At 45.2% G+C, this 94,912-nt stretch carries 84 protein-coding genes, 3 tRNA genes, 1 pseudogene, 1 riboswitch and 3 other annotated features (1 of these 92 cut by a window edge); of the genes and pseudogenes, 81 read left to right on the top strand and 7 right to left on the bottom strand.

All coding sequences use genetic code 11. The features are described 5' to 3' along the window. Both pheS and pheT read left to right on the top strand, forming a co-directional pair. Positions 1-214 carry the 3' portion of a phenylalanine--tRNA ligase subunit alpha gene (gene pheS / locus H539_RS0111960; RefSeq protein ID WP_026693707.1) on the top strand. It extends 827 nt beyond the left edge of the window, so the window shows 214 of its 1,041 coding nt (coding positions 828-1,041); its start codon lies beyond the left edge, outside the window; the stop codon is at positions 212-214. 17 nt (positions 215-231) lie between these two features. Continuing rightward, positions 232-2,646, top strand: a complete 2,415-nt coding sequence (gene pheT, locus H539_RS0111965) for a phenylalanine--tRNA ligase subunit beta (RefSeq protein ID WP_026693708.1) — start codon at positions 232-234, stop codon at positions 2,644-2,646. A gap of 525 nt (positions 2,647-3,171) precedes the next feature. On the opposite strand, the gene rnhC is transcribed toward pheT, so the two are convergent. Next, positions 3,172-4,119, bottom strand: coding sequence for a ribonuclease HIII (rnhC, locus tag H539_RS0111975; RefSeq protein WP_026693709.1), 948 nt, complete (start codon positions 4,117-4,119; stop codon positions 3,172-3,174). Between the two features lie 148 nt (positions 4,120-4,267). On the opposite strand from rnhC, the gene zapA reads away from it, so the two are divergent. From zapA to H539_RS0112030, 10 genes are all read left to right on the top strand, one after another. Beyond that, positions 4,268-4,528, top strand: a complete 261-nt coding sequence (gene zapA / locus H539_RS0111980) for a cell division protein ZapA (protein ID WP_026693710.1) — start codon at positions 4,268-4,270, stop codon at positions 4,526-4,528. A gap of 7 nt (positions 4,529-4,535) precedes the next feature. Then, positions 4,536-5,078, top strand: coding sequence for a CvpA family protein (locus H539_RS0111985; RefSeq protein WP_026693711.1), 543 nt, complete (start codon positions 4,536-4,538; stop codon positions 5,076-5,078). Positions 5,079-5,364: 286 nt separating this feature from the next. After that, positions 5,365-7,083, top strand: coding sequence for a DNA polymerase/3'-5' exonuclease PolX (gene polX, locus H539_RS0111990; RefSeq protein ID WP_026693712.1), 1,719 nt, complete (start codon positions 5,365-5,367; stop codon positions 7,081-7,083). Positions 7,084-7,111: 28 nt separating this feature from the next. Then, the gene (locus H539_RS0111995) at positions 7,112-9,466 is read left to right on the top strand and encodes an endonuclease MutS2 (protein WP_026693713.1); all 2,355 of its coding nucleotides are present in this window, start codon (positions 7,112-7,114) and stop codon (positions 9,464-9,466) included. Between the two features lie 15 nt (positions 9,467-9,481). Continuing rightward, on the top strand, positions 9,482-9,889 hold the full coding sequence (locus H539_RS0112000) for a DUF350 domain-containing protein (RefSeq protein ID WP_026693714.1): 408 nt from the start codon (positions 9,482-9,484) through the stop codon (positions 9,887-9,889). 302 nt (positions 9,890-10,191) lie between these two features. After that, entirely contained in the window at positions 10,192-11,883 is a 1,692-nt protein-coding gene (locus H539_RS0112010; RefSeq protein ID WP_026693715.1) for a long-chain-fatty-acid--CoA ligase, read from the top strand. A 155-nt stretch (positions 11,884-12,038) separates the two neighbouring features. Continuing rightward, positions 12,039-12,641, top strand: a complete 603-nt coding sequence (locus tag H539_RS0112015) for a fatty acid metabolism transcriptional regulator FadR (protein ID WP_026693716.1) — start codon at positions 12,039-12,041, stop codon at positions 12,639-12,641. Positions 12,642-12,717: 76 nt separating this feature from the next. Next, positions 12,718-13,491, top strand: a complete 774-nt coding sequence (locus H539_RS0112020) for an enoyl-CoA hydratase (RefSeq protein ID WP_026693717.1) — start codon at positions 12,718-12,720, stop codon at positions 13,489-13,491. 137 nt (positions 13,492-13,628) lie between these two features. After that, positions 13,629-14,402, top strand: a complete 774-nt coding sequence (locus tag H539_RS0112025; RefSeq protein ID WP_026693718.1) for an electron transfer flavoprotein subunit beta/FixA family protein — start codon at positions 13,629-13,631, stop codon at positions 14,400-14,402. Between the two features lie 68 nt (positions 14,403-14,470). Further along, a complete protein-coding gene (locus tag H539_RS0112030) occupies positions 14,471-15,451 on the top strand; it encodes an electron transfer flavoprotein subunit alpha/FixB family protein (protein WP_026693719.1) in 981 nt (326 codons plus the stop codon). A gap of 56 nt (positions 15,452-15,507) precedes the next feature. Here H539_RS0112030 and H539_RS0112035 read toward each other — a convergent pair whose 3' ends face one another. Next, on the bottom strand, positions 15,508-15,924 hold the full coding sequence (locus H539_RS0112035; protein WP_051348555.1) for a phosphate-starvation-inducible protein PsiE: 417 nt from the start codon (positions 15,922-15,924) through the stop codon (positions 15,508-15,510). A gap of 77 nt (positions 15,925-16,001) precedes the next feature. Further along, positions 16,002-16,553 (bottom strand): hypothetical protein, encoded by a 552-nt coding sequence (locus H539_RS0112040; protein WP_026693721.1) that lies wholly within the window; start codon positions 16,551-16,553, stop codon positions 16,002-16,004. A 237-nt stretch (positions 16,554-16,790) separates the two neighbouring features. Between H539_RS0112040 and trxA the strand changes: the two genes are divergently transcribed. From trxA to H539_RS0112055, 3 genes are all read left to right on the top strand, one after another. After that, entirely contained in the window at positions 16,791-17,105 is a 315-nt protein-coding gene (gene trxA, locus H539_RS0112045) for a thioredoxin (protein WP_026693722.1), read from the top strand. Positions 17,106-17,319: 214 nt separating this feature from the next. Beyond that, positions 17,320-19,092, top strand: coding sequence for an excinuclease ABC subunit UvrC (gene uvrC / locus H539_RS0112050; protein ID WP_026693723.1), 1,773 nt, complete (start codon positions 17,320-17,322; stop codon positions 19,090-19,092). A gap of 62 nt (positions 19,093-19,154) precedes the next feature. Continuing rightward, positions 19,155-19,330: riboswitch (Lysine riboswitch) on the top strand. Positions 19,331-19,468: 138 nt separating this feature from the next. Next, complete coding sequence (locus tag H539_RS0112055) at positions 19,469-20,701, top strand: aspartate kinase (RefSeq protein WP_026693724.1); 1,233 nt, start codon at positions 19,469-19,471, stop codon at positions 20,699-20,701. Between the two features lie 104 nt (positions 20,702-20,805). Here the strand turns inward: H539_RS0112055 and H539_RS0112060 are convergent, their stop codons facing one another. Further along, entirely contained in the window at positions 20,806-21,318 is a 513-nt protein-coding gene (locus H539_RS0112060; RefSeq protein ID WP_245602170.1) for a YslB family protein, read from the bottom strand. Between the two features lie 360 nt (positions 21,319-21,678). Here H539_RS0112060 and H539_RS0112065 point away from each other — a divergent pair, with 360 nt between their 5' ends. The 31 genes from H539_RS0112065 (at position 21,679) to yihA (ending at position 55,061) form a co-directional block, all read left to right on the top strand. Beyond that, the gene (locus tag H539_RS0112065; protein WP_026693726.1) at positions 21,679-22,287 is read left to right on the top strand and encodes a succinate dehydrogenase cytochrome b558 subunit; all 609 of its coding nucleotides are present in this window, start codon (positions 21,679-21,681) and stop codon (positions 22,285-22,287) included. A gap of 79 nt (positions 22,288-22,366) precedes the next feature. Continuing rightward, a complete protein-coding gene (sdhA, locus tag H539_RS0112070; protein WP_026693727.1) occupies positions 22,367-24,124 on the top strand; it encodes a succinate dehydrogenase flavoprotein subunit in 1,758 nt (585 codons plus the stop codon). A 3-nt stretch (positions 24,125-24,127) separates the two neighbouring features. Next, a complete protein-coding gene (gene sdhB / locus H539_RS0112075; RefSeq protein WP_026693728.1) occupies positions 24,128-24,886 on the top strand; it encodes a succinate dehydrogenase iron-sulfur subunit in 759 nt (252 codons plus the stop codon). A 171-nt stretch (positions 24,887-25,057) separates the two neighbouring features. After that, complete coding sequence (locus H539_RS0112080) at positions 25,058-25,534, top strand: acyl-CoA thioesterase (protein WP_026693729.1); 477 nt, start codon at positions 25,058-25,060, stop codon at positions 25,532-25,534. 178 nt (positions 25,535-25,712) lie between these two features. Further along, the gene (locus tag H539_RS0112085) at positions 25,713-25,937 is read left to right on the top strand and encodes a helix-turn-helix domain-containing protein (RefSeq protein ID WP_026693730.1); all 225 of its coding nucleotides are present in this window, start codon (positions 25,713-25,715) and stop codon (positions 25,935-25,937) included. A 251-nt stretch (positions 25,938-26,188) separates the two neighbouring features. Further along, a complete protein-coding gene (locus tag H539_RS0112090) occupies positions 26,189-26,635 on the top strand; it encodes a MarR family winged helix-turn-helix transcriptional regulator (RefSeq protein ID WP_026693731.1) in 447 nt (148 codons plus the stop codon). 10 nt (positions 26,636-26,645) lie between these two features. Beyond that, entirely contained in the window at positions 26,646-27,443 is a 798-nt protein-coding gene (gene racE / locus H539_RS0112095; protein WP_026693732.1) for a glutamate racemase, read from the top strand. 206 nt (positions 27,444-27,649) lie between these two features. Beyond that, on the top strand, positions 27,650-28,711 hold the full coding sequence (locus H539_RS0112100; RefSeq protein ID WP_026693733.1) for a GerMN domain-containing protein: 1,062 nt from the start codon (positions 27,650-27,652) through the stop codon (positions 28,709-28,711). A gap of 110 nt (positions 28,712-28,821) precedes the next feature. Next, positions 28,822-29,565: a ribonuclease PH gene (rph, locus tag H539_RS0112105; RefSeq protein WP_026693734.1), complete on the top strand. Its 744-nt coding sequence runs from the start codon at positions 28,822-28,824 to the stop codon at positions 29,563-29,565. A 5-nt stretch (positions 29,566-29,570) separates the two neighbouring features. Continuing rightward, the gene (locus H539_RS0112110) at positions 29,571-30,179 is read left to right on the top strand and encodes an XTP/dITP diphosphatase (RefSeq protein WP_026693735.1); all 609 of its coding nucleotides are present in this window, start codon (positions 29,571-29,573) and stop codon (positions 30,177-30,179) included. Next, positions 30,176-30,685: a metallophosphoesterase gene (locus H539_RS0112115; protein ID WP_026693736.1), complete on the top strand. Its 510-nt coding sequence runs from the start codon at positions 30,176-30,178 to the stop codon at positions 30,683-30,685. The genes H539_RS0112110 and H539_RS0112115 overlap by 4 nt, the downstream gene beginning before the upstream one ends. A 142-nt stretch (positions 30,686-30,827) precedes the next feature. Next, a tRNA-Arg gene (locus H539_RS0112125) sits at positions 30,828-30,901 on the top strand. Positions 30,902-31,581: 680 nt separating this feature from the next. Next, a tRNA-Arg gene (locus H539_RS0112135) sits at positions 31,582-31,655 on the top strand. Between the two features lie 291 nt (positions 31,656-31,946). Further along, entirely contained in the window at positions 31,947-32,912 is a 966-nt protein-coding gene (locus tag H539_RS0112140; RefSeq protein WP_026693739.1) for a 2-hydroxyacid dehydrogenase, read from the top strand. A 93-nt stretch (positions 32,913-33,005) separates the two neighbouring features. Beyond that, on the top strand, positions 33,006-33,929 hold the full coding sequence (locus H539_RS0112145) for an AEC family transporter (protein ID WP_026693740.1): 924 nt from the start codon (positions 33,006-33,008) through the stop codon (positions 33,927-33,929). 150 nt (positions 33,930-34,079) lie between these two features. After that, positions 34,080-34,153 (top strand) — tRNA-Arg (locus H539_RS0112150). 1,148 nt (positions 34,154-35,301) lie between these two features. After that, positions 35,302-35,551, top strand: a binding site (T-box leader). Between the two features lie 74 nt (positions 35,552-35,625). Next, positions 35,626-37,335 (top strand): acetolactate synthase large subunit, encoded by a 1,710-nt coding sequence (gene ilvB, locus H539_RS0112160; protein ID WP_026693741.1) that lies wholly within the window; start codon positions 35,626-35,628, stop codon positions 37,333-37,335. A gap of 3 nt (positions 37,336-37,338) precedes the next feature. Further along, positions 37,339-37,854, top strand: coding sequence for an acetolactate synthase small subunit (gene ilvN, locus H539_RS0112165; RefSeq protein ID WP_026693742.1), 516 nt, complete (start codon positions 37,339-37,341; stop codon positions 37,852-37,854). A gap of 37 nt (positions 37,855-37,891) precedes the next feature. After that, a complete protein-coding gene (ilvC, locus tag H539_RS0112170) occupies positions 37,892-38,926 on the top strand; it encodes a ketol-acid reductoisomerase (protein ID WP_026693743.1) in 1,035 nt (344 codons plus the stop codon). Further along, complete coding sequence (locus H539_RS0112175; protein ID WP_026693744.1) at positions 38,913-40,448, top strand: 2-isopropylmalate synthase; 1,536 nt, start codon at positions 38,913-38,915, stop codon at positions 40,446-40,448. Before ilvC ends, H539_RS0112175 begins: the two co-directional genes overlap by 14 nt. A 23-nt stretch (positions 40,449-40,471) precedes the next feature. After that, positions 40,472-41,581, top strand: coding sequence for a 3-isopropylmalate dehydrogenase (gene leuB / locus H539_RS0112180; RefSeq protein ID WP_026693745.1), 1,110 nt, complete (start codon positions 40,472-40,474; stop codon positions 41,579-41,581). Positions 41,582-41,676: 95 nt separating this feature from the next. After that, complete coding sequence (leuC, locus tag H539_RS0112185) at positions 41,677-43,104, top strand: 3-isopropylmalate dehydratase large subunit (protein ID WP_026693746.1); 1,428 nt, start codon at positions 41,677-41,679, stop codon at positions 43,102-43,104. Between the two features lie 27 nt (positions 43,105-43,131). Continuing rightward, positions 43,132-43,716: a 3-isopropylmalate dehydratase small subunit gene (gene leuD, locus H539_RS0112190; RefSeq protein ID WP_026693747.1), complete on the top strand. Its 585-nt coding sequence runs from the start codon at positions 43,132-43,134 to the stop codon at positions 43,714-43,716. A gap of 124 nt (positions 43,717-43,840) precedes the next feature. Further along, the gene (locus H539_RS0112195) at positions 43,841-44,872 is read left to right on the top strand and encodes a tetratricopeptide repeat protein (RefSeq protein WP_035322507.1); all 1,032 of its coding nucleotides are present in this window, start codon (positions 43,841-43,843) and stop codon (positions 44,870-44,872) included. 157 nt (positions 44,873-45,029) lie between these two features. After that, positions 45,030-46,313, top strand: a complete 1,284-nt coding sequence (tig, locus tag H539_RS0112200; protein WP_026693749.1) for a trigger factor — start codon at positions 45,030-45,032, stop codon at positions 46,311-46,313. Positions 46,314-46,723: 410 nt separating this feature from the next. Continuing rightward, on the top strand, positions 46,724-47,989 hold the full coding sequence (gene clpX / locus H539_RS0112205; protein WP_026693750.1) for an ATP-dependent protease ATP-binding subunit ClpX: 1,266 nt from the start codon (positions 46,724-46,726) through the stop codon (positions 47,987-47,989). Positions 47,990-48,125: 136 nt separating this feature from the next. Continuing rightward, positions 48,126-49,253 (top strand): GAF domain-containing sensor histidine kinase, encoded by a 1,128-nt coding sequence (locus tag H539_RS0112210; RefSeq protein WP_026693751.1) that lies wholly within the window; start codon positions 48,126-48,128, stop codon positions 49,251-49,253. Next, on the top strand, positions 49,250-49,894 hold the full coding sequence (locus tag H539_RS0112215) for a response regulator (RefSeq protein WP_026693752.1): 645 nt from the start codon (positions 49,250-49,252) through the stop codon (positions 49,892-49,894). The genes H539_RS0112210 and H539_RS0112215 overlap by 4 nt, the downstream gene beginning before the upstream one ends. Before the next feature lie 294 nt (positions 49,895-50,188). Continuing rightward, positions 50,189-51,853 carry an ATP-dependent protease LonB gene (lonB, locus tag H539_RS0112220; protein ID WP_026693753.1) on the top strand — a complete coding sequence of 555 codons (1,665 nt, stop codon included), beginning with the start codon at positions 50,189-50,191 and terminating at the stop codon, positions 51,851-51,853. Positions 51,854-52,155: 302 nt separating this feature from the next. Then, a complete protein-coding gene (gene lon / locus H539_RS0112230; RefSeq protein WP_026693754.1) occupies positions 52,156-54,483 on the top strand; it encodes an endopeptidase La in 2,328 nt (775 codons plus the stop codon). Then, positions 54,480-55,061: a ribosome biogenesis GTP-binding protein YihA/YsxC gene (gene yihA, locus H539_RS0112235; protein ID WP_026693755.1), complete on the top strand. Its 582-nt coding sequence runs from the start codon at positions 54,480-54,482 to the stop codon at positions 55,059-55,061. The genes lon and yihA overlap by 4 nt, the downstream gene beginning before the upstream one ends. 469 nt (positions 55,062-55,530) lie before the next feature. On the opposite strand, the gene H539_RS0112240 is transcribed toward yihA, so the two are convergent. After that, positions 55,531-56,019 (bottom strand): LiaI-LiaF-like domain-containing protein, encoded by a 489-nt coding sequence (locus H539_RS0112240; protein WP_026693756.1) that lies wholly within the window; start codon positions 56,017-56,019, stop codon positions 55,531-55,533. A gap of 194 nt (positions 56,020-56,213) precedes the next feature. On the opposite strand from H539_RS0112240, the gene hemA reads away from it, so the two are divergent. The 8 genes from hemA (at position 56,214) to ysxE (ending at position 65,117) form a co-directional block, all read left to right on the top strand. Continuing rightward, a complete protein-coding gene (hemA, locus tag H539_RS0112245) occupies positions 56,214-57,554 on the top strand; it encodes a glutamyl-tRNA reductase (RefSeq protein WP_026693757.1) in 1,341 nt (446 codons plus the stop codon). A gap of 12 nt (positions 57,555-57,566) precedes the next feature. Continuing rightward, positions 57,567-58,400, top strand: coding sequence for a cytochrome C assembly family protein (locus tag H539_RS0112250; protein ID WP_026693758.1), 834 nt, complete (start codon positions 57,567-57,569; stop codon positions 58,398-58,400). A gap of 12 nt (positions 58,401-58,412) precedes the next feature. Further along, positions 58,413-59,345 (top strand): hydroxymethylbilane synthase, encoded by a 933-nt coding sequence (hemC, locus tag H539_RS0112255; RefSeq protein ID WP_026693759.1) that lies wholly within the window; start codon positions 58,413-58,415, stop codon positions 59,343-59,345. Next, positions 59,345-60,106 (top strand): uroporphyrinogen-III synthase, encoded by a 762-nt coding sequence (locus H539_RS0112260; RefSeq protein ID WP_026693760.1) that lies wholly within the window; start codon positions 59,345-59,347, stop codon positions 60,104-60,106. The genes hemC and H539_RS0112260 overlap by 1 nt, the downstream gene beginning before the upstream one ends. 12 nt (positions 60,107-60,118) lie before the next feature. Continuing rightward, positions 60,119-61,108, top strand: a complete 990-nt coding sequence (hemB, locus tag H539_RS0112265) for a porphobilinogen synthase (protein WP_026693761.1) — start codon at positions 60,119-60,121, stop codon at positions 61,106-61,108. 23 nt (positions 61,109-61,131) lie between these two features. Next, positions 61,132-62,421 (top strand): glutamate-1-semialdehyde 2,1-aminomutase, encoded by a 1,290-nt coding sequence (hemL, locus tag H539_RS0112270; RefSeq protein WP_026693762.1) that lies wholly within the window; start codon positions 61,132-61,134, stop codon positions 62,419-62,421. A 249-nt stretch (positions 62,422-62,670) separates the two neighbouring features. Further along, positions 62,671-63,939 carry a stage VI sporulation protein D gene (gene spoVID / locus H539_RS0112275; RefSeq protein WP_051348556.1) on the top strand — a complete coding sequence of 423 codons (1,269 nt, stop codon included), beginning with the start codon at positions 62,671-62,673 and terminating at the stop codon, positions 63,937-63,939. A gap of 95 nt (positions 63,940-64,034) precedes the next feature. After that, positions 64,035-65,117 (top strand): spore coat protein YsxE, encoded by a 1,083-nt coding sequence (gene ysxE / locus H539_RS0112280; RefSeq protein ID WP_245602171.1) that lies wholly within the window; start codon positions 64,035-64,037, stop codon positions 65,115-65,117. Positions 65,118-65,176: 59 nt separating this feature from the next. Here ysxE and H539_RS0112285 read toward each other — a convergent pair whose 3' ends face one another. Continuing rightward, complete coding sequence (locus tag H539_RS0112285) at positions 65,177-65,368, bottom strand: hypothetical protein (protein WP_026693765.1); 192 nt, start codon at positions 65,366-65,368, stop codon at positions 65,177-65,179. 331 nt (positions 65,369-65,699) lie between these two features. On the opposite strand from H539_RS0112285, the gene H539_RS0112290 reads away from it, so the two are divergent. The 25 genes from H539_RS0112290 (at position 65,700) to pheA (ending at position 92,089) form a co-directional block, all read left to right on the top strand. Beyond that, positions 65,700-67,052 (top strand): glycosyltransferase family 2 protein, encoded by a 1,353-nt coding sequence (locus H539_RS0112290; protein ID WP_026693766.1) that lies wholly within the window; start codon positions 65,700-65,702, stop codon positions 67,050-67,052. A gap of 244 nt (positions 67,053-67,296) precedes the next feature. Next, positions 67,297-67,530 (top strand) — a binding site (T-box leader). A 50-nt stretch (positions 67,531-67,580) separates the two neighbouring features. Continuing rightward, complete coding sequence (locus H539_RS0112295; protein WP_026693767.1) at positions 67,581-70,229, top strand: valine--tRNA ligase; 2,649 nt, start codon at positions 67,581-67,583, stop codon at positions 70,227-70,229. 263 nt (positions 70,230-70,492) lie between these two features. Beyond that, positions 70,493-71,398 (top strand): ATP-grasp domain-containing protein, encoded by a 906-nt coding sequence (locus H539_RS0112305; RefSeq protein WP_026693768.1) that lies wholly within the window; start codon positions 70,493-70,495, stop codon positions 71,396-71,398. Beyond that, positions 71,395-72,270 (top strand): ATP-grasp domain-containing protein, encoded by an 876-nt coding sequence (locus tag H539_RS28420; protein ID WP_035322512.1) that lies wholly within the window; start codon positions 71,395-71,397, stop codon positions 72,268-72,270. Before H539_RS0112305 ends, H539_RS28420 begins: the two co-directional genes overlap by 4 nt. Positions 72,271-72,462: 192 nt before the next feature. After that, on the top strand, positions 72,463-73,764 hold the full coding sequence (locus H539_RS0112315) for a bifunctional folylpolyglutamate synthase/dihydrofolate synthase (protein ID WP_051348557.1): 1,302 nt from the start codon (positions 72,463-72,465) through the stop codon (positions 73,762-73,764). Positions 73,765-73,884: 120 nt separating this feature from the next. Continuing rightward, positions 73,885-75,597, top strand: a complete 1,713-nt coding sequence (locus H539_RS0112320) for a sensor domain-containing diguanylate cyclase (RefSeq protein WP_026693770.1) — start codon at positions 73,885-73,887, stop codon at positions 75,595-75,597. 193 nt (positions 75,598-75,790) lie between these two features. Continuing rightward, positions 75,791-76,540 carry a prepilin peptidase gene (locus H539_RS0112325; protein WP_180321051.1) on the top strand — a complete coding sequence of 250 codons (750 nt, stop codon included), beginning with the start codon at positions 75,791-75,793 and terminating at the stop codon, positions 76,538-76,540. 304 nt (positions 76,541-76,844) lie between these two features. Next, positions 76,845-77,813, top strand: a complete 969-nt coding sequence (locus H539_RS0112330) for an SPOR domain-containing protein (protein ID WP_026693772.1) — start codon at positions 76,845-76,847, stop codon at positions 77,811-77,813. 255 nt (positions 77,814-78,068) lie between these two features. Then, positions 78,069-78,623 (top strand): Maf family protein, encoded by a 555-nt coding sequence (locus H539_RS0112335; RefSeq protein ID WP_026693773.1) that lies wholly within the window; start codon positions 78,069-78,071, stop codon positions 78,621-78,623. Between the two features lie 72 nt (positions 78,624-78,695). Continuing rightward, entirely contained in the window at positions 78,696-79,370 is a 675-nt protein-coding gene (gene radC / locus H539_RS0112340) for a RadC family protein (RefSeq protein ID WP_035322595.1), read from the top strand. A gap of 178 nt (positions 79,371-79,548) precedes the next feature. Then, a complete protein-coding gene (locus H539_RS0112345; protein ID WP_026693775.1) occupies positions 79,549-80,571 on the top strand; it encodes a rod shape-determining protein in 1,023 nt (340 codons plus the stop codon). Between the two features lie 116 nt (positions 80,572-80,687). Next, positions 80,688-81,563 (top strand): rod shape-determining protein MreC, encoded by an 876-nt coding sequence (mreC, locus tag H539_RS0112350; protein ID WP_026693776.1) that lies wholly within the window; start codon positions 80,688-80,690, stop codon positions 81,561-81,563. Further along, complete coding sequence (gene mreD, locus H539_RS0112355; RefSeq protein WP_026693777.1) at positions 81,560-82,069, top strand: rod shape-determining protein MreD; 510 nt, start codon at positions 81,560-81,562, stop codon at positions 82,067-82,069. Before mreC ends, mreD begins: the two co-directional genes overlap by 4 nt. 70 nt (positions 82,070-82,139) lie before the next feature. Further along, positions 82,140-82,826, top strand: a complete 687-nt coding sequence (gene minC / locus H539_RS0112360; protein WP_026693778.1) for a septum site-determining protein MinC — start codon at positions 82,140-82,142, stop codon at positions 82,824-82,826. 2 nt (positions 82,827-82,828) lie between these two features. Beyond that, positions 82,829-83,632, top strand: coding sequence for a septum site-determining protein MinD (minD, locus tag H539_RS0112365; RefSeq protein ID WP_026693779.1), 804 nt, complete (start codon positions 82,829-82,831; stop codon positions 83,630-83,632). A 138-nt stretch (positions 83,633-83,770) separates the two neighbouring features. Further along, positions 83,771-84,529 (top strand): M23 family metallopeptidase, encoded by a 759-nt coding sequence (locus tag H539_RS0112370; RefSeq protein ID WP_026693780.1) that lies wholly within the window; start codon positions 83,771-83,773, stop codon positions 84,527-84,529. After that, entirely contained in the window at positions 84,522-85,388 is an 867-nt protein-coding gene (locus H539_RS0112375) for a site-2 protease family protein (RefSeq protein WP_026693781.1), read from the top strand. Before H539_RS0112370 ends, H539_RS0112375 begins: the two co-directional genes overlap by 8 nt. Positions 85,389-85,436: 48 nt before the next feature. Further along, positions 85,437-86,924, top strand: a complete 1,488-nt coding sequence (locus H539_RS0112380; RefSeq protein ID WP_026693782.1) for an Rne/Rng family ribonuclease — start codon at positions 85,437-85,439, stop codon at positions 86,922-86,924. Positions 86,925-86,993: 69 nt separating this feature from the next. After that, positions 86,994-87,072 (top strand) — a sequence feature (ribosomal protein L21 leader region). Positions 87,073-87,086: 14 nt separating this feature from the next. Beyond that, positions 87,087-87,395, top strand: a complete 309-nt coding sequence (rplU, locus tag H539_RS0112385) for a 50S ribosomal protein L21 (RefSeq protein WP_026693783.1) — start codon at positions 87,087-87,089, stop codon at positions 87,393-87,395. A gap of 9 nt (positions 87,396-87,404) precedes the next feature. Next, positions 87,405-87,740, top strand: a complete 336-nt coding sequence (locus H539_RS0112390; RefSeq protein ID WP_026693784.1) for a ribosomal-processing cysteine protease Prp — start codon at positions 87,405-87,407, stop codon at positions 87,738-87,740. Positions 87,741-87,752: 12 nt separating this feature from the next. Next, positions 87,753-88,043 (top strand): 50S ribosomal protein L27, encoded by a 291-nt coding sequence (gene rpmA / locus H539_RS0112395; RefSeq protein ID WP_026693785.1) that lies wholly within the window; start codon positions 87,753-87,755, stop codon positions 88,041-88,043. A 168-nt stretch (positions 88,044-88,211) separates the two neighbouring features. Beyond that, a complete protein-coding gene (locus tag H539_RS0112400; RefSeq protein ID WP_026693786.1) occupies positions 88,212-88,760 on the top strand; it encodes a Spo0B domain-containing protein in 549 nt (182 codons plus the stop codon). Between the two features lie 76 nt (positions 88,761-88,836). Beyond that, positions 88,837-90,132, top strand: coding sequence for a GTPase ObgE (obgE, locus tag H539_RS0112405; RefSeq protein ID WP_026693787.1), 1,296 nt, complete (start codon positions 88,837-88,839; stop codon positions 90,130-90,132). Positions 90,133-90,186: 54 nt separating this feature from the next. After that, entirely contained in the window at positions 90,187-90,636 is a 450-nt protein-coding gene (locus H539_RS0112410) for an ACT domain-containing protein (protein WP_026693788.1), read from the top strand. A 571-nt stretch (positions 90,637-91,207) separates the two neighbouring features. Next, on the top strand, positions 91,208-92,089 hold the full coding sequence (gene pheA, locus H539_RS0112415) for a prephenate dehydratase (protein ID WP_026693789.1): 882 nt from the start codon (positions 91,208-91,210) through the stop codon (positions 92,087-92,089). A gap of 194 nt (positions 92,090-92,283) precedes the next feature. Here pheA and H539_RS0112420 read toward each other — a convergent pair whose 3' ends face one another. Then, positions 92,284-92,820, bottom strand: a complete 537-nt coding sequence (locus H539_RS0112420) for a transcription repressor NadR (protein ID WP_026693790.1) — start codon at positions 92,818-92,820, stop codon at positions 92,284-92,286. A gap of 207 nt (positions 92,821-93,027) precedes the next feature. Here H539_RS0112420 and nadA point away from each other — a divergent pair. Then, positions 93,028-93,388 (top strand): annotated as a pseudogene (nadA, locus tag H539_RS30780) (quinolinate synthase NadA); the annotation flags it as partial. 223 nt (positions 93,389-93,611) lie between these two features. Next, on the top strand, positions 93,612-94,912 hold a 1,301-nt coding region (gene safA / locus H539_RS32600), incomplete at its 3' end, for a SafA/ExsA family spore coat assembly protein (RefSeq protein ID WP_051348558.1).

Here is a 94,912-nt window from a genome sequence, read left to right on the forward strand (position 1 = left end):
TAAAGGGACAGGCTGGATTGAAATTCTTGGAGCAGGGATGGTCCATCCGAATGTACTGGAAATGGCAGGCTATGATTCAAAAAAATACAGCGGGTTCGCTTTCGGAATGGGACCAGAGCGTATCGCCATGCTGAAGTACGGTGTGGATGACATCCGTCATTTCTATACCAATGATGTTCGGTTCTTAAAACAATTTTCCAAGCATGAAGCGTAAGGTAAGGAGGGAAAAACATGTTAGTTTCTTATAAATGGCTGCAGGAATATGTGGATCTATCCGGGATTTCACCGGAGGAACTCGCAGAAAAAATCACAAAAAGCGGGATTGAAGTTGAAGGCGTAGAAAAGAAAAGCGAAGGATTAAAAGGAGTGGTGATCGGCCATGTCCTTGAAAAGGAAAAGCATCCTGAGGCAGACAAGCTGAATAAATGTCTGGTTGATCTGGGCCAGGAAAACCCGGTACAGATCATTTGCGGAGCGCCTAATGTAGACAAGGGGCAGAAAGTAGCAGTAGCCACGGTTGGTGCTGTCCTCCCCGGCAATTTTAAAATCAAGAAAGCCAAGCTGCGCGGAGAAGAGTCCAATGGAATGATCTGCTCCCTGCAGGAGCTTGGCATTGAGCCAAAAGTAGTGGCAAAAGACTATTCATCAGGCATTTTTGTGTTCCCAAGTGATGTGGAAGTCGGCCAGGATGCCCTTGCAGTCCTTGGTCTTGATGATGCAATTCTTGAATTAGGTCTGACTCCGAACAGAGCAGACGCCATGAGCATGCTGGGTGTTGCCTATGAAGTCGCTGCCATTCTTGGCAGAGAAGTAAAATGGCCGGAAATCAAAGGGGATGAGGGAAAGGAAGCTGCTTCTGATTACATCTCTGTCAGTGTTGAAGCGAAGGAAGAGAACCCGCTTTATGTAGCGAAAGTAGTGAAGGATATTAAGATAGGCCCATCTCCTCTCTGGATGCAGACTCTGCTGATGAATAGCGGGATACGTCCTCACAATAATGTAGTCGATATCACCAATTATGTCCTTCTTGAATATGGCCAGCCTCTTCATGCGTTTGATTATGATCAATTAGGCTCTAAGCAGATCGTGGTACGGATGGCCTCCGAAGGCGAAAAAATCACAACGCTTGATGATGAGGAGCGTACATTAAACAGCGGCAATCTTGTGATCACCAACGGCACGGAGCCTGTTGCCCTTGCTGGAGTGATGGGAGGAGCCAACTCTGAGGTAGGTGCAGAAACCACGACGGTCCTTCTTGAGTCAGCCTACTTCACTGGAGGAAGCATCCGCAGGACTTCAAAGGAGCAGGGACTGCGCAGTGAAGCAAGCTCACGCTATGAAAAAGGTGTAGATCCGAACAGAGTCCGCCAGGCTGCAGAACGGGCTGCAGACTTATTGGCCCGTTATGCAGGGGGAACTGTGCTGAAGGGCTCCGTCGAGGCGGATACTCTAAAGGCGGAACCTGCAGTGGTCTCCATCACTCTTCAAAAGATTAATTCTGTTCTTGGAACAGAGCTTGTGATGGATACAGTTAAGGATATCTTTAACCGTCTGCAGTTCGAGACAGCTGTAGAGGGTGATGAAATCATTGTGACCGTTCCAACCAGAAGAGGGGACATCACCATTGAGGCAGATCTTATTGAAGAAGTGGCCCGCCTGTATGGCTATGATCATCTTCCGAAGACTCTTCCTGTTGCGGAAGCTCTCCCGGGCGGATTAAATGATTATCAATTGAAAAGGAGAAAAACCAGGGCGTTTTTGGAAGGTGCCGGTCTATATCAGGCCATCACTTATTCTTTGACTTCTGAAGAAAAGGCGTCCCAGTTTGCTCTTGAACAGGGTGAGGCTGTCAGGCTTGCCATGCCGATGAGTGAGGAGAGAAGCACACTAAGGCTCAGCATCCTTCCGCAGCTCCTTGAGGCGTTAAAATATAACCTGGCCCGCCAGAATGATTCTCTGGCTCTTTATGAAACAGGATCAGTCTTCTTAAAAACGGATGAAAATGAACTTCCGCGTGAAAAAGAACATCTTGCGGGTGCTGTAACAGGTCTGTGGCATTCCCAGCTTTGGCAGGGAGAGAAAAAGTACGTAGATTTCTATACAGCAAAGGGAATACTGGAAGGTCTGTTTGAAGTTCTGGGGATTTCAGAGTCCGTTGTCTATAAGGCAGCCGAAGAAGATGGACTGCATCCTGGACGCACGGCGGCGGTTTATTTAAATGATGAGAAAATTGGCTTTGTCGGACAGGTACATCCTAAGGTCCAAAAAGAAATGGACCTAAAGGAAACCTATGTGTTTGAACTTTCATTGGAAGCCCTGTTAGCAGCGGAAACGACTCCGATCGCTTATCAGACGATTCCAAGATATCCTTCCGTTACCCGTGATATTGCCCTTGTGGTGGATAAGCGGGTTACAGCAGGCGAGCTTTACTCTGTCATTGAGGCAGCAGGCGGGAAACTGCTGAAGGAAGTCTCCGTTTTTGATTTATATGAAGGAGACCGTATGGAGGATGGAAAGAAATCCATTGCCTTCTCCCTGAAATACTTCAATCCAGAACGGACATTAACAGATGAAGAAGTATCGAAGGCACATGGCAAGGTATTAAAGGCAGTAGAAGAGAATACAGGTGCAGCGTTAAGGTCTTAAGACGGCCCGGCCGCAGCCAACTCAGCTTATCCTGAGTTTGGCTGCGGTCTTTTAGTGCCGTTTTTTCTGGGGCGCTGATTTCCGTTCCAGGGGCTTCGCTTTCCGCGGGGCAGCTATCCTCTATATTATTGGCTCTTTTCTAAAAGTTTGTTGTTTTTTTAAGAGTTTGAAAGGAAATCCCATTATTAAACGGGTTGATTGGAGAGAGCATCCTGGAGTGGAAATCAACCACCCTGTTCCAAAGCAACAAAGTTTCCGAAAACAGCCATATTATTCACTATCGGCCAAAGCGCAAAAGTTATTATGACCTCATGGTGAAGATAAGAAAAATAAAAAAGATGTATAGAATTTCCCCTTTTTCCGCATAAACAGGTATCATTAAGATATAGTAATTCTGAATATTTACATAATGGAGGAAACTCGGAAAACAAATGGCATCCGGTATTCTGCATAATCGGCTTAAGGCGGATAGAGGAACTGCGGGACGGGTAAAAAAGCGCAGAAAAAAAGCCTGAATGAACAGGCTTAGTAGAATTTTTTTCTATAAATCGCTTTCGCTTTATCTGTATTGGCAAAGTGAACCTTTGTATATTCCCAGAGGGCCCCTTCTCCTTTTGCCGCTATCAGCTTTGCAGCCGCTTCGTCTACTGCAGGCCCTGCTCCCTTCGGAAGGGTGAATCCAGCCCGCTGGCTCAAGAGATCAAAATGTTTTACAAAAGCATATCTTGCAAGGATTGAGGCAGCCGCTACGCCCAGATGGAGCCCTTCAGCCTTTGTGCTCAGATAGGTATTGGAGGCTTGGAACTTTTTAGCTCCTTTTAGATAGTTAAAGAAAACCTCCGGCTGCGCAAACTGATCAATCAGAACACCCTCAGGCTCTGCCGGCTGGACTTTTTCTAATACTTTCCTGATGGCCTGATTATGGAGAAGAGCCTTCATTTTCCCTTGTGACATTCCCCCGGCCTGCTTTTCATTATATTTTGGATTATCCAATACAAGCAGGCTGTAGGGAACTGCATGCTTCAATTGTTCACCGATCTCCAGGATCTGCGGGTCTTTAAGGTTTTTAGAATCCCGGACTCCGAGCTCCTTTAAAAGGGGATGATGCTCTTTTGCGGCATAGACGGCTACGACGGTCATCGGTCCGAAATAGTCTCCTGTCCCTACTTCATCTGAGCCGATCAGCGACAGGCTTCCGACATTTGGGGGAGGGGAGTATGAATGGCTTTTTACAGAAGAGGCAGACTTTGCCGGCTTCCCTCCCTCTGGGATCCTGCCCCATTGGGCCGCTTCGGTTTCCGCATTCGGTCCCTGAAATAGGACTTTTCCAGATTTATAGGCTGTAATGGTACAGCCGGGCGGCTTTGCTGAGAATATGCCGCCTGGGGGCACCTTGGACGTTAGGGCAGATTGATAGTGCGCCTTCATTTTTTCTATGGCTGCCGAATTTAATGCAAGTACTGCGTTTGACATTATGACAACTCCTCTTATAATGATTTTTTATCATTTTTTTACAAAACTTCCGGGTATTAGACAGAAAATGGCTCGGTCTTGCTTTTCAAGGATTGAAGCTTCATGATATGATATAGATTAGGATTTTTTAGAGATTGGAGGCATCAGTTTGTCAGACCATACCAAGAGAAAGATAACGGTTGATATATATGGACAGCAATATACCATTGTTGGATCAGAAAGTTCAAGCCATATTCGCATAGTGGCCTCGATGGTCGATGATAAGATGCGTGAAATAAATGCAATGAATCCAAGGCTTGATATCAGCAAAGTGGCCGTCCTTACGGCTGTGAATGTCATGCATGAGTATTTAAAGGTCAAGGATGAGCTTGAACAGCTGAAAATGGTAATTCAACGCGAAAAGGATTGAAAAATGAATGCTTGATTTAATAATTATTGTCATACTTCTTATGGGTTTAATCGTAGGACTCAAGCGGGGATTCATCCTTCAGCTTGTGCACCTGACCGGGTTCGCCGCTGCATTTATTGCGGCGTGGGTATATTATAATGATTTGGCTCCAAAATTAAAACTGTGGATCCCGTTTCCAACCCTGGGAGATACGGATTCCATGAAGATGATCTTTCACACAGCCAGGCTGGATGACGCTTATTATAACGCAATTGCGTTTGCTATTATATTCTTTGGTGTCAAGATCATATGGCAGCTGATAGGCTCGATGCTCGATTTTATCGCACACATTCCGATCATCAAGCAGTTAAACAGGCTTGGGGGCGGTATACTGGGCTTTGTAGAAGTCTATCTTCTGATATTCATCCTTTTGTATATAGCGGCCCTTGTGCCGGTAGAATCCATCCAGAATCCCCTGAATCATTCCTTCATGGCAACGGCAATGGTCAAGGATACTCCTGTATTATCCTCCATGGTAAAAGAACTCTGGTTTAAATATAACCCGATGTAACTTCTCTTTTAAAGGGAAGTTTTTCTTTACCCTGTTCTTCCCGGCACCGGCATCCCGGGGCCGGATTTTCCATGCTCTTTAGGCGGCGTGGGGCATTTAGACGGGTTTTGTTGCCTCTTCACTGAATAAACGTTATCTTTAAATAGGACGTATTCTTCCAGATTTCTAATTTGAAATAGAAGATGCAGGAATAAAAACGTGATGCCAGGCGGCAGTTCACTCCGCGGGCTTTTAACAGGACGGTTTTTTAGAATGAAATGCAACGCCAATATAAGAGGTGATGGTTATGGGAGTTAATAAGAAGGATGTCATACATCTGCTCGAAACGATAGCTGTATTTATGGAGTTAAAGGGAGAAAATCAGTTTAAAGTGGCGGCGTTCAGGAAGGCTGCCGGCGCATTGGAAAGCGATGAGCGGAGTTTAGCTGAAATAGGGGATTATAAAGCATTGCCCGGGATCGGGAAGGGGACAGCTGCTGTCATTGAAGAATTTCTGAATGAAGGCCACTCCACTGTGCTGGAGGAGCTGCAGGATGAGGTTCCAAAAGGGCTGATTCCCCTCCTTCAGCTTCCGGGGATGGGCGGAAAGAAAATAGCCAAGCTCTATAAAGAGCTTCATATTGAAAATATGAAGGATCTTAAAGAAGCATGTGAAAAGAAGCAGGTACAGGAGCTCTCAGGCTTTGGGAAAAAAACGGAGGAAAAGATCCTTGCGGCAATCGAAGAATTTGGGACGAGGCCGGAAAGGCTCCCTCTTGCAATGATGCTTCCCATTGTGTTGGACATTGAAGCTTTTATTGAAAATATGCAGGGCATTACGAAGTTCTCAAAGGCAGGCAGCATCAGGCGGGTAAAAGAAACGATCAAGGATCTGGATTTTATTATTGCCACAACTGAACCAGGATCCGTTAAAAATCAGATTCTGGAACTGCCAAATGTAAAAAGTGTCATTGCGGCAGGAGATACAAAGGTATCGGTAACCTTCCAATATGATTATGAAATCTCTGTGGATTTCAGGCTGGTGAAGCCGGAGGAATTCATCACCACCCTCCATCATTTTACAGGATCAAAGGAACATAATGTCCGCATGCGGCAGCTTGCCAAAGAACGCGGAGAGAAAATAAGTGAATATGGAGTGGAAAATGCAGAAACCGGAGAAATTCTGACCTTTGAATCCGAAGAGAAGTTTTATGAGCACTTCGGACTTCCATACATTCCGCCGGAATTACGGGAAGATGGCTCGGAAGTAGAGGAGTTCTCGAAGGATTATGGGCTCTTGCAGCCTGAGGACATCCAGGGGGACCTGCATATGCATTCCACCTGGAGCGATGGGGGCTATACCATTGAAGAAATGATTGATGCCTGCAGAGCAAAGGGATATAAATATATGGCCATCACGGACCACTCCCAATATCTTAAGGTAGCAAACGGGCTCACTCCCGAAAGGCTCCGAGAGCAAAAGGAACTGATCCGCCAGCTGAATGATAAATATGATGATATTCTGATTCTGTCAGGAATTGAGATGGATATCCTGCCGGATGGCACCCTCGATTATGACGATGATCTCCTAAAGGAAATGGATATTGTCATAGCATCGATCCATTCGATTTTTTCACAGCCGCGGGAGAAAATCATGGAACGTCTTAGGACAGCCCTTGAAAACCCGCATGTAGACCTGATCGCCCACCCGACCGGCCGGATCATCGGCCGCAGAAAAGGATACGAAGTGGATATGGATATGCTTATTGAGCTTGCCAAAGAAACAAATACGGCGCTTGAGCTTAATGCAAACCCGAACCGTCTTGATCTTGCGGCGGAATATCTGAGAAAGGCACAGGCGGCCGGCGTAACGATTGCTGTCAATACAGATGCCCACAATATCATTATGCTGGAGGACATGGAAATCGGTGTCTCAGCTGCGAAGAAGGGCTGGCTGAAAAAAGAAACCATACTGAATGCCAAGAGCCCAGAGGGGCTTATTGCGTTCTTAAATAGAAATGATTAAAAACAACCTAAGGAGGGGCTAACACTCCATGCATCATAAAGCTTTAAAAACACTGGAGTTTAATAAAATCATCGAGCAGCTTTCCACGTTTGCATCAAGCTCGCTTGGCAAAGACAAAGCGGCCAGGCTGGCACCGAGCTCTGATTTTGAGGAAGTAATCAGACTGCACGAAGAGACGGATGAAGCTGCACGAATTATCCGTCTGCGGGGAAATGTTCCTCTTGGCGGTATTTTTGATATCAAACCGCATGCGAAGCGGGCCCAGATCGGCGGGATGTTAAGTCCGTCAGAGCTGAACGAAATCGCCAGCACCATCAGGGCCGGACGCATTTTAGTAAAGTTCATTGAGGAAATGGTTGAAAATGGGACGGAAATTCCAAGGACAGCTTCTTATATGGACTCCATCATCGCTCTGCCGGAATTAGAACGGCCGATCATCCAGGCTATCAGTGATACAGGTGAGGTCATGGATTCGGCAAGCGACAAGCTGAAGTCCCTGAGAACTCAGCTCAGGACAAATGAATCCAGGGTACGGGAAAGGCTCGAAAGTATGATCCGATCCTCCAGTGCCCAGAAGATGCTGTCAGATGCCATCATTACCATCCGGAACGACCGCTTTGTCATTCCTGTCAAACAGGAATACAGGGGAGCCTATGGAGGAATCATTCATGACCAGTCTTCATCCGGTCAGACGCTCTTTATCGAGCCGCAGTCCATCGTGGATTTAAATAATCAGCTTCATGAAATCCGTATCAAAGAGCAGCTGGAGGTTGAAAGGATCCTGCTCGAGCTGTCAGCTCTGGCCGGAGAACATGCATCCGAGCTGATTTCTAACGTGGGAATCCTGGCCGTCTTAGATTTTATGTTTGCCAAGGCAAGATATGGCCATGCAATCAAGGGTTCCATGCCAAAGCTGAATAATGATGGAAGAATTAAATTCTTTAAAGCCCGCCATCCTTTGATCGATCCTAACGAAGTGGTTCCCAATGACATATTGCTCGGAGAGGATTTTACCTCCATTGTCATCACTGGTCCGAACACGGGAGGTAAAACCGTCACACTTAAGACTGTTGGGCTTTGTACACTTATGGCTCAGGCCGGCCTGCAGATTCCTGTTCTCGATGGATCGGAGGCTGCGGTCTTTGATGATGTCTTTGCAGATATTGGGGATGAGCAGAGTATCGAACAGAGCTTGAGTACGTTTTCCTCCCATATGGTCAATATCGTGGAAATTCTGAAAAACGTAAATTACCGGAGCCTGGTACTGTTTGATGAGCTGGGAGCAGGGACGGATCCTCAGGAAGGAGCCGCTCTTGCGATGTCCATCCTGGATAAAGTATATGAGCGGGGTGCACGGGTCATTGCGACTACTCATTATCCGGAGCTGAAGGCCTATGGATATAACCGGGAAGGAGTCATTAATGCCAGCGTGGAATTCAATGTGGAGACATTGAGTCCAACCTATAAGCTTCTGATCGGGATACCAGGACGCAGTAATGCGTTTGAAATCTCAAGAAAGCTCGGCCTTGATGAAAAGGTTATACATGAAGCGAAAACTTATATCGGCACAGAAACAAATAAAGTAGAAAACATGATTGCATCCCTGGAAGACAGCCGTAGAAACGCGGAAGCTGAACAAGAAGAGGCTGCTGAGCTTCTCAAGGATGCTGAAAGAATTCATAAAGATCTTCAAAAACAGATGGCGGAGTATTATACCCGCAAGGATGAATTAGCTGAAAAAGCAAGGCTGGAAGCTGCAGAGCTGGTCAATAAGGCAAAGCAGGAAGCCGAGGCTATTATTTCTGACCTAAGACAGTTGAGACTTGAAAAAAATGCAGAAGTAAAAGAGCATGAACTCATCGACGCGAGAAAACGTCTGGAGGATGCTGCTCCTCTTTCCAAGAAAACAAAGAAGGCAGCGGCACCTGCCAAGAAGAGAGAGTTTGCGGAAGGAGACGAGGTCAAGGTCTTGACCTTCGACCAAAAGGGGCATTTAATAGAGAAAGTCTCCTCCAATGAATGGCTCGTTCAAATCGGTATCATGAAAATGAAGGTAAAGGAAGCCAGCCTGGAATACCTCTCCACACCAAAGCCGGTTGAAACGAAGCCTCTTGCTGTGGTGCGGGGGAAGGATTACCACGTAAGCCTTGAGCTTGACCTTCGGGGAGAGCGCTATGAGAATGCATTGGCCAGAGTAGAAAAATACATCGATGATGCCCTTCTTGCCGGCTATCCACGCGTCTCCATCATCCATGGAAAAGGCACAGGGGCTTTGAGGCAGGGAGTTCAAGAATATCTAAAAAATCACCGTTCTGTTAAAAAAATCAGGTTTGGTGAAGCTGGGGAAGGCGGCAGCGGGGTTACGATTGTCGAGTTCAAATAACCGGGAGTAAATGAAATGGACAAAATTTGGGGAAATGAGTATGTGTACCTGACTGCCTATTACAGTGTTGTAGTACTATGCTGCATCGTGTTTTTGGCAATCTTCGAGCTGGTGACAAAATATAAAAACTGGCAGGAAATCAAAAAGGGCAATCTTTCTGTGGCAATGGCCACAGGAGGGAAAATTTTCGGGATAGCAAATATTTTTCGGCATTCCATTATGCATAATGATTCACTGCTGACGATGATTGGATGGGGAATCTTCGGATTCGCCCTCCTTCTTGCCGGCTACTTTATCTACGAATTTCTGACACCAAGCTTTAAAATTGATGAAGAGATAGCAAAGGACAACAGGGCGGTAGGCTTAATTTCGATGGTGATCTCCATAGGATTATCCTATGTAATCGGCGCTGGTATATCATAAAGGAGAGAGAAACTTGGAAAAGCTGGCCAAAGTATTAATGGTACTGTGCGGAGTGTTTTTGCTGATTGGCATTATTTATATGCTGGTTAAATGAGCTGTTTCCTTTTTTCATCTATGTTACGTTTGTTAAAGAGCTGCTTTGCCCGGATAAAAAAGCCGGAAGCAAAGCAGCTTTTTTGGTCCCTTCGTCCCAAAAAGCCTGAATGGTTTTTGGGTTTGTCTTCAGAATTCTTTCTATATTATAATCATAACTATAAATGTTAGAATGTTTTTGATATTCACTATGAAATGGAGGGGAAGGTTTGGAGAAAATCTGGATAAAAAATTACCCGGAAAAAATTCCGTCCTCATTGGAGTACATTGATCAGCCGCTGCAATTCTATTTAAGCAGCTCTGCCAGGAAGCACCCGGATAAATGTGCGATCCATTTTATGGGCCGCAAATTGAGCTTCAAACAGGTTTATGACTCAGCATTGAAGTTCGCTCATTATCTAAGGGGTCTAGGGGTAAACAAAGGAGACCGGGTTGCCATAATGCTGCCCAATACTCCGCAGTCCGTCATCGCTTATTTTGGCTCGCTGATAGCAGGTGCAGTCGTGGTCCAGACAAATCCGCTGTATATGGAAAGGGAGCTGGAGTACCAAATGAAGGATTCCGGCGCAAAAGTCATTTTGACGCTTGACATCCTTTTTCCCAGAGCTGAAAAAGTCCTGCCTCAAACCAATCTTGAACACATCATCGTAACTGCCATCAAAGATTTCCTGCCATTTCCTAAAAATCTCATTTATCCTTTCATCCAGAAAAAACAATATAATATGGTCGTAAACGTAGAGCATGAAGGCAATTATCATTTGTTTACTGAAATTATGAAGCAGGAAGCAAAAGGAGAATGGGAGCTTGGGCTTGATGTGAATGAAGATCTCGCTTTGCTTCAATACACAGGAGGAACCACAGGATTTCCAAAGGGAGTGATGCTGACCCATAAAAACCTGGTTTCCAATGCGCAGATGTGCTCAGCCTGGCTTTATAAGGACAGTGATGAAAATAGAAATATATTGGGAATTCTTCCGTTCTTTCATGTGTTTGGGATGACAACTGTAATGATTTTATCGATTATGGAAGGCTGCAGAATGACACTGCTGCCCAAATTCGATGTGCTTACGGCCTTAAAGACCATTCAAAAGGAAAAGCCTACATTGTTCCCCGGAGCGCCGACCATGTATATCGGTCTTTTGAATCACCCGAAGCTGAAAGATTATGATCTTTCTTCAATCAAGGCCTGTATAAGCGGATCGGCCCCTCTCCCCATTGAAGTCCAGGATAAATTTGAAGCTTTGACCGGGGGAAAGCTAGTGGAGGGATATGGACTGACAGAAACGTCGCCTGTCACACATGCCAACTTTTTATGGGACCGCCCCCGGGTGAAAGGGAGCATCGGTGTCCCCTGGCCCGATACAGAAGCAGCCATTTTGTCTGCTGAAAACGGAGAAGAATTGGGGCCGAAAGAAATCGGGGAGCTGGCCATAAAAGGCCCGCAGGTTATGAAGGGATACTGGAACAGACCGGAGGACACAGCGGAGACTTTTAAGAATGGCTGGCTTTTAACGGGAGATATAGGCTATTATGATGAAGACGGATATTTTTATATTGTCGACAGGAAAAAGGATATGATTATAGCCGGCGGCTTTAATATCTATCCAAGAGAAATCGAAGAGATTCTATATGAACATGAAGCTGTCCTTGAAGCTGCTGTTGCGGGTGTGCCTGACCCATACCGCGGGGAGACCGTAAAGGCCTTCATTGTTCTAAAAGAAGGAAAAACTGTAACTGAACAGGATATGGACGCTTTTGTCAGAAAGCATCTGGCAGCGTACAAGGTTCCCAGAATCTATGAATTCCGGAGCTCGCTCCCGAAAACAGCAGTAGGCAAAATTCTCCGCAGAATCCTGATTGAAGAGGAAAAGAAGAAGTTAGACGATCAAAAGAATGCGTAATGTATGTATTCGTGAGCCGATGAGGCTCATGCTCTTTTATACAATGAGACAAGCTGTCTTCATGGAGTTTATATTCTTGACATACTGGCTCTTGCATTTTATTATAGAAATATGAATGATGATTCATTCAGTTTTTCTCTGAAAGGGGAACAATAGTGAAACGCAATAGGCCCAAATTTAAACAAATAATTGACGCAGCTGTCATTGTGATAGCTGAAAACGGCTACCATCAAGCACAGGTATCCAAAATAGCCAAACAGGCCGGGGTTGCTGATGGAACCATCTATCTTTATTTTAAAAATAAAGAAGACATTTTAATTTCCTTATTTCAGGAAAAAATGGGGCTGTTTGTGGAAACGATTGAACATGAGCTGAAGGGTGCCCATAGCGCCTCCGATAAGCTGCTGATTCTTATTGAGCAGCACTTCAGGCAGCTTTCGGATGACCATCATCTGGCCATCGTTACACAGCTCGAGCTCCGCCAGTCCAATAAAGAATTAAGGCTGAAAATAAATGATGTTCTAAAGGGCTACCTCGAACTCATGGATAAAATTCTCCTGGAAGGCATTGCAAATGGAGAATTTTCTGAAAACCTGGATACAAAGCTTGCCAGGCAGATGATCTTCGGTACCATTGACGAAACTGTCACCACCTGGGTCATGAATGAGCAGAAATACAGCCTGATACAGCTGGCGCGTCAGCTGCATGCCATGCTCGGCCGGGCTTGTGGAAGCCAAATTGAGGAAAAACAGGTATAATTAACATCAGGATACAAAAAAGTCATGAAGACTTTTGTATCCTGCCTGCTATTAATACATATCTGGGGGATTGTGTATGGATTATGTAACGTATTCAATTGAAGCACATATCGCAGAAATCACGATGCTTAAGCCTCCTGCGAACGCTTTATCATCAAAAGTTCTTGCAGAGCTTTCAGGCATCCTGGACGTGCTGGAAAATGACACGGATGTCCGGGTCATTCTCTTAAAAGGAGAAGGAAGGTTCTTTTCAGCAGGAGCAGACATAAAAGAATTTACTGGCATTGAATCCGGAGAAGAGTTTTCCGAACTGGCAGCGAAGGGCCAGCGGCTCTTTGAACGAATCGAACAATTCTCCAAGCCTGTGATCGCAGCCATTCATGGAGCGGCGCTGGGCGGGGGACTGGAGCTGGCCATGGCCTGTCATATCAGATTGGTTTCCAAGACCGCAAAGCTTGGGCTTCCTGAACTTCAGCTGGGCCTGGTGCCGGGTTTTGCCGGGACGCAGAGGCTTCCGCGATATGTCGGTACAGCAAAGGCTGCAGAAATGCTATTGACAAGCGAGCCGATCACTGGGGCAGAGGCAGCATCCGCTGGTCTCGCAAACTCTGCTTATGAAGAAGAGGAGCTGTTCGGCAAGGCCAGGGAGCTTGCGGCCAAGATTGCCAAAAAGAGTCCGGTTGCTGTTAAAGCGGCTATCAATCTTTTAAACTATTCGAAGCATGATAACTTTTATAAAGGTGTTGAAAAGGAAGCGGAATCCTTTGGGACCGTGTTTGTGACCGAGGATGCAAAAGAAGGGATTTCAGCTTTTATTGATAAAAGAGAGCCTGTATTCAAAGGCAGATAATGGCTGGCTATCCGTAAAAACCATTCGTGGAGGAAGGAAGAATAAGGTTTATATCTCTATTTAGAATGATAGGAACCGGATTCTTCCGCTATAAAAATTCTTAATCTTTCAAATACATGCAAAACGGAGGTAAAGACATGAATATTTATGTATTGCTTAAGAGAACATTTGATACAGAAGAAAAGATTACCCTGTCCGGCGGGAAAATCAATGAAGATGGAGCCGAATTTATCATTAATCCATACGATGAGTATGCTGTGGAGGAAGCGATACAGGTACGCGATGCATCAGGCGGTGAGGTAACCGTAGTGACTGTAGGCGGTGAAGAGGCAGAAAAACAGCTTCGTACTGCTCTTGCTATGGGAGCTGATAAAGCCATCCTCATTAACATAGAAGACGATGTGGAAAATGGAGACCAATTCACCACCGCAAAAATTTTAGCGGAGTATTTAAAAGATAAGAATCCCGATTTAATCCTCGCAGGAAATGTTGCTATCGATGGAGGATCCGGACAGGTCGGCCCGCGGGTGGCTGAGCAGCTGAACATTCCTTATATCACAACCATAACCAAGCTTACAATCGATGGACAAAATGTAAGCGTTGTCCGAGATGTGGAAGGTGATTCTGAAACCATTGAAACGTCCCTTCCTCTGCTTGTGACTGCCCAGCAGGGACTGAACGATCCAAGATATCCATCCCTTCCAGGAATCATGAAAGCAAAGAAAAAGCCGCTTGAAGAGCTTGAGCTGGATGACCTTGATCTAGAGGAAGAGGATGTGGAAGCCAAAACAAAAACCATTGAAATTTTCCTGCCTCCAAAAAAAGAAGCAGGCAAGATCCTTCAGGGAGATCTTTCGGATCAGGTAAAAGAACTGGCAGGATTATTACGCTCAGAGGCAAAAGTGATTTAATCAAGTGAAGATTAGTCTGTCCTTTTAAACCATCTGAAAAAGAAACGATCAAGTGGAGGGAATTATACATGTCTAGAAAAGTACTTGTACTAGGAGAAGTGCGTGACGGTTCATTACGGAATGTATCATTTGAAGCAATTGCAGCTGCAAAAACCATTTCGGAAGGAGGCGAAGTTGTCGGGGTTGCACTTGGCAGCGATGTGAGCGGGTTCGGCGAGTCCTTAATTCAATATGGAGCTGACCGTGTCGTGACAGTCGCACACCCAAGCCTTGCCCAGTATACTTCCGATGGCTTTTCACAAGCCCTTCTTGGAGTCATCGATTCTGAGAAGCCCGAAGGAATTGTGCTCGGCCATACAGCTCTGGGAAAAGACCTGGCTCCCAGAATTGCCGGGAAGCTGGACTCAGGTTTAGTTTCTGATGTCACTTCCCTGGAAGAGACTGGAGGCAACCTGGTCTTCACCCGCCCGATTTACTCAGGTAAAGCATTCGAGAAAAAGATCATTACAGATGGACTTGTTTTCGTGACCATACGACCAAACAATATTGACGCCCTTGAAAAAGATGGGGGACGCACAGGGGATATCTCTTCATTAGATGTAGATATCAAGGACCTGCGTACGATTATCAAGGATGTGGTCCGCAAGGCAAGTGAGGGTGTGGATTTATCTGAAGCGAAGGTCATCATCGCAGGAGGCCGCGGAGTTAAAAGTGAAGAAGGCTTTGAACCGCTAAAAGAGCTTGCAGATGTTTTAGGAGGAGCTGTAGGAGCTTCCCGTGGAGCCTGTGACGCGGATTACTGCGATTATTCCCTGCAGATTGGCCAGACAGGAAAAGTCGTCACTCCTGATCTTTATATTGCATGCGGCATATCAGGAGCCATCCAGCATCTTGCCGGTATGTCCAATTCTAAAGTCATCGTGGCCATCAATAAAGACCCTGAGGCGAATATCTTTAAGGTAGCAGACTATGGAATTGTCGGAGATCTGTTTGAGGTGGTTCCGCTGTTGACAGAGGAATTCAGAAAGCTTAAGGTTGGATCGAATTAAAGCAAAAAAGCAGCTGGCAGCAAGCCGGGCTGCTTTTTTTTTCTGGCTGGTACCTCCTAGTGCTTTTCCTTCGCCAGATTTAACATATAAAAACTGATCACCAGGACCAAAACCGATGAACTGAAAATAAAAGTATTCATCGGACTGTCATGATACACAACAATTAAACGAATCAGTGCCGTTATGCCAATATAAAGAAAATAACGCATCGGGAAATGATATAGTTCCTTAAAATACTTTACAATTAGGGCGGTTAATTCAAAATACAAAAAGAAAACAAGAATCCGCTCGAGAAATTGGTAGTGGTTATGTATGGCAGTTGTCAAAAAGGCATAACGGATAAAATAGATAATCTCTTTACCGAGCAAAAAGCACAGAACAATGCCCAGTAAAACCAAGGCAGTATTCAATGCATATTGAAAGATTAATGAAAGCTTTACATGTATTCTCTGTTCTTTTTGGTCCTTTATCATCCTTTTGCCCTCCAGTTTTATAATTTTCTCCAAAAATCAGGATGACATTCGGAGATCAGGCTGTTTTCGTAATGTTATTAGGACGAACAAAAATAGGATGGATTTGAAGCGAAAGCCGCGGGATGCTGGGCGAGAGCAAAAACCGGTATAGTGTGAGCAAAAATCCAGGGAGCCCGAGCAAAAACCCTGGATTCTTGAGCAAAAAACTGATAAGCCTGAGCAAAATCTGGGCTATGCTGAGCAAACCCAAGGTCGTGAGCAAAAACCGGTAAAGTGTGAGCAAAAATCCAGGGAGTCCGAGCAAAAAACCCGGGGTCTTGAGCAAAAATCCTCTCAGCCTGAGCAAAATCTCGGCCATGCTGAGCAAACCCAAGGTCGTGAGCAAAAACCGGTATAGTGTGAGCAAAAATCCAGGGAGTCCGAGCAAAAACCCTGGGGTCTTGAGCAAAAATCCTATCAGCCTGAGCTAAATCTCGGCCATGCTGAGCAAACCAAAGGGCGAGAGCAAAAACCGGTATAGTGTGAGCAAAAATCCAGGGAGCCCGAGCAAAAACCCTGGGGTCCTGAGCAAAAACCTCATAAGCCCGAGAAATCTGGATAATCCAAAATGCTATAAAACCACTATTCACACCAGAGAACCAGCCCTTAAATTTATCTCTCTATTAAAGGTTTAAATGTAAGAGGGGAAGGGAATTATTATTATATGACACGCGGCACTGGATGCGGGTGGCTTTTTCCTTTGTTTGGGAATATTATAGATCCTGTCAGGGTACATTACTCCTGAAACAAATTATTAACGCATCTGCGGTTATTAATGATATACTGTTGGTCAGTAATTCATTAGGAATATTTAGGAGGATTTAAAGATGGCAATTTCACATGCAACTGATCAAAACTTTACTGATGAAACTAGCCAAGGGCTTGTCCTAGCTGATTTCTGGGCACCATGGTGCGGACCTTGTAAGATGATTGCGCCAGTTTTGGAAGAGTTGGATTCTGAAATGGGTGAAAAAGTTAAGATCGTTAAATTAGATGTTGACGATAATCAAGAGACTGCCGGCAAGTTCGGCGTTATGAGCATCCCTACTTTGATTCTTTTCAAAGATGGAGAAGCAGTAGATAAAGTGGTAGGATTCCAGCCTAAAGAAGCACTTGCTGAATTAATCAGCAAACATTCCTAATCAGCATAGGACTTATTATTAAAAAAATCCCTTTTTCCAAACAGCAGCGTGCTGGCAATGCCAGCCAGTTGCCGGAAGAGGGGATTTTTTTTATACTATTAGTATAGTGTTTTTTTATGATTGTATGATTTGTGAATGATCCCCGCCTGTTGATGGCGGGTTTTTATATGCGGCGTTACCAGAGAAACTTACCATAAGAAACGAGGTGACCATATTGAACCAGATTATCCAGAATAAATTGGCGCTGCTCCCTGATCAGCCAGGCTGTTATTTGATGAAAGACAGGCAGGGCACCATTATTTACGTAGGAAAAGCGAAAATCCTGAAGAATAGGGTCCGGTCTTATTTTACCGGTTCCCATGATGGAAAGACGCTGAGGCTTGTACAGGAAATTGAGGACTTTGAATATATTGTCACTTCTTCAGACATAGAGGCCCTGATATTGGAGCTTAATCTTATTAAGAAGCATGACCCGAAATACAATGTCATGCTGAAGGATGATAAAAGCTATCCGTTCATCAAGCTTACATCAGAGCGGCATCCCCGCCTGATCACCACACGTATGGTAAAAAAGGATAAAGGTAAATACTTCGGACCGTACCCAAACGTTTTTGCGGCAAATGAAACGAAGAAGCTGCTGGACCGGCTGTATCCTCTGAGAAAATGTTCTACGCTCCCTGACAGGGTCTGTTTATATTATCATCTGGGACAGTGCCTTGCTCCCTGTGTGAATGACATCCAGGAACAGGAGTATAAAAAGATTACCGAAGAGATTACCCGTTTTCTTAACGGCGGCTATAAGGAAATCAAAAAAGAGCTTACTGAGAAAATGACAGATGCTGCCGAGGAACTGGATTTTGAACGGGCAAAAGAATACCGAGATAAAATTGCCCATATTGAAACCACCATGGAAAAGCAAAAGATGGCTCTGAATGATTTCACGGACAGAGATATCTTCGGTTATGCCTATGATAAGGGCTGGATGTGTGTTCAGGTCTTTTTTGTCAGACAGGGTAAGCTCATTGAACGCGAAGTTTCCATGTTTCCTCTTTATAATGATCCGGACGATGAATTCCTGACGTATTTGGGACAGTTTTATTCCAAGGTCAACCACTTTAAGCCAAAAGAAATTTTGCTGCCTGATTCTGTGAATACAGAAATGGCTGAGGCGCTATTGGAAGTGAAAATTCTCCAGCCTCAAAGGGGATCGAAAAAAGATCTGTTAAAACTGGCAAATAAAAACGCGAAAATTGCCCTTACAGAAAAATTCGCATTGGTGGAAAAGGATGAAGAACGGACGATCAAAGCGATAGAAAGCCTGGGAGAACAGCTCGGCATTTATACTCCGCACCGGATCGAGGCGTTCGACAATTCCAATATCCAAGGTACCAATCCTGTTTCGGCCTTGGTGGTCTTTATTGATGGAAAGGCAGAAAAAAAGGAATACCGAAAATATAAAATCAAATCAGTCCAGGGACCGGATGACTATGAATCGATGAGAGAGGTAGTCAGGAGAAGATATTCGAGAGTCTTAAAAGAGCAGCTGCCGCTCCCGGATTTAATCATCATCGATGGAGGCAAAGGGCATGTTGAAGGAGTAAGGGATGTCCTGGAGAATGAACTGGGGCTGGAGATTCCTCTAGCGGGACTGGTGAAGGATGACAAGCACAGGACCTCTCAATTGATGATCGGCAGCCCGCTTGAAATAGTTCCGCTGGAGAAGAACAGCCAGGAATTTTATCTGCTGCAGAGGATCCAGGATGAAGTCCACCGCTTTGCCATTACCTTCCACAGGCAGCTGAGGGGGAAAAATGCTTTCCAATCGCTGCTCGATGAAATACAGGGCATCGGGGAGAAACGGAAGAAGCTGCTTTTAAAGCAATTCGGGTCTGTTAAGAAAATGAAAGAAGCCTCAGTGGAAGAGTTCATAAATATTGGGATCCCCAAAAATGTAGCTGAAGAAATTTATAAAAAATTAAAAGACTAGCATTGTTGATTATAGAGAATTGTGGTATAATCACTAATATTCAAATTACTTTATTAAATTAAAGTGATGATAGAGGTGCGATTTTCAATAGTAGAGGTCTGGAGAAGTGTGAGCTTCAGAGAAGGATCTTGAAAGGGAGTGTCGCCGAAGCGGAAGCAGGCTCATACCTGTTTTAGCTGGTCCTGCATTGAAGAAGTGCAGGATTGTCAAGATTTTATCTTGGAGAGCTATCTCACTGTGTTTACGTATTATTTTTTTAGTACGTCCTTCACAGGCAATGAGATAATTCTCATTGCCTTTTTTGTATTCTCTTCATAGCATACAGAATGAAGGTTAAACGGTGGAAGCTTTCACGAAATCAACAGGAGGGTTCAAATTGGGGAGAATCGTGCAAAAGTTCGGAGGCACTTCCGTAGGGACTGTCGAAAAAATTAAAAATGCTGCGGATCGTGTTCTGGAAGAAGTGAATCAAGGCAATGAAGTGGTAGTTGTTGTTTCAGCTATGGGGAAGACGACCGATCATTTAGTGGATATGGCCAGAGAAATTTCTCCCTATCCGAATAAAAGAGAAATGGATATGCTTCTCACCACAGGGGAGCAGATTACGATTTCCCTGCTTTCCATGGAATTAAATGAAAGAGGACATAATACGGTATCGCTGACCGGCTGGCAGGCTGGAATCCAGACAGAAGGAGTCTTTGGCAATGCCAGGATCACCGATATTGAAACCGATAAAATAGACAAGCTCTTATCTTCAGGGAATATTGTCGTTGTGGCAGGATTCCAGGGAGTATCCGGTGGTGAGATTACGACTCTCGGCAGGGGCGGTTCTGACACGACTGCCGTGGCTCTTGCCGCTGCCCTTCATGCGGATAAATGCGATATCTATACAGATGTGACCGGAGTATACACAACAGATCCAAGATATGTGAATTCAGCAAGGAAATTAAAGTCTGTTTCGTATGATGAAATGCTGGAGCTTGCCAATTTGGGAGCTGGAGTCCTGCATCCGCGCGCTGTTGAATTTGCAAAAAATTATAAGATGCCGCTTGAGGTGCGTTCCAGCACCGAAAAAGAGAACGGAACCATCATCGAGGAGGAAATTTCAATGGAACAAAATCTGGTCGTAAGAGGAATCGCATTCGAGGACAATATTACAAGGATCTCTGTATTTGGCCTGCCACTTACAGGAGGAGGGATTTCTTCCATTTTCACTGCTCTCGCTGACAGCCATATTAATGTGGACATCATCATCCAAAGTGTGACAGGTGAAAATGAAACGAATCTTTCATTTTCAGTAAAAACAGAGGATGTAAAAGAAACATTGGAGGTTCTGGAAGCCAACCGCGATAAAATCCGCTTTGCCAGGATCGAGACTGAAAGCGACCTTGCCAAGGTCTCCATTGTCGGCTCAGGCATGGTATCAAATCCTGGTGTTGCCGCCCAGATGTTCGAAGTCCTTTCTTCAAACTCTATCAGCATCAAAATGGTCAGCACATCCGAGATCAAGGTATCCACTGTCGTGTCCCACAGCCATATGCTGAAGGCGGTAAATGCCCTTCATGATGCCTTTGACTTATCTGATGCCCTGGCGATTAAAAATAATTGATTTACATGAGAGAATGAAGTCTGTTGATTTCATTCTCTTTTTTTGTTAAATCCAAATAAAGAAGAGGCTTGCGCTGGGCAGCCTCTTTTTCAGTATGATATATTTCAGCCGATTACATCCTTCAGATCCCACTTCACGATGAGAGAGACTTTTTTGGATCGCTTTTTTCTTTCTTCCACCGCTTCGGAAGACACCCTTTTTTGATATTGGAACTGCTGAGCCAAAAATCCGGCTTCCAGCTGGAAGTGGCAGTCGGTATTGATGGACAGGCGCCTTAAGACCGGCTCACCCGACAATTCGAATAAAGATTCATCTCTTGACAGTTTGATTTGTTCCAGGCTGCCCCAGCCTGCATTCCGAAAAAATTCACATATTTCCTCTACAGAGTTTAAAGGGAATTTTCTTGCCAGCTGTTTTCCGCCCCAATAGAGGAGCTGGGGGGCGTCCTGGCCCAATATTTCATTTAAAAGATATTCACGTATCAAATCGTATCCGAAAACCGGGAGCTGCTCTATCCCGGACTGACTCTCATTCCTGGTGTCATGTCCATCCAATTCATCAAGGTTCTGTTCGGTGGTGTGATCAATGGTTGTTTCGCTTAATGTTTCTTTGCCCAAAATTCTCCCCTCTTTCTCTTAATCTATTATATACGATATTTTTCCGTTATAAAGTCTTGACCAAACTTCAAGTTGAATTTTTGTTTGCTATTTTGAAATAGTAACACAATTAAAGGGAATTCCTGAGAATGGGAGTATGAGAATTTAAATGTTTGAAATTTTATAAAAAATTTTTATATTTGGCAAGTTTTTGTGTATCCGTTTTCTTGACGCTAAATGGTGGGAGGAGTAAAATGAACATGTTAATAAGATGTTACAAAACAATGATAATTGTAGTTTTGTAGCGAATATCCTATTAAAATGGGATATATTCACATTTTGTGCATGCACAGCCAAATCTCAAGGGGGTATTACAAGCTTATGGCAGGAAATCGGGAGTTTGCCAATCGAAGGCTGCATTCGTTACTGGGGGTTATTCCACTAGGTATCTTCGTTATTCAGCATTTAGTGGTGAACCACTATGCAACCAACGGAGTCGAGTCGTTTAATAAAGCGGCGAATTTTATGGGAGGACTTCCATTCAGGATTTTTCTCGAGACATTCATCATTTTTCTTCCTTTAGCTTACCATGCAATTTATGGAATTTACATAGCGTTTACAGCTAAGAATAATGTTGGCCGTTACAGCTATTTCCGTAACTGGATGTTCATGCTTCAGCGTCTGACTGGCATCATCACGCTGATCTTCGTGGCCTGGCATCTATGGGAAACCAGAATTGCTGCTGCAAGAGGCAGTGACGTGAACTTCGATATGATGTCCAATATTCTTGATAATCCGTTTATGGTCGCTTTCTATATCATTGGGATTGTATCGACAACTTTCCATTTTGCGAACGGTTTATGGTCTTTTGCAGTAACATGGGGATTAACTATATCACCGCGTGCTCAAAGAATCACAACCTATGTAACAATGGTCATTTTCGTAGCCCTTTCTTATGTAGGCATCAGCGCGATCCTGGCATTTGTTTAAGAGATTCGCAGTTCGAGAGAATATCGCGCAGGTCATTTTACTAGCATGCCTGCTTGAACCTTGAAAAGGAGTGACAGACTTGAGTAATGGAAAAATCATTGTAGTCGGCGGCGGTCTGGCCGGCTTGATGGCAACTATAAAAATTGCTGAGCAGGGACATCAGGTGGAACTGTTCTCGGTAGTTCCAGTAAAAAGATCCCACTCTGTTTGTGCCCAGGGCGGCATAAATGGAGCTGTTAATACAAAAGGGGAAGGGGACTCCCCATACATCCATTTTGATGACACGATCTATGGCGGGGATTTCCTTGCAAATCAGCCGCCGGTTAAGGCGATGTGTGAAGCTGCTCCTTCCATCATCCATATGTTTGACCGTATGGGCGTAATGTTCAACCGTACAGCGGAAGGTCTGCTGGATTTCCGCCGCTTCGGAGGAACACAGCATCACCGTACAGCGTTTGCCGGTGCTACAACTGGACAGCAGCTTCTGTATGCTTTGGATGAACAGGTCCGCCGTCATGAAGTAGCCGGCCTTGTAACGAAGTATGAGGGCTGGGAATTTCTTGGAGCCGTTATTGATGATGAAGGAGTCTGCCGCGGTATTACTGCCCAGAACCTTAAAACGATGGAAATTAAATCCTTCGCTTCAGATGCGGTGATCATGGCATCCGGTGGACCGGGAATCATCTTTGGGAAATCCACCAACTCCATTATTAACACAGGTTCTGCTGCATCCATCGTCTATCAGCAGGGAGCCATCTATGCGAATGGTGAGTTCATCCAGATCCACCCGACAGCACTTCCAGGTGATGACAAGCTCCGACTGATGAGTGAATCTGCACGCGGTGAAGGCGGCCGTGTATGGACCTATAAAGATGGAAAGCCTTGGTACTTCCTTGAAGAGAAATATCCTGCTTACGGAAACCTTGTTCCGCGTGATATTGCAACACGTGAGATCTTTGACGTGTGTGTGAATCAAAAGCTTGGAATCAACGGCGAAAACATGGTCTACCTTGATCTTTCCCACAAGGATCCAAAGGAACTGGATATCAAGCTTGGCGGAATTATCGAAATCTATGAAAAATTCATGGGTGAGGATCCTAGAAAAGTACCAATGAAAATCTTCCCTGCTGTTCACTATTCAATGGGCGGCCTTTGGGTAGACTATGACCAAATGACCAATATTCCTGGACTATTTGCTGCCGGTGAGTGTGATTATTCCCAGCACGGTGCAAACAGGCTTGGGGCAAACTCCCTTCTTTCTGCAATCTATGGCGGAATGGTAGCAGGGCCGAATGCATTGAAATATGTGAATAGCCTGAATAAAAGCTCTGAAGATGTTTCTTCTTCAGTGTATGACCGCCATGTTAAAGAGGAAGAAGCGAAATGGAACAAAATCATGAGCATGAACGGTACAGAAAATGCTTATGTGATCCACAAAGAGCTTGGTGAATGGATGACGGATAACGTAACAGTGGTCCGCTATAATGACAAGCTTCTTGAAACAGATGCGAAAATCCAGGAGCTTCTGGAACGCTATAAAAATATCAATATCAACGATACGGCTAAATGGAGCAATCAGGGAGCTTCCTTCACACGCCAGCTTCAGAACATGCTGCAGCTTGCACGAGTGATTACCCTTGGTGCCTATAACCGTAATGAAAGCCGCGGAGCTCACTATAAACCTGATTTCCCGGATCGAAATGATGATGAATTCATGAAAACAACAATGGCCAAATTTACAGGTGCCGCTTCAGCTCCTGAATTATACTATGAGGATATTGATGTATCCTTGATCAAGCCTCGTAAGCGAGACTATTCTAAGAAAAAGGAGAGTTAAGGAATGGCTGAGAACAAAAACGTCCGTTTTATCATTACCCGTCAAGATAATCCTGATTCAGCCCCTTATCAGGTAGAATTCGTTCTTCCTTATCGTCCGAACATGAATGTGATTTCTGCTTTGATGGAAATCCGCAGAAATCCAGTACAGGCCAATGGAGATAAAACAGCCCCAATCACTTGGGATATGAACTGTCTGGAAGAGGTATGCGGTGCCTGCTCCATGGTAATCAACGGCAAACCGCGCCAGGCATGCACAGCCTTGGTTGATCAGCTTGAACAGCCGATCAGATTGGAACCAATGAGAACATTCCCGGTTATCCGTGACCTGCAGGTAGACCGCAGCAGAATGTTTGATTCCTTGAAAAAGGTAAAAGCATGGATCCCAATCGATGGGACCTATGATCTTGGCCCTGGACCCCGCATGCCAGAGAGAAAGCGCCAATGGGCATATGAATTGTCTAAATGCATGACCTGCGGTGTGTGCCTTGAAGCATGTCCGAACGTAAACAGCAGCTCTGATTACATCGGCCCTCAGCCGCTTTCTCAGGTAAGATTGTTCAATGCGCATCCAACAGGGGCCATGAATGCTCCTGAGCGCTTAAATGCCATCATGGGAGATGGCGGAATCGCGAGCTGCGGTATGTCACAAAACTGTGTACAATCCTGCCCTAAAGGCATTCCATTGACCACTTCCATTGCAGCACTTAACAGAGATACCACCATCCAATCCTTCCGTAATTTCTTCGGAAGCGATCGATAATAGAAAGAAAGGGTTTCGGAATAAACATTCCGGAGCCCTTTCTTGTTTACTATATTTTTACAAACTGCCCGACCTGCCCCCAATGAAAAAATATGAGGTTTTTATTTATTACTGAATATAAATTGATTATAATATATGAATGAGTATTCATTCAACTTTGGAGGAGAAGAGATGAGGAAAAGCTCTTATATTGAAAATATGGATGAATGGAAAAATTCATTCCGGTTTTATCATAAAGTCTCTGTCCGATTTTCAGAAACGGATATGTTTGGCCATTTAAATAATACGGTACCCTTCACCTATTTTGAAGAAGCAAGGATCGAGTTCCTTAAAGAGAATGGACTGATGGATGCGTGGCTTCAGCGGGAAAACGACAGCATTCCCGTCGTGGCAGACCTTCAATGCGATTTTCTCGCCCAGGTCTTTTTCGGGGAAGAGGTCCTGATTCATGTAAAGGTCCAATCCATTGGGAATTCTTCAGCTGATATTCATTATATGGGGAAAAAAAGAGACGGGAAAATCGTGTTTACCGGAAGGGGGGCAATGGTTCAGATCTCTAAGAGTACAGGCAGGCCTGTTCCATGGTCCCTGATAGATAAACAAAAGCTGATTCATGGCCTCGAGAAGGAAAGCATGGCGGGGGCTTAAGACGCCTGATGAGCAGGCACGGGATAGCTTCATGCCCGGCAGGGAACCGATTTTACTTTTTTTTTCAGTCGTCCTTTAAGATGAGTCACTTCCTTTGCAGGAGTAACATAAGATATGTTGACTAAATATACACCCATTCCTAGGTGAAAGCTGGTAAAGGCAAGGAGGGTTACCATACTTGAAGGAGAACGAATATACTCATAAGCCATTGCTCACCAAAAGAGAAAGAGAAGTATTCGAGTTATTAGTACAGGATAAGACTACAAAAGAAATAGCAGGCGAACTATTTATCAGTGAGAAGACAGTCCGAAATCATATTTCCAACGCTATGCAGAAGCTTGGGGTTAAGGGCCGTTCTCAAGCCGTAGTTGAGCTCTTGCGTATGGGAGAATTGAAGCTTTAACCGTTACCCATTACTATATTGCCTCTCACAAGCTTGTCACTGGCCTCCATAAATTTGATCAGGCAGCAGGAATAGCAAAGCGATGAAGAAGGAACCACGGATCCTGTTTCATTCGCATGCTATCCTGCTGTTTTTTTATTTGGAGAGCTTTGCCTTAAAAAGATAAAGACCTTGAAATTTAAGGTTATTTAATAGACAATAATGATAAAGTATATTACTTTTATGCTGTAAACTGGGAGCTGTCCATAATTATGAAATTAGAAGAAATGCATGCTTCATCGATCGCTCAAATAGAAAAGGATTTACGATATGTCGCTGCCATCATAAAGCAGAAGGGCAGAGATATATTAACGAATTATCCGATTACGCTTCCTCAATTCTATGCCTTGCAATGGCTGCTTGAGGAAGGGGATATGACGATTGGCGAGCTGTCCAATAAATTATTTCTAGCCTTCAGCACCACTACGGATCTTGTGGACAGGATGGAGAAAAATCAACTCGTTCTCCGTGTAAAAGATACCAATGACCGGAGAGTTGTAAGGATTCATCTGCTTCCGGAAGGAAAGCAAATCATTGACGAAGTGATTGTAAAACGTCAGGATTATTTAAAGAATGTTTTAGAACGGTTCACTGCTGAGGAAGTGGATCATTTAAAATATAGCTTAGGAAAATTACATCAAGAAATGAAAGACGAATGAGGCGAGTTTTTTGAAAGAAGCAATTGGCATTATAGATTCAGGAGTGGGGGGACTTACGGTTGCAAAAGAAGTCATCAGGCAGCTGCCCCATGAAAATATTATCTATTTAGGGGATACGGCCAGATGTCCATACGGGCCGCGCCCTCTCGAAGAAGTCAAAAAGTTTACCTGGCAGATGACCAGGTTTCTGTTGAAGCGGAACATTAAAATGCTGATCATAGCCTGTAATACCGCTACAGCTGCTGTGCTCGATGAGATCCGGAATGAACTGGATATACCGGTTTTGGGAGTCATCTATCCAGGGGCCCGGGCTGCCTTGAAGCTGACCCGCAGCCTGCATGTCGGTGTACTCGGCACAGAAGGGACCATTAAAAGCGGTGCTTATGAAACAGCTCTTAAGAATATTAATCCTCTGACAAGAGTGGAAAGCCTTGCATGCCCGAAATTTGTATCCATTGTGGAAAGCGGGGAGTTTAAGAGTCCGATTGCTAAAAAAGTGGTAGCGGAAACCTTGAAGGCCCTGAAAGGAAAAAAACTGGATACCCTTATTCTCGGGTGCACCCATTACCCTCTTTTAGGCGGCATTATCAGCAACTATATGGGAAAAGACATTGAAGTGATTTCTTCTGGGGAAGAGACCGCCAGCGAAGCAAGCGTTATTCTCCACTTTAACAAACAAATGAATGAAAGCCAGGGAGAACCCGTATATAAATTTTACACAACAGGCTCAAAGGCTATTTTTCAAAAAATTGCTTCCGAATGGCTTGAAAGAAAAATAGACGATGTAGAAACTGTAAAAATAGATTGATGAGAGAAAACGGCAGGACTTTGGATGAATATCCAGGACTTGCTGTTTTTTTATGGAGAGATGAACAGAATTAAAGCCGTTTTTGTCTAATATGGTGCCAGTGATTGAATAAGCAGTCTGTTTGTCCAAAAGTTTTTCTGGGGCGGTCTATTTTTTTCTGAAGGCTCGTATAGATAGTAGTACAAACTGTCACTGGAGGGATTCGAATGTCTAAAGGTACAAAAACAGCCATTGTTTATACCGTGCTGGCATCCTCAGTCATGTTATCCGGATGCAGCCTGTTTGGCGGGGGAGAAAAAGAGATCGACCCGCCAAAGGATGTATCTTATTTAAAGGATGCATCTGAGCTGAAAGATAAAACAGTAACGAAAACCAAAGAAACGGCAAAAGCTAAGGCGGAAGTCAAAACGGAACTCTATCTGATTGACAAGAACGGGTACGTGGTCCCGCAGACCCTCAATCTTCCTGCATCCGAGGGGGTAGCCAAACAGGCTCTTGAATATCTGGTAGCTGCAGGGCCGGTGGAGGAGCTCCTTCCAAATGGATTTAAAGCCGTGCTTCCGGCAGATACAAAGGTGGACCTCGATGTTAATAAGAATGGTGTCGCCACCGCTGATTTCTCAAAGGAGTTTAAAAACTACAAAAAGGAGGATGAACTGAAAATCCTCCAGGCCGTGACATGGACGCTGACTCAGTTTGACTCCATCAAAAAGGTGAATATCAGAATGGAAGGCAGGGAGCTGACCCGCATGCCTGTCAATAATACCCCGGTTTCCAAAGGATTGACGAGGTCTATTGGCATCAATGCTGATACCTCAGGCATTACCGATATTTCCAATACAAGGCCAGTGACCGTATATTATATGGGAGGCAAGGAAGGCAGCTATTATTATGTGCCGGTCACCCGGCGTGTCAGCGATCAAGATAATGACCTTGTGACTGCTGCCTTAAACGAGCTGGTTAAGGGTCCTGCATACAGCTCAGGATTATTATCAGACTTTGTCCCGGAAGTGGCCCTTCTTGATCCGCCAAAAAATAAGGATGGCAGGGTTACGCTTAATTTCAATAAATCCGTCCTGAATTCCACCAAAAATAATCAAGTCTCCAGCTATCTTCTCAATTCATTGGTGCTGTCTTTAACAGAGCAGAAGGGAATCGAAAGCGTAGAGGTCCTGGTGGATGGGAAGCCTAAGATCACCACCGAAAATGGAAAAGCTGTTACAGAACCAGTGACAAGACCGGAAAAAGTCAATACAGGAAGTTTTTAATGGGCGGTTTTTGATATACTATAGCTATAAGGGCGTGAGGCGGGAGATTCCGCCTCTTATTTTGTTATAGCCTAAAATAACTAAGAAAATGACCTAAAGGAGATCCTGCTTTGAGAAATGACGGAAGAAAATATAATGAATTAAGAAGTGTACATATCGAAAAAGATTATCTTATGCACCCGGAAGGCTCTGTCCTGATATCTACGGGAAATACTAAGGTAATCTGCACAGCCAGTATAGAAGAGCGCATCCCTCCGTTTTTGCGAGGTCAGGGAAAGGGCTGGATCAATGCGGAATATTCTATGCTGCCGCGTGCCACACAGCAGCGGACCATAAGAGAATCTTCCAGAGGCAAGGTTACAGGAAGAACTATGGAAATTCAAAGGCTGATCGGCAGGGCGCTGCGGGCTGTCGTAAATTTAGAAGCTTTGGGAGAGAGGACCATCTGGATTGACTGTGATGTTATCCAGGCGGATGGCGGGACCAGAACGGCTTCTATTACAGGTGCATTCACTGCGCTCTGTCTTGCTGTTCATAAGCTTTATGCGGAGAAAAAGCTGTCTGTGTTTCCGATTAAAGATTTCCTTGCCGCTACAAGTGCGGGAATTATCGAAGGAAATCAAATTGTGTTAGACTTGAATTATCAGGAAGATTCTAATGCGCTCGTCGATATGAATATTGTGATGACAGGAAACGGGGAATTTGTCGAGCTCCAGGGAACAGGGGAAGAAGCTGTTTTTACTTATGACCAGCTCCAGGAAATCCTTGGGAGCGCCCGTAATGGCATCGATGAGTTAATATCGCTTCAAAAAGAAGTATTGGGAGAGGCAGCAGAACTTATCAGCAAGGAGTGAAAAAGGTGAAGAGTGTTCTCATTGCAACAAAAAATAAAGGAAAGGCAGCCGAATTTGCCAGCCTCTTTGAATCAAGGGGCTATAAGGTGCTGACCCTTCTTGATATCCCGGATTCTCCTGACGTGGAGGAGACCGGGACCACATTTGAAGAGAATGCTGTAATCAAAGCGGAGGCCATCGCGGCTATTGCCGGCCACTTTGTGGTAGCGGATGATTCTGGCCTGGCTGTCGATGCTTTAGACGGAAGACCAGGCGTATATTCAGCCAGATACGCCGGCGAACAGAAGGATGATCAAGCCAATCTTGAAAAGGTGCTTGGCGAATTGAAGGGGATAGAAGCGGAAAAAAGGACGGCAAGATTTTATTGTGCCTTGGCACTTGCTGTTCCTTCAAAGGAAACCCTGACCGTTTCAGGCACGGTGGAAGGATCCATTACTGAAGCTCCAAGAGGGGAAAATGGATTTGGCTATGATCCCATCTTTGAAGTAAATGGGCTTGGCAAAACGATGGCTGAGCTTAAGTCCCATGAAAAAAATCAAATTAGCCACCGTGCGAATGCTTTGAGCAAGCTTGCAAGTCTGCTGGATCAATTCTTGGAGAGGGAAGCAGAATGAAGGCACTGATTATGAGTGACAGCCATGGCCTGGAAGATGAGGTCATCCTGCTCAAAGAGCGTCATCAGGATGCAGATCTATTCATCCACTGCGGAGATTCCGAGCTGGACTTTGGGCATGAGGCGCTGAAATCCTTGGAATATGTAAAAGGCAACTGCGACTTCGATTCAAGGTTTCCAGAAGTGATCAGCCATAAATTTGGCGATTATCAATTTCTCATTACGCATGGCCATCTTTTCAATGTGAAAATGACTTTGATGAACCTGCAGTATAAGGCGGAGGAAGAGGAAGCAGACATCATCTGCTTCGGGCATTCCCATATTGCCGGCTCTGAGCTCATAGACGGAAGGCTCTTCATCAATCCCGGCAGCATAAGGCTCCCGAAAGGCATCCGTGAAAAAACCTATGTACTGCTTGAGGCTGAAAACCGGGATGTGTCCGTATCCTTTTATACCTTGGAAGGAAAACCACTAGAAACCCTAAGTCAAACTTATCATTTAGGCTGAAGTTGTGTATAATAAATCAGGGAGAAGCAGGAAGAAACAAACGGCTCAACATTTCTCCCTGATTTTTTTGAAAAATAGTGTTGACTTTTGATTGCTATGCCACTATAATAAAAAATGTCGTCAGGGAAACACTTTAAAACATGTCCCAGTAGCTCAGCTGGATAGAGCAACGGCCTTCTAAGCCGTCGGTCGGGAGTTCGAATCTCTCCTGGGACGCTAACTAATCGGGTGCTAAAGCCCGTCAAATCAACCTCTTATATCGTTTGGCCAAACGTTCAGAAACGGTCTTGTAAGAAATTACAACGGATCTTGACTTACTAACCAACCGATATGGGAGGTTTTTTTGTATGGCCAATATTGGATGTGAATATTAATGCGGGAAGGTTATGGAGGAGCTGCCAATTCTAATTTAACCTCATTTAAAAGATTATTATAGGACTTATATAAAAAGACAAAGTATTTTTAAACAAAAATACTTTGTCCGGTAATTATTTACTAAAATACTCGGATGAACACAGCAACCCCAGTTAGCCCTGAGTCAAGGTTCAATACTTGTACAAATCTATTTTCAAGTAAACAAGTTACAGCAGCTCTGTATAGATCCCCCCGACCTAAAGTGTTAGCGCAAGGAGCAGCACTCCCAATCACGGAAGCTTGTACAATTCTGCGCTGAGTTAAAGGTATTAACGAAGTTCTTTCCCAAAGGATTGTTACTACATCAACAGAACCAGTCATTGAATCACCTCTTTTCGTTGTTAATATATTTAATGCAATTTGAGACAGCTTGGTTCAGTCTTTTATCATGCATCATAAAAAAAGGCAAATCTATTATATGAGAAGCCATTTCGGTCTAAGTTCAAAAAATGACTGTTGTCTGAGAGGAAGAAAAGCGATATGTCCCAGTAGCTCAGCTGGATAGAGCAACGGCCATCTAGGCCGTCAGTCGGGAGTTCGTATCTCTCCTGTGACGCTACAGTATAAAAAAGGCTGGTATATAAGGGTTTTACGATTAGATATAATCGTTGTCCGATGTATATCAGCCTTTTTTGTTGTCAGGTTTTTTTTGTACTGCTGAGTCAATCACCTGCAGTAGATTTTTGAGAAAGTTGGAAAGGCTATGACTCTGGATGATATGGTATGATAATTGATAGGCTTTAGCAGGCGGAGCTTAAGATCAAAATGCCGGCTCCAGTCAGACGGAGAGATGAACCTACTTAAAGGCTGGGAATAAGACTTAAGCCAAAGAAATGAGGGAACTTCAATGAAACCAAAAGCGATTGTGTATAAAAAAGTTGATCAAGCAGTATTGGATTTTCTTCAAGAAACATTGGATGTTACCTATTTTGAAAAATTAGATGCACAAACCTATCCAGTTTTTCTTGAAGAACTGAAAGATGCAGAAGGCATATTGGGATCCGGGCTTAAAGTAGGGCAAGAATTGTTAGGACAAGCCCCCAACTTAAAAATAGTGTGCAATACTTCTGTTGGATATGACAATCTTGATCTATCCGCACTGGCTGAGCATGGAGTGATGGCAACTAATACCCCGGATATCCTGAATGATACAGTAGCAGATACTATTTTTGGATTAATTTTAGCTGCGGCAAGAAGGATTCCGGAGTTAGATCAATGGGTAAAAACAGGGCAATGGAATTCCAGCCTGCAGGAGAGATGGTTTGGAGTTGATGTGCACCACAAAATATTAGGAATTATCGGTATGGGAAGAGTAGGGGCAGCCATAGCAAAAAGAGCATACTGCGGATTTGATATGGAAATTTTATATCACAATCGTTCGCGCAACGAGGAAGCGGAGCAGAACTACCATGCAGTCTATTGTTCATTGGAAGATCTCTTGAAACAATCTGATATTGTTTGTTTAATGACGCCTTTAACTCTCGAGACTGAAAAATTAATGGGGAAAAGGGAATTCGAGCTGATGAAAGAGACGGCCATCTTTATTAATGGATCAAGAGGAAAAACCGTTGATGAACAGGCTTTAATCGAGGCATTGAAAACAAAGGAGATTCTTGGCGCGGGTCTTGATGTGTTTGTTCAGGAACCGGTTCAGAAGGATCATCCCCTGCTCACTATGAATAACGTTGTTACACTTCCCCATATTGGCTCAGCCACTCATGAAACACGGTTTAAAATGGCCATGTTGGGAGCGGTTAACTTAGCTGCCGGGCTGCAGGGCGATGTGCCGCCTACCTTAATAAACGTAAAGTGAATGAACTTCTGGAACCATACATAACGATTCTATCAAAGTAGCAAAATAAAGAGACCGTCGATAGGCGGTCTTTGCATAATTGAGAGGGAAGCGATGATTCATGAAATTTTAGCAACGCTATTTCATGTAATTGTTCCGCTCGTTATACCGGTTCTGTCCGGGGGCATTCTCACTAGATTCAATAAGTTGGAAATAAAGCCAATCTTGAACTTTGTTTTATATTATTTCACTCCGTTTTTGATATTCAATACCTTAATCCAATCCGAGGTATCGAGTGAGAATATTTATTTGACTCTGGCATTTTCCCTATTAAGTTTACTATTGCTTTGGGCGGTATCCAATCTATTAGGAAAACTTTTTAAACTGCCATCAAATGATATAGCGGGATTGTCCTTGATTTCTGCTTTTACAAATGCGGTTAACTACGGGATTCCTCTTATATTGCTTGCTTTTGGACAGAATGGACTTGAAAAGGCATCCATTTATATTGTTTTTCAAATGATCTTGATGAATACGCTGGGAGTCTATTTTGCGGCACGTTCCCATTTTACGGTGAAAAATGCACTAAAATCCATATTTTCGCTGCCGGCTATTTATGCAGCTGTTCTGGCGATCTTATGTAAAGTCTTTCACTTATCTCTGCCAAATGGTGTCTCTACAGGTGTGTCCATGATTGCCGATGCCTATCCGCCCATTGTTCTGGCTATTTTAGGAGCGCAGATTGCTAATGTCAAAATAGGGAGTACCAGCAGGGAAATAAAGATCACCTTTTGGATAGGCTTAGGAATTCGATTGTTTATTGGTCCTCTCATTTCTTTATTATGTTTATATCTCTTAGGTATTGATGGCATCATGTTTTCAGTCCTCTTTATTTTATCGTGTATGCCAGTAGCGATAAATGCTGGAATTCTCGCAGAAAAATTTGATGCATCTCCTAAGGTTGTCACCAAGACCATTCTCTGGACTACCCTATTGTCCTTTATCGTAATGCCGGTTTTGATTGTGCTCGTTAAATAGGCAATTTGGTCTCTTTTTTTTGCAGACTTTAAAAAAGTTTAATCGTTTTGTTTTATTTGCATTGCCCATTCCCGGAACTTATAGTAAGATAGAAGACGGTCAAAGTTAGAAAAATGGCCATATACATAAGAGCAGTCTTAATCGTGTCACGTCCCAGTAGCTCAGCTGGATAGAGCAACGGCCTTCTAAGCCGTCGGTCGGGAGTTCGAATCTCTCCTGGGACGCTAACAAAAAACACATTGCTTAGTTTTCTGAGTAATGTGTTTTTTTTTGTTGTTTTTTCAATAGTGCTCTTTGGGCTCCCGAAAGTCAGTAAAACCGATAAAGTCTTGTCCTAAATCAAGGAACCGAAAAAAATAAGGGGAGATTTTCCGGCTAAATGTAAAATGAAACTTGTTTCAGGGGAAATAAGGTGAGGTTTTCCCCTTATAGGAGTAAAATGGCTCCATTTTTTAATTTTTTGAATCAATAGAGGGAATTTCTCCCTTTAATTAAGCACTTTTTACCCATTTTTACAAATTAAGGGGAATTCCTCCCTCTATATCTACGATGGAATCTTTCTGAGCGGGAAATCGCGTCTCATACTGAGTATTGTAGTGATTATACGATATTTCCTCCAAAGGCATCCCGCTTGCCCGCCAATTAATTCAACAGACGCAGCAGAGCAATCAAAGTATATGCAGATGCTTGTCAAGAACAGCTGAACGCTCAAGTGCTTCAGCATATGTCAGCCCGCGAAGAGCAGGCAGTACGTACCATTCAGCAGTCACTTCAGGGACATCAGGTTTGCCATCCCAATCTTATGTGCAGCATGCTTAAGCGTTAAATCAATGGACAGTCTGCCATGATGGGAATGTGAAATCAGACATCCAAAACTTTTTCCCCATTTTCAGAATACCAGTAATAAAAACGAAAAAATCCAGCTTTTTCCATTGGAAGTCAGTTTGGACTCTATAAATTTTTCTAGAAAAAGAAGACTACCGACAATCGGGAGGGTTTTTGACAGTCCTTCATATTGTTTAAAGCGTTAAAGCGAAGAATCAGAAGGGTTTTCAAGAGCTAGGTGTGAGATTTCTCGAAGGGATAATTGTTATAGTAAACAAATATTTGCCGGCATGTTTTAATGAATTACCCAATATACCCCAGTGGAATCACTATCTTAATAAATAAAAAAATTTCTTTTTTAAAAAATCCTATTATAACGCCATTGTAAGCGGATACATGTTACTTCAATAATCTAAATAATCTAAAAATTGTAAAAATAGGATTGACTATGTCCGTGAGAGGGCGTAATATAGTCCACAAATAAGAGTTAAATGGTTGTCAGAAAATATTTCAAACTGCTTTCATTTTTTTGAAATTTACTATAATAGCGAAAGCGCGGATGAGGATAAGTAGTCTAGAGACAGGCAGGATCAGAGAGCCGGGAAAGCTGGGAGCCGGCACTGCCCCTTTGGGTGAACTCACCTCAGAGCTCCAGCTTGAAAGGTCTCCGATTAGAGCTGGACGGGTAAGTCATTACCCGTTATCAAAGCGGAAGCTATTTGCTTCCATAAGTGCGCACGAGACGTGCGAATCAGGGTGGTACCGTGGAAAGGGAATTATGCCTTTTCACCCCTTTACTTCTGTATAAGTTACAGGAGCAGAGTGGGTGAAAAGGCTTTTTATTTTTATTTGATAGGAGGAAGGAGAAGGAATGCAAAAATCAGCTCTTGCGGAATGTAAAGACGAGGTACTGTTGAAAAGCGGTGCAGACATATTATTGGAAAGCTTGAAGAAGGAAGAGGTTGAATTGATCTTCGGTTATCCCGGAGGGGCTGTTCTTCCCATTTACGATAGTCTTTACGATGCCGGCATTCCCCATATTTTAGCCAGACATGAGCAGGGAGCCATTCATGCAGCCGAAGGATACGCGAGGATTACCGGAAAACCCGGAGTAGTCATTGCAACATCGGGCCCCGGGGCAACCAACATTGTGACTGGATTGGCGGATGCCCTGATTGATTCCATTCCGCTCGTTGTTTTTACAGGCCAGGTGGCAACAGGTGTCATCGGGTCTGATGCCTTTCAGGAGGCAGATGTTTTGGGGATTACCACACCGATTACCAAGCATAATTACCAGGTCAGGGATCCAAAGGATTTTCCAAGGATCATTAAAGAAGCATTCTATATTGCTTCAAGCGGCAGGCCGGGACCGGTGCTGATCGATGTACCGAAGGATATGGCTGTCCTGCCGGCACAGGCAGAGGAGGAGCCAGTCATTAATCTTCCAGGCTATCAGCCTACCACAACACCAAATTATCTGCAGATCAAAAAGCTGTCAGAGGCCTTATCACAAGCGAAAAAGCCTTTAATATTGGCAGGTGCCGGCATCCTCTTTGCCAAAGCGCATGATTCATTGAGGGCCTTTGCGGAGCAGCAGAATATCCCGGTAGTCCATACCCTGCTGGGGCTTGGCGGGTTTCCTGCCGATCATTCGTTATTTATCGGGATGGCAGGGATGCACGGCTGTTATGCAGCCAATATGGGGCTGACGGACTGTGATCTGCTCATTAATATTGGGGCAAGATTCGATGACAGGCTGACAGGCAATCTCAAGCATTTTGCCCCGAATGCAGCAGTGGCCCATATCGACATTGATCCGGCAGAGATCGGAAAAAATGTCCCGACGCAGATTCCGATTGTAGGAGATGCCAAGGAGGCGCTGGACCTGCTGATTGCCCAGGAAGGCGGGAAGCCAGAGTCCTCGGCTTGGATCACTCAATTGCATGAATGGAATGAAGCACATCCGTACCGTTATAAAAGAACCAGCGGCAAACTTCTGCCGCAATATGTCCTGCAGCTTCTTCACAGCCAGACCGGGGGAGAGGCAATTGTTACGACGGACGTGGGACAGCACCAAATGTGGGCAGCCCAATATTACGGCTTCAATAAACCGCATGCCTGGGTGACTTCCGGGGGGCTTGGGACTATGGGATTCGGCCTTCCTGCTGCCATTGGAGCTCAGCTTGCCCAGCCGGACGCCACAGTTGCAGCTGTACTTGGTGACGGGGGCTTCCAGATGACTCTGCAGGAGCTTGGGGTTATTGCAGAGCATAAGCTTCCGATCAAGATCATCGTCATCAACAATCATGCTCTTGGAATGGTAAGACAGTGGCAGGAGACGTTCTACAATGAAAGATATTCACACAGCATTTTCACCTCGCAGCCTTCGTTTGTGAAGCTTGCTGAGGCATATGGGATTAAAGCCTATGAAATTAAGACAGAAAAGGAAGCCGAAGAAAGAATGGCCGAGGCCTTAAGCCTGAAGGAGCCCGTTCTGCTCGATTTCCATGTAGAACAGATGGAAAAAGTATATCCGATGGTTGCACCAGGAAAAGGGCTTCATGAAATGGAGGGTGTGTAAAAGATGAAGGGGATTATAACACTCACGGTCATGAACAGGCCGGGAGTGCTGAATAGAATCACCAATCTATTTTCTAAGCGAAGCTACAATATCGAGAGTATTACGGTAGGAGGCTCAGAGCAAGAAAATATCTCGAGGATCACCGTGGTGGTGCAGGTCCAGAACGAGACAGAGATTGAACAAATGACGAAGCAGCTAAATAAACAGATTGACGTCATCAAGGTCACGGATATAACAGGCCAGGCCATGGTTGCCCGGGAGCTTGCCCTTATCAAAGTAACGGCCTCCACACAGGCAAGGGCAGAAATTTATTCCCTTATCGAACCGTTCAGAGGCTCGGTAGTGGATATCAGCAGGGACAGTCTCGTCATCCAAATTACGGGAGAAGCAGACAAAATCGAGGCATTCATTGAACTTCTGAGACCCTATGGCATCAAGGAGCTCGCCCGCACAGGAACGACCGCTTTCCTCAGAGGCACCCAGAGGAGCCAGGGAGTTAAAAATATATCAATCGTTTAAAAAAATAAAATCATTCATGAAAAGGGAGAGATTATCAATGGCAAAGGTTTATTACAATGGGGATGCAAATCAATACTACTTAAATGGTAAAACAGTAGCGGTGATCGGTTATGGATCACAGGGCCATGCACATGCGCAGAACCTGCGGGACAGCGGTACAGAGGTCGTAGTTGGTTTAAGGGAAGGAAAGTCCTGGGAGCAGGCAGAGCAGGATGGGTTCAAGGTTTACAGTGTAAAAGAAGCATCAGAGCAGGCGGATGTCATCATGATCCTCCTTCCGGATGAAAGACAGACAAAGGTATATAACGAAGAAATTGCTCCAGTATTGAGGGCGGGTCAATCATTGATGTTCGCACATGGGTTCAATGTCCACTTTAATCAAATCGTGCCGCCGCAGGACGTCGATGTTTTATTGGTGGCTCCTAAAGGACCTGGCCATTTGGTGAGAAGAACCTTTGAACAGGGAGCCGGCGTTCCAGCATTGTTTGCCATCTATCAGAATGTGACTGGTGACGCGCAGGAACTTGCCCTTGCCTATGCTTATGGAATTGGAGCTTTACGTGCGGGAGCATTAGAGACTACCTTCAAAGAAGAAACAGAAACAGACCTATTTGGAGAGCAGGCTGTTCTATGCGGAGGGTTAACTTCCCTGGTGAAAGCCGGTTTTGAAACATTGACAGAAGCAGGTTACCAGCCTGAACTTGCCTACTTTGAATGTCTGCATGAGCTAAAGCTTATTGTTGACCTTATGTATGAAGGCGGCCTGGAAGGAATGAGATATTCAATCTCCGATACGGCGCAATGGGGAGACTTTGTTTCAGGACCTAGGGTCGTTAATGCCGAAGTTAAGAAGGAAATGAAAAAGGTATTGACTGATATCCAGCAGGGGCAGTTTGCTAAAGGCTGGATCCTTGAAAACCAGGCCAACCGTCCAGTCTTTAATGCGATCAATGAAAGCGAAAAGGAACACCCGATTGAAAAAGTCGGCCGTGAGCTGCGTGCCATGATGCCATTCGTCAAGCAGAACAAACAACAAATTCAAAAGGAAGTGGCGGCTGTTGCGAAAAATTAATATTTTTGATACCACATTGCGGGATGGAGAACAGTCAGCCGGTGTGAATCTTAATTTTTCTGAAAAAATAGAAATCGCAAGACAGCTTGAGAAGCTTGGAGTAGATATTATAGAAGCCGGATTTCCAGCCGCCTCGAAAGGGGATTTTGAATCCGTCCATGAGATTGCCCGTTTAGTGAGAAACTCCTCTGTAACAGGGCTGGCAAGGTCCGTACAAAAGGATATGGACGCAGCATGGGAAGCATTGAAGCATGGGGCAGAGCCCCGGCTTCACATCTTCCTTGCTACCTCGCCCATCCACCGGGAGTTCAAGCTTAGACAGACAAAAGAGCAGGTGGTTGAAACGGCGGTCTCAGCTGTCAAATATGCAGTCAGCCGTTTTCCAATCGTCCAGTGGTCAGCCGAGGATGCCTGCCGGACCGAACTTGATTTTCTTGCCCACATTGTTGAACAGGTGATACAGGCGGGAGCAAGGGTCATCAATATTCCTGATACAGTCGGATATATTACACCGAATGAATATGGCGCCATTTTTAAATATCTGCAGGAAAATGTCCCATCCATTCATAAAGTTCAGCTTTCCGCACACTGCCACGATGATCTAGGCATGGCCATTGCCAATTCACTCGCAGCCGTAGACGCGGGTGTGACTCAAATCGAAGGAACCATAAATGGAATCGGCGAGCGTGCCGGAAACGCGGCCCTTGAAGAGGTGGCGGTAGCCCTTCATACCAGGGCGGACCATTTCGGGGCCCAAACAGGGCTGGTTCTAAAGGAAATCAAGCGCACAAGCAGTCTTGTCAGCAAGCTTACCGGAATGACCATTCCGCCTAATAAGGCAGTGGTAGGAAGAAACGCCTTTGCCCATGAATCCGGGATTCACCAGGATGGCGTCTTAAAGGAAAAGACGACGTATGAAATCATTTCTCCTGAGCTGGTAGGAGTATCCACCAATTCTATGGTGCTCGGCAAACACTCAGGCAGGCATGCTTTCAAGGAAAGATTGAAGGAACTTGAGCTTTCCGTAGGAGATGAAGAGGCGAATAAGCTGTTTGGCATTTTTAAGTCTCTTGCAGATAAGAAAAAGGAAATGACAGATGATGACCTGGTGGCTTTGGTGCTGGAGGAAACATTATCACAAGGACAAAACTTTTATCAGCTTGATTCGATCCAGGTCCAATACGGCACGAATCAGATTCCGACTGCCACAGTCACTCTTAAGGGTGCAGAAAACGAGAGCATCCAGGAAGCGGCAACAGGAGCCGGCAGCATTGAAGCCCTGTATAACACCCTGGAGAGGTGTGTGGAGGGAACTGTAAATCTGCTTGATTATAGAATTCAATCGGTTGGGGCCGGAAGGGATGCCCTGGCCCAGGTATTTGTGAAAATGAAATACGAGGGAAAAGAAACAAGCGGAAGAGGCCTTGCACAGGACGTACTGGAAGCTTCGGCAAAGGCGTATCTGAATGCCGTCAACAGAGTCGTATACATGAATGAAAAAACAGCTGTACTGAACGCTTAGACAACAGAAAGGGGCTGGCATTGATGAAAAAGAAGATTGCCGTATTGCCTGGTGATGGCATTGGTACCGAGGTTACAAAGGGTGCAGTGGATATTTTAAAGGCAGCAGCAGAGCGGTTCGGCCATGAATTTGAGTTTGAATACGGACAGATAGGCGGATGTGCCATTGATGCCTGCGGAAGTCCGCTGCCGGACGAGACGCTTGCGCTTTGTAAACGAAGTGATGCTGTTCTTCTGGGAGCGGTTGGGGGACCGAAATGGGACAGCAATCCTCCTGAAATGCGGCCAGAAAAAGGACTGTTGGCAATAAGGAAGCATTTGAACCTCTTCGCGAACCTGCGGCCGATCTCTTTTTATGCCAGCTTAAGCGAAGCTTCTCCTTTGCGCACAGAAATCATAGAAGGCGCAGATTTCCTCATTGTCAGGGAGCTGACAGGAGGGCTTTATTTCGGAAAACCAAGCGGCAGGACAGTGATTGATGGCGAGGAAGCGGTAGTCGATACACTACAGTATCATAAATATGAAATGAAGAGAATCATAGAGCTGGCCTTTCAGCTGGCACAGAAAAGAAAAAGGAAGGTTACTTCGGTGGATAAGGCCAATGTCCTGGAATCGAGCAGGATGTGGAGAGAAACAGCTGAAGAAGTGGCAGCAGAATACAAGGATGTGACACTGGAGCATATGCTTGTAGACAATGCAGCCATGCAGCTGATCCGTAATCCGAAACAGTTTGACGTTGTGGTCACTGAAAATATGTTTGGAGACATACTTAGTGATGAGGCGTCTGTTCTGACAGGATCCCTAGGAATGCTTCCTTCTGCAAGCATATCTGCCGGCGGCCCAAGTCTTTACGAGCCGATCCATGGATCGGCACCAGATATTGCCGGTCAGAATAAAGCGAATCCAATTGCTTCTATTTTATCTGCAGCTTCCCTGCTCCGGAACTCCTTTGGCTTGAATGAGGAAGCAGAAGCGGTGGAGCTGGCAGTAGAAAAGGTGCTTGAGGAGGGATTCAGGACAGCAGACCTGGCCTCAGGTTCAAAGGCGGTAACCACAGAAGAAATGGTAGAGGAAATTAAAACGGCCCTGCTTGGCCAGGAAGCGATATCCCAAATCATGGGGGCATACTCCTGACTGATAATGTGGGCACATGCCACGAGTTAGTCGATTATATTCTATTAAATAGGCGGAAGATGATAGTGCTGCAGGCATAGAAAGGCGGGAGAATTATGGGCAGATCAATCATAGAAAAAATATGGGAAGCACATCAGGTTGTCCAGGAAGAGAATAAGCCGGATTTACTGTATATAGATTTGCATTATATTCATGAGGTCACTTCTCCTCAGGCTTTTGAGGGCCTTCGGCATAATGGCAGGAAGGTAAGAAGGCCGGATAGGACCTTTGCGACCATGGACCATAATGTACCTACCTATAACAGGTATTTCATTCAGGATGAAATCGCACGGAACCAGCTGGATGCACTGGCGGCAAACTGCCGGGAATTTGGGATCCAGCTTGCAGATCTAAACAGCCAGGACCAAGGAATCGTCCATGTGATCGGACCTGAACTGGGGCTGACCAAGCCCGGAATGACCATTGTCTGCGGCGACAGCCACACCTCCACTCACGGTGCATTTGGAGCGCTTGCTTTTGGCATCGGGACAAGTGAAGTGGAGCACGTACTGGCCACTCAGACCCTGTGGCAGACCAAACCGAAGACGTTAAAATTGGAAGTGAGAGGCAGTCTCGGGGAAGGAGTAACGGCGAAAGACGTCATTTTATACATCATTTCTAAATATGGAGTCACGTTCGGTACAGGCCATGTGATCGAATATTGCGGCGAAGTCATTTCTGCCATGTCGATGGAGGAGAGAATGACAGTCTGCAATATGTCGATTGAAGGCGGTGCGAGGGCAGGTCTGGTCAGCCCTGATGAAACCACTTTTTCCTATTTGAGAGGAAGGAAGTGTGTACCGGCCGGCTCTGAATTCGAAGCTGAGGTCCGCAGGTGGCAGAGCTTTGCGAGTGACCCGGATGCAGAATATGATAAAAAATTGGTGATAGACGGATCTGAAATTCCCCCGATGGTCAGCTGGGGAACAAACCCTGGAATGAGCAGCGGCGTTGATGCCAAGATCCCCGTCTATGAGGAAACCGCTTCACCTGAAGAAGAGAAGGCTCTAAGAGGGGCGCTTGAATATATGGGATTAAATGAAGGGCTCGAGATACAGTCGATTCCGGTTCAGCATGTGTTCATCGGATCCTGCACGAATTCCAGATTGGAAGACCTGCGTGCCGCAGCCGGCTGGGTCAAAGGCAGGAAAGTGAAAGATGGAGTCAGGGCCCTTGTTGTTCCAGGCTCACAAAATGTAAAGAGACTCGCAGAAGAGGAGCAGCTGCATGAGATTTTCCTGGAGGCCGGCTTTGAATGGCGGGATTCAGGATGCAGCATGTGTCTCAGCATGAATCCTGACGTCGTACCTGCAGGTGAACATTGCGCCTCAACCTCCAACCGTAACTTTGAAGGAAGGCAGGGGACAGGGGCAAGGACGCATCTGGTCAGTCCTGTAATGGCAGCAGCTGCAGCCGTTTATGGAAGATTTGTAGATATCCGGAAAGAAGAATACTCACGGAATGCCGAGAAAGTGAGTTCATAAGATTAGTCTGAAATAGGGAGGCATATTATGGAACCTATCACACTATTAACTGGAAAGGCAGCCGTTCTGGACAGGGCGAATGTCGATACGGACCAGATTATACCCAAGCAGTTTCTAAAGCGAATCGAACGATCCGGATTCGGTCAGTTCTTATTTTACAATTGGCGGTTTGATGAAACGGGGCGTGAAAGAGAAGATTTCGAGCTGAACCGCCCGGAATACGAGGGAGCCAGCATTTTAATTGCAGGAGAAAACTTTGGGTGCGGTTCTTCCAGGGAACACGCTCCCTGGTCTCTGCTGGATTATGGATTCAAAGTGGTGATCGCCCCGTCCTTCGCAGATATTTTTCATCAAAATTGCTTGAAGAATGGAATTCTTCCTATTACATTATCTCATTCTGATATCCAATCATTGGTCCGGCAGACAGAGATCCAAAATCAGGTAACCGTAAATCTTCCTGAACAGACGGTTATAGGGGAGAGCGGCAGGCCCGCAGCGTTTGATATCCACCCTTATTGGAAGGAAATGCTCATCAATGGCTGGGATGAAATATCTATTACACTCCGCTATGATTCAGAGATTCAGGCTTTTGAAGAAGCTTCAGCCATATAGAACCTGCAGGGGACCGAGCCGCTCGGTCCCTTTTCCAATTTACAAAGGGTTCTTTTTGTTTTTCCCTACATTCCATGCTAAACTGTTTCACAATAACCCATAAACGTCTAAGGCGGTTTCATTTATGAGAGGAAATAAGAAAAAGATTGACAGAGATAGAAAGGTGATCCCTTTTCCCGGCCTGTCCGATCGGCTGATTGAACGGGGGCTGGATGCTCTCCGGGAAAAGAAATATAAAGAAGCCGCAGCTTTATTCAGCCAGGCAAAAGAAATGGATGCTGAGAATCCGGAGCTTAATATCGGGCTTGTCGTCTCTCTGGTGGAGCTCGGCAATTACTTGGAAGCAAAGGAACTATGCAGGGAACTGCTTCATAAGGGAATCGGGGACTATTTTCAGGTTGTAAATATCTACTTGATGATTCTGCTGAATTTAAATGAACACCAAGAAATGATTGTCACGTTAAAAGCGCTGCTTGAAGAGAAACAGGTTCCGCCTGATAAGGAAGAGCACTTTTACAAGATGCTAGAGTTTTGTGAAAGATCCATGGAAGAAATTGAATACAGCGGCAAGGGTCTTGATGAAGATGAATTGAGCCTGAAAGAAGATATGGCCCTGCTGAGCGATAAAAGCGAAGAAGAGCAGTTTCTATTAATTTCACAGCTTGCCCATGCGAACATCCGGCCCTACTTACAACAAATCCGGCAATTCTTAAAAGAGGAAACGGGCCACGCCTTTTTGAAAACCCTGCTGATAAATATCTTAAAAGAACAGGAACTGCAGGAAGAGATCGAAATCGTGAAGTTCGGGAGAAGCTCAACCGTAACTCCCGCGGATTTACCCGACATTCAGGAAGCGGATTTTCTGGTACAAACAGCAGGGGAACTGGAGGCAAGGATTGCCCATGAAGACCCCACATTAATGGAGTTTGCGCGGAGCCTGGTGGAAAGGCATAACTTTCTCCTCTATCCTCTCGAACCGCTTGAGAGGGACTTTTCAGTCTGGGCGGCTGCCTATCATTTCGTATCGCGGGAATATCAGGGAATGCCTGCACGCCTGTCCGAAACGGCCGATCTTTATAATAGAAACGGGGAGGCACTTGAGGAGGTTTTGCCCGTGATCCGAGAATTTGAAGAAATTTCTTATCCTATTATTTGAACTCCTGCTGTTGAAAGAAAGAGAACCTATGTTATAATGTAATGGTTGTAAACTATGCCTCATTAGGCAATATACTTAGGATGACTTGTATAAACGAGATTTTATATTCATCCAGATGTTAATAAAGATAGTAATATAGATTTTTGGAGGGAACTGCATGTCTGTAAAATGGGAAAAATTAGACGGGAACCGCGGCGTTCTTACTGTTGAAGTTGAAGCAGAAAAGGTAAATGAAGGACTTGACGCTGCATTCAAAAAGGTAGTTAAACAAATTAACGTTCCAGGATTCCGTAAAGGAAAAATGCCTCGCGGTATGTTTGAAAAGCGCTTTGGCGTAGAAGCTTTATACCAGGATGCAATTGATTATCTTCTTCCTGAAGCATACAGCAGCGCTGTAGATGAAGCAGGAATCGACCCGGTTGATCGCCCTGAAATTGATGTAGATCAATTTGAAAAGGGCAAAGAATTCATCTTCAAAGCTACTGTAACCGTGAAGCCTGAAGTGAAGCTTGGCGACTACAAAGGCCTGGAAATCGAAAAATTCGACACTGATGTTACAGATGAAGATGTTGAAAATGAAATTAAAACTCTTCAAAGCCGTCAAGCTGAATTGACTGTTAAAGAAGAAGGCGCAGCTGAGAATGGCGACACTGTCGTAATCGATTTCGAAGGATTTGTTGATAACGAAGCTTTCGAAGGCGGAAAAGGCGAAAACTATTCACTTGAAATAGGTTCAGGTTCTTTCATTCCTGGATTCGAAGAGAAGCTTGTAGGTGTTCAAACAGGAGAAGAGAAAGACGTTGAAGTTACTTTCCCTGAAGAATACCATGCAGCTGAGCTTGCGGGAAAACCTGCTGTATTCAAGGTGAAAGTTCACGAAATCAAAGCTAAGCAGCTTCCTGAACTTGATGATGAATTTGCTAAAGACGTTGACGATGAAGTTGAAACTTTAGATGCACTTAAAGAAAAAATCAAAAATCGTCTTGTAGACAGCAAAAACCACGATGCTGAGCATCATGTACGTGACTCTGTAGTGGAAAAAGCAGCTGAAAATGCTGAAGTTGAAATCCCGCAGGCTATGATCGACACTGAAGTGGACCGTATGATGACTGAGTTCGATCAGCGTCTTCAAATGCAAGGTATGAACCTTGATATGTACTTCCAGTTCTCTGGCCAGGACAGAGATGCCCTTCGCGCTCAGATGACGGAAGAAGCAGAAAAGCGTGTGCGCGTAAGCTTGACTCTTGAAGCAATCAGCAAAGTGGAAAACTTCGAAATTTCTGAAGAAGAAGTGAACGAAGAGCTTTCTAAAATGGCTGAAATGTACAATATGGATGTTGAGAGCATCAAAGCAGCGCTTGGAAGCACTGAAGGCATTACGGCAGATCTTAAGAACCGCAAAGCGATCGACTTCCTTGTAGAAAACAGCAAAACAGTTTAATGATATCATAGACAAGGCACGACTTTCTCGTGCCTTGTTTTATACTATTTTCGGCATCGATACATATAGATAGGCTTCTGATTGGAAAGTTCACTTCATAAGGCCTCAGGCATTGATTTTTTGCTGGATTCAGTGTAGATTAATTCTAATAATGCATATACATACTCCAAGCTTCCTTTTTCTGTTTTGAAAAATGTCTAGTTTGGAAATGCTTGTAAAGGGCAATATACATATTAAGTTAACCAGGCTGTATTCGGGAATCAGGGATAAGCATTTTAATTCTTTTTTTGAGGCTAGTTGTGTTAAAATCAACTTTACATAGAGAAAATGCTTTATGGTATAGACCCTTTCCTGAGTAATTTTTGCATCCAAGCTTTTGAGGGATAGTATTTAAAGGGGTGAAATTTTTAATGTTCAAATTTAATGATGAAAAAGGGCAGCTGAAATGTTCTTTTTGCGGAAAAACCCAAGAACAGGTCCGCAAACTGGTTGCGGGTCCTGGTGTATATATCTGTGATGAATGTATTGAGCTTTGCACGGAAATCGTGGAAGAGGAGCTGGGTACAGAAGAGGAAGTTGAATTCAAGGATGTTCCAAAGCCAATGGAAATCCGTGAAATACTCGACGAATATGTAATTGGACAAGAGCAGGCAAAGAAATCGCTTGCAGTCGCTGTTTATAACCACTATAAACGCATCAATTCAAACAGCAAGATTGATGATGTAGAGCTTTCAAAGAGTAATATCTGTCTTATAGGGCCTACAGGAAGCGGGAAAACCCTGCTTGCCCAGACTCTTGCCAGACTGCTTAATGTACCTTTCGCCATTGCGGATGCTACCTCTTTGACAGAGGCTGGATATGTCGGTGAAGACGTAGAGAATATTCTGCTAAAGCTGATCCAGGCCGCAGATTATGATGTGGAAAAAGCAGAAAAAGGAATCATTTACATCGATGAAATCGATAAGGTTGCCAGAAAATCTGAAAACCCTTCTATTACACGTGATGTATCCGGTGAAGGTGTGCAGCAGGCACTTCTTAAGATTCTTGAGGGAACAACTGCAAGTGTACCGCCTCAAGGAGGAAGAAAGCATCCTCATCAGGAATTCATCCAAATCGATACAACCAACATTTTGTTCATCTGCGGCGGTGCCTTTGACGGCATTGAACCGATCATTAAGCGCAGGCTTGGACAAAAAGTGATTGGCTTTGGCGGGGAACAGAAGAAGGAAGTAGACCAGAAGTCTCTTCTTACAAGGGTTCTTCCTGAGGATATGCTGAAGTTCGGTCTTATTCCGGAATTTATCGGCCGTCTTCCAGTCATTGCCACACTTGAGCAGCTGGATGAAGCAGCCTTAATTGAAATTCTCACAAAGCCGAAGAATGCTTTGGTGAAACAATACCAAAAAATGCTTGAGCTTGATAATGTAGACTTAGAATTCGAGCCTGACGCATTGAGTGAAATCTCGAAAAAAGCAATCGAACGTAAAACAGGAGCCCGCGGTCTTCGCTCCATCATTGAAGGCATTATGCTGGATGTTATGTTTGACCTGCCGTCCCGCGATGATATTGACAAGTGCATCATCACTGCGGAGACTGTTACGGAGAACAAACCTCCAAAATTGCTTCTGACTGATGGAACGATGGTTACAGGTAAAGAAAAGAAAACTTCTGCATAAAACTTTTCAGGGTCTAATAAGCTGACGGCGAATATGCCGTCGGCTTTTTTTATTCTTTTTAAGATAATCTTTGCAATTTTCTAAAATAAAAAGATAATAGAAAGAGGAAAAAGAACCCAAGGAGGACATCCCTCACATGGAACAGCCCCTTACTACCCTAAAGATACTCAAGGAAATTGCTGAACAATTAAACGAAGGAACGGAATTGGGCACAGTATTGCAGGATGTATTAAAAATGCTGCTCCGTATCACAGGCTTTAAAACCGGCTGGATTTTCCTTATGGACAGCAGCGGCAATAATCAGCTCGCTGCCTATGAAAATCTTCCCCCCGCCCTTTCGAGGGATGGCTGTGCACCGATGTGTACGAGCGATTGCTGGTGTGTGGATAAGTACGCCAGAGGGCTTTTAAGGAAAGCGACAAATATTATGGAATGCAAGAGGCTGGAGGATGCTGTACTTCACCATACAGGAGAAACACAAAATTTGACCCATCATGCGACCGTTCCGCTAAGAGCGGGAGAGGAGCATTTCGGCCTTCTGAATGTGGCATCTCCGCATAAAACCCGTTTTGATCAAACAGACCTGAATCTTTTGGAGGCTGTGGCCTTTCAAATCGGTACGGCCGTAAAAAGGATCCGGCTCACGGCTGCCGAGCAGGAGACAGCTCTTGCGGCAGAACGGAACAGGCTGGCAAGAGATCTTCACGATTCTGTCAATCAGCTTTTGTTCTCGGTTTCCCTTACGGCAAGGGCAGGGAAGGAAATGAAGGATCATGACGCGATACGGGGAGCGTTCAAAGATATCCAGGAAATGTCTCAAAGTGCGCTGGCTGAGATGAAGGCGCTCATCTGGCAGCTCCGGCCAAGAGGCTTGGAGGACGGCGTAGTCAATGCCCTAAAGACATATGGAGAAATGATTGGATTACACATACATAGTGAGATACAGGGGCTCTTATGCCTGCCTTCTTCAGTCGAGGAAGCTCTATGGCGCATTGGCCAGGAGGCCTTTAATAATTGCAAAAAGCATTCCGGGCAGGATTCCGTCTATTTAAAGGCGGTCAGCAGCAAGCGGAACGTCCATCTGGAAATCTGGGATCATGGAAAGGGCTGCCTAATACTGGATAACAGCGAGCTTCCTTCTCTTGGTCTATTAAGCATGCAGGAAAGAGTCAAAATCCTCAATGGAACGATCACCATAGACAGCAGGGAAGGAAAGGGCACATATATTGTCATCGACATACCGCTCCGGGAGGGAAAAGAATGAGCATTAAAGTATTAATTGCCGACGATCATCATGTGGTCAGAAAGGGTCTGGCCCTATTTCTTCAAACGCAGCCAGATATTGAGGTGGCCGGAGAAGCGAAGGACGGGGCTGTGGCTATTCAAATGTGTGCGGAGATAAAGCCTGATCTCGTTTTGATGGATCTGGATATGCCGGTGTTAAATGGAATAGATGCGACAAAAAGGATCAAACGAGAGCATCCAGAAATAAAAATCTTGATTCTTACCAGCTTTTCTGATCAGGATCATGTACTTCCTGCCCTCGAAGCGGGGGCATCAGGCTATCAGCTCAAGGATATTGAACCGGATGAGCTTGTCAAAGTTATGAAAAAGGTGATGAATGGAGAGAACCAGGTTCATCCTAAAGCGACAAGCCATTTGTTATCCGCCCTGTCGGGAACTCATTCCCGTGAAAAATCCCTCTTACAGGAGCTGACGCGCAGGGAACAGGAGGTTTTAATAGAAATTTCCAGCGGCAAAAGCAATAAGGAAATTTCCTCTGCCCTTTTCATCACAGAAAAAACCGTAAAGACTCATGTTTCCAATATTCTATCAAAGCTTGGACTGGCGGACCGGACGCAGGCAGCCCTCTATGCCGTCCGGAACGGGCTGATCAAGCCCTGACTCCCTCTTTTTAGAGGGTTTCTCTTTTTTAGGTGCTCACATAGAGGAATTCAAGATAGAGGAATTCAATAAAATCACCGCGTCGGCAAGGCTGCGGTTTAACTGAATTCTTTAAAAAGCCAGACCCTGCGATAGCGGGCTGGCTTTTTGTTCTGCACTTCAGTTTATGATCTTAGCATCCACCTTCCGAGATCCATTGGCCCATTTGATATCTTGAAAGTTTTTGTTTATTCCTAACCTTTCAGGGAGATACTAGCAAATACAAAACAGCAAGCTATTGCGGGAGGGAAAAGGATGAGTTGGACAGGTATCGCGTTATTTATCCAATTGTTTTTTGGGATCATCATCGGAATGTATTTTTTGAACCTTTTAAAGGGGCAGAGGACCCAAAAGGTCTCCATAGACAGGGAATCGAAGAAGGAAATGGACCAGCTCAGGAAGATGAGGTCCATCAAGCTTACCGAGCCGCTGGCGGAAAAGGTGAGGCCGTCAAGCTTCAGTGATATTGTCGGCCAGGAGGATGGAATTAAGTCACTGAAGGCCGCGCTCTGCGGGCCGAATCCTCAGCATGTGATCATCTATGGCCCTCCCGGAGTAGGAAAGACGGCTGCGGCACGGCTTGTATTAGATGATGCGAAAAGAAATCAAAAGTCCCCCTTTCAGTTTCATTCGGTTTTTGTGGAGCTTGATGCGACAACGGCGCGGTTTGATGAAAGAGGGATCGCCGACCCGCTGATAGGTTCTGTGCACGATCCCATCTATCAGGGAGCAGGCTCCATGGGCCAGGCAGGCATCCCGCAGCCCAAGCAAGGAGCGGTCACGAATGCCCATGGCGGGGTTTTGTTTATCGATGAAATAGGAGAGCTCCATTCTATCCAGATGAATAAACTTCTTAAGGTGTTGGAAGACAGGAAGGTTCATTTGGAAAGTGCTTATTATCAGGAAGAAAATACTCAAATTCCTGCCCATATCCATGATATTTTTAAGAATGGCCTGCCGGCAGATTTTCGCTTAATCGGTGCTACCACCCGGACGCCAAGTGAAATCCCTCCGGCTATCCGCTCACGCTGTATGGAAGTTTTCTTCAGGGAGCTGGATGAAGAGGAGATTTCGGCTGTAGCCAAAAATGCGGCTGATAAGGTGAACTTGAAAATAAGTGATTATGCTCTTTCCACGCTTGCCAATTATGCACGGAACGGCAGGGAAGCAGTGAATTTAATTCAGATTGCGGCCGGCCTTGCCATAACAGGGGACAGAGACTACATAAAGGATGAAGACATGGAGTGGGTCATTCACTCCAGCCAGCTGACCCCAAGGCTTGAGAGAAAGATCTCTGAAAAGCCCAAGGTAGGAATAGTCAACGGATTGGCCGTCCACGGACCCAACAGCGGGGCATTGCTCGAGATTGAGGTGACCGTGCTTCCAGCAGTGGAAAAGGGTACTGTCAATATCACCGGTATTGTGGAAGAAGAATCAATCGGCGGTTCGGGTAAATCCATCCGCAGAAAAAGCATGGCGAAGGGATCGGTGGAAAATGTCATAACCGTGCTGCGTTCCATGGGCGTTCCGGCTGATCAATATGACATTCACATTAATTTTCCCGGCGGCGTCCCGATTGATGGCCCTTCCGCCGGAATCGCGATGGCTTCGGCCATTTACTCCGCCATTTATAAAATCCCAATTGATCATGAAACAGCCATGACCGGAGAAATCAGCATCCACGGAAATGTAAAAGCGATCGGCGGGGTGCTGCCGAAAATCAAGGCGGCGAAAAAAGCGGGAGCCAAGAAAGTGGTCATCCCAGAAGAGAATATGCAGGGAATTCTGCGGGAAGTAAAGGATATTGAAATTGTGCCTGTCCGGCATTTATCGCAGGTGTTTGATCAGGTTCTGCTCAAAAATTTGATCCCGGAAGATATCTTGAAATCCCATAATATCAATAAGAAGGAAAGTGTTTAAGGAATCGGCTGTTTTATACAGCCGATTTTTTCGTGAAAAAATAGCTTAATGGTTCTCCCGGCAGGGAAAGGAAATAACAGGCTCATCATTAGGCTGTCCCGTGACGGAATCTTTTTTGCAAAATAAAGTATACTCTTTCTCGTGCGCAGGAAAAATAACCAATATGTGAAGAGCCGAATCTTTTGGAAGCAAAACGCTTTTCCTAAATAGACACAGCTATTTAAATAAGATAAAATTGTGGGAAGGCTTTACTTCAAAGTATTTTTAGGCTATTTAATTTAAACAGGAGGTGTCAGAACAAAATGGCGAATAACAATGAACTTCTCGTCCCCCTCCTTCCGCTAAGAGGATTGCTCGTTTACCCTACAATGGTTCTGCATCTAGACGTAGGCCGGGATAAATCCGTTCATGCGCTGGAAAAAGCAATGGTGGATGACCACTTAATCTTTTTAAGTACTCAAAAGGATGTTTCCATAGATGAACCTTCCGAACAGGATATTTACCAGATGGGGACCCTGACGAAGGTCAAGCAGATGCTGAAGCTCCCAAATGGAACGATCCGTGTTCTGGTCGAAGGATTAAAGCGTGCAAGGATCGTAGAATTCTTTGATGAAGAAACGCATTTTTCAGCGAAGCTTGAGACGTTTGAAGACAGCAGTGAAAAAGATGTGGAGCATGAAGCCTTAATGAGATCCCTTCTTGAATATTTTGAGCAGTACATAAAAATGTCCAAGAAAATTTCCTCCGAAACATTCTCTTCAGCAGCCGATATAGAGGAACCGGGCAGGATGGCGGATATCATCGCTTCCAACCTTCCGCTGAAGCTGAAGGAAAAGCAGGAAATCCTTGAAACGATTGATGTGAAAGAGCGCCTGGTAAAGGTCCTTGAGACGATCAATAATGAAAAGGAAGTCCTTAATCTTGAGAAAAAAATTGGCCAGCGTGTGAAAAGGTCAATGGAAAGAACGCAGAAGGAATATTATCTCCGTGAGCAGATGAAGGCGATCCAAAAGGAACTTGGCGATAAGGAAGGCAAGACAAGTGAAGTAGCAGCTCTTGCTGAAAAAATCGAGAGTGCCGGCATGCCTGATCATGTGAAAGAAACCGCGAACAAAGAGCTGGACCGGTATGAAAAGATTCCTGCAAGCTCTGCGGAAAGCGCGGTCATCCGGAATTATATCGAATGGCTGGTCGCTCTTCCTTGGACCAATGCTACTAAGGACGATCTCGACATCAATAAGGCGGAGAAAATTCTTCACCGCGATCATTACGGTCTTGAAAAGGTCAAGGAAAGGGTTCTTGAATACCTGGCAGTCCAGCAGCTTACCAACTCCCTAAGAGGACCGATCCTCTGTCTGGCAGGACCTCCGGGTGTAGGGAAAACGAGCCTGGCAAAATCGATCGCCACATCCCTGAACCGGAATTTTGTCCGCGTATCCCTTGGGGGAGTGCGTGACGAATCTGAAATACGGGGACATCGCAGGACATATGTAGGCGCTATGCCTGGGCGGGTTATACAGGGAATGAAGAAGGCAGCTACCATTAATCCTGTGTTCCTTCTTGATGAAATTGATAAAATGTCCAATGATTTCAGAGGAGATCCCTCAGCTGCCATGCTTGAGGTTCTGGATCCAGAGCAAAATCATAATTTCAGCGACCATTATATCGAAGAGGCATACGATCTATCAAAGGTCATGTTCATCGCGACTGCAAATAATCTTGCCACGATCCCTGGCCCGCTGAGAGACAGGATGGAAATCATCTCGATCGCAGGATATACGGAGCTTGAAAAGCTGAATATCGCTAAGGAACATCTTTTGCAGAAGCAGCTGGAAGAGCATGGACTAAAGAAAACCCAGCTGCAGGTGAAAGATGATGCCCTGATGAACATCATCCGCTATTACACACGCGAAGCGGGTGTCAGAAGCCTTGAGCGCCAGCTGGCGACCATTTGCAGAAAAACCGCAAGAATCATTGTTTCCGGTGAAAAGAAAAAAGTCATTCTCACTGAAAAGAATGTAGAAGAATTCCTGGGCAAGAAAAAATTCCATTATGGCCAGGCGGAACTGGAGGATCAGGTGGGTGTTGCAACGGGTCTTGCATATACAACCGTAGGCGGAGATACCCTTCAAATTGAAGTAAGTCTTGCGCCGGGCAAAGGAAAGCTTGTTTTGACAGGAAAGCTTGGAGATGTCATGAAGGAATCCGCGCAGGCGGCGTTCAGCTATGTACGCTCGAAAGCCCGGGAGCTATCGATCGATGAGAATTTCCATGAAAAGAATGACATTCATATTCACGTTCCTGAGGGAGCCGTACCGAAAGACGGACCTTCCGCAGGGATTACCATTGCGACCGCCCTTGTTTCAGCCCTGACCGGCAGACCGATCAGAAGGGAAGTCGGAATGACAGGAGAAATTACCCTCCGCGGACGGGTCTTGCCAATAGGCGGAGTAAAAGAAAAAACATTAAGTGCACATCGTGCAGGTCTGACTAAGATTATTCTTCCTAAGGATAATGAAAAAGATATTGACGATATACCGGAAAGTGTCCGCAACGAACTGGAATTTGTTCTCGTTTCCCATGTGGATGAGGTTTTAAAGCATGCACTAACAGGGAGTGGAGAATCTTGAAAATAACATCCTCGGAAATCGTCATCAGCGCGGTTAAACCCGAGCAGTATCCTGAAGGCGATTTGCCGGAGTTTGCACTGGCGGGAAGGTCCAATGTCGGGAAATCTTCGTTTATTAATAAAATGATTAACCGAAAAGCGCTCGCCAGGATTTCTTCAAAGCCTGGAAAAACGCAAACCTTGAATTTTTATATATTAAATGAAGCTCTTCATTTTGTAGATGTTCCAGGATACGGATATGCAAAGGTATCTAAATCCGAACGGGAAGCATGGGGGAAAATGATTGAGACCTACATTACCACAAGGGAACAGCTAAGAGCAGTCATCTTAATCGTCGACCTAAGGCATCCGCCGTCAAGCGATGACGTGATGATGTATAACTTTCTGAAGTATCACGAAATTCCCTGTGTGGTAATCGCGACCAAAGCCGACAAAATTCCTAAAGGGAAATGGCAGAAGCATCTCAAAATCACGAAGGAAACCCTGGATTTTGACCCGAACGATGACATTGTCCTCTTCTCATCGGAAACAGGCCTCGGCAAAGAAGAAGCCTGGAAGGTGCTTGAATCCAAAATGTAAGCAGCGGCAGCATAGATGTTTCTATGCTGCTTTTTTGAAGTATTACATATATGAATTTACCAGCGGGCTGGGGGGGACCGCTTGTTAAGGGTTCGCGCGGGATGCCCGGTGGATCATATCGGTGGGATTCCGGCCATAAAACGGCAGGTGGATTATAAAATTTAAAGTCAGTTTGGGGTATTCGGCGGGATTGCCGATCATAAAACGGGTGCCCGGATCATGACGTCAATTCCCGGATCATATAACGCCAGTTGGGTGTATTTCAGCGGGATTCCAATCATAAAATAGAAGTGGTTCAAGAAACGGCACATTGCACAACAAAAAGACCGGCCCCAGGGAGAAGCTCCCCTAAAGCCGGCTTTTGTTTCCCTGGTTCATCGTAAGCATATCACTGTATGTTTTGCTTGAGATTACATATATTTATGTATGTGGAATGGAATGAAATTTTTAGGGAATCATAGGTATGGTATTATTTTTTCTTTTTTTGGAAGATGAAAAAAAGCCCGATGGCAATCAGGATGAAGGGCCAGAATTTCCAGGCTGTGAATACTCCGTTCTCAAGCAGTCCAAGCCAGCTCATGATCTTATCATAAAATAGGAGCATGACAGACACGAGAATGAGCAGGAAGCCATGGAACATGCCTGAGCGGGTTTCTTTTGCCCTTAGGACAAATCCCAGTCCGATGATCAAGATAAAGATTCCGATATGGTCTGGCCAGATTTTCAGTTTATTGACCACATGAAAATGAATGCCAAACCCTGTGAGAATCACCCCTGGCAGGATCGCTTCGTAATCTCTGGCACCGTAGCCCTGTACCAGGAAGGCGATGCCAACGATCATAAGAAGGGTAGGCCAGGTGAAAAAGCCCTGGAAGACCTCTATCCCGGATTTTTCTAAGAAAAAGTACAGCCCGAAGCCAATCAAGATCACTCCAGGAAATAAACGCTGTGATTTCATGGTTTCCTCCTCTAATTAAAGCCAGCCTTTAGCATATGAACTATGGTACCATACGATTTCATCATCTGTTCATATTTATTTCGCAATATAGGGCGAAATACATGGTATAATGTCTAATGTTGCTTAGTGAGTGGGCTGTATGTAAAAGCCATCATGTTAAGTATAAATGTAAATTAGTTAGGGGTGCACAGGATATGCATATTTTAGCAGTCGGTTTAAACTTTAGAACTGCCCCTGTCGAGATAAGAGAAAGACTTTCATTTAATGAAGCGGACCTTGCTTCTGCCATGAAAGCACTTAGTACTAAGAAGAGCATCTTGGAAAATGTGATCGTGTCCACATGCAATCGGACCGAAATATATGCAGTTGTCGATCAGGTTCATACCGGTCGTTATTATATTAAAGAATTTTTATCAGAATGGTTTCAAATAGATAAGGAAGAGTTCACTCCTTTCTTGTTCATTTATGAGCAGGAGGGAGCGATCGAGCATCTATTCAAGGTTGCATGCGGACTTGATTCCATGGTTCTTGGCGAAACCCAGATTCTTGGGCAGGTACGCGGAAGTTTCTTACTCGCACAGGAAGAGAAAACCATTGGTTCCATTTTTAACAGAGTCTTTAAACAGACTCTTACACTCGCGAAGAAAGCTCATTCAGAAACCGAAATTAACACCAATGCCGTTTCTGTCAGCTATGCGGCTGTAGAGCTTGCGAAAAAAATCTTTGGCTCATTGAAGGACAAGCACGTGCTGATCCTCGGTGCAGGCAAAATGGGCGAGCTTGCCATCCAGAACCTTTATTCTAATGGTGCTTCCCAAATCACAGTCATTAACCGTACCTTTGAAAAGGCTGTGGCTCTTGCCGGCAAATTCAGCGGTAAAGCCAAACAGCTTCAGGAACTGCAAGATGCCTTAACAGAAGCAGATATCCTGATTAGTTCAACAGGCGCCAAAGACTTTGTCATTACAAAAGCGATGATGGATCAGGTGGTTAAAATGCGTAAAGGCCGTCCGATTTTCATGGTCGATATTGCCGTACCGCGTGATTTAGAGCCTTCGCTTGCTGAATTCGATAGTGTATTCTTATACGATATTGACGATCTTGAAGGAATTGTAGAGGCTAACCTGCAGGAAAGAAAGCAGGCTGCTGAAGCGATCATGCTGATGATTGAACAGGAAATCTCCGAATTCAATCAATGGCTGGGCATGCAGGGCGTGGTTCCTGTCATTTCTGCTTTGCGTGATAAGGCTCTTGCTATCCAGGCAGAAACCATGGACAGCATCCAGCGGAAACTTCCAGGACTGACCGAGAGAGAAGTCAAACTTCTTAATAAGCATACGAAAAGCATCATCAACCAGATGCTGAAGGATCCTATTTCTTATGCGAAGGAACTGGCTGGCAGCAGGAAATCCTCAGAGGCTCTCGACAGCTTCATTAAGATCTTTAATATTGGGGAAGAAATTGAAAAGCAGGCTCCAAAAGAAGAGAGCGCCCAACCCCTGAAAGAGCTTAAACCGGCAGCGGTTCAAGGGTAAGCGGGGGCCAGGATGCTTGAATTAACGATGACGAGGGTTCATGAAGCCACAGTCCTTTTATATGCATTAAGCGTATTGCTATACTTCATAGACTTTCTTAATAATAACCGGAAGGCAAATCGGATTGCCTTCTGGCTGCTTGCAATTGTTTGGTCTCTTCAAACAATTTTTTTATTTCTGTACGTAATCAAAACGGGAAGATTCCCGGTTCTCACGATTTTTGAAGGACTTTATTTCTACGCCTGGGTGCTGATCACCCTGTCTTTGGTGCTGAATAAACTTCTGCGTGTAGATTTTATTGTATTTTTTACGAATGTGCTCGGGTTCATCGTGATGGCTGTCCATACCTTTGCGCCTGTGCAGATTGAATCCCATGCACTCGCTCAAAAATTGGTGTCAGAATTATTGCTTATTCATATCACCATGGCGATACTCTCATATGGGGCCTTTACGCTGTCGTTTGTTTTTTCCCTGTTATATTTGATTCAATATGATCTCTTGAAGAGAAAAAAATGGGGAAAAAGATTGATCCGGCTGGGGGATTTATCCAAGCTTGAGAGTACATCCTATATATTGAATGTAATTGGCGTCCCGCTGCTGCTTTTATCTGTCATCCTTGGTCTTCAATGGGCCCATATCAAGCTGCCGCAAATCCCTTGGAGTGATACGAAAATCATCGGTTCCTTTATCGTGCTGATTGTTTACAGCATTTTCTTATATTGTAAGGTTAGAAGGCAGGTTTACGGGAAAACCCTTGCACTGTGGAATGCAGGATCCTTCCTGGTACTGCTTGTTAATTTTTTATTTTTCGGAAGTTTATCAGAATTTCATTTTTGGTATTCATAACAGGAGGCTATTATGCGAAAAATCATTGTCGGATCCAGAAGAAGTAAACTAGCTCTAACCCAGACGAATTGGGTGATCAGCCAGCTGAAGTCCCTGGGTCTTCCTTTTGAATTCGAAGTGAAGGAAATTGTTACGAAAGGCGATAAAATCCAGGACGTCACGCTTTCCAAGGTAGGGGGAAAAGGCCTGTTTGTAAAAGAAATTGAACAGGCAATGCTTGATAAAGAGATTGATATGGCTGTACATAGTATGAAGGATATGCCGGCAATGCTTCCGGATGGACTGACGATTGGCTGTGTCCCGCCGAGGGAAGACCACCGGGATGTTCTGATCTCAAAAGGCAGCAGGCCCTTGAGCGATCTGCCTGAAGGCGCCGTCATCGGCACGAGCAGTCTTCGCAGGAGCGCCCAGCTTCTAAAGGCAAGGCCGGATCTTAAGATTAAGTGGATAAGAGGAAACATCGATACCAGGCTGCAAAAGCTGCAGGATGAGGATTATGACGCCATTATCCTTGCGGCGGCAGGTCTTGCCAGGATGGGCTGGAAGTCGGAGGTCGTTACGGAATTCCTGGAGCCTGAGCTGTGCCTTCCTGCAGTCGGCCAAGGTGCTTTATCCATAGAGTGCCGTGAAGATGATTATGAATTGCTTGAAGGATTACGAAAGCTTACATGTGAAAAAACGGAGCGTGCAGTCATCGCTGAAAGAGCGTTTTTGAATAAAATGGAGGGCGGCTGCCAGGTTCCGATTGCAGGGTATGCCACGGTCGGAGAAGACAGCCGTGTAACACTGACCGCCCTGGTTGCCGATCCGGATGGATCCCTTGTCCTTAAAGAAAGTCTGACAGGCGATGATCCCGCTTCTATAGGGCTTGAAGCAGCAGCCCTTCTTTCTGAAAAGGGAGGAAAAGACCTGATTGACTCAGTAAAAAAGGAGCTGGACAAGTAGTGGTTCCAGCTTCCCCGCTTGCCGGCCGCACTGTATTGATTACAAGAGAACGGAACCAGGCAGAGTCATTCATCCAAAAAGTGAGGAAGCTGGGGGGAGTCCCGGTTTCGATCCCGATGATTTCCTTTCAGAAACGGGGATTTCACATCAAGCCCGGTGCGTATGACTGGCTGGTTTTTACCAGTGTGAATGCCGTCCGCTATTTCGGGCTGACAGAGGAGCTGTATGCAGCCCTCGGCATGCCGAAAATTGCGGCAATCGGCAGGAAAACGAAGGATTGCATCGAGAAGAAAGGTTTTTCCATCAGCTTTATGCCGGGGAAGTTTGTTGCAGAAGGGTTTCTGGATGAATTTCTGCCTCTTTTAACCTCGCCCTCTTCTGTCCTGATCCCAAAAGGAAATCTTGCCAGAAGCTTGATTGCAGAAAGGCTGGCAGGAGTTGGCCATACCTGCAGCGAGTTGATTGTCTATGAAAATGTCAGGCCGCCTGAGAGTGAGGAAGATCTGGTAAAAGTCCTGACAAAGTCAGGAGTGGATATCCTGACCTTTACAAGTTCTTCTACCGTCGTCCAAGCCGTGAACATCATCGAAAAGCATCATTTATGGCATACTATAAAAGAAAGCATCGTGGTATGTATCGGGCCTGCATCCAGGAAAACAGCTGAACAGCTGGGACTTACGGTCGATGTATGTCCTGGAACTTATACCGTTGAGCAGATGCTGGACGAGCTTATAGAATACATGAAGAGAAACGTTGATTAGGAGGAAATAATTATGAATGAACTACACTTCCACAGACACCGCCGTCTGCGTGCAAGTACAAATATGAGAGCCCTTGTAAGGGAGACATTTTTGCGCACAGAGGATTTCATTTATCCGATTTTTGTTGCGGAAGGTGAAGGAGTGCGGAAGGAGATCTCCTCCATGCCTGGCGTTTTCCAGCTTTCGATGGATCATCTGGCACAGGAGATGGAAGAGGTGGTAAGCCTCGGAATTAAATCGGTTATTCTGTTTGGTGTTCCTCACGAGGAGCATAAAGATGAATGCGGAACAGGCGCATTCTCTCATAATGGAATTGTCCAGGAGGCCACCCGCCTCGTGAAAAAGCTATATCCTGAAATTCTAGTAGTAGCAGATACCTGCCTGTGCGAGTATACAAGCCATGGACACTGCGGTGTGGTAGAAGACGGACGGGTATTGAATGATGAATCCCTTGAGCTTCTGGCCAAAACAGCTGTCAGCCAGGCTGAGGCAGGCGCAGATATCATCGCCCCATCCAATATGATGGATGGATTTGTTGCTGCGATCCGCGCTGCGCTGGATGAAGCAGGCTATCTGGATATCCCGATCATGTCTTATGCTGTAAAATATTCTTCTGCTTATTATGGTCCGTTCAGGGACGCAGCGAATTCTGCTCCGCAATTCGGGGACAGGAAATCGTATCAGATGGACCCTGCGAACCGCATGGAAGCGATCCGTGAAGCAGAGTCAGATGTTGCAGAGGGAGCAGATTTCCTCATTGTAAAACCATCCCTCAGCTATATGGATATCATGCGCGATGTGAAGAACCACTTCAATCTTCCGCTGGTTGCCTATAATGTCTCTGGTGAATACTCCATGATCAAAGCAGCAGCGCTGAATGGCTGGATCGATGAAAAAGCTATTGTGATGGAGACTCTGACCAGCATGAAAAGAGCAGGCGCCGATTTAATCATCACGTATTTCGCCAAGGATGCCGCACGCTGGATCAAAGAGGAAGTCTAATCTAAAGATCGGGGGATGTTACTATGCGTTCATATGAAAAATCAAAAGAAGCCTTCAAAAAGGCCGAAGGATTAATGCCTGGCGGTGTGAACAGCCCTGTCCGCGCTTTTAAATCTGTCAGCATGGATCCGATATTCATGGAAAAAGGAAAAGGCTCCAAGATTTATGATATAGACGGAAACGAATATATCGATTACGTCCTTTCCTGGGGTCCGCTGATTCTTGGCCATACAAATGACCGGGTAGTCGAAGCCATCAAAAAGACAGCTGAAACCGGTACAAGCTTCGGGGCGCCGACTCTTTTGGAAAATAAGCTTGCGGAACTCGTGATTGAGAGAGTCCCTTCGATGGAGATTGTGAGAATGGTTTCCTCCGGTACAGAAGCGACCATGAGCGCTCTGCGGCTTGCCAGGGGATATACAGGCAAAAATAAAATCCTTAAGTTTGAAGGCTCCTACCATGGGCATGGAGATTCGCTTCTGATCAAAGCGGGCTCCGGCGTAGCGACCCTTGGGCTTCCGGACAGCCCGGGCGTCCCTGAGGGAATTGCCAAGAATACGATCACGGTTCCCTATAATGACCTTGACAGCGTAAATGTGGCGTTTGAACAATATGGGGACGACCTTGCCGGTGTGATTGTAGAGCCTGTAGCGGGAAACATGGGCGTTGTGCCTCCTCTTCCAGGCTTTTTAGAAGGCCTGCGTGAGATCACAGAGCGTTACAAATCCCTGCTCATATTTGATGAGGTCATGACAGGCTTCCGTGTTGGCTATAACTGTGCTCAGGGCTATTATGGCATCACCCCAGACCTTACCTGCCTTGGTAAAGTCATCGGCGGCGGCCTGCCTGTCGGCGCCTATGGCGGTAAAGCGGAAATCATGAAACAGATTGCACCGAGCGGCCCTGTCTATCAGGCCGGCACTCTTTCAGGGAATCCGCTGGCCATGGCTGCAGGCTATGAAACCCTCAGCCAGCTGACACCCGAGGATTATGAGGAATTCAGCCGCAAAGGGGATATTCTTGAAAAAGGTATCAGCAAAGCGGCAGAAAAGTATGGAGTGCCTCTGACATTCAATCGTGCAGGCTCCATGATCGGCTTCTTCTTCACAAATGAAGATGTCATCAATTATGATAAAGCTAAAACGTCTGATCTTCAGTTTTTTGCGGATTATTACCGTGAGATGGCAGAACAGGGAATCTTCCTGCCTCCATCCCAGTTTGAAGGATTGTTCCTTTCCACTGCTCATACAGATGAGGATATCGCCAAAACCGTTTCAGCTGTGGAAAAAGCATTTACTAAACTGAAAAAATAAGTATAAAAAGCAGCTGCCACGAAGAGTCCTGCCTCGTTTTCTTTGCCTGACCAGGTAAGAGATCGAGGCATACCCTTGAAGGGACCCGTTCCTGAGGTGCTCATACGTATATAAAATAGAGGAACCCGCCTTAGTAATTGGCGGGTATCTTTATTTTATATATGGTTCATTTTAAACATAATTCCCTTTTTGAACTCATATGCTGTACGGATATGGGCGTATGCTTTGTATATTTTGAAGGGGGGAAGTATGGTGGCCAGTGAAAACCAGTCGTTATTGAGATTTTCAGTGGAGGAATCCATATGGTTCCAAAAAGGACAGGAGGTTAATGAGCTTTATTCGCTCTCGCTCGATCCTCATGTCACTGTCCAGGATATGGAACAATATGTGGTGATAAAAGGGGAACTGCATCTGGCAGGAGAGTATAAAAGAGAGCAGCCGGGTGCGGCGGACACTGAGAATGAAAGCTTCTCGTTTGTTTCCCCAAGGACGATTTCTTATTTTGAAGAGCGTGAGGATGGCTTATATGAATTTCAGCATAGATTTCCTGTGGATATAACGATTCCAGCCAATCGGATTTCTTCCCTGGAAGAAGTGAATGTAGCGATAGCTTCCTTTGATTATTCCATGCCGGAGAAGAATTGTCTTACTCTCTGTGCGGAGCTGATGATTTCGGGGATTTACGGTGATCAGCAGAGTATGCCGGGGTATGCGGAAGAGGGCATCGAAGAGGTTGAAGAGATGGAAGAAGAGATTCTGTATCGTTCTGCTTCTCCGGAGGCGGCCGAGGTGGAAACAGAAGAAGAGGAAAGTCCAGTCTATAGCTCTGACTTCTTGAGCACTCCCGAACGTTCAATTTTTGTCCCATTTGAAGCAGAAGCGAAACGGACTCCGGAGGCTGAAGAACCTGAGGAGCCAGCACAAACTTATCCTTCTCTTGATGCCATTCCGAGCTACGAGGAGCTTCCGCTTTTAGCAGCTGAAGACGAGCGGGAGGATGTACAGGATCAAGACACAAATCCTTTTCAGCCGGTATTTACTCAGGAAGAAAGCTCGATTATAGAGGCAGAAGAGCGGGAAGAAGTGAAACTGGAGACAGAGGAGAAGCAGGAAGAACCTGTTGTCAAAGCAGAGGAAATGCCTGTTATAGAAGAACCTGTTCAGGAGTATGTCCACTACGAAGAGGCGTCATTTTCAAGAAAAACCTTTTCTTCTTCGCGCCGCAGCAAAGAGGCAGAAGAGGAAGCAGGCGGCACTGAGAGTGGGAAAAATGAAGGAAGTGCAAGGGAGAAGCAGGGAGTTTCCCTGACCGATTTCTTTGCAAGAAAAGAAGAACAGGCTCATACAAAAGTAAAAGTTTGCCTTGTCCAGCAGGGAGATACCTTAAACTCACTGGCAAGCAGGTATGAAATTAATGCTAATGCCATACTGGCACTAAATGAATTGGATTCTGCCAATGAAATTACCCAGGGACAGGTCCTGTATATTCCAGTTAAGCAGGTATCCCAGAAGAGATAGTTGATATCCGGCAGGTGCAGTGTTTTTCTGCCCTGCTTTATTTTTAGGGCACGCCTTTTGACCGTGGCGGCCAGCTTCTGGTGAAGGGACAAAAAATGAGCATTAAAGGAATGCAGGTGAGGAAGGGTGTGATTTCCGTGGACGAAAGCGGAAATTCCAACAAAGATATAGAAGAGATTATGAGCCACTATCTTTTAAAAGTGAATTACTGTGAAAAATATGGAAACCTCTGGCGTGTTTATACGAATAACGGTGTTTTTGCATTAAAGGCGATCCCGCCGCAGCCCGGTATGGCTTTTATCCGGCATATGCACCGCATCTACCAGAGAGGCTATAACCGGATCGTTCCCATCTTTCCTGCCAATGACGGCAGATATGCTGTCCTGCACAAGAACCGGCTGTATTATCTCATGCCATGGCTGCCCAATGATGAAATCAGTGAAAGAAGCGAAAAGCATAAACAGATGTTCCGTGAGCTGGCCAGAATTCATTCTCTTTCTGTGAAGGAAATAGAAGTGAACAAGGAAGAAAGAAAAGATCATTACGAACAGACCCTGGACGAATGGAAAAAGAACAAGGAGTTTTCTGAAGAGTTCCTGCAGTCCTGTGAGCGAAAGACTTATATGTCACCTTTTGAGCTGATGTACTGTATGTATTACTTTGATGTCTCACAGGCACTGGATTTTTCCATTAAAAAATTCGAGGAGTGGTACGAAGCCACAAAGGAAAAAGACAAGGTCAGGACCGTCATCGTTCATGGTAAGCTTTCCAGCAGGCATTTTGTTTATGATGACAGGGGATATGGATATTTTCTCAATATGGAAAACTCAAGGGTTGCCCCTCCGCACACCGATCTTCTTCCCTTTCTGGTAAGATCCATGAAAACGTATCCTGTCGTGAACACAGATATCATGGAGTGGCTGTACACATACTTTAAATATTTTTCGTTCCGAGATGGAGAAATGGAGCTTTTTATGGCATATTTGGCTCATCCCGGATATTTTATTTCAGCCCTCAGGCATTTCCAGGAAAAAAAGGGCACCAAGACGGAGCTGTGGCTGCTTAAAAATCTTCAGTTTCACTATTGGCAGCTAAAGAATACCGAATATGTCGTGATGAAATTGGAGGAGCTTGAACAGCAGAAAAAGGCCGCTGCCCAGCAGCAAGCCCAAGCATAAGTCCCGCACATCCGTGAATGTGCGGGACTTAATTATTCAGGGACTTTCCATGTCCCTCTTCAAATCCATTCAAGTCTAAGAGCAATCGCCAATACAACCAGCAGGGCTAAAAAAAGGACATCAAACGTAGTCGGAATCAGAAAGGTGCGAATCCCTTGGAAGACACAAAAAGGAATGATCAATTGGCTGCAGCCAGCCCTCAGGCTCCTGAGCCATGGAGGAAGAGAATAGGGACTATATTTCTTTTTCACAGTGCATCCCTCCAAGCTGGATGATAAAAAGAGCTTATTATAATCCTATAAGGTTTTGCCTTTTTTTATGACTATGAGTTTGTTTTACAGTGTTTCTTAACAAAGTTTTCTTAGGTGTTTTTTCAAAACTTTATTGCTTTGTATATATTAGGGTAAGTTTTTCACCTAATAAAATATTTTTATATTTTTTTAGGTGAAAATAACTAAATGTATTGCCGAACTGCCTTTTGAACAATTAGAATAATAGGTAAATGGACTGTGTATTAGCTGATGTTAAATGAATAATCTGCTTCGTACACCGGAACAATTACCTGAAAAATGGAAGGTTGAAATGAAACCGAATTTATCTCCTGTTAAACAAAGAAATCTGTGGATGAATAACAGATTCTACACAAGTGTAAATATGAAGTTTTGGATCAGCCACGTCATTTCTATAGGGTGGCTGGGAATATCTATATATATATCATTGTCTTGGCTGACAGATTTGGCTGAAATAGTTACTTACCCGCTGGCTATTCTGATCATCAGTGGCATTGCTTATATACCAGGATATATGAATTCTTTCCTGGTACTTAGCCTTCTATTTGATAAACAGCCTTCCTTTAAAGAGGAATTTCCTTCTGACCCGGTAACCTTGCTTATCGCGGCCTACAATGAAGAAGCTTCTATATTTGATACTTTAAAATATGTAGCTGAGCAAGATTTTACTGGGAAAATAGAAGTAATTGTCATTGATAACAATTCCCAGGACAATACCACTGCTGAAGCGCTAAGAGTAGGACAGGAGTTGTCCTTACATATAACCGTGCTGCATGAAAGCAAACCAGGCAAGTTCCATGCCTTGAATCAGGGGCTTACAGAGGTGGAAACTCCATATGTAATAACGCTGGATGCTGATACACTTCTGCACCCATCCGCTGTCAGGTATCTAGTATCCAGAATTAAGAGCAGCCCTGATGAAGTATGCGCAGTGGCTGGCTCCATGCTTGCCAGAAACAGCCGTGAGACGATCTGGACCCGAGTCCAAGAGTGGGATTACTTTCTTGGAATTGCGTCCATTAAAAGGCTGCAGGGGTTGTATCAAGGGACTTTGGTAGCACAAGGCGCTTTTAGCCTATACAAGACAGAGGCTGTCCGTGGGGTTGCGGGATGGCCGGACGCAATCGGAGAGGACATCGTGTTGACCTGGAGGCTCCTAAGTAAAGGCTGGAAGGTCTTTTTTGAACCTCTAGCTGTTGCTTTTACGGATGTTCCGGCAACTCTTTCCCATTTTACAAAACAGAGGTCCCGGTGGGCCAGGGGAATGATTGAAGGGCTTCAGGAAATAAAGCCATGGAACCAGCCGCAGATATATATCAAATATCTAACGGGAATTAATCTCATTATGCCGTACTTGGACTTTGTATATACTACGTGCTGGCTGCCTGGCCTGGTTCTCTCTTGTTTTGGATACTATTGGATAGTCGGACCTATGACTCTGCTGGTATTGCCTTTGACGGCCATCAGTTATGGAATTCTTTATATCTATCAAAGAGACTATGTTTTTCGTAATCTTGATCTGAGAGTAAGGAAAAATAAACGAGGGTTCATTTTATTTTTAATAGCATATCAGATGATTATGTCTCCAGTGTCTTTATGGGGCTATTTGCAAGAGTTATTTAAGTCGAGACGAGTATGGGAATAAAAAATATAACAGACATTTCTCAACTTAATTCATTGGCCCATTTGAACAAATCGGAGTGCTGATCTGTTCAAATGTTGTTTAAAGTATTTATTCTAGTCACTACATCAATTAGACAATTTGGCAAGGTATTTTTTTTAAAATCTTTATGACTATTAGGGTGAAGGGTATAAAATTGATTCCAATAGGAAATTAATATTGACTATATATATCAATATTTTGTAACATATAATTTAAACATATAAAAGAAGAAGCGCAGACAGGGAAAAGTACAGAAATAACTGCTTTTAGAGAGAGGGGCTGACACGCTGAAAGGCTCCTTAAGCAAGTGTTTGCTGGAAGTCACCCTTGAGCTGTTTCCGTGAACGTATATAGTAGCGGAAACCGGTGCAGAGCCGTTATCTAACTTCAAGTGCCGGATTTGGCTTGTTCAGTCCGGAAAAAAGGTGGTACCGCGAAATCAGCTCCTTTCGTCCTTTTAAGGCGAGAGGAGTTTTTATTTTGTCCAAAAGTGTACAAGGAGGAATCGAAATGGAAGAAAATCAGATATCGATGCCAACCAAATATGATCCGCAGTCGATTGAAAAAGGAAGATATGAATGGTGGCTGAAAGGGAAATTCTTTGAGGCGGTGCCTAATGAAGAGAAGGAACCATATACCATCGTGATCCCGCCGCCGAATGTAACCGGAAAACTGCATCTGGGCCATGCGTGGGATACAACCCTTCAGGACATCCTGACTCGAATGAAAAGGATGCAGGGCTATGATGTTCTCTGGCTTCCAGGTATGGACCATGCCGGCATTGCGACACAGGCAAAAGTGGATCAGAAAATCCGCGAACAGGGTAAATCCCGCTATGAGCTGGGAAGAGAGAAATTCCTTGAAGAGTCCTGGAAATGGAAGGAAGAATATGCGGGGCATATCAGAGATCAATGGGCCAAGCTGGGCCTTGGGCTGGATTACTCCCGTGAGCGCTTCACACTGGACGAGGGTCTCTCAAAGGCAGTCCGGAAAGTATTTGTATCCCTGTATAAAAAAGGACTGATTTACAGAGGAGAATACATCATTAATTGGGATCCCGCAGCCAAGACGGCTCTATCCGATATTGAGGTTATCCACCAGGACGTCCAGGGTGCTTTCTATCATATGAAATACCCGCTAAGCGATGGATCAGGCACCATTGAAATTGCCACTACAAGACCGGAAACCATGCTTGGGGATACGGCAGTGGCAGTTCATCCGAAAGATGACCGATATAAGCATTTGATCGGAAAAACGGTCATTCTTCCGATTACTGGAAGAGAGATCCCGATTGTCGGCGATGATTATGTGGATATGGAATTTGGTTCAGGCGCGGTTAAAATTACCCCTGCTCATGATCCGAATGACTTTGAAATCGGAAACCGCCATAATCTTGAGCGCATCCTGGTTATGAACGAAGACGGCAGCATGAATGAAAAAGCCGGCAAATACCAGGGAATGGACCGCTTCGAATGCCGTAAGCAGATTGTAAAGGATCTGCAGGAACAGGGAGTATTGTTTAAAATCGAAGAGCATATGCACTCTGTAGGACATTCGGAACGAAGCGGAGCTGTTGTCGAGCCGTATCTTTCTACTCAATGGTTCGTTAAAATGCAGCCGCTGGCAGATAAAGCGATTGAGCTGCAGGGCAAAGAGGATGAAAAAGTTCATTTTGTTCCAGAACGCTTTGAAAATACGTATATGAGATGGATGGAAAATATCCGTGACTGGTGTATCTCACGCCAGCTGTGGTGGGGCCACCGGATTCCTGCCTGGTACCACAAAGAAACAGGTGAGATTCATGTGGATCACGAACCGCCGGCAGATATCGAGAATTGGAATCAGGATGAGGATGTGCTCGATACATGGTTCAGTTCAGCACTTTGGCCGTTCTCAACCATGGGCTGGCCGGATGAAGCAGCGCCAGACTATAAGCGTTATTATCCAACCAGCGCCCTGATTACAGGTTATGATATTATTTTCTTCTGGGTATCCAGGATGATCTTCCAGGGACTTGAGTTCACTGGAGAGCGGCCATTCAAGGATGTATTAATACATGGACTTGTCAGAGCTTCCGACGGCCGCAAGATGAGTAAGTCCCTCGGTAATGGTGTGGATCCTATGGACGTGATCGACCAGTATGGAGCAGACTCCCTGCGCTACTTCCTGACGACTGGAGGCTCTCCGGGACAGGATCTCCGCTTCTCTACTGAGAAGGTCGAGTCTGTATGGAACTTCGCCAACAAGATCTGGAATGCATCCCGTTTTGCCTTGATGAACATGGATGGCCTTAGATATGAGGAAATCGATCTTACAGGTGAAAAGTCTGTAGCGGATAAGTGGATCTTAACCCGCTTGAACGAGACCGTCGAGACCGTAACAAGACTTGCAGACCGCTATGAATTCGGTGAAGTCGGCCGTGCGCTGTACACGTTCATCTGGGATGACTTCTGTGATTGGTATATCGAAATGTCGAAGCTTCCTCTATATGGGGAGGATGAAGCAGCCAAGAAGACGACCCGTTCAATCCTGGCTTATGTATTGGATCAAACCATGCGTCTGCTGCACCCATTCATGCCGTTCATCACAGAAGAAATCTGGCAGAACCTTCCGCATTCAGGAGAGTCCATTACAACTGCTGAGTGGCCTTCTGTAAGGGAAGATCTGAGTGATCAGCAGGCAGCGGAGGAAATGAAGCTTCTTGTAGAAATCATCCGTGCAGTAAGAAATGTCCGTTCCGAAGTAAATACACCGCTAAGCAAGAAAATAAAGCTGGTATTAAAAGCCAAGGATGAAAACATTGCAGAAGTTCTTCGTAAAAATGCAGCTTATATCGAAAGATTCTGCAATCCGGAGGAATTAACCATCGGAACGGAAGCTCCTGCTTCCGAAAAAGCGATGACGGCTGTTGTTACAGGCGTTGAGCTCATTCTTCCGCTGGAAGGCTTAATCAATATTGATGAGGAAATCCAGAGATTGACCAAAGAACTGGAAAAACTCAATAAAGAAGTGGACCGTGTTCAAAAGAAATTAGGCAACCCTGGATTCACGGCCAAGGCTCCTGAAAAAGTTATTGAAGAAGAAAGAGCCAAAGAGAAGGATTATAGTGAAAAAAGAGATGCTGTGATCCGCCGCATTGATGAGCTGAAAAATCTATAATGCATGACTGCCGCCTTTCGCATATGCGAGGCGGCTTTCCTTTATTGGAGCACACGTTCCTCTATAAAAACGTTCTATGATAAACTATACATTACACAACTTGGATCAAAAGGAGACAGCCCATATTTCCAGGGCCTGCGGAATGGACTGCCTTCAGTTCGAGCTGAATCGGAGGCTTCTTGATCTGAAACATGGAGTGTCTGGATTTACCTCAGTCATAGACAGCCTCGTGAAATTATCAATCATGCAAGAGGTGATGCATTATGAGCCTGACAGGGTGGCTTGTGTTCAATGGAAGTTTGAGCAGTGAAAAATTTATGGAGCAGATTGAATGGCTTCATAGGGAAGGGCTGCAAATGGGAATGGATTTTACCAAGATCCCGAACCATGAGCTCATTCCGGCCATTGAGGATGGAAGGGCCGTGATCAAAGGCGGATATGAAGGAATCCTCCCTGATTTTGTGTTCTTTTGGGACAAGGACATCCGGCTTGCCTATCATTTAGAAAAGATGGGGATGAAGCTGTTTAACTCTGCCCGCTCCATTGAGGTGTGCGATGATAAATCGTTAACCTTCCAGGAGCTTGCGGATCACGGAATCAAGATGCCCAAAACGATCCTTGCACCAAAGGTATTTAAAGGCCTTAAAATTTCCGGCTGGGAATCCTATCATCAAATTGGCAGGGAGCTTGGATATCCGCTCATCATTAAAGAAGTATATGGCTCATTTGGCGCTCAAGTATACTTGATTGAAAATGAGGATCAGCTTCGATCGAAAGTCACAGAGCTTGAGGATACACCTTATATTTTTCAGGAGTATATCGCTTCAAGCTTTGGCAGGGATGTCCGGCTGAATGTGGTGGGACGGGAAGTCGTCGCTGCCATGTACAGAAAATCAGAAACCGACTTTAGGGCCAATGTGACGGCCGGCGGCAAAATGTATCCTTTTACGCCGACAAAGGAGCAGAAAGAATTAGCCGTCCGAAGCGCGGAACTCGCTGGGACAGATTTTGCAGGGGTCGATTTATTATTTGGCGAAGAAGATGAACCCATCCTCTGTGAAGTGAATTCGAATGCTCATTTTAAAAATATCTATGACTGTACAGGGGTCGATGTAGCAAATAAAATGCTGGAATATATTGCGAATTATTTAAAAGGAAGAATGTCATGAAAAAAAAGGGATGGCTGATTTACAACAAAGAAGACAGCAGCAGGAATTCTGTTTTTATCGAGCGGCTTCTAAAAGAAGCGGAGCTTCTCGGAACCGGGCTTGAGTTCATGGTGAAGGAGAGCTTTACCATCGGTGTAAAACAGCATGCCCTCCTTCTTCTTTATAATGGTAAACAAGTGGAACTGCCCCAATTTGCGATCATGAGGAATATCGATGAGCTGTTTACTGCACAGCTGGAGCTCATGGGATGCAGAGTCTATAATTCATCATACATATCGCGTATAGCCAATGATAAGGCAAGGACCCACCAGCTGCTGGCTTCAAAAGGGTTTCCCATGGCGGATACCTATTTTCTTGGCCCGGAATTTGATTTCTTCTGCCCTGGGGATTTTCCTGTTCCCTGCGTCGTAAAGGAGGTTCAGGGAAGAGGGGGAAAGGAAGTTTTCCGGGTTAATTCCCATGAAGAACTTCAAGACGTATTCACTCAATCCCGCGGCAAAAAGGTGATTCTTCAGAAATTGGAGAAGCCGGGAAAAGACGTACGGGTCTTTGTGGTCGGAAAGAAAATCGTGGCAGCTGTCCTGCGTGAATCTCATCACGACTTCAGATCCAATCACTCACTCGGGGGGAGTTCAGGAATGTATGATCTTTCTCCTTCCCAGGTGAAAATGGTGAATGGAATCATTGATCTGTTTGATTTCGGCATGGCAGGAATTGATTTTATTTTTAATGAAGATGGAAATTTTCTGTTTAACGAGATTGAGGACGTAGTAGGAAGCAGGACTCTAAGCTTGAATTCCGATATTAATATCGTAAGAATTCTTTTGGAGTATGTGCTTAAAGACTTATCGGGAGAGAGAGCAGATGAGTAAATGGGGGAGAAGTCACAGCAAGGTGCTTGGAAGTGGTTCTCACTTTTGCCTCTCTAGTGATATCGCTTTATATTAACTTCACAACCGAGAGGAGTAAAATTTCAAACTAAGAGCAGCCGTACCTGTCCTGCAGGTGCTTTTTCCTGTGAAGAGACAAAACTTTATGGCTGCAATGTTATGGAGGGAAGGTTTTTGCAGTTTAAACAATACAGTGAAGCAGAACGGTTTTTAGAAGAAAGAGAAGCCATGCTTGGCATGGATTTTGGTCTTTCCAGAATGGAAACAATCCTGAAGGAACTGGGAAATCCGGAAAAAGATCTGAGCTTCATCCATCTTGCCGGCTCGAATGGAAAGGGCTCTACATTAGCCTATTTAAAGGAAATTTTCATGGCGGAGGGGCTGACAGCGGCCTCCTTCACTTCACCGCACATAGAAAGACTGAACGAAAGAATTAAAATCAATGACCGCGATATTAAAGATCAGGAAATCCTGGATCTTATGAATGAACTGATGAAGGCACTGAAATCCTGCGGCGAACAGGATCACGCCACACATTTTGAAATCCTGACTCTCTTATCCATCATGCATTTTGCAAAGCAAAAGCCGGATATCGTTTTATTTGAAACAGGTCTTGGCGGGAGAACTGACGCCACGAATGTCATTCGGCCCCTCTTGTCGATCATCACTAATATTTCCCTGGAGCATACTGCGATCCTCGGGGATACATTGGGCAAAATTGCTTTTGAAAAAGCAGGAATCATTAAAGAAGGAGTACCGGTCATTATTGGGAAGCTGGCGGAGGAAGCACGGTCAGTCATGATAAAAAAGGCCCGGGAATGTCATGCGGACCTTGTAGAAGCAGGACGTGATTTTACGCCTGAAGCTATAAGGTCGAACCAAGAACATCAGGTTTTTGACTTTATGGCAGGAGAAAGCCGCTGGAAGCAGCTTGAACTAAGTATGCTCGGCCGGCATCAAGTGGAAAACGCCTCGCTTGCCTGTGCCGCCGTCTGGCTGCTTTCACAAAAAGGCAGCTTCCAGATCAGCAGTCAGGCGGTCCGGATAGGATTAAAGAATACGAGCTGGAAAGGGCGGATCGAGGTTCTCAGCCGGAATCCGCTGGTCATTTTAGATGGCGCCCACAATCCCGACGGAATGAGAGTGCTCATCAAGACCCTAGCAGAGAATTTTCCCGGCAGGAAGCCAAAGTTCCTTATGGCGGTTCTGAGGGATAAGGATTATAAGTCTATGCTGTCGATTGCAGAAGAAAAGGTGGAGGATTTCGTATTTACAGAAATCAGCATGAAAAGAAGTCTTTCTGCAGAAGAACTCTATTCCGCCAGCCGCCGTTCCAGCATTCAACATTTCAAAGATTGGAAGCAGGCTGTCGAGCGGTCCCTTGAGAATTTAAAACAGGATGAAGCCCTTGTCGTTACTGGCTCCCTTTATTTAATATCCGAATCCAGAGGCTATTTAAGGGAGCGGCTACTTTAACGGAATAAAACTTTTTTACTATCTTGATGGAAAAACTATGACAAAATTCATAAAATTTGCTAATATATTTGTAAAAATAAGTCTAAATACCTAATGGGGATTCAGGCGGCAGGAGGGACTATGCAGGTATCCATTAAAAAACGAATAAGTATCTGGCTGATGTGGTTTCTTTTAGTACCGGCTATTTTTATGATTGTATATGCAGCGTTCCCACCGCAGATGACAGGGAAAGAAATTGACATGATTGCCTTTCTGGTTTTAATGTGCATCGTTGCCTGTATTCCCATTGAAATCAATAAGGTCCCCCTCGTTATATTCGAGGGAGTTTCACTGGCCGTTTTTTTAATATTCGGCCTGACAACGGAACTGGCCTTAACGCAGGTGGCCGTCATGGTCATGCTGGTTAACCTTGGGGTAAGAGGGGACTCGGTATACCGGTATCCGCTGAACTCCTTGATGTTTTTCTTCATCTCGCTGGGCAGCGCAGAAGTCTTTTATGCAGTGGGAGGGAATCACCAGCCCGATTTTCTCCATATCCAGGAATTTATACCCATCACACTCTATCATTTAACGGCGTTCTGCCTGAATCAAATCTTACTTTCCAGCATCACCTTTTTCATTCACAAAGACCGTAAAGTATTCGGAAAGAGCGACTTTATGTGGGATGCCCTTGCATCGACAACCGTCGTCTATCCAATCGGCCTGGCTATGTATATGCTTTACGTGGAACTTGGGATCATCACGATCTTTTTAGTGGGCATCCCCTATATCTGTGTAGCAGCAATGTTCAAGCTGTATAATTCGACTAGAAAAATGAACCGGGCCTTACAGAAGACAAGCGATATTGGCCATCAAATCTCCGGGATCCTGAATATGGAGAAAGTGCTGGATATCTTTCTTGAAAAGATCACTGACCTTCTCCCGATTGATGCAGCCTATGTATATGAAAAGAAAAATGAGGAGCTTTCCCTGATCTGCAAACTTGAAAATGAACAGCATGATTTTGGGAACGTGACGCCTATTGCCCCATATAAAGGGATAGCGGAAAAGGTTTATGCTTCAGGCAGGCAGCTGATCATTCATTCTCCTGCTGAATTTCCATCAAGGAACGCCTCTTACATACCACAGTACATCCAAAGTGTGATGTCAGTCCCAATCATGAGAAACAGCCAGACAGAAGGGGTCATCATCCTGGCTGCCGTCCAGAAAAAGGCGTTTGAGAAATACCAATTGACACTCGTGGATATCCTTTGCTCCCACCTCATCGCTGCGGTAGAAAATGCCAGGCTTCATGAGGAAACGAAGAAGAACAGTGAAGTTTGTGCACTCACAAAGGTCTATAACTACAGATATTTCGAGGAGCTGCTTCACTCTCAATATGAGAAGGTCTTAAACGGCGGACTACAGGAATTATCCCTTATCCTGCTTGACCTGGATCATTTCAAAGCAGTCAATGATACATACGGCCATCAAGGAGGGAATGACATCCTCTATCAAATGGCCACAAGGCTGAAGGAAATCATAGGAGCCAAGGGTACGGTCGCCAGATACGGCGGGGAAGAATTTGTAGTGCTGCTTCCTGATTGCGGCAAAGAAGGGGCATATTCCCTTGCTGAAAAGATCCGCTCATACATCGAAACCCGGCCTTTCATTCTCCATTCCGATCTTGGGGAAAGAAGGACAAAGCTTGAAGTCTTTATAACAGCAAGTATCGGTGTCGCCTCCGCTGCTGATGCCGAGGATCCCCTCTCTCTTGTGAGACATGCCGACAGGGCCATGTACATGGGAGCGAAAAAAGCGGGCAGGAACCGGGTGGCCCAATACAGCAATTAAAATGACCAAATTCCCGTCGATGGCGGGGATTCTTTTTTATCCGAATCCAAAAAAGTTGTAATATCCAATTTATATCCTATATTTTATAATGGATATACATTGGTAATAAATTCATATCCTGAATAATTGGAGCGGATTAAATGGAAAAAAAATACTTTCATTTACTTTTTGTTTTAGCAAGTAGTTTTATAAAATGATCATATTTTTATATATATTTTTAACGGGCCTAATACTCGGCTCCTTCTATAACGTTGTAGGACTTCGAGTACCACTAAAAATGTCGATCATGCACCCGCGCTCAGCCTGCCCCTATTGCAAACATGTGCTTAGCCCCCTCGAACTGATACCCGTGCTATCTTATGTGTTCCAAGGAGGGAAATGCCGGAGCTGCAAAGCACCGATCTCCCCGCTTTATCCGGGAATGGAGCTTATGACTGGGCTTCTATTTGCTATAAGCCCGCTTATCCTAGGCTGGACAGAGGAACTGTTGGTATCTTGGTCGTTGATTTCCTTGTTTGTCATCATTTTTATAACAGACATCAAATATATGGTGATTCCGGATAAAATACTGCTGTTTTTTGCGTTGAATTTTTTACTAGAACGTATATTTATTCCTTTAAACCCATGGTGGGATTCTATTATTGGAGCTGCATCAGGGCTTGGGATAATGCTATTTATTTCTGTTGCTTCAAAAGGCGGTATGGGCGGGGGCGATGTAAAATTATTTGGGCTATTGGGGTTTGTGATGGGCATAAAGCTGGTCCTTCTATCCATGTTTCTTTCTACCTTATTCGGAACTGTGATCGGACTTCTACTAATGGCCGCCGGGAGGGTAAAGAAAGGGAAGCCGATTCCGTTCGGCCCCTTCATCTTTTTAGGCACATTGACTGCATATTTTTTTGGACAGAATATACTGGCCTGGTATTTCAGACTTCTGCTATAGAGGGAGTACGGGAAGGCTAGAACGGTACTTTACAGAAAGAGGTCAATGAACAAACTCCGAAAACGTCCTGAGGTTTCCGAAGAGTATATTGTGGCAAATGAATAGAATTTGACGAAAGCTAATGATAACAAGACGACAAAAGTCTTGTTATTTTTTTTTGACCCTATGATAGGATGGAAAACAGAAGCTTCGATGGCCTGTCCTGGAAGCTTTCTGAGCCATCTTTACATATTTACTAGTTTTGTATTTTTTTAATAGACTGTTTTCATAAACAGTCTAACCAAACGAATGGAGGTGGAGAAAAATGAAAAAAGGCAGCAAAAAAAACAGTAAGATCAAGATTAAAATCAATGGGGAAGAAAAGCTTTTGAAGGATGGGAATCTGCTGTCCCTGTCTGAAACAGCCGCATCCTCGGAGCCTGCTCCGGAGGAAAGCTTTGACTGGGTGATCCCCGAGATTGAAGCAGCTGAGGAAAAAGAGACAGAATCGCCTTATATTGTCAAAGCATCGAAAGAGAAGAAAGCAAAGTCTTTTACATTTAAGGCTAAGAAGCCTTCTGTCTGGGTTTCGATTGCGCTTGCTGTCGTGGTTGGGACTGGCCTGGGGTATATGGCGCTAAAAACCGTGACATCCAAGAATCTGTTGGACAAGGATCAAGGGGTACCGGCTGCCGCTCAAATCCAGACACCTGCTGAAGGCAAGAAGACGGCTTCGAGAACGGCCGCTTCCGCTCTGCCTTCGTTAAATGCCTATATCGTCCAGGGAGGAATCTTCTCCGGGGAAAAAGGGGCAAAGGCTGCAGCGGCGTCTGCGGAAGAAAAAGGGGTGCCGGCCAAGGTGATGGAACAGGGTGGGAATTATCTAGTGATACTGGGTGCCGCAGGAAGCCTGGATGATGCGAAGGCCCTGTCGCAGGAATTCAAGAAGCAGGAGGTGGATGCATTCTGGAAGGAAATCACCTTAAAAAGCAAAAGCGGAAAGGGTGCTTCAGGAGACGCCGCCCATCTAGCGGACTTGAACAAAGTGTACAGCCTCCTTGCTGAAAAAAGTTCGAGGAAATTATTGCAGCAAAGTTCCTCTACGAGCGGGAATGCGCTAAAAGAAGCTGTGGAGAAGATCGAAAAAGACCGCAGGGCAGCAGGGGATAAACTGCCTCAAATGGAAAAAACCATTCGCGATGCAGCAGCCATTTATCTTTCAGGCACTGAGGAGAAAAAGCTGGAGCAGACTCAGCAGAAGCTCTTGGACTTTTTAGCACTGTATGGGGAATAATAATGTAAATATATGACTTTCTATTTTCCGGGAAATAGACCCCCCTATTAAAGGCTGAAGAAGCCTTTTTTATTTTTGTAAAATTGCGTCAAAATACCGGCAGCCTAGAGTTCTCTCATATTTACCGGGAGAATGGCCATAGTAAGAGGCGGAGTATAAAATTTAATTTGTCGAAATGTTGTAGCCTTTGTGGTCTTTTGATACGATTGTAATGTATCTCCCAATATCCAAGTCTTGAAGGTAAGGTGAATCTAATTGAAACCTCTTATATTGGCGTCCTCATCTCCCCGCAGAAAAGAACTTCTGCAGCTATTGCAAATGCCTTTTACCATCATCAGCAGCGATGCGGATGAGACACTCCCCAGTCAAATATCTCCAGAAGAAGCTGTAAAGAAGCTGTCCCTATTAAAGGCAAAGGCTGTGTTTGGGCTGGAGCCTGAAGCCTGCGTGATCGGCGCGGACACCATAGTGGTCCTGGGTGATAAAATTCTTGGCAAGCCTAAGGACAGACAGGATGCCAGGCAGACGCTTGAAATGCTGTCCGGAAAGAAGCATGAAGTATTAACAGGGGTTTCCATTGTCGCAAAAGAAAAAACCGTTACATTTTACGAAAAAACCGAAGTAGTGTTTTGGGATCTCACGAAGGAAGAGATTGAGAACTACTTGGATACCGGGGATCCCTTTGACAAAGCAGGTTCATATGGCATACAGGGCTTTGGCTCTGTCCTAGTGAAAGAAATTAAAGGCGACTATTTTTCAGTTGTCGGGCTTCCAGTAGCCCGCCTGTCAAGGGAGCTTCGGGCTTTTTAACACCAGCGCTTTCGTGAATTCCCCCCTGCTTCGATAAGAACGAAAAAGGGGGAATTAAGTGTGCCGGAACAAATGTTGATTAAGGATTATCCAGCTGAAGAAAGGCCCAGGGAGCGCTTTATCCAGGAAGGCCCTGGTGCCCTGTCCATCCAGGAATTGATTGCGCTCCTGCTCAGGACAGGATCGAAGAATGAATCCGTCCTGCAGCTTTCCAACAGATTGATCAGTCATTTTGAGGGGCTCCGCCTCCTGCGCGATGCTTCTCTTGAGGAAATGATGTCCCTGAAGGGAATCGGTGAGGCGAAGGCCATCCAGGTGCTTGCGGCAGTTGAGCTCGGCAGAAGAATCAGCAATCTATCCTTCCATGACCGATATGTGATCCGTTCACCGGAGGATTGCGCGGATTACTGCATGAATGATATGAGATTTTTAACCCAGGAGCACTTTGTGTGCCTCTATCTGAATACAAAGAACCAGATCCTCCATAAGCAGACCATTTTCATCGGAAGCCTCAATGCTTCCATTGTGCATCCAAGAGAAGTGTTCAAAGAAGCCTTCAGGCGATCCGCGGCTTCTATTATTTGTGTGCACAATCATCCTTCAGGCGATCCGGCCCCAAGCAGGGAGGATATTGAAGTCACCAAGAGGCTGGCGGAATGTGGAAAGATCATCGGAATCGAATTATTGGATCATATCATTATCGGAGAAAAGAAATATGTGAGTTTGAAGGAAAAAGGATATGTATGATGCTATGAAATTTCTTGTCGATAAGATATAATATAATTTATGATTTTTAGAGGAAGATCATGGTCCTATTCTTGAATAAAGAACAGCTTATATTCGACAACTACTAAAATTCGACCACTGAAACTTAGGTTCATTCTTACTATAAAAATGTAAAGAGTTTGGAAAGGGAGATACAGCTATGTTAGGTATAGGAACAAGAGATTTAGGAATAGATTTGGGAACAGCCAATACGTTGGTTTATTTGAAAGGAAGAGGCATCGTTCTCCGCGAGCCATCCGTTGTCGCCCTGCAGACCGATTCCAAGCAGATCGTAGCGGTTGGAAATGATGCGAAAAACATGATCGGACGTACTCCGGGCAACGTGGTCGCCCTCCGCCCGATGAAGGACGGAGTCATCGCGGACTACGAAACAACGGCCATCATGATGAAATACTATATTAAGCAGGCGACGAAGAACAAAGGATTATTTGCCCGCAAGCCATATGTAATGGTATGTGTGCCATCCGGCATCACTGCCGTCGAGGAAAGAGCGGTTATCGATGCTACAAGGCAGGCCGGTGCCCGCGATGCTTACACGATAGAGGAGCCGTTTGCTGCTGCAATTGGAGCCAATCTTCCCGTTTGGGAGCCTACCGGAAGCATGGTAGTCGATATTGGCGGCGGAACGACCGAGGTTGCCATCATTTCACTAGGCGGTATTGTGACGAGCCAGTCGATCCGTATTGCCGGGGATGAAATGGATGATGCGATCATCAATTACATCCGCAAAAATTATAATTTAATGATCGGTGATAGAACGGCTGAAAGCATTAAAATGGAAGTAGGCTCTGCAGGAGAACCGGAAGGAATCGACAATATGGAAATCCGCGGCCGTGATTTATTGACCGGGCTGCCGAAAACGATCGAGATTACAGCAGGTGAAATTTCCAAGGCCCTGCGTGATACCGTTTATGCCATCGTGGATTCAGTCAAGAATACCCTGGAAAAGACTCCGCCGGAGCTTGCTGCGGATATCATGGACAGAGGAATTGTCCTGACAGGCGGCGGCGCTCTTCTGAGAAATCTGGATAAAGTCATCAGCGATGAAACCAAAATGCCTGTATTGATTGCAGAGAATCCGCTGGACTGCGTGGCCATCGGAACCGGCAAAGCGCTGGACCACATTCATTTATTCAAAGGAAGATCAAGTTACTCACGATAAGTCATAGAATCTGGATCCGCCTTAAGGCTGGATCCAGTATTCAATAAAAACAGCATCTGGGATTGCCTCACTGCTGGCTCCCGATCTGATGAGACAGAATGTATAGAGGTGAAGTCATGCCGCAATTTTTTCTAAACAAAAGGCTGATTGTGCTGCTGGTGAGTATTATCATCCTGGTGGCATTGATTGGTTTTTCTGTTAGGGACAGGGAGAAGCTCAGCTGGCCTGAGCAATTCCTCAAGGATACGACAGGGTTTATTCAAAATATCTTTGATAAGCCTGTACAGTTAACTGCTGGTTTTTTTGAGAACGTAAAAGATCTTGAAAATACATACCAGGAAAATAAACGATTAAAGACCCGCCTTGATGAATATGTCGATTTAAAAACAAAGGTCCAGGACCTTGAAAAAGAAAATACCGAATTAAGAGATGTATTGGGCAAGAAAGAAAGTTTACGAGATTTTTCACCGATCCAGGCAACCGTCATTGCCCGGAATCCGGATATGTGGCATGAAAAAGTCATTATTAACCGGGGGAAAATCCATGGTGTGAAAAAAAATATGGCGGTCATTACTGCGAAGGGGCTTGTCGGCAAAATCAAGACAGTCACCCAGTTTACATCCACCGTCCAGCTTTTAAGCTCTATGGATCCGAAGAACAGGATTTCTGTGGGCATTTATTCTGAAAAGACTCCTATTTATGGATTTATCGAGGGCTTTGATCAGAAGGAAAGACTGCTTATGATGAAAAAGATCCCTTATGACGTAAAAATCAAAAAGGGCTCTGAAGTGGTGACTTCCGGCCTAGGAGGAGTCTTTCCGAAAGGCCTTCCGGTTGGAAAAGTGGAAAAGGTGGAATCCGATCAATACGGGCTGACTCAGGTAGCGTATATCAAACCCGAGGCTGTCATGTATGACCTGAATCATCTGATGGTCGTTAAACGGACCATTACTACAGTAGATCCAACAGAATCAGGAGGCGGTGATCTGTGAGCAGAGTATGGCTTCCGCTCACTGCCCTTTTCCTCTTTTTAGCAGAGAGTTCTTATGCCGACTTATTTTCTGGGGAGCATTTCCACAGCTCCCGGATTTTTGTGCCGCATTTTCTTTTTATTTTTATCGTTTTTCTGACTATATTCGGTTCTACTAAATCGGGTATTATATACGGTCTGGTGTTCGGATTTTTATTTGATGTCGTCTATACGGAAATTCTGGGTATTTATGCTTTCTTATTTGCCTTTTTGGCACTGGTGGTATCAAGAGTCATGAAGATGGTGCATTCCAATATGCTCAGTGCTGCACTCGTATCCATCCTGGCTGTAGCGGTGCTGGAAATTCTGGTATATGAGGCCAACAGCCTGATTCATTTTACAGATATCAGCTTTAATGAATTTGCAAGCCTGAGGCTTCTGCCAACCCTTCTGCTGAATGCCGCAGCGGTGATCATCCTGGCGTTTCCGATTAAATTTGTGATTGACCGTTCAAAAGTTGTGGATTGAATGTTGGTGATGGCTCCTGGAAAAGGATTATGGCAAAGAATGTCGAATATGTAATCATTGAGGTGACCCCATGAGTAATAAATTACTGCCAAATGCAAATGTAATCATTAAAGGAACAAAAGAAGGGCTGACACTCCATCTCGATGATTCATGTTCATTTGATATGCTCTTAGAGGAGCTGGAAGCAAAGCTTTCTGCCAATATGAAGGCACCAGAAAACAAGCCATCGATTTCGGTAAGGGTGCATACCGGGTACCGATATCTAACCGAGCAGCAGGAAAGCAGGCTGCGGGATATCATTGCGGCAAAGAAAACGTTTAAAATTGAAGGAATTCAGTCTAATGTCATTACCATTGACGAAGCTAAAAGCCAGAGGGAAGCGTCAGAGATAACCTCCATGGCCGCCGTCATCCGCTCCGGGCAGGTGATCGAAGTGCCGGGAGATCTGCTGCTGATCGGAGATGTAAACCCGGGCGGACAGGTATCTGCGGGCGGCAATATTTTCATTCTTGGTGCTTTGAAAGGCATTGCCCATGCAGGTAAATATGGAAAATTGGACTCAGTCATTGCAGCATCGGTCATGAAGCCGTCCCAAATTAGAATAGGAGACTATCTGAACGGAGCCCCTGAACCTAACAGCGAAGAACAGAGCGGCATGGAATGTGCCTATGTCGACAATGGGCAGATTATCATTGATAGACTGCAAATCTTAAAGAGAATTAGACCAAATTTAAATAGATTTGAAGGGGGTTTCTAATCATGGGAGAGGCTATTGTTATTACGTCAGGTAAAGGCGGCGTAGGGAAAACGACCACATCAGCCAACCTTGGAACATCTTTAGCGATTCTCGGCAAAAAGGTGTGTCTGGTGGATACAGATATCGGTCTGCGGAACCTGGATGTCGTCATGGGCCTGGAAAACCGGATCATCTACGATTTAGTGGATGTCGTGGAAGGACGCTGCAAAACCCATCAGGCCCTCGTTAAGGACAAGCGGTTCGATGATCTGCTATACCTGCTTCCGGCAGCGCAGACAAGCGATAAAAACGCTGTGACTCCTGAGCAGATGCACAAGCTGATCGGCGACTTAAAGCAGGATTATGATTACATAATTATCGACTGCCCGGCCGGGATTGAACAGGGATATAAAAATGCCGTAGCTGGAGCGGATAAAGCGATCGTCGTGACAACTCCGGAGGTATCTGCAGTCCGAGATGCAGACCGGATTATCGGCCTTCTGGAAAAAGAAGAAGGAATGGAAGCCCCCAAGCTGGTCATCAACCGGATCAGAAGTCATATGGTGAAAAATGGGGAAATGCTGGATATTGATGATATTACTACACATCTTTCCATTGATTTAATCGGCATAGTGGTGGACGACGACCAGGTCATCAAAGCTTCAAATCAGGGAGAGCCGATTGCCCTTGACCCGAATAACCGCGCCTCTGTCGCATACCGGAATATTGCTAGAAGAATTCTTGGAGAGTCGATTCCGCTGAAGCCCCTGGATGAAGAGCCGAAAGGCCTTGTGGCAAAATTGAAGAAATTTTTTGGAGTCCGCTAATAAACAGAAGCAGGCTGTACATGGATCACAGAGATCTGTTACAGCCTGCTTTTTCTTTTTGCTGTGTCCTTTGGAATATTAGGGACAAGTTTCTCATACATTCATACAGGAATTGTTCAGTTAGGGAGGGGAATGTACGTGAAAAACAGGCAAAAAGAATTGAGAGACCGAATTGCCCGCAGAAGAAAGCTGCAGCCGCCGGCGAAAAGACAGGATTGGAGCGTTTCCTACAATGCGGAGGATTCAGATTTCGACCGCCCGGCCGCTTATGAAGTACCTCCTGAGTCCTACCACCCGCTTTTTCGTAAAGAAGTGTATTATTTCAAGATTCTTGCCTCGCTGTGCCTCTTTCTCGCTGTGGCCATCATGTTTAAAAAGCCTGTTCCTGCCTTGTCTGAGACGAGGGTCGCTATCAGCCATTATATGAAGCAGGAATTCGAATTTGCCGCAGCAAAGGACTGGTATCAGACAACATTCGGAAAGCCGCTGGTTTTCTTTCCTTCAGATAAGAAGCCTGTAACCGCATCAAAGGAGAATGAGCAGTATGCTCTGCCGGCATCGGGGAAAATAGCCCAGACCTTTGAAACAGACGGACAGGGGATCATGATTGAAACGGACAAGGATTCACCCGTGGAAGCAGCGAAGGGGGGCACCATTATTTTTATCGGAGAAAAAGAAAAGCTGGGAAAAACCGTGGTGGTACAGCATAGCGATAAAAGTGAATCATGGTACGGGCATTTAAGCACTGTGGATGTTTCCTTATATGAGAACGTCCCAAAAGGGAAGATTCTTGGAAAGGTCACGAACAAGCAGGAAGGCGCAAAAGGGACCTTTTACCTGGCCATTAAAAAAGGAAGCACGTTTGTCGATCCGAGACAGGTGATCCCATTTGACTGAATATTGGCAGCTCCTGCTGAAAATCAAGGTCCATCCCACTTTTTGGCTTGTGCTGGGGATCGGGGTTCTTACGGCTCAATTTACCTATCTCTGCATGCTTTTTTTCGTTATATTGATACATGAACTGGGCCATGCCGCAGCTGCCCAGTATTTTTCCTGGAGAATTAAAAGCATTAAGCTTTTGCCCTTTGGAGGAGAACTAGAAACAGAGGAGCATGGAAACCGGCCGGCACGAGAAGAGCTTGTGGTTGCCCTGGCCGGTCCGCTTCAGCATATATGGATGGCCCTTCTTGCCTTTGGTTTATATGGGGGTCATATGCTGGAAGGCGGTGTTTTCTATTCGTTTCTCTTTATGAACACCATGATTCTTCTGTTCAATCTGCTGCCCATATGGCCTCTGGATGGAGGAAAGCTGCTGTTTACTTTCCTTTCCCTTAAATCGCCTTTTCTGATAGCCCATAAGAACACAATCGCTGCGTCTGCCATTACTATAGGAATTGGAATCCTATTAAGCCTAATCACTGTCCCTAATAACTTGAACATTTGGATTATGGTCCTCTTTTTACTGTTTTCTTTATTTGTTGAGTGGAAGCAGCGGCATTATATTTTTATCCGGTTCCTGTTGGAACGGCACTATGGAAGGAATCCTGGCTTTCCGGCCCTTAAGCCCATCAATGCGGATGAAAATGACAGTCTTGCTTCGGTTCTCGGCAGGTTTCAGCGCGGCTGCAAACATCCCGTTATTGTCACAAAGGATGGCAGAGAGCGGGGAGTCCTTGATGAAAACGAACTCCTTCATGCCTATTTTACAGACAAGCTGACAACCGCCAGGCTCGGCGACCTGTTATACTCCTATTAAATATGATATCCTTTCTGATAGTCAGCACAGATAGAAGGGATATTTTTTATGAAAAAAATCATTGTCAATGCTAAATCAAGAGAAAAGAGATATGCCATTATAAAGGACAATAGAGTGGTGCGCTTTGAGATCCATCAGCCTGGGGAGGAAAGCCAGGCTGGAAATATATATCTTGGGACTGTTCTTAAAGTAATTCCGGGAATGGATGCGGTCTTCGTCGATATTGGAAGTGAAAAGCAGGGATTTCTGCACCGTGACCAGCTGCCTTCTTATAGTCTCTCTCCACTTCCGGCGGAACAGAAAAAGAGCCTGCCGCTTGGCAAGTTCATAAGAGAGGGAGAAAAGCTGCCTGTACAGGTTGTAAGAGAAGGAACGGAATCGAAAGGACCCAAGCTGTCTGGCATCATTGAGATCGCTTCAGAGAATTTGGTGCTGATGCATGGTACGGATTATATCGGCGTTTCCAGGAATATGGCAAACGGGAAGCTGCAGAATCAATGGCGGAAGCGGGCATTTTCTGTGAAAGAGCCCGGCGAGGGCATGATTATCCGGACAGGCCTCGAGCATGCGACTGAAGACCAATTCCTGAAGGAACTGAACGAGCTGAGAAAGAAATGGCAGGAAATCCAGAAGCGTGCTTTACAGATGAAAAAGCCGGGACCTATTTATCAGAAGGATTCTTTTCTGGAAAAGCTGCTGAAGGAGCCTGTGAACGCCGGAGATGAAATCATCATTGATGATCTGCAGCTTTTCCAGGCGGTGAAAAATGCCTCAGGAGATGCCTGTTCCATCCTGTATGACAGCGGCAATGAGAATGTATTTTCTAAATATGGCGCCGAAATGCAAGTAGATGCAGCGTTAAACCCAGCGGCGGATGCAGCAAATGGAGTTTCTCTAGTCATTGAGCAGACGGAAGCCTGCACCGTAGTCGACGTGAATTCCGGGAGTTTTACTGGGAAAATGGAAAAAGAGGCAACGGTGCTGGCTGCAAATCTTGCAGCAGCGAAGGAAATCGCCGTCCAGCTGAGTCTGCGAGGAATCGGCGGTATGATTTTGATCGATTTTATCAATATGAAGGAAGAAAGCAGCAGAAGGAAAGTGGAAGAGGAGCTTGCAGCTGCTCTTTCAAAGGATGAAGCCCGCACGAAAATCATTGGATTTACACCGCTTGGGATCCTTCAGCTGACAAGAAAAAAGACATCCAGGGCGCTGAGGGAAAAGCTTACAGTTCCCTGCCCCGTCTGCAGCGGATCCGGAAGGGTGGAAAGCGCCGAAACCTCAGCTTTCAGACTGGAAAGAGAGCTCCTTGCGCTGCGGTCTCAGGATGAGGAAGCGGTCTGGATTGAAGCAGAACCATCCGTGATACAGGTTTTTGCAGGAAGCGGCAGGGAGCATCTTCCTTATATTGAAGAACTTGCAGCAAAAAGAATTTATATCACCCCTTTACAAGCAGGCATTCCAGGTTATATAATCAGACAGCTTGGAAGCATAGATGATATCAAATCCAGGATCGGCGGAGGAGCGAAGTCTGTGTAATAAATATACAGATAGTATTGACACGCTGTTTAATTCTATGGTACCATTGTCTATGTTATGTTTGTAGCACCCGTGCTACAACCGCACAGATCAGGTTAAAGTTTTTGCCCCTGGCAGAACGCCTGTGATGGCGAGTCTGAGTTAATTAGAGGAGGTGCAAGTATGTACGCAATTATTGAAACTGGTGGAAAACAAATCAAAGTTGAAGCTGGACAGACCGTTTACATTGAAAAATTAAACGTTGAAGCTGGTGAAGTTGTAACTTTTGATAAAGTTTTATTCGTAGGTGGAGAAAACGTAAAAGTAGGAAGCCCTGTTGTTGAAGGAGCTACTGTGACTGGTAAAGTTGAAAAACACGGCCGTCAAAAGAAAATCATCGTTTTCAAATACAAAGCGAAGAAAAACAACCGCAAAAAGCAAGGTCATCGTCAGCCATACACTAAAGTAGTAATCGACGCGATCAACGCGTAAGGCTAACGAATGATAAATGTTGAAATAAACCATGCCCCTGATGGGAAGATCCAATCTTTTACCATGAGTGGACATGCTGAGTTCGCAGATGCTGGTCAGGATATTGTCTGTGCCGGTGCTTCCGCGGTCTCCTTCGGGGCTGTAAATGCCATTGAGGAATTGACCGGAGTGGAGCCTGGCATTGAAATGGGCGGCGAAGGAGGTTATCTGAAGTGCATTCTTCCAGATGGCCTCGATGCCGGTACATCTGACAAGATCCAGCTGATACTGAGCACCATGCTTGTATCTTTAAAGACCATTGAACGAGATTATAAAGAATACATGAAGATTATCATTCATAAATAGGAGGTGGAACATATGTTAAGATTAGATCTTCAGTTCTTCGCTTCCAAAAAGGGAGTAGGTTCTACAAAGAACGGACGTGACTCTATCTCTAAGCGCCTTGGTGCTAAGAGTGCAGACGGCCAATTCGTATCTGGTGGTTCAATTCTTTACCGTCAACGCGGTACAAAAATTTACCCAGGTGCTAACGTAGGACGCGGTGGAGACGATACTCTATTTGCAAAAGTTGACGGTGTTGTTCGTTTCGAACGTTTAGGCCGTGACCGTAAACAAGTTAGCGTATATCCAGCTGCTCAAGAAGCTTAATTTTTGCATCTAAGAAAACTCTGACCCCTGGTTAGAGTTTTCTTTTTTTACTTTTACAGAAGCGATTGATTAAAAAAGTCGAGCTTTTTGCCGGCTGCTTTCTTATACGTACCCCATACATAAAGGAATGCAGCTGCCTTTACATTTCAATATTTCAGGAGCCTTTAAATGAGAAAAGAATGGAAAATAACGGAGCTTATGAGACACTCCAGGCATGACTGGCTCAACAGGATTCAGCTGATAAAGGGAAACCTGGAACTAAATAAAGTGGACCGGGCCAAAGCAATCATTGAGGAAATCATTATTGAATCAAAGGCAGAAGCAATGCTCTCATCCCTTAATATGCCCTTATATGCCGAATTATTGATGACTGCGAACTGGCAGGAATATCCCTTTAAGGTTGAATATGAAATTCTTGATGTGGAAAATGGCTGCCCCTCCATTGACAGAGAGCTCTCGTTCTGGACCCGGCAGCTGTTTGAGGAAATAACGCTCAGCCTGGATCCCTTTGCGGAGAGCCTTTTAATGATATCCATTTATAAAGAACATCAAAATATGCGGTTTTCCTATGAACTGCAGGGTAATATAACATCAGAAGAGAATCTAAGGGCGCTGCTTCTGGACTGTAAGACAGAGTGCCTTGATATAACGATAAAGAAGTTTGAGGAAAGTGAACTTTCCTTCGAAATAAGCAAGAAGCCTGTGACTGGCAAATAAGTGCAGCCTGGTGTATACATAAAGGCATTTTCCGTGAACGAAAGGAAGAGGCCTACATAAAAAAGGAAGTGATGGAATGTTTGTCGATCAGGTCAAGGTCTATGTAAAAGGCGGAGATGGCGGAAACGGCATGGTTGCGTACCGCAGAGAAAAGTATATTCCTAAAGGCGGTCCAGCCGGCGGAGACGGCGGTCATGGAGCGAATGTAGTATTTGAGGTAGAAGAAGGTCTGCGGACTCTTATGGATTTCCGCTATCAGCGGCATTTTAAGGCAAAACGCGGAGAGCATGGCATGTCCAAGAACCAGCATGGCAGAAATGCAGCAGACATGATTGTTAAAGTTCCCCCTGGAACAGTGATCATGGATGAAGATACAAAAGAAGTCATCGCCGACCTTACAGAGCATGGCCAGCGTGCGGTGATTGCAAAAGGCGGCCGCGGAGGACGGGGAAACAGCCGTTTTGCCACGCCGGCAAACCCTGCCCCTGAAATCTCAGAAAATGGGGAGCCGGGACAGGAACGCTATATCGTTATGGAGCTGAAGCTGCTGGCAGATGTCGGCCTCGTCGGCTTCCCAAGTGTCGGAAAGTCCACCTTGCTTTCAGTGGTATCTTCAGCGAAACCGAAAATCGCGGAATATCATTTTACAACGATTGCTCCTAACCTGGGTGTGGTTGAAACAGAGGATAATCGAAGCTTTGTCATGGCTGACCTTCCAGGATTGATTGAAGGCGCATCAGAAGGTGTGGGCCTCGGACATCAATTCCTCCGCCATATCGAGCGGACCCGCGTCATCGTGCACGTCATCGACATGTCGGGTCTCGAGGGACGGGATCCGTATGAAGATTATCTAACCATCAACTCAGAATTAAAAGAATACAATCTGCGCCTTACAGAGCGTCCTCAGATCATCGCAGCCAATAAAATGGATATGCCGGATTCCGAGGAAAATCTGAGAGTGTTCAAGGAAAAGGTCGGAGAAGATCTTAAGATATTCCCTATCTCGTCCTTTACACGCGAAGGAATCCGCGACCTGCTGTTCGAAGTGGCCGATACCCTGGAAACCACTCCGGAATTCCCTCTTGAGCATGTGGAAGAGCAGGAGGCAGGAGAAGTCAACCGGGTTATGTATAAGCATGAAACACCAGATAAAGACTTTATCATTTCCCGTGATCCAGATGGCACCTTTGTAATTTCCGGATTCAATGTGGAGCGCTTATTCAAGATGACCAACTTCAACCGTGAAGAGTCCATCAAGAGATTTGCCAGACAGCTCCGCTCTATGGGAGTCGATGAAGCGCTTCGTGAAAAAGGAGCCGAGAATGGCGATGTCATCAGGCTTCTGGATTATGAATTTGAATTTATCGACTAATCGGGCTTTGACCCGCATCTAAACCCGTAAACAGCCTTAGTAATGGGGGCATTTATGAATAAGATAGATAAAAAATTTTACTTGGTCCGTGAAGATGTACTTCCCGAGGCTATGCAGAAAACAATCGAAGCGAAAGAACTGCTGGACCGCGGAAAGGCCGAATCCGTCCTGGAAGCGGTACAGCAGGTGGATATCAGCCGGAGCGCCTTCTATAAATACAGGGATACTGTTTTTCCTTTCCATACCATTGTAAAGGAGAGAATTATCTCTTTATTCTTCTACCTGGAAGACCGGTCCGGCACACTATCGAACCTGCTGGCCATTGTAGCGGGAGCAGGATGCAATGTCCTGACAATCCACCAAACCATTCCCCTGCAGGGCAGGGCCAACGTCACCCTCTCCCTCAATACAGACGGAATGAACCAAAGCATTGACGAACTCCTCTCAAGCCTGAGAAAACTCGAATTCGTCGAAAAAATAGAAGTCCTGGGAACAGGAGCCTGACATGCAGCTGAAAAGCTGCATGTTTTATTATAAAGCGGAGAACGGTGCTTTTCACTCAGGACTGAAATAGAGCAGAATGAAGAACTAAACCATTTGAATAAAATTAATAGTTGAAAAGCAGCCATCCGACAAGCATAAGACGGGCTGGCTGTGGGAAGCGGGTTTCTTCCCATGGCCAGACTGGCTTATGACTCGAGGATGGCAGTTCGGAGCTGGAATAATATAAAGCGGAGAACGGTGCTTTTCACTCTGGAATGATATAGAGCAGACTGAAGAACTAAACCATTTGAAAAAAATTAATAGTTGAAAAGCAGCCATCCGACAAGCATAAGACGGGCTGGCTGTGGGAAGCGGGTTTCTTCCCATGCCAGACTGGCTTATGACTCGAGGATGGCAGTTCGGAGCTGGAATAATATAAAGCGGAGAACGGTGCTTTTCACTCAGGACTGAAATAGAGCAGAATGAAGAACGAAAAGTTAACTTCGGCTGAAATAAGATCAAAAATTATTGAAATTATCAAAAAAATGGACTAATATAAACAGTAATTTTTATTGTTAGGAGAGAAGAAAACTTGGGATATAAAATAGCTTTTCTGGGACCTAAAGCAACTTTTACAGATTTGGCGGCAGCAAAGCTGTTTCCTGAGGAGGAGCGGATTCCGCTCATGACAATTCCGGAGTGCCTTGACGCCGTGGCGGACGGGGACGCGGACGCAGCCCTGATACCGGTTGAGAATACGCTTGAAGGAAGTGTCAATATTACTCTTGATTATTTGATTCATGAAGTGGATCTTCCTATACGGGGAGAGATTACGGCACCCATCAGCCAGCATCTTATGGTTCATCCGGATCATGAGGAGGAGTGGGCTGATATAGAGAGGGTCTATTCGCATTCCCATGCGATTGCACAATGCCACAAGTTCCTTCACAAGGTGCTGAAAGGAATTCCTGCGGAAAGTGTCACTTCTACTGCTGCTGCGGCAAAGCTTGTCTCTGAAAACCCGGGAGAGCGGATTGCCGCCATAGCAAATGAAATGGCAGCCCAGGAATATGGGTTAAAGATCGTCCAGCCGGATATCCATGATTTTAATCATAATCATACTCGTTTTATTGCCGTCTCAAAAGAACAGTTAGTATTTGAAGGCCACCAGGCAGAGGAACTCGGAATGAAAACGACGCTGATGATCATGCTTCCCGCCGATCATCCAGGTGCCCTGCATCAGGTGTTATCTGCGTTCTCCTGGAGAAGGCTCAATTTGTCAAAAATCGAATCGAGACCCATGAAAACAGGTCTTGGCAATTATTTTTTTATTATTGATATTAATATGGAAATGGACGGTGTCCTGATTCCTGGTGCCATTGCCGAGCTTGAGGCACTTGGCTGCTCTGTAAAGATACTGGGAAGCTATCCGAGCTTCGCTATTCAAAAAATAAGGACGGGCAGTGCTATATAGAGGGAGAAACGTTAACAGAGACTGCAGGATGCTCAGTAAACTATGAGTTTGTCTGCAGTTTTTATTCTTTTTGAGTGCTGTTGATTTCGTTACAGGCGCATCGATTTCCGAAGGGAGGCGGTGTGGATTATCCAATTACAAGAGACATAAAAAGGTGTCAAGAATGAGATTATTCTGGACACCTTTTGCCGGCTTTACTCAACAAGAAAGCCTTCCTTTTTCATGGCCGTCTCCGCCTGGTCCAATGCAGCTTCGGTGGCTGCGGACAGGGTATGGAGGTGGATTCCTTCGGTCAGTTCTGATAGATAGACCGCCTTTGTATTCTTGATTTTATCGAGGAACTGGTCGACTTCCTTCCGGTTGGATACCATAATGGAGGCAGTAAGGTCTCCATATACAGGATGCTCGATTTTTACATCCTTGACCAGTATTCCGTGATCGACCAGCAGATATAGCTCTTCCTTTGCCTGTTCAGGTGAATGCTGGCAGGCGATGATCCTTTCCACCTCTTTAGGTGCTGCGGCTGTATGAAGGTATAGATAACCCTGGCTGGTGGCGATAATCGGTTCATTCCTGGCCTTGAGCAGGGTGATGTCTCCCACAATAATCTGGCGGCTGACACTGGACAGCCTTGCGAGCTCTGCTCCTGTCACAGGGGCAGTACTTTCCTTCAAGAGGTTCAGAAGCCAGTTTCTTCTTTCTTCCCCTAAGAGTTTTTTTTCCGGTTTCATGTATCGACTCTCCTTAAAAGCTAAAGGAAATTATTTAATCATTCTATCATAGCACAATGAAAAATTATATGTTTTGCTCATACGAAAGCAATCCCTGCTGCATAGGGAAGGCAATTTCGGACAATGACCTGCACAGTATGTCCATATGTTCCTTTTTTATTTTCTTTCCAAAGGAAATGCGTATAAGCTCTTGGCTAATCAGAGCAGCCCGGCATGAAAATCCTTGTACATCCCGAATGCTCAAGGGAAGTGGTGGCACTGTCAGATTACAGCGGCTCCACCTCTTATATCATCCAAATGATAGAGAAGGCAGAGCCCGGGACCCAGTGGGCCATCGGGACCGAAATGAATCTTGTAAACAGCTCAGGAAAGATCATCCGGAAAAAGAAATTATTTCACTTAATCCCCATATGTGTCCCTGCTTGACCATGAACGGATTGATCTTCCTCACTTGCTGTGGACGATTGAAAACATCGAGGCAGGCAGTGTCCAGAATCGTATAAAAGTAGCTCCGGAAACTGCAGGAGATTCTCTTTTAGCCCTAAACAGAATGCTCGGGGCTTTATAAGCTTTCATTCCTCCTGTAAGAAGCCGGGGGATTTTTATTTTTCTTGTGGTGAAGTCCCGGCTGGAAATGCTCTGTAATAAGAAAACAGAGATTCTAAAATTCTTTTAAATTTTTTTCTTTTTCTTCTAAATGCTTCCCTCCTGGCATAAGTTTTCATGAAAATGTTAGCACTTTGCCCAGACCTTCATAGGATATAAGGACATAAGCACAGGAGGGAAGATGTGTGAAAATTCATATAGCAAAAAAAGGGGATACTCTTTGGATTCTTTCCAAGAAATACAATGTGAATTTTGATGAGTTAAAAAAGCTGAATTCACAGTTGAGCAACCCTGATATGATCATGCCTGGCATGAAAATCAAGATACCGGGAGATGCCAAGAGCGGAGGAGGCACAGGAACTGGTGCCAAAATTACTTACAGTGCAAAAGAAACCCCTAAGAGCACGGGGCCGCTGATCAAGGAAAAAGCGAAGGAAGTCCCGGTAAGCCCCGCTCCTGTCCAGAAAGCTCCGCCGCAGCCTCCGCCGGTAAAGGAAATGCCTGTACCAGTCCCTCAGGCTCCGCCGGTGGTTAGTCAAGCCACCCAGCCGGAGATTACCGAGGTGGAGATTAATAACTATTTTACGGCAAACATGGCTAATATGACGGTCCCAGAGCCAAAGCCGGCACCTGTCATCCCAAAGAAGCCGGCTAATGTCCTCCCGGGGCTTATGAAGCAGGAGTCGCCAGAGTCACCTGAATCACCTGAACCGCCGCCTCAGCCGCAGATGATGCAGCAGGCAGCCCCCGTCATGGAGCAGCAGCCTCCAGTGCAGGCAGCCCCGATGCTCCCGCCGGCTGACCAGTGCATCCCAATCTCACCTGTGATGCCGGGAACAGGCTACTTTGATCCAATCAATATGCCAAATTATCCTTTCCCTGCAGCACCTATGTTCCCACAGATGCCTGGCTATCCCCAGCAGCAGGGAGCAATGCCGCAGGTCCAGGGGGCGTACATGCAGCAGCCGTATATGCATCATGAAAGTTCAAGCTATGATTCGTCTTCTTATATTCATCATTCAATGGGCGGGCAGCCGCAGCCTTATTCTCAGGGATATCAAATGCCATTTGCACCGCAGGGAGGAGTCATGGGCGGCTTTATGGGACATTCTGAGTCTTCCAGCTCCCCTTATGAATCATCAAGCAACATGCCTAAGCACTCCATGTATTACGGACATCTCATGCATTCAGGAGGAGTGAATCCGCAGGCAGCCCCAAGCCAGGTGATGGGACAATATGCACCTCCTGCAGACGATTGCGGCTGCGGGGCACCACAGCAGGCAATGCCTTATGAATCAAATCCGTATGGGCAGCAGGCGATGCCTTATAACCCAGCGTATCCTTCATATGGGGTGGAATCACCAGGATACCAGCCTCCTCAAGCTGCCCAGCCGTCATACGGGGGAGATATACAGGCAGGATACGGCCAGCCTCCGCAGGGAGGAGGAATGAACCAGCCGGGATACGGCCAGCCGCCATATGGGGG

Origin of the sequence: Peribacillus kribbensis DSM 17871 (assembly GCF_000430765.1) — a bacterium.
In the GTDB taxonomy this organism is placed as follows: domain Bacteria; phylum Bacillota; class Bacilli; order Bacillales; family DSM-1321; genus Paraperibacillus; species Paraperibacillus kribbensis.

Coding starts and splice junctions, on each gene's coding strand:
- pheT (WP_026693708.1), top strand. CDS start 232: ATGTTAGTTTCTTATAAATGGCTGCAGGAATATGTGGATCTATCCGGG.
- rnhC (WP_026693709.1), bottom strand. CDS start 4,119: ATGTCAAACGCAGTACTTGCATTAAATTCGGCAGCCATAGAAAAAATG.
- H539_RS0111985 (WP_026693711.1), top strand. CDS start 4,536: ATGCTTGATTTAATAATTATTGTCATACTTCTTATGGGTTTAATCGTA.
- polX (WP_026693712.1), top strand. CDS start 5,365: ATGGGAGTTAATAAGAAGGATGTCATACATCTGCTCGAAACGATAGCT.
- H539_RS0111995 (WP_026693713.1), top strand. CDS start 7,112: ATGCATCATAAAGCTTTAAAAACACTGGAGTTTAATAAAATCATCGAG.
- H539_RS0112000 (WP_026693714.1), top strand. CDS start 9,482: ATGGACAAAATTTGGGGAAATGAGTATGTGTACCTGACTGCCTATTAC.
- H539_RS0112020 (WP_026693717.1), top strand. CDS start 12,718: ATGGATTATGTAACGTATTCAATTGAAGCACATATCGCAGAAATCACG.
- H539_RS0112025 (WP_026693718.1), top strand. CDS start 13,629: ATGAATATTTATGTATTGCTTAAGAGAACATTTGATACAGAAGAAAAG.
- H539_RS0112030 (WP_026693719.1), top strand. CDS start 14,471: ATGTCTAGAAAAGTACTTGTACTAGGAGAAGTGCGTGACGGTTCATTA.
- H539_RS0112035 (WP_051348555.1), bottom strand. CDS start 15,924: ATGATAAAGGACCAAAAAGAACAGAGAATACATGTAAAGCTTTCATTA.
- trxA (WP_026693722.1), top strand. CDS start 16,791: ATGGCAATTTCACATGCAACTGATCAAAACTTTACTGATGAAACTAGC.
- H539_RS0112065 (WP_026693726.1), top strand. CDS start 21,679: ATGGCAGGAAATCGGGAGTTTGCCAATCGAAGGCTGCATTCGTTACTG.
- sdhB (WP_026693728.1), top strand. CDS start 24,128: ATGGCTGAGAACAAAAACGTCCGTTTTATCATTACCCGTCAAGATAAT.
- H539_RS0112080 (WP_026693729.1), top strand. CDS start 25,058: ATGAGGAAAAGCTCTTATATTGAAAATATGGATGAATGGAAAAATTCA.
- H539_RS0112090 (WP_026693731.1), top strand. CDS start 26,189: ATGAAATTAGAAGAAATGCATGCTTCATCGATCGCTCAAATAGAAAAG.
- H539_RS0112100 (WP_026693733.1), top strand. CDS start 27,650: ATGTCTAAAGGTACAAAAACAGCCATTGTTTATACCGTGCTGGCATCC.
- H539_RS0112115 (WP_026693736.1), top strand. CDS start 30,176: ATGAAGGCACTGATTATGAGTGACAGCCATGGCCTGGAAGATGAGGTC.
- H539_RS0112140 (WP_026693739.1), top strand. CDS start 31,947: ATGAAACCAAAAGCGATTGTGTATAAAAAAGTTGATCAAGCAGTATTG.
- H539_RS0112145 (WP_026693740.1), top strand. CDS start 33,006: ATGATTCATGAAATTTTAGCAACGCTATTTCATGTAATTGTTCCGCTC.
- ilvB (WP_026693741.1), top strand. CDS start 35,626: ATGCAAAAATCAGCTCTTGCGGAATGTAAAGACGAGGTACTGTTGAAA.
- ilvN (WP_026693742.1), top strand. CDS start 37,339: ATGAAGGGGATTATAACACTCACGGTCATGAACAGGCCGGGAGTGCTG.
- ilvC (WP_026693743.1), top strand. CDS start 37,892: ATGGCAAAGGTTTATTACAATGGGGATGCAAATCAATACTACTTAAAT.
- leuB (WP_026693745.1), top strand. CDS start 40,472: ATGAAAAAGAAGATTGCCGTATTGCCTGGTGATGGCATTGGTACCGAG.
- leuC (WP_026693746.1), top strand. CDS start 41,677: ATGGGCAGATCAATCATAGAAAAAATATGGGAAGCACATCAGGTTGTC.
- leuD (WP_026693747.1), top strand. CDS start 43,132: ATGGAACCTATCACACTATTAACTGGAAAGGCAGCCGTTCTGGACAGG.
- H539_RS0112195 (WP_035322507.1), top strand. CDS start 43,841: ATGAGAGGAAATAAGAAAAAGATTGACAGAGATAGAAAGGTGATCCCT.
- tig (WP_026693749.1), top strand. CDS start 45,030: ATGTCTGTAAAATGGGAAAAATTAGACGGGAACCGCGGCGTTCTTACT.
- clpX (WP_026693750.1), top strand. CDS start 46,724: ATGTTCAAATTTAATGATGAAAAAGGGCAGCTGAAATGTTCTTTTTGC.
- H539_RS0112210 (WP_026693751.1), top strand. CDS start 48,126: ATGGAACAGCCCCTTACTACCCTAAAGATACTCAAGGAAATTGCTGAA.
- H539_RS0112215 (WP_026693752.1), top strand. CDS start 49,250: ATGAGCATTAAAGTATTAATTGCCGACGATCATCATGTGGTCAGAAAG.
- lonB (WP_026693753.1), top strand. CDS start 50,189: ATGAGTTGGACAGGTATCGCGTTATTTATCCAATTGTTTTTTGGGATC.
- lon (WP_026693754.1), top strand. CDS start 52,156: ATGGCGAATAACAATGAACTTCTCGTCCCCCTCCTTCCGCTAAGAGGA.
- H539_RS0112240 (WP_026693756.1), bottom strand. CDS start 56,019: ATGAAATCACAGCGTTTATTTCCTGGAGTGATCTTGATTGGCTTCGGG.
- hemA (WP_026693757.1), top strand. CDS start 56,214: ATGCATATTTTAGCAGTCGGTTTAAACTTTAGAACTGCCCCTGTCGAG.
- H539_RS0112250 (WP_026693758.1), top strand. CDS start 57,567: ATGCTTGAATTAACGATGACGAGGGTTCATGAAGCCACAGTCCTTTTA.
- hemC (WP_026693759.1), top strand. CDS start 58,413: ATGCGAAAAATCATTGTCGGATCCAGAAGAAGTAAACTAGCTCTAACC.
- hemB (WP_026693761.1), top strand. CDS start 60,119: ATGAATGAACTACACTTCCACAGACACCGCCGTCTGCGTGCAAGTACA.
- hemL (WP_026693762.1), top strand. CDS start 61,132: ATGCGTTCATATGAAAAATCAAAAGAAGCCTTCAAAAAGGCCGAAGGA.
- spoVID (WP_051348556.1), top strand. CDS start 62,671: ATGGTGGCCAGTGAAAACCAGTCGTTATTGAGATTTTCAGTGGAGGAA.
- ysxE (WP_245602171.1), top strand. CDS start 64,035: ATGAGCATTAAAGGAATGCAGGTGAGGAAGGGTGTGATTTCCGTGGAC.
- H539_RS0112290 (WP_026693766.1), top strand. CDS start 65,700: ATGAAACCGAATTTATCTCCTGTTAAACAAAGAAATCTGTGGATGAAT.
- H539_RS0112295 (WP_026693767.1), top strand. CDS start 67,581: ATGGAAGAAAATCAGATATCGATGCCAACCAAATATGATCCGCAGTCG.
- H539_RS0112305 (WP_026693768.1), top strand. CDS start 70,493: ATGAGCCTGACAGGGTGGCTTGTGTTCAATGGAAGTTTGAGCAGTGAA.
- H539_RS28420 (WP_035322512.1), top strand. CDS start 71,395: ATGAAAAAAAAGGGATGGCTGATTTACAACAAAGAAGACAGCAGCAGG.
- H539_RS0112320 (WP_026693770.1), top strand. CDS start 73,885: ATGCAGGTATCCATTAAAAAACGAATAAGTATCTGGCTGATGTGGTTT.
- H539_RS0112325 (WP_180321051.1), top strand. CDS start 75,791: ATGATCATATTTTTATATATATTTTTAACGGGCCTAATACTCGGCTCC.
- H539_RS0112330 (WP_026693772.1), top strand. CDS start 76,845: ATGAAAAAAGGCAGCAAAAAAAACAGTAAGATCAAGATTAAAATCAAT.
- radC (WP_035322595.1), top strand. CDS start 78,696: ATGTTGATTAAGGATTATCCAGCTGAAGAAAGGCCCAGGGAGCGCTTT.
- H539_RS0112345 (WP_026693775.1), top strand. CDS start 79,549: ATGTTAGGTATAGGAACAAGAGATTTAGGAATAGATTTGGGAACAGCC.
- mreC (WP_026693776.1), top strand. CDS start 80,688: ATGCCGCAATTTTTTCTAAACAAAAGGCTGATTGTGCTGCTGGTGAGT.
- minC (WP_026693778.1), top strand. CDS start 82,140: ATGAGTAATAAATTACTGCCAAATGCAAATGTAATCATTAAAGGAACA.
- minD (WP_026693779.1), top strand. CDS start 82,829: ATGGGAGAGGCTATTGTTATTACGTCAGGTAAAGGCGGCGTAGGGAAA.
- H539_RS0112380 (WP_026693782.1), top strand. CDS start 85,437: ATGAAAAAAATCATTGTCAATGCTAAATCAAGAGAAAAGAGATATGCC.
- rplU (WP_026693783.1), top strand. CDS start 87,087: ATGTACGCAATTATTGAAACTGGTGGAAAACAAATCAAAGTTGAAGCT.
- H539_RS0112390 (WP_026693784.1), top strand. CDS start 87,405: ATGATAAATGTTGAAATAAACCATGCCCCTGATGGGAAGATCCAATCT.
- rpmA (WP_026693785.1), top strand. CDS start 87,753: ATGTTAAGATTAGATCTTCAGTTCTTCGCTTCCAAAAAGGGAGTAGGT.
- H539_RS0112400 (WP_026693786.1), top strand. CDS start 88,212: ATGAGAAAAGAATGGAAAATAACGGAGCTTATGAGACACTCCAGGCAT.
- obgE (WP_026693787.1), top strand. CDS start 88,837: ATGTTTGTCGATCAGGTCAAGGTCTATGTAAAAGGCGGAGATGGCGGA.
- H539_RS0112410 (WP_026693788.1), top strand. CDS start 90,187: ATGAATAAGATAGATAAAAAATTTTACTTGGTCCGTGAAGATGTACTT.
- H539_RS0112420 (WP_026693790.1), bottom strand. CDS start 92,820: ATGAAACCGGAAAAAAAACTCTTAGGGGAAGAAAGAAGAAACTGGCTT.